We start from the raw sequence: 115,343 nt of genomic DNA, 5'->3' as shown, positions 1-115,343 counted from the left end.
GTCTGCTAACCTTAAGTCTGATGATTAGCGACTTTTACACTTTTCGATAAGCTGCTGTTTTTCGCTAGCAGATAGGTAAGATTGTGTTAATCCATTATGTTGAAGCTGAGTGAGATGCGCTTGAGTTAAGCCAATAGCTTGCGCTGCTGTCGTATATTCATGTGCTATTTCAATATCACTAACACCGGGATCGTCTGTATTTAAAGAGACGAGTAAACCATGCTCCAAAAACGGTTTAATTGGATGATTTTGGTAATTAGCAACTGTGCTCGTTTGAATATTACTCGTTGGGCACGACTCAATACCTATTTGATGTTTTGCTAGGTAGTCCATTAATTTAGGGTCTTCAATCGCTTTAACCCCATGACCGATACGGTCAGCACCTAGCTTTTCTATCGCATACCAAATAGCTTCACTACCTGCTGCTTCTCCGGCATGTACGGTGATGTTTAAACCGCTATCACGAGCTTGTTTAAACTGATCTAGATAAAGGTGACTCGGGAAACCCAACTCGTCTCCGGCAAGGTCAATGGCTACAAGCTTATTTTTTTGACTTAGTAGTGCATCTAACTCGACCTGACAAGCGTCAACACCAAAGGTTCTCGATAGGATACCGATGAGGTTAACTTTAACATCATACTTAGCTTGACCCTGTCTAACGCCATCAATAACGGCTTCGACGATACCTTGTGCTGGAAGCTTATGACTCATGGCCATATAGCCTGGACTGAAGCGTAATTCTGTGTAATCAAGGCCCGCATTGAATGCGTCTTCAACATTTTCAAAGGCAATTCGTTTTGCCGCCTCTAAATCCCCGATAACACCCACCATCCAATCAAGTTTGGCCAAAAAGGCAACCAGTGATGGTTCTTTTTCTACCACTTGAACATGAGGTTTGAGGGTTGCTAGATCGTAGGCGGGTAAATTAATATTAAATTGTTGGCCTAAATCAATAATGGTTTGCAGCCGAATATTACCATCGAGGTGACGGTGAACATCGGTGAGGGGAAGGTTTTTATTTATCATTGTTAGCGCCATCCAATTACTTTAATTATTCTTTAATCATAACAATTATTTTGCGACCTTGTTTAAGGTAGGCATTAAACCTTTGCGCTAGCTCACAGGGTAATTGTTGTGGCTTGATATGCTGAAAACCTAAATGTTGATAAAAGCTAGCTAAGTGGCTTAGCGCAAAAGTATAAATTATCGGTTGTTCTTGGCATAGCAGGGTTATTAACCTCTGTGCGATGCCTTGCTGGCGATAAGCTGAACAGACGTGAACACCCGTTAATAGCCAATGGTTATCTACTGGTGATAATTTGGCGCATGCCACAATCGTATGTTGGAATTTTGCCACCCAAATTAGCTCATTATTACGCGCTTTGGCACGAGCTTTCTCTGAGGCGTAAAATTTATTAGCTAGAGGCGTTTTTAATCGCGCTAGCGGTGAATAGTCGATGTTGTTTATTACGCTAAGCCTTCTGATAACGCTTTATTTCTTCCAGAGTTTTTTGCCCGATACAAAGCCCTATCAGCTCTAATTAGTGGCTTTTCAATGGTTTCTTGTTCGGGTCTCACCTCTGTAACGCCTATGCTAACGGTAATGTTGATTACATCGTTCCAGCTGCCAGTAAATTCAATCCCTTCAATTTTTGAGCGTAGCTTTTCTGCGGTTTGCATGGCTTGAGCTAGTGTTGTTTCAGGGAGTAATACAGCAAACTCTTCTCCCCCTAAGCGAGCGACTAAATCGCTAGCACGAACGGATTCTTTACACACATTAGCAAGCTTTGATAGTACGATATCACCCACATGGTGGCCATAACGGTCGTTAACCTTTTTGAAGAAATCAATATCAAAGATCATCACGCTTATTGGCTGATTATTACGTTTAGAACGCGCTAACTCTTTACTACAGGTCGTCATAAAAGCACGGCGATTAGCGAGTTGAGTTAATTCATCGGTTGATGCTTTTACTTCAAAATCATTTCTTAAATTACATAAGTCTGTAATATCACTAGAAAAACCAATGAAGGAGTTAACATAACCGTCTTCATTTTTAATGGGGACTTTAGTGGTCCAGTAATATTTTGTTTCACCATTATCTAGAGTGACTAACTCTTCGCCGGCGACGGCTTGGCCAGAGGTGATTATCTTATTGTCTAAAATATCAAAATTTTCAGCCATTTCTAAGGGAAGGATATCTTCAGAACGCTTTCCTACAACAGATTTAGCTGAGGTGCCAAAGAGCTGAGCTGTCTTTTCATTAATAAATAAAAAGCGACGTTGATTATCTTTCATATAAATATAAGCGTCGACATTATTGATAACAGTGTCTAGTAACTTTTGTTTTCGATCGAGTTCTATTTGTAAGCGCTTTTGTTGGGTAATATCAGTAGAAATACCATTAAGACCAATGATATTTCCTTGCTGATCAAAGAGGGGTTTTTTTACTATCCAATAATAGCGAACGTCACCAGTATTTTTGATGACATTACGCTCTTCTTTTTCGACGGTTAGGCCTTGAGTGAGCACTAGCCGATCATTTTCTTTTATCTCATTTGAGTGCTCAAGAGAGAAAAATTGACTGTCATCGTGACCAACAATATCTTCTAAAGGGCAACCAAAGAGCTCCCGAACCAGCTTATTAGCGTAGGTGTATCGCCCCTCGGTGTCTTTCATAAAAATATAGGCACCAATATTATCGAGCGTCATCTGATGAATTAATAGTTCATCGTTAAGAGATTGTAATTGTTGCGCTAAAATGGTGCCCATAACTACTTTATACCGCTTCTTTTATGACAAAATAATAAAACTATTTATTAATTTATAGTGTGTTTATTTATAATAATATCACTAGGTTATCTCATTGTAACGAATTCTTCACCCGATGTTGGGTGAATCGCAACTGTACGATCGAAGTCTGCTTTAGTTGCGCCCATTTTTATTGCAACAGCGAAGCCTTGAATGATCTCATCACAGTTAAACCCGATACAGTGTAAACCAACAACTAATTCGTTCTCACCTGCACAAATGAGTTTCATTCGAGTCGGCTGGCGATGTTGAGTTACAGCGCTATACATTGCCGTAAACTCGGAAGTATAAGTTTTTACATTGTCATTGCCATATTTAGCAATTGCATCATTTTCACTTAACCCAATAGTGCCAATTGGAGGGTGACTAAAAACGACGGTGGCAATGTCTGAATAATCTAAATGAGCATCGTCTTTTTGATTAAATAAACGTTCAGCCAAGTGACGACCTGCGGCAACAGCGACAGGGGTTAATTCGACCTTGCCAGTGACATCACCGAGAGCATAAATTCCATCAATATTAGTGTTTTCATATTTATCTGATGGGATATAACCGCGACTATCAGTAGTGACACCAGCGGCTTCTAAATTAAGCCCTTGTGTCACTGGCTTGCGGCCAATAGCCCAAACTAGACAATCGACTTCTAAGCTTTCCCCGCTTTCTAGATGCAGTGTGAGTGAGCCATCGCTGTTTTTAACAACAGACTTTGGGGTGCTTTGAGGGTGAAGGGTAGGACCTTCTTTTGCCATTATTTCAACGAGAGTATCGCTCAGCATGTCATCAAATGCACGTAGCGGTTTGCTCTTACGAACGAGTAAGTGTGTCTCGCTCCCTAATGCGTGCATCACCCCCGCTAATTCAACAGCGATGTAACCGGCACCGACAACGGCAACGCGCTTTGGTTGTTCGGTTAATTCAAAGAAACCGTTAGAGTCGATGCCATATTCGGCCCCGTCGATATCAGGGATGACTGGTGCACCGCCAACAGCAATGGTGATATGTTTTGCGCGATATTGTTGGCTATTCACTTCTACCGTATTGGCATCAATAAACTTAGCGTAACCATTTATAACAGTCACATTGTTATTACCTAGCACGCGGTCATATGATTGATGAATTCGAGAGATATAAGCTTGACGCTCCTTGATTAATTGCTGCCAATTAAAACCTTGGCGTTCAAATTCAAAGCCATAGTCAGGTGCATAAGTCAGTGCCTCGGCAATATGTCCGGCATACCACATGACTTTTTTAGGGACACAGCCGACATTGACACAGGTACCACCTAACGCGGTTGCTTCAATTATTGCGCATTTTTTTCCATGCATAGAAGCTCGGTTAGCACTGGCAATACCGCCGCTACCACCGCCAATGGCGATGTAATCAAATTCTGTAATCATCTGCTTGTCCTAGTTTAATAGTGTTTCTCTGTTGTTAACCGTTGCTGATGTGAGAGGGTTAGCTTAGAGTTAATTGGGTATTATTGATTGTTTAATTAAGCTTAAAGGCTGCCGATAAAACTCTCAAGGCAAATATGAGACCTTGTTAGCAGGAATAAAATTCTATTTTTTATAAAAAAGCGATCAATTTGGCGCTAATTTGGCTATTTGCTTGAAATATATTGCACTTAGCCCCATCTTTATGGGTAATTAAATTATTTAGGTATTTAACAATGACAACGACACCGCAATCAACTGAGCTGCAAAATAACCCTCTATTTGTGATGACCGGCTTGCCGCCTTTTAGTCAAATTAAGCCTCAGCATATTGAACCTGCGGTGACAGAAGCTATCAAGTTAAGCCGAGAAAAAATAGAACAAGTGCTGTCGACTTCTGAACCTTTTACTTGGCAAAACCTAGTTGAGCCATTGGAAGAGTCAGATGATAAATTAGGGCGTATTTGGTCTCCTGTTGGTCACTTAAACGGGGTACTCAATAGTGAAGAGTTACGTCAAGCATATGAAGCCTGCTTACCTTTGCTAAGTGAGTACAGTACTTGGGTCGGTCAACACAAACCACTCTATCAGGCATATCAACAGTTAGCTGATAGTGATGAGTTCAGAGGGTTAACTGCGGTTCAGCAGAAAGTGATTAAGGATACATTACGTGATTTTAAGTTATCTGGGATTGCTTTAGATAGTGATAAGCAGCAACGCTATGGTGAAATAAGCATGCGTTTATCGGAGTTGGGATCGAAGTTTAGTAATAATGTCCTTGATGCAACGCTAGGTTGGACGAAATTAGTGACGGATGCTGATTTATTGTCTGGGTTGCCGCAAAGTGCCATTGATGCAGCACAAGCCGCAGCACAAGAGAAAGAACAACAGGGTTATTTGTTTACTTTAGATATCCCGAGTTACTTGCCCGTGTTAACTTATGCCGATAATCGCTCATTGCGTGAAGAGATGTACCGTGCGTATACCACACGCGCATCGGATGAAGGGCCTAATGCTGGAAAGTGGGATAATAGTGATGTCATTAATGAAACTGTGGCTCTGCGACATGAGTTAGCTAACCTTTTAGATTTTGACTCGTTTGCTGATAAATCGCTAGCGACCAAAATGGCGGAAACACCTACCCAAGTTATTGAGTTTCTTGAAGACCTGGCACAAAAGTCGAAACCTCAAGCCGAAGAAGATTTAGCGCAGTTATTAGCTTTTTCCAAAAAAGAGTATGGCGCGACAGAGATTGAGGCTTGGGATCTTGCTTATTACGCTGAGAAGTTAAAGCAGCACACTTATGCTATTTCTGATGAAGAGTTACGTCCTTATTTTCCTGAGGAAACAGTAGTTAAGGGCTTGTTTGAAGTGGTATCGCGCTTATATGGTTTGGTTATTACAGAGCAACAGAATGTTGATGTTTGGCATGATGATGTGCGCTTCTATAATATCAGTGATCGCAATGGTGAGCATCGTGGCAGCTTCTATCTAGACCTATATGCCCGTGCCCATAAGCGTGGCGGCGCGTGGATGGATGACTGTTTAGCTCGTCGTATTAAAGATGACAACGAACTCCAAAACCCAGTTGCTTATTTGACGTGTAACTTTAATAAACCAGTAGGAGGAAAACCCGCATTATTTACCCATGATGAAGTGGTTACCTTATTCCATGAGTTTGGCCATGGTTTACATCACATGCTGACTAAAGTGGATATTTCAGCAGTATCTGGGATCAACGGTGTGCCTTGGGATGCCGTTGAATTACCGAGTCAATTTTTAGAAAACTGGTGCTGGCAAGAGCAGGCGCTTGCCTTTATTTCTGGCCACTATGAAACAGGGGAGCCGCTACCAAAAGAGATGTTGGATAAGTTATTAGCAGCACGTAATTATCACAGTGCGATGCAAATGCTGCGTCAGTTAGAGTTTTCTTTATTTGATTTTAGGTTGCATCTGGAATTTGATCCTGAGCAAGGGGCTCAAGTGTCTGAAGTATTAGATCAAGTACGCCAACAATACGCTGTGATTATTCCGCCAGCCTTTAATCGCTTTCAACATGGTTTTTCACATATTTTTGCTGGTGGTTATGCTGCTGGTTATTATAGTTATAAATGGGCTGAAGTTTTATCCGCTGATGCGTTTTCTAAGTTTGAACAAGACGGTATTTTCAACCGCGAGACAGGAATTAAGTTTTTAGAAAGTGTGTTAGAAAACGGTGGTTCTCAAGAGCCAATGGACTTGTTTAAACAGTTTATGGGACGCGAACCACAAGTGGATGCGTTATTACGTCATAGTGGGATTAATGCATAAAAATGGCGGCTAAAGTAGAGCACTTTTCTGCGGTGATTGATCGCGCCGCAGAACGAAAAGGTGGGGAAGAAGCTCTTGCAGGTTTAGTCATGCAACCGAGGAGCGATGATGAACTGTCATTGTTGACATCCGATAGAGTGTTAGCACAAATGACTAAGTCAGTGTTTCAGTCTGGTTTTGTATGGCGAGTGGTTGAAAAAAAATGGCCTGACTTTGAAGAGCATTTTTTTGGTTTTGAGCTCGATAAAATATTAATGATGCCGGATGATATGCTTGAGCGTAAAGCGACAGATCCTAAAATAATTCGCAACCTGAAAAAAGTCATGACTATTCGTGATAATGCGCAAATGATTAAAGATATCGAGTACGCAAACGGTCCAGTAGGGCAGTTTATTGCCGATTGGCCAGCGGATAACATCATTGGGTTGTGTGAGTTATTTAAGCGGCAGGGATCGAGGCTAGGTGGTTTTACTGGATATAACGTGTTGCGTGCATTAGGTAAAGATACTTTTCGCTTATCAAGCGATGTTGAGGGCTATATGCGTAGCCGTGAAGTGATCACCGGTGGCTTGCAAACGAAAGGTAGTTTGAAAGCCATTCAACAGCAGTTTAACCAATGGCAACAACAAACGGGTTTATCCTTAACCGAGCTTAGTATGATTTTAGCTTACAGTTGTGGCGATAATCGCGTTGGCTTTGCTAGTGACTAACCAATAATCTTCACTGGCTACTCAATAATGATATTGGGTAACCAGTGATTACTCATATCAATATCATCTAATTCAGCTTGCGTTATTGGAGGCTGCTCAAAACTCTCCGGTGGCGAAGCCAATAGGTTAAGATCTACAGCGGTGGCTATACCGGTAATTTTATCTCCTGTGAGCTGCAGGCGGTAATAGACCCCGTTATAAAAATTAGCGCCAAAGTCAGCTGGTTTTTTATACATAAACAATAGGTCGTGTTCGAGCCACTGTAGCGTGTTATCTGTGACTACGCGCTTATTGGGATAAGGGTAAGGGATATGGCACCATAATTGTTTACCTTCTAAACACTTCATTTCTTTCATCGATAAAAAGAAATCTTTAAATACGTCATGGTTGATATGCAATTTATAAGTGATTTTACCTGCTGAAGAGGTGAACTTGACGGTACCTATAATGGTTTTATTTTGTTTACTGTCGACAAGTTTTATTTGCTTGGTGCCATTTAAAGCGGCGATGGCATTGTGTGTAATAGACAGTAATAAGGACAGCAACAAGGCGCGAAATAGCATAACAAACTCCAAAGTGACAGGTTACTTCATTAGTGCGATTGCTTTCAGTTTGGGTTGCCAAGGCTATTTTGTCTATGCCACTTAGGAGGGATTTTTTTAATCTGACTTAGGAAATGTATGACTTCAAGCTTGAGAATGATTAAAATACTTTCTATTGTGATTAACCGAGTTATCCATGAATTTAAATGCTGTGGCTATTGTTGCCACTCACCCAGACCTACAAGCACAAGCAATGCTTCTCGCAGAGCGTTGGCAATTGCCATTACAATCGCAACACGATGATACGTTCCAGTTACAGCTGACCGAACAATATTTACAATTAGTTAAGCTTGATGAGCCGAAACTTGGTGCTATTTACGTTGATTTTATTGAAGGGGCTGTTGCTCATCGGCGTAAATTTGGTGGCGGTCGAGGTCAATTAATAGCTAAAGCGGTTGGTTTAAAATCAGGCGCTACACCAACCGTATTAGATGCGACGGCCGGCTTAGGGCGAGATGCATTTGTATTGGCTAGTTTAGGCTGCACTGTCACGATGTTTGAACGCTCGCCTATTGTTGCAGCGCTACTCGATGATGGTTTAAGTCGTGCCTATCAAGACCCTGAAATCGGGCCTTGGCTGCAACAACGTTTAACTTTACAGCATCATAATTCATTAAGTGGTTTAAGTGAATTGACTGACAGTCATGACGTTGTTTACCTCGATCCAATGTTTCCACATCGAAAAAAGTCGGCACAAGTCAAAAAAGAAATGCGTGTGTTCCAAAGCTTAGTCGGTAGCGACCTTGATGCAGATGGTTTATTGCCTTTAGCACTTAATGCGGCTACTAAACGTGTGGTGGTTAAACGACCAAGTTATGCCGATTTTTTAAATCAGAAAACACCCAGTATGCAGCTTACTTCAAAAGCCAATCGCTTTGACGTTTATGTTAAAGCGGCAATGAAGTGATATAGCATTGTTTATTGATTTAATACTCGCAGTTGTGCAATCAAATCTTGCGGAGTCATTGCATAATTATTTATTGTCAACTCTTGTGCGGCTTGGGTGTGCGCTAGAGAGCCATGTATTGCAGCGTCTAGCGGAGAGTAACCTTGGGCTAATAAGCTTGCGATGAGCCCACTGAGCACATCGCCGCTGCCACCTTTGCTTAAAATAGCACTGCCATTATCATTAATATATATCGATTGTCCCTGACCAATCAAACAATTGGCCCCTTTCAAAAGTAAGGTGACTTTTGGGTATTTATCGCAAAATAAGCGTAAGTAATAAAACCGATCTTGTTGTAGCTCTTTGACAGTAATTGATGCCAGTTTGGTGCTTTTTAGCAAAGCACAAAACTCTTTAGGATGAGGGGTTAGCACCAAGGGGTGCTCGAAAAACTCTGCTAACTTACCCCAATAGAATAAATCGGCATCAATGACTTTATTAACCGGTGCTGTTAACCATGACGATAATTGTGATGGCAGTTCGTCACGGCCCAACCCCATTCCTAACGCGATTGCGTTGGTGCTTTTGGGGATGTATTCACTGTGCATGATATGGAGAGGTTGGCCCACCTCGGGTTTCTCGAGTGCAGACACCGTTGTAACTAAACCACAACCGAAGCTAAAGGCCGCTAATGCAGCCAGTTGGCCCGCGCCCACTTTATTACCAGTAATAACGGCTAAATGTCCGTAACTCCCCTTATGGCTAGACTGTGTTGAGCGAAAGGGTAATTTTAGATCATGATGGTACAACTTTTTGATAGGACTACTATCTTGATAACTCGTGGTGGGTAAGCCGAGTGTTATGACCGTTAACTCTCCAATATAATCCTTCGCATCATCACTAAATAAACTCGTCTTAAGTCCTCCCATGGTTGCTGTTTTATCAGCATAAAAAGCAATTGGGCTCGGCTGCCCTTGGCTATTTAAACCGCTAGGTATATCACAAGCTATTTTAAGTGAGTCAAAGCGGTTTAGGTGATCTATCAGTTCAACAGCACTGTTATTTAACGGCTTATTTAAACCAGAGCCAAATAAACAATCGACGACAATATCTGGACTTGTTCTTGGTAACTCATTAATTAATTTAATATTTAACTGGTGTAACCGCTCTAACTGCCGTTGTGCCATCACTGACTTTGCACCGAAAGGGAGGTATAGTTGAACCGAAGCGTACTCAAATAGTAATCGAGCTAGCGCTAAGCCATCACCGCCGTTATTCCCTGGTCCGCAGACAATGAGGACTTGCTGAGTTTTTCGATTTGACTTGATAATATGGTTCAACAAACCGATGGCTGCGTGTTCCATTAAAATGTCTTCTGTTAGTGCGTATTGAGTGTAGCAACGCTGATCAAGCGTATCGACCTGATTGAAAACATTATCCATAATTACCCTTCATTTTTATTTATAGGCACTGACTAATAACTATATTGCTTATAGCTATTAAGATAGAGTAAGGTTGGCTCAGTGTAAAACGCAATTGGTATAAAGTACGACCTCAAGAGAAGTAGCATTATGCGTCCAGTGATTTATTTTGTGATTTTATTTTTTTTCGTATCGACTCAGAGTTATAGCAAAGAAAAATTACGGGTGTATGTTCCCTATTTATGCCCGCTTGTTTGTGATGAAGCTAGTGAAGGAAAGAAAGGCTATGTCATCGATATCATAAATGAGGTATTTATACCGTTTAATATTGATGTCGATTTTCAATTTATGAGTTGGCAACAAGCACTGGAGCAAAGTCATCAGGGCAATAATGATGCGGTAATTGGTATTTTTAAAATGCAGCCACAAGAGGAGAGTGAGTGGTCACAGCTAGGTATTAAGGTCAATATATATAAAAAACTTATCTATCCAAAACAACCGATTTTTTATTGGAATGAAGCCTGCTTTTATTCATTATCAAGTGCCCAGTGGCAGTATCGTTCGGATCATGATTTAAAAGGGAAAAGATTGGGAACCATTTCGGGCTATTCTTATACTTCTTTAGATACCTTCCTCGCGAGCCACCCTCAACAAGACTTAAGACTTTCCGGGTCAAACACTTATGCGCGTCAATTTAAGCGATTATTGAATCAAGAAATTGATATCCTAGTAGCGAATAGAGTTATGGCTGATGTTGTATTGAAAAAAATGATTGCTCAAAAGCTGGTGTTAGATAAACAAATAGCATTCAAAGGTTGTTATCCGAATAGTGACAGCCGAGCAGCGTTTTTATCATTCTCTGCAGCTAACCCTCGATCAAAAGAGTATGCCACACTCTTTGATTTAGCGTTAACACAGCTACGAAATACGGGCAAGCTAGCTAATATATTAGCGCCATATCAATTAAATGATTGGAAAAAATTAGACAAATAGGAAATCAAGACTACGGTATTAATGCTAGCCAATGGAAGCGGCTAGTTAAGTTAATAACTCAAGGATTGGAGGTCTACTTTGTCATCACATCATTCTAAAAGTTTATTTCGCCATGAAGCCGTTGCCGCTCAGTCACAACGGCTGGTTGGAACCATATCTTTAGTTCAGCCTTTTTCTTTTCGTTTTGGAATTCTCGCCATTGTAATACTCACTTGCTGTGTAATAGTTTTTTTGTTTAATGCAAGCTATGCAAGAAAAGAGACTGTTCGAGGTTATTTACAACCGGACAAAGGAATAATCACGAGCTACTCAAATCGCAACGGTACTGTTAAAGAAGTTTTTGTACAAGAAGGAGAATATGTTGAGCGTGGTGAGGCATTATTAAATGTGGTTTCAAGCCAAAGTCTATTAACCGGTGAAGAGCTCAGTGAAACCTTGATTTCAGAGATTCGTGCACAGTTATTGTTAGTCGACGATGATGCTGGGCAGCTTTTACGCCTTGAGCAGCTCGAAAAACAAAAAATAAACGCGCAACTCGACACGCTCACGACCACGGTATTGTTACTTCAAAAACAGCAATTGCTATTACAAAAAAAAGAGCATTTACTCGACTCCCAACAGCAACAATACGAACAATTATCCCAGCGAGGCTTTGCTTCAAAGCTACAGCGGCAGCAACAATTGGAAAAGTCACTGACTGTTCGCCAAGATGTGGAGCAACTCAATACACAATTGTTACAGCAACAAAGCCAGCAGCAACAACTAACCTTCCAGTTAGCCAATATTAGTGAAGAGTTTTTACTTAAACAGCGAGATTTAGATAGGAAAAAGTCAGAGCTAACTCGTCAACTAAAGCAATTAGAAAATAACTTTCAATATATCATCAAGGCAAGTCATTCTGGAGTCATTACTTCTGTTCAGGTGGTTGATGGTGAGATGCTTAATTCAGCACGGCCATTAGTGAGTTTACTACCTGATGGAGCTGAGCTAATCGCCCAGCTCTTATTGCCCACGCGAAGTGCAGGGTTTATCCAACGTGGTGATGTGGCTAGAATTCGGTTTGATGCTTTCCCTCATCAACGCTTTGGTATAGTTGATAGTAAGATAATACAAATAGATCAATCGATTATTTCAGATCGAGAGCGTGTGCTGCCAATCGATATTACTGAACCTGTTTATAAAATTCAGTCAAAATTAAGTCAGCAAGTGATTAAAGGCTACGGGAATGAATTCCCGCTTAAAAGCGGGATGCTATTAGAAGCAGATATCATTTTAGAGCGACGAAGCCTATTGCAGTGGTTACTCGATCCTATTTATAGCTTGAGTGGGAGGCTTTAATCATGACTAGTCAGCATATCCAAGGAGGCACCGAACAACAGAGTTATCGATTACTAGAGTTCTCTAATGTAAAACGTGTGCCATTGATTTTACAGGCCGAAGTCGCTGAATGTGGTTTAGCATCGATGGCGATGATAGCTTCATATTTTGGCCATCAACTTGATATGGCTGCAATGCGGCAGCGATTTTCAACAAATCTCAAGGGAATGAGTTTACAGCAAGTAATTGATCTTGGAGGCAGTCTAGGCTTAGCTAGTCGAGCATTACAATGCCCAATCGAGGAAATTAATAAGCTTAAACTCCCCTGCATTTTACACTGGGATATGAACCATTTTGTAGTGTTAACTAAGGCTTCAGCAAAAAAAGTGACTATAAATGATCCCGCTCAAGGCAAGCGTACATTGAACTTTACTGAGTTTAGTCAGCATTTTACTGGAGTTGCATTGGAATTAACGCCTACCGCAACCTTTAAGAAAAAAGCACGTCAGCCACAGATGCGTCTATCGCAATTGTGGAGCAAAATAACAGGGTTTAAATCGGCGCTCGTTAAACTCTTTGCCTTATCGTTAGTGTTACAGGTGTTTGCTCTCGCTGTGCCCTATTATATGCAGTGGGTTGTGGATGAGGTACTAATTAGCCGAGACCAATCGTTATTAACGGTTCTCGCATTAGGTTTTGGTATGTTATGCCTGATAACGGTATTTACAACTGTCATTCGTAGTTGGTTGGTATTGCGCCTCTCAAGTTTGCTTAATATTCAGATGGGCGTCAATGTATTACATCACCTATTGCGTCTACCGATGAGTTATTTTGAAAACCGTCATATAGGTGACATCGTTTCTAGGTTTGGCTCATTAGCACAGATTAGAGAACGCATTACCACAGGGTTTGTTGAGACGGTGGTTGATGGTGTAATGTCGATAACGGTGCTTGTGATGATGTTTATCTATAATATTAAATTAACACTGATTGTTTTAGCTGTCGTTACCATTTACACCGGTGTACGCCTCGCGTTATACCGCCCGTTGCATCAAGCAACAGAGGATTCAATACAAAATCAAGCCAAAGAACAGTCAAACTTTCTCGAAACCATTCGCGGTATTCAAACAATCAAGTTGTTTTCTAATGAATCTCAGCGACAAAGCATTTGGCAAAATCGATATGCGGAGGTTGTTAATGCTGATATCCGTTTAGGTAAATTACATATTAGTTTTGATGCTTTTAATAAATTGTTATTTGGCATCGAAAATGTACTGATTATTTACTTTGCAGCACTATTTGTGATGTCCGGCAGCTTATCTGTAGGGATGATTCTTGCGTTTATTGCTTATAAAGGCCAATTTATTCAAAGGGCTAGCAATTTAATTGAGCAAATTATTCAATTCAAAATTATGCGTTTACATTTAGAACGTATTGCTGATATTGCGTTACATCAGCAAGAACCGAGTAGAGAAGGAGTACTTCCGGCAACGAAGCTACAGGGGCATTTATCGTTAGTTGATGTGTGCTTTCGTTATGACAGCAATGATAAATATGTATTAAATAAAATTAATTTGGAAATAAGCGCGGGTGAATGTATTGCAATAACCGGAGATTCAGGTTGTGGGAAAACAACACTAGTTAAAGTTATTCTGGGCCTATTAAAACCGAGTTCAGGAACTATTTTACTTGATGGTCAAGATATTACTCAGATCGGTTTAAAAAACTATCGACAACAGGTGGGGGCTGTAATGCAATCGGATAACTTATTTGCTGGCTCGGTGTTAGATAACATTACCTTTTTTAACCCTGAACCTAACTATTTGAAAGTGGAGCGGTGTGCGAAGCTAGCGGCGATTGATCAAGATATCAGTCAAATGCCGATGGGCTACAATACGCTTGTCGGTGATATGGGATCAACTCTGTCTGGTGGTCAGTTACAGCGCGTGCTATTGGCAAGGGCTTTGTATAATGACCCATTAATATTAGTGATGGATGAAGCAACTAGTCATTTAGATAGCCATAATGAACAGATTATTTCTCAACGAATTAAGCACTTGGCAATGACTCGTGTGGTGATTGCTCATCGCCAAGAAACGATTGCTCAGGTAAATACTGTCTATCGATTGGATAATGGTATGATTGAGCTAACTACACCTCAGAGCTATCAAATAAACCTAACCTAACTTAACTGCTGGTTTTTGTATGCGGTCCAATTTACGCTTTAACCTCAAATAGACAATAAGGATATAAAATGATGAAACTGTTAATTAAACGCACAGGTCTACTGTTAGCCCTATGTTTACCATTGATTGCTCAGGCAAAAACATCGGTATGGCAAGTGACTAAAGGTGATAACACGATTTATATTGGGGGTACTGTACACATTTTACCAGCTGATGCCTTCCCACTACCGCCAGAGTTTAAGTATGCCTATGACCGCGCTGATAAAGTGGCTTTTGAAGTTGATATGAGTCTAATGAATCAGCCTGAAACACAACAAAAAATGCAGTCGGCGATGTTTATCGAAGAGAATAAAACATTAGCGAGTGTGATTAACCCTCAAGCATTAAGTGCTTTAGAAGCTTACGCTAAAGCCAATGGCCTACCATTTGCCAATCTACAACGATTAAAGCCTGCAATGATTTCTGTGATGATCTCGATGATGGAGATGAGAAAGTTAGGTGTCGCGGGTGAAGGGGTCGATGCTTTTTATGATAAGTTAGCCAAAAACGATGGCAAAGAGCGTTTATTTTTAGAATCAATAGATTTTCAAATTGAAACCTTATTATCTATGGGACAAGGGCAAGAAAGTGAACTGATTTTAATGACGTTAGAGCAAGTGAGTGATTATAAAACCATGCTTGACTCGATGCTTAAGGGTTGGCGAGAAGGTGATCACCAGTTAGTTGTGGATACAGTGATCAAGCCAGCGAAAGAGCAAAGCCCACAACTTTATCAGCAGTTGTTTGTTGAGCGAAACAATAACTGGATTGCACATATCGATAAAATGATGGCTGATAAACCTGTCGAGTTGGTATTAGTCGGAGCTGGACACTTGTATGGTAAAGAATCTGTTATTGAGTTGCTCAAGAATAAGGGCTATAAAATCAAACAATTGAACTTGTAAATGCATGCTTAGTCTATGTCATCAACAGCAAGAAGCTTTCACTAAAACTTCTTGCTGTTTAGTGTTAGCTTTGGCTCGCAACTAAAGCTTGTTCTATATCAGCAAGGATATCGTCGATGTGTTCAATACCAATAGATAATCTAACCATCTCTTGCTTAACACCTGTATTGGCCAACTCTTCAGGGCTTAATTGACGGTGAGTGGTGGATGCGGGGTGACAAGCAAGTGATTTTGCATCACCTATATTAACCAATCTCACAATGAGTTCTAAAGCGTCAATAAATTTCGCACCAGCTTGCTCGCCTCCTTTGATACCGAAGCTTAAGATACCACTGGTTTTTCCATTATAATATTTTTGCGCTAACGAATAATCAGCTGACGTTTCCAGTCCTGCATAGTTTACCCAGTCGACATTGTCGTGAGTAGATAAATACTGGGCAACCCGTTGCGCGTTTTCACAATGGCGTTCCATTCGTAATGAGAGGGTTTCTAAACCTTGCATTATTTGAAAGGCGTTAAATGGAGTGATGGCTGCTCCCATATTTCGTAATGGCACCACCCGAGCGCGCGCAATGAAAGCTGCTGCGCCAAAAGCTTCAACATAATTAACGCCATGATACGATGGGTCGGGCTCATTCAGTTGGGTAAAACGTTCGCTATTTTCACCCCAAGGGAAGTTACCTGAGTCAACAATGATACCGCCAATTGAGGTTCCGTGACCGCCAATATATTTGGTTAAGGAATGAATGATAATATCTGCCCCAAAACTAATAGGCTGTGATAATGCTGGAGTACCAACGGTGTGATCAACAACTAAAGGGACACCATGACGGTGAGCAATGGCTGCAAGTTGTTCTATATCGGCAATGTTCCCTGATGGGTTACCAATAGACTCACAGAATAAGGCTTTGGTGCTTTCATCGATTAACGCTTCAATTGCCGCGAAATCATCATGAGGAGCAAAACGTGTTTCAATGCCTTGCTTGGGTAAGGTATGAGCAAATAAGTTATAAGTACCACCGTACAATTTATCGATACTAACAATATTATCTCCGACACTCGCTAATGTTTGAATCGTTGCTGTAATCGCTGCCATTCCCGACGCCATTGCTAACGCAGCGATACCACCTTCAAGGGCTGCAACACGCTGTTCTAATACTGATTGAGTTGGGTTTCCAATACGGGTATAAATATTACCTTCAACTTTTAGATCAAATAAATCAGCGCCATGTTGAGTATTATCAAACGCATAACTAGACGTTTGATAGATAGGAACTGCGACTGCTTTAGTTGTTTGTTCTGGTGTATAACCGGCGTGAATAGCAAGGGTTTCTTTTTTCATATTCGTCTTCATCTGATGATTGATTGAATTTTATCCTAAACCTCAAGCCTAGGTTAAACAATATACAGAGAACATCAATGAGCTAAATTAAAACTAAAGTTGCATATTGAATGCTAATGATAGGGCCGCTATTCACATTGTAAGGTAGCAACGATTTGTTCGATTTGTTGCTCCAACTGTTGGTACATGGTTTGACTAATTGTGGCAGTATGCTCACTGGAATTTTTAATATTATCCATCAACAGGTCGAATTGTTTAATACTGCTGCGCTGTGCTGAAGCATTGTCGGCACCGCTTTGTGCTGCGCTCAGCGAAGAGTTAGTATGTGCACCAATTTGATTAGCCGTTTCAAGTAATTGACTCGATTTATTAAATTGCTCTTGAGAGGCTGCATTAATCTTTCTTATATCGCGTGAAAGGTGGTCGGAAGCGCTATTTAATTGACTAAAAATGAGTTGAATTTCACTGAGCGAACTTTGCGTTTTTAGCGATAACTGTCTAACCTCATCGGCAACAACGGCAAATCCTTTGCCTTGATTTCCTGCCCTAGCTGCTTCAATGGCAGCGTTAAGTGCGAGTAAATTCGTTTGATCGGCAATATTGCTAATAATCTCGACGATCGACGAAGCTTGGTGAACACTGTTGATTAATTGATTTATTGACAGCTGGCTATTATCAACAACCTCTGAGGACTGCTCAATCGTTGTCATGACTTGCTGTACGATATCATGACTCTGAACCATTGCTTCGGCAGTAAACTTAGCAGAGGATTGAATATTAATGGACGAACTGTCAACCTCATCAGCTAATGCTTTCACCTGAGCCATTAATGATTGGGCTCGCTCAACGCTTTCTACACCGCCATTAATATGCTGAATAACTTGCAAGAATTGTTGCAAAACCTCAGATAAACTGATTTGAACGGTAGTGAGCTGTTGTTGTTTCTTTTCTTCTGCTTGTAAAGATCGCTCAGTGAGTAAATTGAAATGTTTTGCAATGTCGCCTATTTCAGAGTCACTATTGGCCAAGTCGAGAGGTTGGCTATGATTACAGGCCACTAACTCCATAAACCCATTGTTTAGTTTTTTTAATTGTTTAACGATATATTTTCGCTGGAACCACCAAGATAAAAAGGCGAATGTGATCAGGATTATCGTTAGTATTATTGCTGCATATTGGGCCTGTTCTCGTTGATTCTGTGTGTTGTCCTGAAGCTCACGCTTTAATTGTTCAATCGCTTGCTCGATGGTTGTAATGGCTGTATTGAGTTGTTTTCTTGACTCGTTTTGTTGTTCTAAAATGGCCCTAGACTTTCTCATCTCTTGTGGGTAACGGGCAATTAAACTGGATAACTCGTCATAAAGCTCTTCCATTATATTTACCGGTTCGTCTTCTTCTAATAAGCTAATTTCATCGACTAAATTAATGGATACATTGTCCGTTGATAACTTAGAAATATTAGTGAGTTGATTAAGATACACAAGCTGTTGACTATTGAGCTCTTGAATATAGGCTAATGTCTGTTTATTCGTCTTTACGAAATAACGTTGGCGCTGTTGAGTTAATTTAAAAGTGATATCAACTAATGATAATAAGTTTTGTATCGATTGATTCTTTATCACTGATTGTTGTTCTATGGCTTGTATTTTTTTTATCAAACTAGTCAGGATTGCCACCTGTTCGGACTCTGAATGTTGTAATAATAATTGCCCTTGACCACTGAGTTTACCTGAGTCTCGATAATATGAATTTAGATCCTGTTTGAATTGCGCGATTAACTCTACAAAAAATGGGGAAACCGAGAGAGCTTTGACGTGGGGCTCTAAAGCGTCAAGCTCAACGGCAGCTAAAGATAGCTTAGTCGCGTCACCACTTTTTAAGTAATCAGCGAGGTGTAATTTTAATGATGTATTAAATTGTATGGCTACTTGCTGAAACTCGTTTTGCTTTGTTTGGTGTAGACCTATGGTATGAGAACCCCACCATAAGAGCAGACCCCAGCATGATGCTATAAAAAGAAGTGTTACTGAAGATAGTTTTGATACGTTGGCAATTTTCATTGTTGCCCAGTTTATTTAATGTTTATAGTGCCCATTAAATGTGATTTATGTGACCGATTGATGACAACTTAGTGACAATAAGATGATGGTTTAGAGGATACCTAGATGATTCAAGTTGGTATACTCTCGAGTCTAGATAACGATTGAACAATATTAGGGAGTAACCATGTTTACATTAGATGAACGCTTAGCAAACGATACTGTGATGTTGGGCGATTTTGAATTGTCACAGTTGTTATTAATGAATGATAAGCGCTACCCATGGTGTATTTTGGTACCAAAACGTAAAGACATTAATGAAATCTACCAGCTGTCTGAAGCAGAACAAAACCAGTTAAACCATGAGTCAGTACTATTAGGGCGCACCCTTATGGCTCTTTTTAAGGGGGACAGTTTAAATGTCGCCGCATTGGGCAATGTGGTTTCGCAGTTGCATGTTCACCATGTAGTAAGATTTCACGGCGACTCTTGTTGGCCTGGGCCTGTTTGGGGGGTTGGGCAAGCGATTTCCTATAGCGAATCAGAGTTAGATGAGCTGCAACAAAAAATCACGACCCCTTTACTCGGTAAGCTTGGTTTTCAATAAACTTATTTGCTGTTGAGAGATTTGCTGGCCAAGAGGGTTATAGCTAAATTCATGGCAAGAAATATTATCATCATTACGATAGAGCAATACAGAGGTGCTGCGCGTACCGTATTCATCACTCGTAATGAAAACTGATGATAGTAACCTCTCAAGCTCAATACTCACACCGGTGCTGGGTAACGCTTGATCTTCTGGGCGTTGACTGCAGGTCATTAAGTTAGCTAACTCGAGAGGGCTTGGGTGTTCTTGCTGAGATAGGTAGTGCTTTAGCATTTGTTTACCAGCAATGACTTTCGGCCAAGGGGTGTCAAGTTGAGCATTAGACAACCCGTGAATTCCTGGGGCTAAAGACTTAAATTCCAGCGTGTGACTATTAAAGACTTGTAGTTGTTCTAGGTTGCCAAACAAGAGGTTGTAACCATTATAATGATTGGCTGAAGAGCGCAATTGTAGCTTTTGTTCGGTGATCGGTAATGTACTTGTTAGAAAGTTGGTGACTAATTGGCCTCGGGAAATGACATCAGTCTTTATCGATTCTGGATCCCTAACATTGGTTAACGCTGCTATTTTGCCTTGCGCGGTAAAGCCAAACCAAGTTCCACCAGCAACTAAGTCCTTACCAGCAATAATCGATGAGTCAGGCCATTGGTGAAGTGCTTTGGTCGCTCGATGATGGAACTCATCACGGTTGGCAACAATAATCAGAGGATACTTTTTAGAGACTTGGTAGGCGACAAAAAGTATACACATGATGACCTCAAAGCTTAATGGTGATGCTTATGACTAAATAACTGCAAGTTGGGTAATAACTCAGAGACAAAGGCGCGAGCCCCTCGTCGCATTAATGACCACGAGACCAATACGAGAATAGTCCCTAAGCACAGCATTTCTAACAAACTAGGTTCACTATGATCTAAATGAATTAATTGTTCAAATGATATTCCAAAACTATGATCGACAAGCCATGCACACGTTAGCACTGCTAGAGGTAATAATAGTGTAAATAAGCCAGCCAGCTTAGTGCCATGTTCTTTGATAATAAAGCGTATTAACTCAATACTCACCGTCGGTCCGAGTAACATTAATACCAGCGCGCTGCCAGGGCTCCAGCCACTAACCAACATAGCTGCTGCCAGAGGTGTAATGCCTGTAGCACATAACCGGAAAGGCATTGCTATTGCCGCAATAATAAAAATGTCAAACCACTGAGCTGTATGCTCCCCAAACGTCAATAAGGTGGCGAGTACTAAACCGACTAAAATCCATGGTGCAGTATGATCAAGAAGGTGTTCATAGCCATGTCTTAATGCATGTTGTAAGCGGTTGGCAATATCTGCTTGTTTTGATTTTGGTTGAGGTGCCTTATATTGCACCCAATGAGAAAGTATCAATGCGAGAATAATGATGATCGTAACCGCTGCAGCCAAGCGAATGAACGTCATTTCAATGCCTAATAATGGAATAGACACTAATAGCGATTCAAACCCGAGGATTGGTGCAGAAATAAGAAAAGCTAACGCCATGGTCGAGTTGGCCCCTTGCTTTCTTAATAATTGATAAGCCTTAGTTGCATCGGGAATACAAAATGGCAAGGGTAAGCCTAGTAATGCACCGCGTAGGGTTTGTGACTTTGTTGGGCTATCAATTTGTAAGTGCAAAGGCTGGCTGTCGGAAAAGAGAAACTTGGTGACGCTAGACAAGGCATAAGCGAGCAATAAGAATGGTGCTAAGGTATATGCAAGCTCAACAAATAATTCAAACTGTTGATGAGCTAATTCACTTTCGTGTTCGTGTCCGGTCATCAATATGGCTAATAAACAAGCAAGCCCAATTAGCGATCCTACGCCGTCATAATGGGTTGTGGTGTGCTGGTGGCTACGGTGGTGCTCAGCATAAGGGCGATGGAAAACGACGTGCAGCACCGAGCCAGCAATAAAGCTTTCGATTAATGCAACCGTTAAAGGGCTAAAGCCAGGAAGCCATTGGCTCCCATAATAAGAACCTATTACAGTACCAATAGCCATCAAACTAAGAACGGATAATGCGACAAAGCTACCGAAATGTGGACGTAGTAACCACCACACGGTTAATCCAACGGGTAAGCGATGAGCGATGACAGCCACAATGAGGGTGAATTGATCAAAGTCCGGAGTTTCTGTTAAAACCGTACCATCAGTTAAGCTATGGAGCACAAGCCCTGACACACCAAGGATTAGGGTCGACTTATGAGTAAGTGCTGCAGCCTTATGAAATACACTTTCGGCAACACTTGGGCCTATTAAACCCAATAACACAAATAAAATACTCCATAGCCCAGCTGTCTCCATAGATTCAGGTAAAATATGAAAAATAACCAAGCCGCCGATGACAACAAAAATAAAGCCATCAAAGAGGTCGAGAATATTTGGTTTTTTAGCGGTATAGTTAAACAACATCGGGCCAATAAACAGGGCCACGAGGCTAATAAGCAGTATCATGTATGTTGTCGAGAGTATAATCGGGTTAACGCAATACTATAACATAGCACCTGTGGTGACTCTAGCGATAAAAAGTGGCTTACTAGCTTTTAAAAGCGAGCAACGTCTCATAAGTTGATAACTTTCTTTTGACTATTAGAACAGTTAGCAGCCTCAATAATCTTAACAACTTCAAGAGACATTTCGTGTGATACCGGTAGCGGACCTTGATGTCTCAGTGCTTCAAACATTAGGTTATAAAACTCTAAATAACACCCTTTTGGCGATGGGTATAATGTTTCTTCATTTTTGTCTTTAGTGTCTGTGTATAAAGAACCCCAATCTCCAATAGATTCAATCCCATACTTTTTATCATTAGGGCTTAAGCCATTTTTTAGCTGTTTATGTTGGGGGTCGGTACCTTGTTTGATATAGCTGCCGCTATCACCGTGTATCACGAAACGCGGCCCAGAGTGTTTCACCAACGAACTGCTGCGCAATTCTACTTTTAGCTTGTTATAGCTTAAGCGCAGATAAAAATTATCAGGCGCTTCAGCGCTAGGCCTCAGTGTGGATATTTCTGCAAAAATACTACGTGGCTTACCGAACAGAGTCAGCGCTTGCACGATTAAGTTAGGAGCTAACTCCCATAGCGCACCGCCATATTGAGGGTTATCGCGCCAATTGACTTGTACTGAGGGCCAAAAGCGATCGACACGTGCAGCATAGCTATGAATTGTGCCTAAACGATTCTCGTTTAATAGCTCTTTAATGGCTAAATAATCACAATCCCATAACCGATTATGGAACGTTGTCATTACGCAATTGCGCTGGTTAGCGATGCTGACCAGTTCTTCTATCTGAGCAGAGGAAAGCGCTAGCGGTTTCTCAACAATGATATGCTTGCTGGCTTCTAAAGCTTGCTTAGCAATACTGTAATGACAATTATTCGGGGTGGCAATGACAACAAGTTCGATGTCATTGTCATTTAAAATATCCACGACAGAACGCTGTTTGCAGCCCTGCGGTAAATTCAGTGATTGCGATGATTGATTGGTTGCAACAGCAACTAGCTCGAAGTGTTCATTGGCATTGATTAATGGCTGGTGAAGCATTTGCCCAGAGGTTCCATAACCGATGATAGCGGTTCGAACCGTCTGTAACTGTCTAGTTAATTGAGTCATTAATCAATTCCTATCCTAGGGCGTATTTGAATTGGGCTGGTAAAATTACCTCAGTTTTCCCTGTGACGTTTTGATCTTTATCAAGAGGAATAATGCTAAAGCCCTTAGTTGACCTATTCTATTGGTCTAATGTGTTGTTTAAACGTTGCTAATATTGTATTTTATTACGCAATTATTTTTTTATTATCATCACGATAGGAGTTGTATCGATGGCGTATGATTTTGGATCGGCTGGGTTAGGAATTAATAACCCATTTAAGAAAGAAGGGACGATTAGAGCTATCGGTGGCGCGGCCATTGCTGCTCTTGGTCTTTTCAGTATTTTTAAGACAACATCGATAATCGAGCAAGATATAGTTCAAGCGTGGGTTTATGCGCTTGTTGGTTTGTTCTTACTTGTTGCGGGCCTACGACGTGCCGGTAGCGGGATCTTTTATTTATTTAAGTTTTTTGTCGGCCGTTCAGTACCCTCATCTCTCGCATTTAATAAAACGCCAAGTGAAGCCGATAATGCGAAGCAAGAGTTAAAATCTAAATCACTGGCTTATGACTCTTCGACGCTAGAATCAATGCTAATGGGGCGTAAAAATACAACCTTTACGGAACCTATGGGTTGGATGGGGCGCTTTGTTCATTCTATTTTTCCAAAACTAATTTTCTTGCCTTACCCGATTCGTAATATCTTACAAGAAGTAGTTTCTGTCTTGGCGACAACGTTAATCGCGTTTATCGCTTTTGGTTTAACTTACTTCGTGTCATCGAGTGGCCTTGCTGGCCAAGCCGGACATATCATTATTCCCGCATTTTCCATTCTGTTATTAATCTATTTAGTATCAGCATGGCGCAGTGCGGCCAATGCCGTACGCATTGATCGCGTTAAAGTGTTGCACAGCGCCGGAGCTGCTAGTATTGCTAAGGTATTAACCTTTTCAATTGTCTTTCCTGTGGTTATTGGCTTTGGTTATCAATATTTGAGTCCACAATTTGGTCAAGATGATCAACTGACTCAAATTTTTTCTGAAGCACAATTATTCTCTGCTTGGCCAAGTTTAGTGATTCTTTTGGTACTAGGAGCGATAGCTAGCTGTTTGGTGTTATATATGGTGGCTGTGCGCACTAAAGCGGCTAAGCCTGTTACTGAAGTGAGTGAGTTTAGAGAGAACTTACAAGAGTCGGTTCACCCAAATGAAATCTTTATCAATATCGAAAATATTGTGCTTGCGAACCGCCGTTTTAAAGAGATACCGAATCGTACCTATCGTGCATTTGAACCTCAGCTTGAAGAGCAGAGTCAAGGTAAAGGGTCGTTTTCTGGTGAGTTATTAATTGAAACACAGCCTGAGTTTAAAGAAGTTGAACAGCCTGCACCATTTAAGTCTGCACGCTTAGCATCGACCATCGCTGGTCAAATATTGCTAGTTATCGGTGCATTCTTATTTTTCTCACTAGCGGATCAAATTGGTTTAGCAATTGAGTTTGTGAAGAACGTTATGGCTAACCCTCCTGTTTCATCAGGCCATAGTCAGTTTGTTGAACAAATGCAAAGCGTGATTGGGCAAGGCTCTATTCTTGGCGTTGGTATGATCAGTACGCTGTTCTTATGGCAAATTGTTTCAACCATTGGTCGCATGTTGGAAAACTTTTCTAATGTGTTTTGGTCAGAGCTGAAGTTTGAATCATTACTTATGTATATTAAAACGGAAGGAACGTTCTCGGAATCAAAAGTGTCGACAGGTATGTCGATTCATGATTCAACCCGTAGTGAGAATGTGGTGGTTAAATCATCAATCACTCCTTGGGTTGTGAGTTCACGTATTGAAACGAGCACTTTTGCAACCGCTGGTAGCCAAAACGTTGAAATGCCGCGTTATGTGATGTCGATGACAAAGAATGATGGCGAGCTGCAAGAGATTATCAATGAAATTAGAGATTTCTTAAAGGCGCGTGAAAATATCGCTGGATTCACTAACACGGCTGACTTACAACATGCAGAAAATATCTTAAAAGTGAATGAAGCATCTCGTTATAACCCGAACCAACTGGGTTTAACGGAAGAGGAAAAAGCGGCGGGTTTATTGCGTAATGAACAAGCTCAAGATCATGAGCCATAATCACTTTTTAAACTGATGTAAATTAGTTTTATCATATTTTTGTTGTTGACGAACCTGGCACCGTTTTAAGGTGCCAGTTTTTTGCTCATCAGACATTGAATGCCAACCTAAAATTTCGTCCAGCGTCCTAAAACAACCTAAGCAAGTGTCTTGTTCATCTAAGCAACAATTACTTACACATGGATTATTTACTTTGAAGTTGCTTATCATCTATTATCTCTTATTGGTTCAATAGCTCTATTTGATGTGCGTATCTATCTAATATTATTGATTTTTTAGTTGAGTGCTCACATGCAAATTACTTTTAATTAAGTATAGACCGAAAACGGGGAAATCATGGAAAGTCCTAATCGTATCGCCAGTTTAGATCTCCTTCGAGGGATCGCTATTCTTGGTATTTTATTTATGAATATTGTTGCCTTTGGCGCTCCCGAAATTGCGTATATTAGTCCTGCATGGCTCGGTGAAATATCCTTAGGCGACAAACTTGCTTACTCAGGGCAGTTCATTTTTGCCAATGCTCGATTTATCAGCCTATTTTGTATTTTGTTTGGCGCGGGTTTGGTACTTTACTGGCAAAAGCTTGAACAAAAAAATATAGCACCGTTGCCTATTCTTAAAACACGCCTTCACTGGTTGCTCCTGTTCGGCTCACTCCACTTAACTATATTATTCTTCGGTGATATTTTATTAACCTACGCAATTTGCGGCTTAATCGTGCTGAATAAGGTGTTATGGACACAAGAAAAGTTGATGAGGAACGCGATAATCTATTTAACCGTTGGCTTTGTTCTTTTCACTGGTGTTGCTGCGTTAATGTTGTTGCCCTCCCCAGATGAGGAAATTTTCCCGCTGGTGTTAACAGAAGCTAAAGCTGCTGTTGAAATCGCTAACGCCACAGGCTCTTTCATTGAGATGATATTTTATAATCTGGCATATGGCGTACCATTAGTACTCGGTTTAGTTTTGTTATTCTGGTTTGTCGGTGGCTTGATGCTGTTAGGGATGGCTTTGTTGAAAAATGGTTTTTTTGAGCGCGGCTTTAGTAATAAATTAGAAGTAGTATTAATTGTTAGCGGTTTGATATTGAGCGCTACTCAATTAAGCTTTATCTGGCAAACGGACTTCCTCTCAGCCTTCTTTCTATTACTGCCTGTGAATCAGCTTGCTGCAATCTTTATTACCCTAGGCGTTTCGTCACGATTAATTAAGATGGTGACAGCTAATAATCAGCTGCTCTTGCCGTTACAGTATGCAGGTAAAATGGCATTTAGCTTGTACATCTTCCAGTCTATAGTAATGACGCTACTATTTAGAGTCTTTATGCCGGAGCTGTTTGGCGCGCTTTCTCGCACTGAATTACTTGGAGTCGCTCTAGTAATGACTATAATACAGCTTGTTATTGCAACGTTTTGGCAAACTAAGATTGGACAAGGGCCTCTGGAAAAAATCTGGCGAAGACTCATTGCGAAAAAATTAAATGCACAGGCTGCCTAAATAACCGCAGACATACTCCCTTACCGACTCTGTAAGCTATTAATGAGAAAACAGCTGTCAGAGTCACTAAGGAGCTATAAAAGTAACCTTAATCGCATATCCTGCTTGGCTCATGGCCTAATTCAATATAAAATTATCGGCTTATTTTAATATTGGGATACTCGCTGTGTTAGCTCAACAATTGCAACGCCTTATTAATGACAGTCAGTTGTCTGTTTCTGAACCTCACCAGCAACAGCTTGTTCAACTTGTCGAGCTGCTTAATAAGTGGAATAAGGCCTATAACCTAACATCAGTACGAAATCCAAGTGAGATGCTAGTTAAGCATATAATGGACAGTATTGTTGTCTCTCCTCATCTTGATGGCCATTGTTTTATTGATGTTGGCACAGGACCTGGTTTACCGGGCTTACCATTAGCGATTCTAAATCCTGACAAACAGTTTTATTTACTCGATAGTTTAGGTAAACGCATTCGCTTTATTAAGCAAGTCGTACATGAGTTAGGTTTAAAAAATGTTACGCCAATTCAATCACGTGTTGAAGAGTTTACGCCAGCAAATGATGAATGGCCGCAGCAGGGCTTTGATGGTGTGCTGAGTCGTGCATTTGCATCACTAGACGACATGTTAGATTGGTGTCATCATTTACCTAATCAGCAGGGCAAATTTTACGCGTTGAAAGGGGTCATCCCACAAGCAGAGCTCGATCATTTACGAGAGGGCCTGTCGTTGGATGTTATTCATCAATTAGTCGTGCCTGAACTAGAAGGTGAACGTCATTTAGTCATTATTCAGCAAGACTAGTGATACTATAAAGGCTCTGTTAGTAAATACAGGCATTAACCAATTAAGGGAACGATCGTGGCAAAAGTTATTGCAGTAGCGAATCAAAAAGGCGGTGTGGGTAAAACGACCACCGCAGTGAATTTAGCAGCATCTTTAGCGGCAACGCGTCGTAAGGTGCTCTTGATCGATCTTGACCCTCAAGGCAATGCGACTATGGGCAGTGGTGTTGATAAATATGAAGTGGCCACCACTGTTTATGACTTATTAGTCGATGAAATGCCTGTTGAAGAAGTGATTGTAAAAGACACTAATGGTCATTATGACTTAATCGCAGCTAATGCTGATGTGACAGCAGCTGAAATCAAGTTAATTGAGTTTTTTGCCAGAGAGGTACGTTTAAAAAACGGCCTGAAGCCTGTGTTAGATCATTACGACTATGTTTTTATTGACTGTCCTCCGGCTCTTAATTTATTAACGATTAATGCCATGTCTGCCGCCGATAGCGTATTAGTACCAATGCAGTGTGAGTATTTTGCATTGGAAGGATTAACAGCACTGGTGGATACGATTAGTAAGCTTGCGGCAGTGGTTAATCCCGACCTTACTATCGAAGGTATCTTACGCACTATGTATGATCCGCGTAATCGATTAGCTAACGATGTTTCAGATCAGTTAAAACAGCACTTTGGCGACAAAGTGTATCGTACCGTTATTCCTCGCAATGTGCGTCTTGCCGAGGCGCCTAGCTTTGGTGCGCCTGCGATGTATTATGATAAATCGTCAACTGGCGCTAAGGCTTATTTAGCGCTTGCCGGTGAAATGATCCGCAGGGCTGAACAAGAACCGACAGAACCTTTAGCCAGTTAAGCTAAATTGACCCAGATTATGATGAGGTCATCGCCTGATGGGCTTATCGACATAAAAAAGAGTAAAAGAATCACATGTCATTAAAAAAACGCGGTTTAGGCAAAGGATTAGATGCCTTATTAAGTACGAGTAATACAGCTCGTACCAAGCAAATTAAGCAAGATGTAGAACAGGCACCTGTAAAAGAGCAAATCAGTGCAGAAAAAGGTGAGTTACAGCAGCTACCGATCGAGTTTCTCCAGCCGGGTGTATATCAACCACGTAAAGACATGTCTTCAGATGCACTTGATGAGTTAGCGAGTTCGATTAAGGCCCAAGGTATTATTCAGCCCATTTTAGTCCGTCAAGTCGGTGAAGATAAGTATGAAATCATCGCAGGTGAACGTCGTTGGCGTGCCGCTCAACTCGCTCAGTTAACCGAGGTGCCTTGTTTGGTTAAGGACGTTGATGATCGCGCTACGGTTGCGATTGCGTTAATTGAAAACATCCAGCGTGAAGATCTAAACGCCATGGAAGAAGCGGTTGCTTTAGATCGCTTAATCAATGAATTTGAATTAACCCATCAGCAGGTTGCTGAAGAAGTCGGTAAATCGCGCACCACGGTAAGTAACTTATTACGCTTAAATACTCTTAATGACGATGTAAAGCTGCTGTTAGAGCGTGGAGACATTGATATGGGGCATGCTCGAGCTTTATTAGGTTTATCAGGCGAACTACAAAGCGATAATGCACGAGTTGTTGCGGATAAGAACTTGAGTGTGCGTGAGACTGAGAGACTGGTTCAAAAAGCTTTAAAAGGCACTCCAGAGAAGAAAGAGAAGACCTTAGATCCAAACATTGCTAGTTTACAACAGCGCTTGAGTGAGCACCTTGGCGCTAAAGTTGCGATCAATGACAACGGTAAGGGTAAGGGCAAGATGGTTATCTCTTACACTACGCTCGACGAGTTAGATGGCTTATTGGGTCATATTGGGATTAGCCACGAGTAACTGACCATGAAATAGCCTCTGTAATATTTCTTCTTCATTTGAGAAATAATTACAGGGGGCGCACTTCAATTTCCTTCCTCTTTTTAAATCATTTAAGCATAAAAAAAACGATAAATGTGATTAAAGGTAATAAGAACAGTCTATTTTTTTGGCAGTTTTTTCCATCGATTTAATAAAAAAGAATCATTATTAGACTAATTGGTTAATTATCCAGCGATAGCGAAATGTACAAATATGTATTTTATTTTTATAGGCAACACTATATAGGGGATCTGTTCCCTCTTTAGTCTGATTTTATGTATTATTATGTCAAAATGCCGTTGTTTCAGTTGCAAAATTAAGTAGAAAACGTATACTTCTCATCGCTTTTTTCGGCGCGATTTTTTGAGTTATCTCTTGGATTTTAAGAGTCGTAGCTCACCACTAAAATAAGCAGGTTGCGGAGTAAGTAAATTGGTCAACAAACTGGCTCGTCATGGGCGTTCAACGGCTTACAAGTTGATTCTCATGCAAACATTGGCAGTCTTGGCGGCTTCATTTTTTTTCTTCCTGGCAAATGGAACGAAAGCAGGTTATTCAGCCCTTTGTGGTGGAATCATCTCCATAGTTCCAAATTTTGTATTTGCCTCCTTAGCTTTTCGCAATGCCGGAGCGAGCGCTGCTAAAGAAGTTTTAACTGATTTCTTTAAAGGCGAGGCACTCAAGCTTGTTTTAGTGATAGTGCTGTTTTGGGTGGTGTTTAAGACTTTGGACGTGATTTATTTGCCACTATTCGTTACATACGCTTTGGCAATAGTTCTCCATTGGTTATCACCATTAATTTTTAAATCCAAAAAAGTGGGATAGACGATGTCTGCATCTGATACTGGTGAAGCCCTCACATCTGGCGATTATATTCTCCATCACCTTCAAAATTTGACGGTTGGTGAAGGATTTTGGTCTCTCAATGTCGATTCATTGCTTTTTTCGATTGGTCTTGGTGCGCTTTTCTGTTGGATCTTCAGCTCTGTTGCTAAAAAAGCAACGACTGGTGTTCCTGGAAAGCTTCAATGCTTTATCGAAATGACAGTGGAATTCGTTGATGGTACCGTCAAAGATACCTTCCATGGTCGCAGTGCGTTAATTGCTCCTCTTTCATTGACAATATTCGTGTGGATTATCTTCATGAATACAATGGATTTAATTCCTGTTGATTGGTTGCCTTCGGCATCTTACGCAATGGGCATTGAGTATATGCGTGTTGTACCTACGACGGATCCTAACATCACGTTAGGTATGTCATTTAGTGTATTTTTCCTAATGATTTTTTACAGCATCAAGATTAAAGGTGTTGGTGGGTTCGTAAAAGAATTAACCATGCAACCATTTAATCACCCTGTAATGATCCCTGTAAACCTAGTAATGGAATTAGTTGCCTTAATCGCTAAGCCTATTTCTCTAGGTCTACGTTTATTCGGAAACATGTACGCTGGTGAAATGATCTTTTTCCTAATTGCGCTACTTGGCGTATGGCAGCTACCACTGCACTTTGTATGGGCTGTGTTCCATATCATGGTGGTAATTCTTCAAGCGTTTATTTTTATGATGTTAACCGTCGTATATTTAAGCATGTCTTGTGAAGATCATTAATATTATAATCCAAACCCATTAAAGCGCTCCTACATGATGAGCTCACTTTAATGAGTAAGGATACGAAACAAATTTTTAATTTTTTATTTTATAAAACTATCTGGAGAAACTAATGGAAACTATCTTAGGTTTTACTGCAATCGCTGTAGCACTACTAATCGGTCTTGGTGCACTTGGTACCGCTATCGGCTTTGGTATTTTAGGTGGCAAATTCTTGGAAGGCGCTGCGCGTCAACCAGAAATGGCTCCAATGCTTCAAGTTAAAATGTTCATCGTTGCTGGTCTTATCGATGCGATCGCGATGATCGGTGTTGGTATCGCGATGTACATGTTGTTCACTAACCCACTAGCTGCTTTCTTGGGTTAATAAGCGACCTCTTTTTAATTAACTAGAGGACGACGTTATGAATATGAACGCAACCCTTTTAGGTCAATCAATTGCATTTGCAGTGTTTGTTATATTTTGTATGAAATATATCTGGCCACCGCTAATGAGTGCGATTGAAGATCGTCAGAAGAAAATCGCTGACGGCTTGGCCTCTGCTGAACGTGCAGGTAAAGATTTAGAACTAGCTCAAGCTAAAGCAACTGATCAATTAAAAGATGCTAAAGCTGAAGCTGCTTCAATCGTTGATGCTGCTAATAAACGTAAAGCACAAATTGTTGACGAAGCAAAAACTGCTGCGATGACTGAGCGCGATAAGATTATCGCTTCTGGTCACGCTGAAGTTGAAGCTGAACGTAACCGTGCAAAAGAAGAACTTCGCCAGAAAGTTGCTGTATTAGCAATTGCTGGTGCAGAGAAGATTCTTGAGCGCTCAATCGATGAAGCTGCTGCGAACGATATAGTTGAAAAACTTGTCGGCGAGCTATAACAGAGGATTAGAGTAATGGCTGAATTCACTACCATCGCTCGACCTTATGCTAAAGCAGCTTTTGACTTTGCCGTTGAGAAGAACGACGTAGACCAGTGGTTAGAAATGATCACCTTTATTGGTCAAGTTGCATCAAATGATGCCGTTGTTTCAATGCTTAAAGCTACTACTGCCGCTCAAGAAGCAGCAGACTTGATGATCAAGTTAGGTGGCGAGCAACTTAACGAAAATGGCCAGAACTTTATTAAAGTATTGGCTCAAAACGAACGTTTATTAGTACTACCTGAAGTTGCAGTGTTATTTGCTGAGTATCACAATGATTACAACAAGCAAGTAGATGCAGAGGTTACCTCTGCCACTAAACTGAATAAGACACAACGAGCTGAATTAGCCGCGTCTTTGGAAAAACGTTTAGCGCGTAAAGTACAGCTAAACGTAAGTATTGATAAATCTCTGGTTGCTGGCGTGATTATTCGTGTAGGAGATCTGTTAATTGACGGATCAGTACGCGGAAAATTAGAACGTCTTGGCAACCAGCTGCAATCATAATTGGGGATTAGAGCATGCAACTAAATTCCACTGAGATCAGTGATCTGATCAAACAACGTATCGAACAATTCGAAGTTGTTAGTGAAGCTCGTAACGAAGGTACAATCGTTTCTGTAAGTGACGGTATCTTACGCATCAACGGCCTAGCGGACGTGATGCAAGGCGAGATGATTGAATTACCAGGCAGTCGCTACGCGATCGCGCTTAACCTTGAGCGTGATTCTGTTGGTGCTGTTGTTATGGGACCATACGCTGACCTAGCTGAAGGCGTAAAAGTAAAATCTACTGGTCGTATTCTTGAAGTACCAGTAGGTCGTGGTTTACTAGGTCGTGTTGTAAACACACTAGGTCAACCAATTGACGGTAAAGGCGCTATCGATAACGATGGTTTCTCTCCAGTAGAAGTAATTGCTCCTGGTGTAATCGAACGTCAATCAGTTGATGAGCCTGTACAAACAGGTATTAAAGCAATCGATACAATGATTCCAGTTGGCCGTGGTCAACGTGAATTAATCATCGGTGACCGTCAAACTGGTAAGACTGCTATCGCAATCGACGCTATCATTGCTCAGAAAAACTCTGGCATTAAGAGTGTTTACGTAGCAATCGGTCAGAAAAACTCTACTATTTCGAACGTTGTTCGTAAATTAGAAGAGCACGGCGCTTTAGAAAACACTATCGTTGTTGTTGCATCTGCTGCTGAAGCTGCTGCACTACAATACTTAGCACCATACTCTGGTTGTGCTATGGGTGAATACTTCCGTGACCGCGGTGAAGATGCACTAATCGTATATGATGATTTAACTAAGCAAGCTGTTGCTTACCGTCAAATCTCTCTACTTTTACGTCGTCCACCAGGCCGTGAAGCTTACCCAGGTGACGTATTCTACCTCCACAGTCGCTTATTAGAGCGTGCTTCTCGCGTAAACGTTGATTACGTTGAAAAGTTCACTAACGGTGAAGTAAAAGGTCAGACAGGTTCTTTAACTGCTCTACCAATCATCGAAACACAAGCGGGTGACGTTTCTGCATTCGTACCTACTAACGTAATCTCGATTACCGATGGTCAGATCTTCTTAGAAACTGACTTATTTAACTCAGGCTTACGTCCTGCTGTTAACCCAGGTATCTCGGTATCTCGTGTTGGTGGTGCTGCACAAACTAAAATCATCAAGAAGCTTTCTGGCGGTATCCGTACTGCACTAGCTCAGTACCGTGAACTTGCAGCTTTCGCTCAGTTCTCTTCTGATCTAGATGACGCGACTCGTGCACAATTAGAGCATGGTCAACGTGTTACAGAGCTAATGAAGCAGAAGCAATATGCTCCAATGAGCGTTGCAGAGCAAGGTGTAGTAATCTTCGCTGCTGAAAAAGGCTACTTGAAAGATGTTGAAATCAACAAAGTTGTAGATTTCGAAGCATCTCTGCTTTCTTACGCAAACAGCGAAGGTAGCGAGCTTTTAGCTAAGATCAACGAAAAAGGCGCATACGACGCTGACATCGAAGCTGGTCTTAAAGCACTGCTTGATAACTTCGTGGCAACTCAGACTTACTAAGTCGGTGATAGGTGTTGCTTGCAACACCTAACTAACTGGAGAAAGAAGAGATGGCTGGCGGAAAAGAGATAAAAAGCAAGATCGCGAGTGTTAAAAACACTCAGAAGATCACGAGCGCTATGGAAATGGTTGCTGCGAGTAAAATGCGTCGTCTACAAGACCGCATGCACTCATCGCGCCCATATGCCACTAATATGCGTCAAGTGATTAGTCATATCGCTGAAGGTAGCTTAGAGTATCGCCATCCTTATATGGAAGAGCGTGATGTTAAGCGTGTTGGTTACATTGTTATTTCAAGTGACCGTGGCCTATGTGGCGGCTTAAACATTAACTTGTTCAAGAAAGTGACTAAAGATGCTGGTGAATGGACTACTAAAGGCGCGGAAGTAAGTTTCGCACTGATTGGTAGCAAAGCAATCAGCTTCTTTAACAGCTTTGGTAACGGTGATGTTGTTGCACAAGCTTCTGGCTTGGGTGATACACCTTCACTATCTGAGTTAATCGGTAGTGTACAAGTAATGTTAAAAGCATATGACGAAGGTAAATTGGACCGTCTATACGTGGTAAACAATAAGTTTGTTAACACTATGGTTCAAGAACCTACGATCGATCAACTACTACCATTGCCAAAACAAAAAGGTAATACTGAGCAATCTCATCATTGGGATTACCTCTACGAACCAGACGCAAAAGAACTATTAGATGTTCTATTAACGCGCTACGTAGAGTCTCAAGTTTATCAAGGTGTTGTTGAAAATGTAGCCTGTGAAATGGCTGCACGTATGATGGCGATGAAAAACGCCACAGACAACGCATCAGATTTGATAGACGATTTACAACTTGTTTATAACAAAGCTCGTCAAGCAAGTATCACTCAAGAATTGGGTGAGATTGTTGCAGGCGCGGCGGCTGTTTAGGCATTAGGTATAACCAATAAGCTTTGAGGAAAAATCATGAGTTTAGGTAACGTAGTCCAGGTAATCGGCGCTGTTGTGGATGTAGAATTTCCACAAGACGCTGTACCAAAAGTATATGACGCACTAAAAGTAACTAATGAAGGTTACAACCTAGTGCTAGAAGTTCAGCAACAGCTGGGCGGTGGCGTAGTTCGTACTATCGCCATGGGTTCATCTGACGGTTTACGTCGTGGCCTAACAGTAGAAAACACACAGCGTCCAATTATGGTTCCAGTGGGTACTAAAACCCTTGGCCGTATCATGGACGTTCTAGGTAACCCAATCGATGAAGCGGGTCCTATTGGTGAAGAAGAGCGTTGGGAAATCCATCGTGAAGCGCCAAGCTACGAAGAGCAATCAAACTCTAACGATCTGTTAGAAACTGGTATCAAAGTTATCGATTTAGTATGTCCGTTCGCTAAAGGTGGTAAAGTTGGTCTGTTCGGTGGTGCTGGTGTTGGTAAAACAGTAAACATGATGGAATTGATCCGTAACATCGCGATCGAGCATAGTGGTTACTCAGTATTTGCTGGTGTTGGTGAGCGTACTCGTGAGGGTAACGATTTCTACCACGAAATGAACGAATCTAACGTACTTGATAAAGTATCGCTAGTTTACGGTCAAATGAACGAGCCACCAGGAAACCGTTTACGTGTAGCACTAACGGGCCTAACAATGGCTGAGAAGTTCCGTGACGAAGGCCGTGACGTATTACTTTTCGTAGATAACATCTACCGTTACACACTAGCTGGAACAGAAGTATCTGCACTTCTAGGTCGTATGCCATCAGCGGTAGGTTACCAGCCTACACTTGCTGAAGAAATGGGTGTACTTCAAGAGCGTATCACTTCAACTAAGAAAGGTTCTATCACATCTATCCAAGCGGTATACGTACCTGCGGATGATTTAACGGATCCATCTCCAGCAACTACCTTTGCTCACTTAGACGCAACTGTTGTACTTTCTCGTGACATCGCTGCTCGTGGTATTTACCCAGCAATCGATCCATTAGATTCAACGTCTCGTCAGCTTGATCCACTAGTTGTTGGTCAAGAGCATTACGATATCGCACAAGAAGTACAAAATACACTTCAACGCTACAAAGAGTTGAAAGATATTATTGCTATCTTAGGTATGGATGAGCTTTCTGAAGAAGATAAGCAAACCGTAACACGTGCACGTAAGATTGAGCGTTTCCTATCTCAACCATTCTTCGTAGCAGAAGTATTCACCGGTGCACCTGGTAAATACGTATCGCTAAAAGATACTATCGCTGGATTCAAAGGCATTTTAGCTGGCGAATACGACGAGCTACCAGAGCAAGCGTTCTACATGGTTGGCGGTATCGACGAAGCAATCGAGAAAGCAAACAAGCTTTAATCGGCTAGGAGACTACTATGGCTGCTATGACTGTACATCTTGATGTAGTAAGCGCGGAAGAAGAAATTTTCTCTGGTCGCGTTGAATCTCTACAAGTTTCTGGTGAAGCGGGTGATTTAGGTGTTATGCCAGGTCACGCTCCATTATTAACGAGCATCAAGCCAGGTATGGTACGCCTAGTGAAACAGAATGGAGAGGAAGAAATTATCTTCCTTTCTGGTGGTATCCTTGAGATCCAACCAGGTCTAGTTAACATCCTTGCTGATGTTGCTATCCGTGGTGGCGACCTTGATGAGACTGCTGCTGTAGAAGCTAAGCGTCTTGCTGAAGAAAACATTAACACAGCCTCTGGCGACATGGACTACGCAGAAGCGGCTAAGCAATTAGCTAACGCTGTAGCGCAATTACGTGTTCTAGAGATGGTTCGTAAAAAAGGCTAAGCCTCTAGCGAACAACATGTGTTATATTGAAAAAAAGCACCCTTTGGGTGCTTTTTTTATGTCTTGAAAGTGAACTTACTGACTACTTATATCTGCTTTAAATTTAGTTATTTAAATCCCACACCATCTTGGATGGATCATCAGTTTTTATAAATAAACCTTTATAAGTCATTAGATCATTATCATTTTTTGTATATTTTGAGAACGTATAATTACTGCCAAAATCACTAATTTTATTCAAGGTGTCTTCGTTGATATCTGATAACTCATAGTCAAACTTAATAAGACATAGTCTTCCATTGCAGGAATAAGTTTCTGACTGGAACTTGTTACCAAGTAGTGAAGTAAGCTGTTCACGTAGGGCATCTTCCCTTTGCCAGCTATCAGAGTCTTTTTCTAGTTCCTGTATTACTTCAATTGCTTTACCAAAATCTTTACCGGAAAAAACAGTTTCAATAGATTTGCTAGATAGCTGATTGTCTGAAAGTACGAATGCATTATTTAAATTGTTGGTATTTTTAAATGCATCTGAACTTAAGAAGTTATCAAAATTAGTGCTTTTCGTTGCTATTGTTGAATTACTAGTCTTACTACTAGGTTTAGAAGCATCACTGGTTTGTTCATTAAAGGCTAGGAGATTACTAGCATCTTCGTCTGTTAATGGCTTTTCTTGCTTTGTATTCTTAGCAACAGAGCTTTGCGAATGATTGGTGTTATCTTGCGAGTTAGTATATGCCAGAAAACCTACAATTGAGATACCTGCAATTGATAGGATGAGCTTATTCATGTTGTATATCCTTAATAAATCCCTTATTAAAAAGTACAGTTAAAGGTGCTGTACTCTCGTGTTTAGTGTTACCGCAATGTGCACTGTATCTGCCCACTTGAACATGTACATGTCGTCGCTTTTGCAGTCAGTGACATAGTTGCAAGTACATCTAGTCAATGGAAATCCGTTTTCTTATAATTTAATACTCCTAAAAATTATATATCTTTGATGTTACTCTGGTTAATTTAAAATCAGAGTTATTATTTATATATAATTAGAATGACATATTCAATGTAAACAACAAAAAAACAATGATTTACCATTTTTAGCGACGGATAAATTATCTCTAACGATCTGTTGAATGCTGGTATCGAATAATTAACTTAGTATGTTTATTCGTTAGCATGACCTGGCGCGACGCGTTGTTATCACACATTGCAGTGGGTATGTATGCTGTGGGCTATCGGCGGATAAAGTATTAACGCGTTGTAAAGAGCTATGATCAGCGCTTATAAGTTACAGCGAGTTAGCGCTCTATGTTGTTGTCCTTAGAACAGGGGTCTTGCGCTGAAGGCTCTTCAGAGCGCATCAGTAAAATAGTCAGATAGATTTTTGTGGGTAGGGACATAATGATCCCAACTGCAACGCACATTGCACTAATAATGATGCCTGTCACGCCATATTTTTCGGGATAGTTGGCATAACTGATAAAGTAATGCCCAAGCAAGATTAAGCCGAGTCCAATCACCATGACTACCTGTAATAAACGAATCCGCTGCTTATCTTTCATCACTTGTTCCCATCTACCACTTCTCACAATATAACTATAGCAACCTAATTGCCGGTGAGAGTGATTTAGGTCAATGTCAGTTTAGGCTAGAGACAAAAAAGCCGCCCGTGATAGCTCTCAGGGGCGGCTCGTGATTTAGGTAGTTAGGGTATTATTTAAATACGTTATCTACAGGAACAACTTCAACATTTTTCGCTGGAATTGCTAGTTTGTAGTCTTGAATGATTTTATCGTCACTTAATAAGTCTGCAGGCTTATCGCTGTTGTATTTCAGCGTTGAGCGTGTCTCATTAACTAAACGATGCTTCATGTCTTTAGCATCACCAGAGATAAACACATAATGAATATCTTCAGTTTGTAGGTTTTCTTTAATCACACGATTCACATCGGCTAGGGTTAGGTTCGCTAATTGCTTACGAACGTAACCAACGAACTCATCGGTGTTATAGAACTTGCTATCTAGTGCGTAACCTAACTGCTTGTCTTGGCTTGAAACTAACTGTGGTGCATAGTTAGTTAAGAAGTTGCGTGTTGCTGCAAAATCTTTCTCGGTCATGCCATTAGCAATTAGCTTATCTAGCTCAAATAACGCAGCACGTGTTGCAAAGTGCGCATCGTTGTTTGAACGTAGTGGGCGTAACCATACTTGGAAAATTTGGCTAGAGCGACCTAGATTAGCATCTGGCTTAGTTTGGAACATACCTCGTGGGAAATACTCGATATACGCGTAATCACCATAGTTCATGCCACGCTTTTGACGGATTTCTTGGTATAGGTAGCTGTTTGAGCTACGGTGTTCGCCGAAGTAAGAACGCACTAACCATAACGCAGCCCAATCTTTATCGCTACGTAATGTCTCGATAGGGAAACCGAACGAAACCGCTGTTGACTGTGCTGGTTTTTCAACAATAGTCACATGATGACCGTCAAGCTTAGGCGCTTTGTCGATGGCTAAACGGCTGTCACTGCCTTTAGGTAATGTCGATAAATCAGCTAATAAATCGGCTTTCACTGCGGCTGGGATTGCACCTGTGATGCCCAAGTTTAATTTAGCTTGAGTTAGCTGTGATTTATAGAACGCTTTTAAATCAGCTAAGGTAATGCTTTCTAAATCAGAAAGGTCGCCGTAGTTATAGCTTTCGTAGCTATGACCCTGATACAGCTCACTATAAAGGACTTCTTTACCTAGTTCTTCGTCATTAGATGCTTTTAAACCAGATTTAATGCTATCGATAAGTTCTTTCTTTAGACGTTTAAAGTCATCTTCACGCCAGCCTGGATTAAGTAGCTGTTCGCTCACTAACGCATACCATGCTGCGGCATTATCTTTGTGAACACGGCCACTAAAAGAGATCATCTCTTTATCTAGCTGAGCTCTAAAGCTGCCTGCTAATGGGTATAAGCCTTTCTTGATTTCTTGGTAAGACTTAGTTGCAGAGCCGCCTTGAGTGAGCATGCTAGCCATTAATGCAGCTGTACCTTTTTTACCAACAGGATCAGCGGCAGCACCGGTGTAGAATAAAACGTTCACATCAACTAATGGAGAGTCATTGCTGTTATCTAACACAGAGAAAGTGATTTCTGTTGGCTTTTTCGCCATGGTCGCCACTAATTTATCAACGCTTACTTCTGACTCAAAACCAGCGATCTTATCGAGTGCTGACATGGTGACTGTGGTACGGTTGTTATCGATAAAGTACTTATTAGCAACTTGTTTAATGTCACTTGGTGTGATGTTATCGAAGCTGTTGTATAAATGGTTGATAACTTCAGGATCACGAGTGAAGTGCATGTAAGAGGCTAATGTGCCAGCAATGGCTTCAGAAGAGTCTAAACCATTAGCAAAACTGTATTTTAGGTTCGACTTAAGCTTAGTTAGCTTATCTGCTTCGACCGCTTCAACACGGACTTTTGCGTAGGTGTTATTGATTGCATCACGAACTTTAGTTAAGTTTTTCTCATCATCAACTTTTACAAAGACATGACGTAAACCCGCATCTTTAGTTTCAGGGTTATAAACAAACATTTGACTGGCTAATTGTTTCTCTACCACTAGCTCTTGATAAAGCGCTGAGTTACTTGAGAAATAAAGCTCAGATATAAGATCTAATGCTGCACGATCTTTCTTTGTTGGCTGCCAGTCAGAACCTTTGAATGACACTAATAACCAGTGACCAGGCAAACCTGCATTAACTTCATGTTGGTAACGAGGTGCTTGCTGAGCTGGCTCTTGAGGAACTTCTGACTTGAATGACCCACGTTGCCACTCGCCCCAGTACTTCTTAACCATAGCCATGGTCTCGCTAGGGTCAACATCACCAACAATGACTAGTGATACATATTCTGGCTTATAGAAGCGCTCAAAGAAGGTTTTACCGTAAGCTGACTGCTCTGGCATTGCTTCAATATCTTCAAAAAAGCCCATTGTTGTGTGTTTGTACGTATGAGTATCAAACGCTTTATGGCGAACCGCTGCTAATAACTTACGGATTGGATTAGCGTTATTTTTTAAGTATTCGCCTTTGACCGTTAACGCTTCCGTTCTAAACTGTGCTTCAGTGTAGCTCAGGTTTTGGAAGTGATCCGCTTGGATTTTCAATACCGTTTCTAAATGCTCTTTAGAAAAGTCTAAGTGGTAGTTGGTGTAATCATTGGTGGTGTAGGCACCGTTATCCACACCGGCATTCTTAAAGATGTCCGCATAAACAGCTTGTGGGTATTTTTCAGACCCTTTAAACATCATGTGCTCAAAGAAGTGAGCAAAGCCCGTCTTTCCTGCTTCGACTTCGTTACGAGAACCCGTTGATACTGGAATTTGGATAGAGACTAAATCAGGGTAGTCAGTCTTTACTACCATTACTCGTAAGCCGTTATCTAGCTCTTCTAATACATAGTCTTGAGTAAATACTTTATTAGCAGCCGGTGCGCTAACAGCAGAAGCTTGGTTATTATTGTTATGAACGACGCCACTACAAGCACTCAGTGCGAGCGCAACAGCAACGGCGCTGGCAAGTTGTTTTAATTTCATTATTATTCTCCTAAAATTTACTCGGCTATTATGCGTAAGCACTAGACTTTTTGCTAGTTTCTCTCACTGGAATATAGGTTAAAAAATAAGATTTATGTAACATGATGTGGACAGATTATTTTTCATCATTACCTTTCTAAAGTAGAATAACGAGTAATTAAGCAGATTAAAGTGTTTATCGATGTTGTCTCGAGTCATTGTACGTACCAAACAAATTTATCTTGAACAAGGCTTGTTGGCCTTTTGGAAAGTGATTCCTGGTGTGATCGCATTGACTTGGCTAATGTGGGCGAATTTATCTCAAGAGTCGCTATCGGCTATGGCGCAAAGTACGCTCAGTAGCTTACTTGGCATCGTCGGTGCTATTTTTGCCAACCTTTCAGGCGCAGGTGGCGGAGTCGTTTTTATTCCTGTTTTCTCACAATTAGGCTTTAGTGAAGCGCAAAGTTTATCGACCAGTTTTAGTATTCAATGTTTTGGTATGACTGCTGGTGCTATTACTTGGAGCTTGCACTATCGTCAGCATCATTATGCTGACCAACAATGGAGTCCGCTTTTTAATATTGTCGTAATGACAGCGCTGTTTTCTGTGTTGGGAATTTGGAGTGTCTATGGTGGCTTAGTGGATGCGCCCGCCAGTTTAGCTCATTCATTCAGTTTGTTCTCTATCGTGCTGGGATTATCTTTACTAGCACAAATTTATCTTATTAAAGCCAAACCTGAACCTAGAACTCGCCTCTCTACCTTTGACTACGGAGCGCTGTTGCTGATTGGCTATTTCGGAGGCTTAATCACTGCTTGGCTCTCGGTTGGGGTAGGTGAAATTTTAGTGCTATATCTTATTTTTCGTGGCTTTAATATTGCGTTGTCTATTGCAGCGGCCGTGGTGGTAACTGCTATTACCGTATGGTCGGCAGCGCCGGAACACCTATGGCTTAACAGTGCGACGGTTTGGGATGTGGCGATGTATGCCGGCCCCGGTGCAATTATTGGGGGAATTTTAGCGAAAACCCTAGCTGGAATGATTTCAACGAAAGCACTAAAAACCGTATTAGGGCTATGGATATTGATGATGGGCGTTGTTGGTTAAGGTTTTGATACCACTTGATTGCGGCCACGTTCCTTCGCAAGGTAAAGGTGTTTGTCGGCTCTCTCGATGACCGTTTCGATTGATTGATCTGAAGAACAAGCTTCCGTTACACCTATACTGATGGTTATTTTTATTTGTTTATTGTGTGCAGGGATAAGTAAGTTTTGGGTGGTTGCACGTAGTTTTTCGGCAACTTTTTTGGCTTGTGGCAGCTCACATTCAGGAAGTAATACAATAAACTCTTCACCACCCCAACGGGCGATTACATCATTAAAGCGGATCTCATTTGTTAGGTGTTGAGCTAACTTTTTTAACACCATATCCCCACCAGAATGACCATAATTAGTATTAACATTCTTAAAATAGTCAATATCAAGCAATAACAAAGAGAGTCTTTGTTGCCCTTGCTTAAACTTGTCAAAATTAAGCTGACTACGTTTCATGAACGGCCGACGGACAAATAAGCTGGTGAGTGTATCTCGTTCTGCTTGGTGCTGTAATTCTTTGTGTTGATCTCTGGTGTATTTGAGTAGTCTTTGCATTCCCCAAAAGACCAAACATAAACCGCATACCTCAAGAATTTCCTCCATTATCGCCGAAAAGAGATAAGGTTGATAATAGAGCTCGTCGAGTGCATCGATCAATTGAGAGATAAACAGCATTAAGAAGCCGGCATAAATAATGCGGAAAATTTTTCTATTTCGACTGATTTGATAAAGATTAAATAGGATAAGTAATAAAGTGAAAGTCATAGTCCCTTCACTATAAAAACTTAGCCAATCAATAGGCTCATTGACTTTATCGAAGCTTAAGCAAATATACAGAGTAATCACCAAGCCTAGAGTTAAGCTTACAATACCCGGATAGAATCTTCTTTTCACAGCGTTAAGTTGGCTATTCATTTGTATTTGTTAATGTATCAGGTTGAGTCATTACCCGTCTACCTTCTTAAACCGATTAGCTTAATTATAGTCTGTGAACATTTATTTACATGAAGGTTGTTAATACTATGGACTACTTAGCCTTCTAAATAGATGAACTATGATTCATTTATTTGTTTGGGAGTTTAAATCACATTCTTAATTTAGCTTTTTTCTTCTCGCGCTAGCCTTTTTAGATTGGCTGCTATACTTAGTGTTAATCTCTGATGTTTTAACCTTTCCCATGAGTGCTAACTGCTTAGCATCGTTTTATAGAGTAAGGAAGCTAGGTACGAATACTGTTGCTGTTATGGTGTTAAAGGTGCAATCAACATCTGATGATCTATTAGTTCGCTTAACTTAATTCATTAAACGAGTGCAATGATGGGAACAGCAGATAAACCGACAATCTTATTGGTTGATGATCAAATTGATAATATCGATATTTTGTCGGGAATACTCCAAGACCATTATCAATTGAAAGTTGCCCTTAATGGACAAGATGCAATTAAAATTTGTCAAAATAATCCACAACCCAACCTCATATTACTCGACATTAACATGCCGGGCATGGACGGCTATGAAGTTTGTCGTTACTTGAAAAAACACTCTGACACAGCAGCTATTCCGATTATCTTTGTTACCGCTGAAACCCAAATAAAGATGGAGCAAACAGGTTTTGAATTAGGGGCTGTTGATTATATTGTAAAACCTATAAGCCCTCCGATTGTTATGGCTAGGGTTGCTACTCACATCAAGTTATACGATCAGTCACGACATTTAGAGTCGTTAGTCAAAGAGCGTACCGATGAGCTTATTCAATCGCGATTGGAGATTATCCGTTGCCTTGGTAAAGCTGCAGAGTATAAAGATAATGAGACAGGGATGCATGTTATTCGCATGAGTTGGTTTTCACGGTTATTGGCACAAGCACATGGGATGAATGAAGAGTGGTGTGAACTACTATTTTATGCGGCACCGATGCACGATATAGGAAAAATAGGCGTACCAGATCATATTTTGAATAAGCCTGGAAAATTAACTCCTCAAGAGTGGGAAGTCATGCAGCTTCATACCGTTTATGGCGCCACTATTCTTGGCGACCATGGCTATGCTTTGCTTGAACTTGCGAAAGAAGTGGCTATCTACCACCATGAAAAATGGGATGGCAGTGGTTACCCTAACGGCATAAGTGGAAAGGATATTCCTATTTCAGCGCGAATAGTTGCGATTGCGGATGTCTTTGATGCGTTAATGTCTGAGCGACCTTATAAGCACGCATGGTCCGAAGAAGAGACATTAAAGTATTTGAACACGGAGGCGGGTAAGCACTTTGACCCTGAGCTAATCCCTACATTCTTAACGTGCTTACCTGAGGTCAGAGAGGTACAGAAAAAGTATGCAGATGAATAGTCGCTTTAACGGCGATGTTGATTTGGATAATTTTAATCTGGGATGCAAATTAAACCAATAAGCGACGATATCTAACAAGGAGCAAGCATGGCAGATAAGAAAGCCCATGAGAACAGAACAATTCTAGTCGGCTTTGGCATTGTTGTGTTCTTATTGTTTACAACCGGAGTTATCGGTTATACCAGCTTAAGTAATCTTTATCGTTCAGTTGACCGTTATGTTGCTGCGGGTGAAATGGTTTATTTACTTGATAACGCAAGGCTGCATGAGTTGACTTTCACTCGGGATAATAGCAGTGAGTCGGAAAGTTTAGCCAAAGAGGTTATCGCTAAGACTATTAGTTTAGCGCGAGAGTTTAATGTCCAAAATACCGACAAACAAAACCAACAAAATTTAGAAAAGCTCGTCGTAGCACTAACAAGCTATCAATCGGGCTTTTTAAACTTCATTCAATTACGCAAGCAAAGCCAACAATCACGAGACAATATGGTACAAGCTGCGATTAATGCGTCAATTATTGCAGATGAGCTACAAAATACCCAGCAAAAATATATAGATGTTGATACACAGGCTGTTCGCCTCTATCGCCAAAACATGCTCGATATTTCGCAAAACTCTGCTAATTCCTATGAGGTGGTGATTCAAGCAGAGCTCGCGCGCGTGCATGAACGTAACTTTTTAATGAGCCGAGATGCCTCAGAATACTCTTTAGCAGTTAATGAAATACGTAAGCTTTATGACATTATTGAGGTGTTGAAGCTGAGAATTGAGGACAAGAACAGTCTACAGTTACTAACCGAGATGGAGCTAGCGTATAAAGAGTATATTGATGCGTTAAAAAGCATTAAACAAAAGAAAGGAGGAGACGCTTTTGATTTAGATTCTCCTGAACAAATCAATCTCGATAATACCGCCACTAACTTAATTAATACGGCGTTTGCACTGCGTAATAATGAAAACTTTGTGTTAACTCGCATGCAACGCCAAGTATCAGATACGCAAGATTTAATGGCAAAACGAGTAGAGCTAAATAATACCGTAGACTCCATCCTATCAGCCTTAACTCGTGCACGACAAGTGGATCGCGATTTTGCATTAGCCAAAACGGTTGAGGCAAAAAAGGCTTTCGCCATCACTGTGAAGTCTGAGCTTAACTCAATAATTGTGCGAGCTAAGCACATTGAGTCGATGTTGATAGAGGCCGATGAAAAAGAAGTCTTTGTCAACTTTATTCCCAGTATTAATACTTATCTTAATAACTTTATCGAAGTTGAAGCTGTAACCATTGAGGCGGAAACCGTGGCCCAAGCTATGATTGCGTCGGCGTTACAAGCTGACGAACTGCTAAGTACAACTCGAGACTTGCGTACAACGGATATGGACTCTGCTAGAAGTATGGCGGATACATTACTCTATATAGGCTTAATTTTTATCGTGACTATTATCATCCTTGGTTTAGTCGTACGGAAATCACAAGTAACGATGGAAATGCTCGCTAAAGATTTAAACGATGCTAAAAATAAAGCTGAATTAGCAAACTCAACTAAGTCTGACTTTTTAGCTAATATGTCGCATGAAATTAGAACGCCGATGAACGCGATATTAGGTATGAGCCACTTGGCATTAGAGACTGAACTTGATCCCAAGCAGAAGAATTACATTAAAAAAGTAAATCGTAGTGCAGAGTCATTACTCGGAATAATTAATGATATTTTAGACTTTTCTAAAGTTGAAGCTGGGAAGCTAGATATTGAAGCGGTCGATTTTCGCCTAGAAGATGTAATGAATAACCTGGCCAGTCTCGTTGGCTTAAAAGCGGAAGATAATAATATCGAACTTTATTATCGAGTCTCTCCCAAAGTACCTACAGCGCTGATAGGCGATCCACTGCGCTTAGGACAAATTCTGACAAATTTAGGGAATAACGCCGTCAAGTTTTCCAAGCAGAATTCAGAGATTATCATTTCTGTTGATGTGGCCAATGAGACGAATGATAGTGTGGAGTTACTCTTTTCGATAAAGGACAGTGGCATTGGAATGACAAGGGAACAGTTGCAAAAGCTGTTTCAGTCATTCTCTCAAGCAGACACCTCAACCACTCGAAAATATGGCGGCTCTGGCTTAGGTTTAGCCATTTCTAAAAAGCTCACTGAGTTAATGGGCGGGGAAATATGGGTCGATAGTGAGCCTGGTATTGGTAGTACTTTCCATTTCACAGTCAACCTGATTAAACAGCATGAGCAGACAGAGCGCTTACCTCAACTATCGAGCAACTATAAGGGGACGCGTATTCTAGTCGTTGATGATAATCAGACATCAATTGAAATATTGGATGAAATGCTGAGTCATTTTGGTTTCTTAGTTGATGCCGTTAAATCAGGTCAAGAAGCGATTAAGATACTGGAAAATAAAACGGCCCAGAAATATGAGTTTATTTTGATGGATTGGAAAATGCCTGGGCTGAATGGTGTTGAAACGGTTAAAGCAATTCAAAAAAACTCTGAGATAAAAAATTCACCAACCATCATTATGGTCTCTGCATATTCTCGAGATGAAGTGGGTATCGCAGCGGAAAACTTAGATATTAAAGGCTTCTTAAATAAACCCGTGACCCCTTCAAATTTACTCAATGCAATTCTGCCAGCGTTAAATCAAACTGCTTCGATTGATGGCACGAATGGCAAGAGCCATGGGGAAACAGAGCACGCTGTAAAACGATTACAGGGGGCTAACATTTTGCTTGTTGAAGATAATGAAATAAATCAAGAGCTTGCTATTGAACTTTTGACCAGTAATGGGCTTAAGGTAACCTTAGCTAATAATGGTCAAGAAGCCTTAAATATTATTGAAAAGCAGGATTTTGATGGTGTGTTAATGGATTGCCAAATGCCGATAATGGATGGTTATACAGCGACTCAAAAAATACGTAATATCAATCATCTGCAAGGGCTGCCTATTATTGCTATGACCGCTAATGCAATGACAGGGGATCGTGAAAAAGTATTATCGGTCGGTATGAACGATCATATTGCCAAACCAATTAACTTTAATCTGATGTTTCGGACCATGGCAAAATGGATACACCCATCAAACAGTAATGGTCAGAGTGGCTTAGATGATGGCGAATCTGAGCCCTTTGATATCTCTTCTATTAAAGGTATTAATGCGTCTGAGGGGCTGGCAATTTGTCAGCAGAATAAAAAGTTGTATGCCAAGTTATTACAGCGTTTTTATGAAAGTTATCGAAACTTTGAAAGTGATTTTGTTCAAGCGCAACAGTCGACCGATCAAAAAAGTGCTCACCGCTTAGCTCATTCCTTAAAGGCTTCCGCTGGTAGTATTGGTTCGCAAGTGGTTTATCAAATTGCTGAACAGCTAGAACATGCCTGTAATGGCGACGATGCTGAACTTATAACTTCTCTATTACAGCAGACAGCTGCAGAGTTAAATCCAGTGATTAAATCGCTGGCTGATGTGGTTAGCGAAAACGGTGAAGACGTAAAGAGTATCGACTTTGACAAAAGCATTGCTTTAACATTACTCGAAGAGTCGATAGCCAGTGTGGCGGAGCATGACCTTAATGCTAAAAATAAGATTGAAGAGCTTAATTCAATGCTGACCAATACGGCTTATAGGGAAAAGAGTAATCAAGTTGTAAAACTCATTAATAGTTATGACTTTGAAGGCACTAATCAGTGTTTGATTGCGTTGCAAGTTGCAATCAATAGTGAAAAATAGTGACTTTTAATTCAGCTACAACATACTGTTATTTCGAATAAATATAACCATGGTGTTTGACAACAAGCGCTGCTAACTGTACAACGTCCTGCAGTGGCTGTGCGCTAACGATATGTTGGCATCATGGAATTCGGTATCACGCATTTAATCCGAAGCTGTCCTCGCAACTGTATTTATCGTTTTCCTAAAAGGGAAAACGATATAAGCCAGATACATGACACAGATAACCCACCTTTAATCGAGCGAGAATACTCGATTTTGTGCATTAAATTATCTCAGTTAATAAGCTATTTTATAGTAGATAGCTTAGGTCTCTGTGGGTGTGCCAAAAAATTCTCGCTTGTTGTATTGTCATCAAAGAAGAGTTTTCTATGCGCATCATCTTATTCGTTGCTTTATTGCTAAGTTCCCTCAACTTAGTTGCTCAGTCAAATCAGTTGCTGGTACTTACTTCACAGCGTAATGCTGAAACTATTGCTGAAGCTGCACGGCTATTTCGTGTTGCTTATCCTGAAAAGTCTCACTTAACCATCGTCGCGCGCAGTGATGTTCAGCTATGGGAATTATCTAAAGCGCAGCGAGCTGAGTTAATCAATAATAGCCGTGCCATTTTAGGCTTTGGCCTATATGGTGCTAGTGTAGCCAACTTAAAGTCGTTATTGGGGCAATACCCGCGTGACAAACTATTAATCAATAGTGATCATCGAATTGTTGCTTTAAGTCAGTTTAATGGCCAGCAGTTATTTCCTGATAGGGCACAATTGCGCGAAATAGCTAAGTCGCAACCTGGCAAAAACTTTTCTCAAGAACTCCAAGAGCAATTAAAGCGTTACCCAAGGCAACACGTTTGGTTGCAGGCGCGTGGTTATTGGAAAGCGGGTGGCAGTGACAATACCGCACATTTATTTGCCTGGCTTTTCAATCAGCTTGGTGATGAAACGCTAGCTATTCAAGCGCCTACACCCAGCCCACAGCTGAGCTGGTATTTGGCTGATACCTTTTATAATCAACTAACCGACGTGGAACTAGCGAAGCTTAATCCTAAGCGACCGATCATCGCAATTATTGACCATGCGGGAGGCGGAAGACCAGCTGATATTAAATTGTTACGCGAATTGTGTCAGCAAGCACATACTAACTATGACCAACAGTGCTTAGGTGCTTTAGCTCACTGGGGGAAGGCAGGAGTTGACGCGGTCAATCACTTAAAGACTATACAGCACCGATTAAGTGCGGTGGTGATGTTACAAGATTTTGTCATTGGTGGTGGTGAAGGGCGTGAGGCCGTGACTAAGGTCTTAACTCAATTAAATGTTCCGGTGATTAAAGCGATTAAGTTGCGTGATCGCACAGCGATTGAGCGCCAACTTTCATCTGACGGACTCGCGCAAGATAAAGTGTATTACCAAGTTGCAATGCCTGAATTACAAGGCGCTAGTCAACCTTTAGTCATTAGCACGGCCGCGCAAGCGAGTGATGACCCATTGACCGGCATTCGAATACAAGGAGTGACTGCGGAGCATAGTGGCATCAGTTCGTTATTAACTCGAATTGACCGTTGGTATCAACTTAAGAAAAAGAAAAATGCCGAAAAGCGGTTAGGGATTATTTATTATAATCATCCGCCGGGGCGGCATAATATCGGTGCAGATAACCTAGATGTCCCTGCATCATTATGGCAAATCTTAAATGAGCTTAAAGCGGCAGGCTATCACACAGGCGATTTACCTGAATCTCAACAGGCGCTGCTTGATATGATGCAAGCTCGTGGGGTTAATTTACCTCGCGATGTTGGTGCTTTAACAGCGATGAGTAAAGATATCGCTTATTTATCGACTACGCAGTACAGTCAATGGTTTGAGACTTTACCGGCAACGGTTCAGCGAGAGATGGAGCAAGGTCCTTTTGGTTTACTGCATGAGCAATTAAGCGCAGCGATTGATGCTGGAGAGTATCAATTAGCAGATGATGCTCTTCATCATACCATGGAAGAAATGCATCACTTATTAGAGGGCGTTGATCATAAGGGACGCACTCGCGCCTTAGCGCTACTTGATAAACTAGAGCAATGTTATCTTAGTGCGATTAAGGCGCATGCGAATACCCAATGTATGAGTCAAGCCCCTGCGATTATTACCGCATTACAGCAAACAGGTATTGAAGGCCTTGGCGGTTGGGGAAAAGCGCCAGGGCAAGTAATGACCTATCAAGGTAAGCTGCTGCTGCCTGGGTTAACGTTCGGTAATATCTTTATTGGTCCACAGCCACCTCGCGGCTGGGAAATCAATGAAGAGTTATTACATGCTAATTTGGCCTTTCCACCTCCCCATCAATACTTAGCGTTTTATCATTTCTTACGAGATCAATTTAAAGTCGATGCCTTGGTTCACCTAGGACGGCATTCAACTTATGAGTTTTTACCGCGTCGTTCTGTCGGTCTTGCTAAAGATGACTACTCTCGCATTATTGCCGGAGACGTTCCGGGCGTTTATCCCTATATTGTTGATGGGGTCGGTGAAGGTATTCAAGCGAAACGGCGTGGCCTTGCCGTGATGGTTGATCACTTGACGCCACCATTAGCGAGCACCCCGTTATATGATGAACTATTGCAGCTGCGACAGATGATTGAAAGTTTTGAGGTTAGCCATGGCAGTGGTAATGAGGCTGTTGCGACACGATTAGTTAAGCAGATTAGAGAAAAAGTGGACTCGTTGGAGCTCAAAGAAGAGTTAGCTCAAGCCATGTCGGCAGAGTTGGCTATTATGGGTATAAGCTTTGATGAAGTTGATGATGATATGTTGGTTCATGAGGTTGGACACTACCTGACAGACTTACAAGAGCGTTTTATGCCACTGGGCTTGCATATTTTTGGTCAAGACTGGCAACAAAACGCGGTTGATATGATGATTAACTCAATGTTAACCCCCCAAGAGCAACAAGATGAGACGTTAACACAAAATCTATTACAAAAATTAACCGCGTCACCACAGGCTGAAATGAATGCGCTGATCAATGGTTTAAATGGTGGCTATGTCTCTCCAGGGCAAGGTAATGATCCAATTCGTAGCCCGGCTAGCCTGCCGACAGGGAGAAATTTTTACGCACTTGATAGTTCGCTTATCCCAAGTCGCACAGCATGGCAAATTGGTCAAGAAATGGCGCAATCAGCCCGTAACAATAACAGCCAACAAGCAGAAAAACGTGAAGCGTTAATCTTATGGGCATCTGACGTTGTGCGAGATGAAGGAGTGATGATTGCATTTGGCCTCGATATGCTGGGATTAGAGCCAATTTGGAACAGCCGTGGTTTAGTTAAAGGCTTAAAACGTCAATCGATGAATAATACACAAGGCGTAAAGGGCGATAAAATAACACGCGTACGTCGTGATGTCGTTTTTACTACGTCAGGACTCTTTAGGGATTTGTATGGTCAACAAATGTTGTTGCTTGATCGAGCAACACTTATGGCTATTGATGCCAGTGCCGATACGATTCGCCACGATTACCCTGCGTTAACCTTGGCGCTGGCTCATACATTAGCGCCTTTGGGCAAAGAGGCCGTTGGCGGTCAAGAGTCCTTAGCTGTCAACCAAGTAGCTGCTCATTGGGTGAACGATGCCCGTGAATTACTGGCTAGTGGTCAGAAAGCTGAAGAAGCGGGTGTTAGTGCAAGTTTACGCGTTTTTGGTGATGCGCCTGGCAGCTATGGCGCTGGGATAAATCGTTTAGTCGAGCGCTCGGGAGCTTGGGAAAAACGTGAAGAGCTTGCGAATGTATTCATGCGTCGTTTAGGCCATAGTTATGGCTTAAATTCATTTGGCCTACCGCAGCAAAATACCTTTAAGCGTATTCTTGGTGATGTGGAGAACACTTACCTAGGTCGTTCAAGCAACCTCTATGGCTTAATTGATAATAACGATGCCTTTGATTACCTTGGCGGGCTAAGTTTGACTGTAGAAACCCTGACAGGGCAAGCACCAAATAACTTTGTCATTGATCACGCTGATCCCAATCAAGTGAAAACTAGGCCATTGGGGTTAGCGTTACGCCAAGAATTACGAGGACGCTTTTTAAACCCTGAGTGGCTCAAAGGGCAAATGAAGCATGATTATGCGGGTGCCAGAACCATGGGTAGTGAGTTCTTAGAATATTTGTGGGGTTGGCAAGTGACGAACCCGACTCTGGTTGGCGACTGGGCATGGGAAGAGGTTAAGGCTGTTTATATCGACGATCGCTATGAATTGCAATTAGACGAGTTTTTAGCGCGGGGGCATAACGCTCATGTCAAAAGTAATATGTTAGCCATTATGCTGGTGGCTATCCATAAAGACTTTTGGCAAGCCGATGCAACAACAACAGCGCAACTCGCTAGCGAGTTCGCTGAGTTAGTGGCATTAAACGGTTTGCCGGGAAGTGGACATACTGACCCCGATAATTCGATGTTACCTTGGCTTGAACAACACTTGGCTACCGAGCAATGGCAAGGTATCGCTGCTGCTGTGGCTAAGGCAAAAGGTGATAACTCCTCATCTTCAGAGATCGTTGAAACTCACCGTATTGTTGAGGTTTCTGCACAGCTTGACGAAGGGGTAGCTATAAATCCTTCGTCATCGCAAGATAATGTCGAGCCATCCAGTGTCGAAGCTGATAACACGTGGTACTGGTGGCTTAGTACACTGGTTATTTTATTAGTCTGCGGTGGTTTTTATCGTGGGACACAGCAATCGAGGGCCTTAGTCCGCCAACAACAGAAAACAGGTAATTAATCATGGATTATGGAATGCTATTGGGCTGGTTACATCAATTTGTCGCTTTGTTACTTTACCCAGTGATCATCACCTTAGCTATCGCATTAATGGCGACACTGTGGGAGTTAGGTATGGCGAGCTGTGAGCGGCTCTCTACCCTTAGGCAATTTGAACGGGTACAACAGTTGGCATCAGCTAAACACCAGTTCCAACGCCACGCGACCAAGCGATTAGAACGTGTTGATTTACTCGCTCGCTCAGGGCCAATTTTAGGGCTGATGGGAACATTGATCCCGTTAGGGCCAGGCCTCACCGCGTTAGGTACTGGTAATATCGATATATTAGCCACGGCATTAACTGTTGCTTTTGATACGACGGTGGTGGGATTACTGATTGGCTTGGTGGCCTATACTATTGGGCGCTTACGTCGTCGCTGGTATGAGCAAACATGGCAAGCTTTGAGTGATGTGCCCGAGTGAGGAGTAGTAATATGAACGATAAGCCTTCGTGGCAATCTTCGCACTTTGACGAGCAAGATAATGACCCGTTAGCAGGGTTCGCTAATATTATGGATGTGATGCTAGTGTTTGCGCTTGGTTTAATGCTGGCTCTTGTCGCCCAGAGTCAGGAGCTCAGGGCTCACTTATCAATAGAGCCTGAACCAGGGCAAAAGACTGAAGTCACCACTGGCAGTGAGTTAGTGAATGCACCTGAGTCACTTAATCACGCTTTGAGTGGGCAAGCCAACGGTATGGAGTCATTAGGGCAAGTATATAAAGATCCAAAAACAGGGAAGTTAATTTTAATAAGTACTGATTAGGGGATAGCTACTAATTCAGTGCAGGTTTTTACTTTCAATGTAGCAATGAGTTGAGTCAATAATAATGAACCGACTGTTTAATGCAGTAGAGCGTGACGTGTTTAAAGATATTTTACGTTTACGTCGTGATGTTAGGGGTAACAAGTTTACCCAACAACCTGTGCCCGATGACGTCATCGAGCAATTGATAGATGCTGCTATGCTTGCTCCGTCTGTCGGCTATTCACAACCATGGCAGCTGGTTGTCATTAAAAGTCAGGCTGTTAAGCAAAAAGTATATCAAAGTTTTTGTCAAAAAAGTAAGCAAGAAAAAGAGCTATTCCCTTCTGATAAACAAGAGCAGTATCAGAAGTTTAAGTTAGAAGGGATCATAGAAGCACCGATTAATATTGCGGTGTTCTATCAGCGTCCCGATGCACCTATATTAGGACAAACAGCGATGAAAGAGACTGGTAAATATAGTGTGGTTTGTGCCATTCAGAATATGTGGCTGATGGCTAGAGCGTTAAATGTTGGTATGGGCTGGGTCAGTATCCTTGATCCTCAAGTGGTTAAAAATGCCGTGAACGCCCCTGAAAATAGCGAACTCATTGGCTATTTATGCATTGGCTATGTTGATGAATTCCTTGAGCAGCCCGAGCTGAAAACGGCTGGTTGGCAACAACAAAAGAGTCGTCAACAAACGGTGTTTAACGACAGCTTTTAAGTATTTTTTTCAATGTTTGGCCCAGCCGCGGTAACTGCTCTGGGCATGGAATACCAAAGCGCAGCGCTTGTTGGTTATCGGCTAAGCGTACATAGATGCCCCGTTGACACAATGCTTGATATATCAATGGCGCTACAGTGTTAGATGAAAAGGTGACGGTTTGAAACAGCGTTGTCCCCTTGATGCTTATCGTACTATCGTGTGCAAAGCACTCGAAGAGTAACTTGCTAAGCTGTTGACTGTCATTAATTAAATTTGATTGCTGTTGCTGTTGCCAAGAAATATTTTGCAAGGCGTGCTGTGCAATATATTGTGCTGGGCCGTTAACCTGCCACGGACCTAGAGTTTCATTTAATAGCTTGAGCCAGTGTTGATTAGCGACAACAAAACCTATTCTAATGCCTGCTAGGCCAAAAAACTTACCGAAGGAACGTAAAATGAGAGTGCTTTGGGCGGTTAAGGTGCTCGATAGGGATTGGGTTGGGGTGATGACGTCCATAAAGGCTTCATCGAGAACGAGTAAACCGCCAAGTTTATCAATTTTGAGTTGGTAGTCAGTTAACTCATCACGGTTAAAGAGCTTCCCCGTCGGGTTATTTGGGTTAATGACGACTAAAACACAGTGCGGTGTTAATTGAGCCAGCTCAGGTAATTGTTCATGGTAATGCGCCACGGTATAACCAGCGTTAACCCATGCTTGTTGGTGTTCTTTATAGCCGTGTAAGGGTAAATAAACGATAGAGTTATCAGAGCATTGCTGCCGCCACAAGCTAGGTAGCGCCTTGATCACTGCTTGGCTGCCATTGGTGACCAACAATTGTTGTGCTTGATAATAGTGCTGTGCAGCAATCGTTAGTTGCTCATTAGGCTGAGGTAGCTGTTGCCATAAGCTCGTTGGAATATCTGGAATGGGGTAGCTATAAGGGGCAATTCCAGTTGATAAGTCTAGCCAGTTTGATTCGGCGATATTAAATGCTGCTGCGACTTTTTGTAGTTGGCCGCCATGTATTAATGCCATCGACTTTCCTTATAAAATGAATAATACACACTGTGCTGCGAACAAAACCAGTAGCAATGTACCGCTGGCGCGCCTGACCACATTGACGCTGCGCGGAATATCTTGCACCGTTACAGCTTGACCCTGACCTAAAGTGGGGGACGTTATTGTCGCTCCGTGATATTGTGCGCTACCCCCGAGCGTACGAGAGATTACTGTCGCACCAGCCGCCATTACCCAGCCGCCATTGTGACTTTTATATTGATTACCTTGCTGGTAAGCATTTTTTAAACTCAACCCAAAAGGGCGCTGTAATGCGTAAAGCAGTGTGGTGCATTTACCAGAAATAAAGCCTAACACATCATCCAGGCGAGCGGCTGCATAACCAAAAGATAAAAAGCGTGTCGTTTTATAACCCCACATTGCATCGAGTGTATTTGCCAAGCGATGGGTAATCACTAATGGTATACCACCCACAAGGTAATAAACCAGTGAGGCGATCACGGCGTCGTGACCATTCTCAAGCATCGATTCGACAGTTGCTCTAGACATTTGCTCTGGGGTTAATTGGCTAGTGTCACGGCTTACTAAATAACTGGTGTAATGGCGAGCCGTGGCTAAATCGTCTTGTTGCAATGGTACATAAACTTGCTGGGCATGTTGGGCTAGACTGTTTAGTCCAATGGCCAAGTATAAGATAAAACCATCGAGTAGAATTTGCAGGTACCAAGGCAATTCATTTAGCCAGAGTAAGTAAACAGCCGGCAATGGGAGCACTAGCAAGCACCAGCTTAACCCGCCTATGAATACCGCCTTAATTGACCTTTGGTCATCTTTAAGGTGCTGACTATTAATGTTTAATTTTTTTTCTAACTGATTGGCTAGATTGCCGAAACCGACTAAATAATGAAAGCGCCTGGCCTCGCCGAGCCAATGATCTAGACCTAGCGCTAGCAATACGGTTAAGCATAAAGAAAACGCTGCTAATGTGTCTAATAGCCAAGTTAATTCGATATTGTCTATCATTGCGTGCTTCTAATCGTCATCGCAGCCTAACCTATTTGGCTTTTGCATAAGGTTAAATAGGGAGGCTTCGATTCAAAATTTAATTTTATCACCGCGCCATTCTTAAACAGCTCAAAGGCGTTATTGCTGCTTTGATGGCCCAGAACATGCAGCAAACAACGTAATGCTTCACCATGAACGATTATTAAAACGTTTTGTTGAGCAGTGCTATTCGTTATGTCTTGAGCAATGCTAATTAAAGCGTGATAAAGGCGTTCGCCACAGGCTAAAGCGCTCTCGCCGTTAATTATATTGAGTGTTGTGACTTGTTGTAGGGTTTCCCTATAGGTCGTGAGTGACTGTAATAATGAAACATATTTACCTTGCCACTCACCGAGATCTCTCTCGATTAACTCATTGACTACAATGTGATTTACAGGGATATGTTGTTGGCAGATCGATGCGGTTTTAACGGCTCGCCCTAACGGTGAAGACACAATTAAAGTAATATCTATTGTGGCCAGTGTAGTCGCTAACTGATGAGATTGCTGTTGTCCTAATGTTGTCAGGTCACTGTCTAAATGCCCTTGCAGTCGTTGGTCCAGATTCCACTGGGTTTCTCCGTGGCGAGCTAAATATAAAGTGGTTGGCATCGTTACATTCATTATTTGATTCGGTTGGCAGGATACATAAATCATTGGTCAGGTTCAATTGTGATTACTTATCGCTTATTCATTAGTATGATTGGCTTGAATAAAAAAAGACCTTCGCGTAGTATCTCGCTCCGATCTAGGTGTCTTCATTTTAATCATGCCCATGCAACCTAATGTAAGGGGACTGATTAAGCGCTTGAAGGTGAAACGTGAAACTGGTGAGAAGCCAGTACTGCCCCCGCAACGGTAACTGTGAGCAGCAACAATAACCACTGTATTGTCAATAATATGGGAAGGTGTTGCATTAGCGATGAACAGAAGTCCGGAGACCGGCCTAATCACACTCGACAACTGCGGTGGGCGGTCATTCAGAGCGACGATAATATCATGCGCAACTAGCAGGTTAGTGGCGTAGTTAAGCTATTGCTTAAGCTTCAAGCAGCGTATATTCTCGCCCTTTGATTTATAGCCCCAGATTTTTTAATGGAGCGCTATGAAATTATCGACCTCTCAATCACCCAATGCGATGTTAATAGCCGTATTAGCGATATTAACAGTGTTGATGTTGGTGACTCGAACGCATCATTTCGCTTCATTTGATCAGCTACCAAGTGCATCTACAGCAATATTCTTTTTAGCAGGAATGTACTTGCGCCGATTGAGTGCTTTTTGGTTTTTTTATCTATTGTCAATTACCTTAGATCTGTCATCGGCTTATGTCCGAGGAGATTTTAGCAGTTGCTTAAGCCCATCTTACCCATTGCTAGCGCTTAGTTATGCATTAATGTTTGGTGCTGGTTTTTATGCCAAACCAAATTGGCAGCACAGTGCTTTGTTGATAAACATTATTAAACTAACGCTAGTGTTGTATGCCGCAACTACTGTCGCATTTTTTATTTCAAATGGTAGTTATTACGCGTTTTCGGGGCGATTTGAGCCGCTGTCATGGCAAGCCTATAGCATGCGTTTCGATAAGTATTATCTGCGCTCAATTACCAACCCTGTGTTCTATGTTGTTGTCGCAACGGCTATCCACTTTGTGATTGCGCGGTTGTTAGTAAAGCCATCACCAACGCACGGAGCAATTAACCCCCATGACTAGCCCAACCGAAACAGTTACATCGGCACAGTGCCCCGCATTAATCGTATCAGCACCGTCTTCGGGCTCGGGAAAAACTACCGTCACCGCAGCGCTTGCGCGTTATCATCGCCAACAAGGGCGCAAGGTGACAGTATTTAAGGTTGGGCCTGATTTTATTGACCCGATGATTTTACAGCAGGCCAGCGGTGAGCGAGTTTATCAATTGGATTTGTGGCTGGTAGGTGAAGATGGCTGCCGTGAATTATTGCATCAGGCTGCGCAGCGCTCAGATCTTATTTTAATTGAAGGGGTGATGGGGCTGTTTGATGGTACGCCAAGCAGTGCAGACTTAGCTGAGTTTTTTAATATTCCCGTTTTAGCCGTAATTGATGCTAGTGCCATGGCACAAACCTTTGCTGCTGTTACTTATGGCTTAGCTCATTATCGACCTGGATTACCCTTTGCTGGTGCCATTGCTAATCGAGTTAACACGCCAAGACATCAAGAGATCCTACAAAGCTGTTTACCACCAGAAATTCCATTTTTTGGGCGTTTGCCAAAAGATAGTGAAATCACCTTACCCGAGCGTCATTTGGGATTAGTTCAAGCGCAAGAGCTAGCGACGATCGACAGACAGCTTGATGGCAGTGCAGCGCATATTGCTACGACAGGTTTAGCCGTTTTACCCGAATGCGTCACTTTTGCAGCGGTTAAACAAACTAAGGGTGTCATGGCAGAACAACCATTACTTGGCACTCGTATTATCATCATTAACGATCTGGCGTTTAACTTTATTTATGCTGCTAACATCGATTTTTTAACGGCGGCAGGTGCAGACTTAGTCTATTGCTCTGCTTTACATGACGGCCATCTACCTCAAGGTGATGTGCTGTATATCCCAGGTGGCTACCCTGAGCTTTATGCACAGCAATTAAGTGAGAACCAATCATTTATTGCGGATATTAAAGAGTTTGTAGAGCAACAGAAAGCGGTAGTCGCCGAATGTGGTGGGATGTTATACCTCCTTGAGCAGTTAACTGACTTGGAGGGCAAACAACATGCCATGGTGGGTGTTCTGCCTGGGCAAGCCGTTATGCAGAAAAAACTAGCTGCTATTGGTTCTCAGTACATGGTATTGCCATTGTTGGGAGAAGGTGAGGACGGTGTTATTCGTGGTCATAGCTTCCATTATTCCACCGCAGAGATAGCATTGCCGCCAATAGGTCAGTCGAAGCACCACCCAACAGAGCGTGATGGTGAGTATGCCTATCAGCAGGGCAATATTGTTGCGTCGTATATGCATTGGTACTTACCGAGTAACCCTAAGCTCGCCGTTGCGTTATTTTCTCAACAAAAGAATTAATCATCGGCAATATTCGCCGGCTAACAGCTACTGATAATGAAGGCCTTTTATCGTGAGTAATGAAGAAATTAAAGCACAGCGTCATAGAGAACGTCAGCAAAAGATTAAAGCTGAAGTGGACAAGCGGATAGCCAAAGCAACAATCAAAAAAGGCGTATTGACCGTGATCACTGGTAATGGCAAAGGAAAGTCAACTTCTGGATTTGGGACTTTGACCCGAGCTATGGGGCATGGCCTATCTGCTGGCGTGGTGCAGTTTATTAAAGGCACTAGAGAATGTGGTGAACTTAATTTATTAAAGCAGCATGGCCTTGAATATCATGTCATGGGCACTGGGTTTACATGGGAAACACAGAATAAACAAACAGATATGTTAGCTGCTTCAGCAGCTTGGCAACAAGCAAGACTGCAGTTAGCAAACCCTAAATTAGATATCGTGTTGTTAGATGAACTAACTTACATGGTTAAATATGGTTACGTGGAGTTAGACGATATCATTGGTGCAATTAATGATCGTCCGCCAATGCAGCATGTGATCATTACTGGGCGAGGTTGTCACCGTCGATTAATTGAATTGGCCGATACCGTATCCGAAGTACAGCCGACTAAGCACGCATTTAAAGCCGGCGTTCAAGCGCAAAAAGGCTTGGACTGGTAAGCAAATTAAACAAAGTGCTCTAAATGAGCGTTTTGATAGTAGAAATTGTAAATTTGAGTATGAAAAAGGTGTAATCACACCTTTAATGAGGAAGTAATGAAACACAATATTTTAACCACCACTTTTATCGCATTAGGCCTGATCCCAACAGGCGTGATGGCAGCAGCTGAAATCAATGAGACGATGTTAGTCACTGCCGATCGCACCCAACAGGAGCAATTTCTTGCACTATCTGCGACTAAGGTGATCGACAAAGCTGATATTGAAGCGATTCAACCACATAATGTAACGGATTTACTAGATCAAGTTGCCGGCATCAGTGTGGTCAACCAAGGTGGTGGTGGTCAGCAAAGTTCACTCTTTATGCGTGGTACTAATAATGGTCATACACTGGTATTAGTTGATGGTGTACGTGTGGGTTCAGCGACATTAGGTTCAACGAGTTTTGGGGCTATGTCTGCTGACCAAATCGAGCGTATTGAAATTGTTAAAGGCCCGCGTGCAGCTCTTTGGGGTTCTGATGCGATCGGTGGTGTGATTCAAATCTTCACTAAGAAATTGCAGCAAGGTGAAGGTTCTGTGAGCGTTGGCTTAGGTAGCAACGGTTTATGGAAAGCCGCTGGTTCAGTTGGTTTTGGTAATGAAGAACATAATTTAACGGTTAATTTATCGACTGAAGAAAGTGACGGTTTTAGCGCTAAAACTGACAGCGAAAACCCATATGAGACAGACGATGACGGTTATGATCGCCTATCGTTAGGTATGGTTGGTCAAAGCGTGTTAACTGAAGAAGTATCACTGCATTTAGCATCACGCTGGGAGCAAGGCGGATCAGAATACGACGCTTCAAGCACTCTATATGCTAATGAACAAGAGTATGAAAACTACTTGTTACGCCTTGCGGGTCAATATCAAAACGGTGACATTTTCTCTGAACTATCAGTTGCGGCGAGTCAAGATCAGGGTGAAACGTTTGGTAATGATATCCCTAAATCAGACAGTGATGAAATTAAAACTAAGCGTAATCAACTTTCTTGGATTGGCCAGTACAGCTTCACAGATCAAATATCAGCGGCTGCTGGTTTTGATTGGTATGATGAAGAAATATCAACCACTAAAGACAAAGTCAGCTGGCTACCAGGTTTCCAAACATGGGCAGAAGATGAGCGTACGGTAAAAGCATTCTACTTACAAACACGTCAGCAATATGCTTCAGTGCTATTAGAGTTAGCTGTTCGTCACGATGATGTTGAGCGCCTAGACTCTGAAACAACCTATAACGCGTCGGTTGGTTATCAATTAAATGAAGATTTATTAGTGAGCCTTAACCATTCAACTGGCTTTAAAGCGCCATCATTTAATGATTTATATTGGCCTGGTTCTGGTAACGCTGATTTAAAACCAGAAACGATCAAAAGTTACGAGCTATTAATTCGTAACCAATTTGATAGTGGTAATGTGCAATTAAGCTTCTTCGACTCAAAAGTCGATAACCTAATTGCATGGGCACCTAATAAAACTGGGGCATGGCAACCAAGCAATATTAATGAAGCGGATATCCGTGGTGTTGAATTAACCCTAGAGCGTAGCATCGGGGAAACAACACACGAGTTAGCACTTGCTTACGTTGACGCTACGGACAGCAAGAAGCAATTACCTCTTGCCCGACGCCCACAAGTGACAGCAAACTATACGGTTGGTTACCAATGGCAGGACTTCACCTTCAATGGTGTGGTTAGCTACCGTGATGAAAGCGCAGAACGCGTATCTAAAACGGCTGATATCTTAGAAGCATATTGGTTAGTTAACGCATCTGTTAATTACCAAGCAACAAGTAACCTAGCCATTGCAGCTAAAGTAAATAACTTGTTTGATGAAGAGTATGAGACGGCTAAAAATTACGTTGCCGATGGCACTAACTTCGTTGTTTCAGCGACTTATAGCTTTTAATCAATAGCGAATAAACCGTGAAAAAAAGCGAGCCTAGCTCGCTTTTTTTATTTTCACGTTCTTATAAAGTTAATGACTTTCCTTGATCATTAAATAGCTGCTCTAATGTTTGATAGTCTTCTAATTGCCTTGCTGTTTCATTGCGGCAACAGCTAATCCTGAGGTAACAAAGGTCAAACCTGCGCCAATGTTTAAGCCATTAACCATGTGAGGACGGCTTTTTAGCCATGCCGTTAGCTGTGACGAGAACACGCCCATTAAAGCAAAACCCACGGCGGTTAAAAAAGCAAACCACGTGCCATAAACCACCATCTGTGTCGTTACCGACCCTAGTTCAGGGCTTACAAACTGAGGAATAAACGCTAGTACAAACATACCCGGTTTTGGGTTTAAGGCTGCCGATAGAAAGCCAGTAGCAAAAATGCTTTTGAATGACTGCTGAGCAGTCGGTTCAAGGTTAATTAAGCTGCGAGACCTTAGCACTTTGATTCCTAGCCAAATGAGATAAGCTGCACCAACCAATTTTACCGTGATGAAAGCCAGTTCCGAAGTTTGAATTAGTAAGGTTAAACCAAACGTGGCAGTGAGAACATGAAAGAGTATGCCAGTACCAGAAGCCACACCCGAGACACAAGCTGCTATCTTGCCTTGGCTCATGCCACGACCAATGGCCAAAATATTATCTGGCCCCGGTGAGATGACCAGTAAGAGGCAAGCTAGGGTAAATGTAAGCCAAACTTCGAGCGGGAACATGATTTTCCTTAAGTGATACTGAGTAACAATATTGGTGCATCACTAATGTGTGCTGATTCGAGTATCCATGACATATTCTGTTGATGCAATAGTTCTATCGGCTAAAAAGAGTGTGTAAGTGACCGTTGTTCATTAAAACTATAAAGCACGCCTCGTTGTTTAAAAACTCATTTGATTGTTACCAAAAAAGTCGATAAATTGGCTGATTTAGTACATTGCAACCGCTGGTTGACAAATTAACAACCTGACTTGCTAGTCTGCAACTGCTTGATTTTCTAAGCTTGTGGCTCAATTACGGAGAAGGAATCAATTATTATGATATTAGCAGAAAAGATTATCAGGTTAAGAAAACAATCAGGCTGGTCACAAGAAGAATTGGCTGAAAAGATGAATATTTCGAGACAGTCTGTTTCAAAATGGGAAAGCGCCAATAGCATCCCTGACCTAAATAGAATAATCATGCTTGCGGAAATTTTTGACGTTTCAACTGACTTCTTATTGAAGGATGACATTGAAGTACCTAACCCTAACGTTGATGGTGACAGTAAAGAAACTGGCATTGCACAAGTTAGCTTGGAACAAGCGAATTTGTATGTTGAGCAAAAGATGGAAGCTTCAGCGTTAACCACTAAAGGGGTTATGTTGTGTGTATGTTCTGCAGTACCATTGTTTTTCTTTATGGCGATGGCTGAAACAAATCGTTTAAACATCACTGATGACATTGCTGCTGCGTTAGGAATTGTCGGTATTATCGTGTTGGTTTCTATTGCAGTGAACTTTTTTATTAAGACAAATCAATATGAGAGTGATACTGGATTAATTGATAATGAACCTTTTGAATTGGCTTATGGCGTTCATAGTGTGTTTAGCGAAAAGTTACAAAAGTTTAGAGCGACCTATAATAAAAGATTATCCCTAAGTATCTTTTTATTTATTTTTAGTTTTGTGCCATTGATGATGGCCGGTATATTTTCTGGTGGCTCTGATACTACATTAATGATGCTGATCGTATTAATTGCTATAGCCACGGCCGGGCTCGGTATTATTATACCCGTTTCTGCGCAATTTGATGCGTATAATAATGTACTCAAAGACACATCTTTAGATACTGAAAAAAGTAAGCGTACAAAGCGCGCTGAGAAATTAGCTGCCTTTTACTGGCCATTACTAACGGCAATTTACCTTGGCTGGAGTTTATGGACATTGGACTGGGGAGTTACTTGGATTGTGTGGCCTGTGGGATCGATCCTTTTTGTTGCCTCGCTTGGCTTAATGGAGTTGTTGGATAAAGGCGAATAAGGCAACATTGTTACGACAGGTCATGCCCCTTGGCTCGTGCTATTTTATCTGATTACGCCTAAGCTTTTCATCAATGGTTTAGGTGTAATCAATAGGGCGGTGTCTATTGATTAACTGGTGAGCCATGTTTAGTCTGGGTTTTAAAAATGCTTAAACGCTCGGGGTCGGAGATTGTGTACACTTAAATGACATATTAATCGCGAGTCCAGGCGTCATCCGCTGCACTTTTATCGAGCCATGTTGTGCCAATACTAGCTCATTGACTAAAGCAAGGCCAATCCCTGTGCCTTGGGTTGAGCGCGTTAATTCACTGCCGCCGCGATAGAATAAATCGAACAGTTTATTCTCTTGTTCAGGGCTAATACCACTACCATAGTCTCTTATTTTCAGTTGTATTTGCCCTGCTTGTTGTGGGTCGATTTGAAAAATAAAATCGATCTTCTGTCTGTCTTGGTCTTGGATTTTTTCACGGTCAAAAAACTTCACCGCATTATCAGTAATATTTATAACCACCTGAGAAAAGGCATCAATATCAACCAGTAACATGACGTTATCTGGGTGAGTAAAACTGTGTTCTATACAAAGGTTAAAGTCATTTTTCACTAAAATAGACGACACCTTTGAGCGAATAATATCAATTAAAACACTGAGTTTGGTGTGTTGTGGGTGAACACTATGCTGTGGCTGACTGAGTTTTGATAGCTGTAAAATATTGTCAATTAAACGCGATAGGCGTTCACTTTCACTGAAAATAAACTCGTAATAATCACTTTGGTGCTGGCTCGACAAAACCTGACCTGTTTTTAACATCTCGGCATACATGCGAATTGAGGTCAGCGGGGTTTTTAGCTCATGACTAACAGAGGATACAAAATTTAATCGTTGCTCTGCTAATGTTAACTGTTTTACCCCAATCCGATAAAAACCAATGCAACCGATGATCATCGCACTGAGCAAAATCAGCATTAAGCCGATGGTATAAATTGCAGTCGATGTTAATTGCAGCGACGTTGTGGAAAAAGCCAGTGTATAGCCCATGTAGGGCCAGTTTACTGCTTGATTACTAATTGTAATCTGACTCAATTTGTCATCGATATGTTGAGACTGAGTGACTTCAATTTTCCCTTGCTGATTGATATGAGTAAAAAAGTTGAGAGCCTGAGCATTCGGCTGTGCTGAGTGTAATCGTAACGTAATCGGGCTCTCAAATGGCGTTGTCTCTAACACTTGCTTAATGAGACTGTTAATGTAGCTCTCTCGGTGTAGCACATAGCCTTGTAATTTAGTTTGGTCGACGGATTTTACTGCGCGATAAAAAATGTAGTAATCAGGCGTGTCGTTAATCAAGTGAAATTTTTTGTGTTCGCCGGGCGTTGTTTGACCGATTAACTCCTGCATTTTTTCTGAGCTTGAGGTGACTTGATGCAGTCGCTGTACGATTTGCTGTCTTTTGATTAATTCTGGACTTAGCTGTTGTTGCCCAATCGTAACGTCGGCATCAGGTGTGATAGGTTCGGGCCATACAGGGCTATTAAATTGTCCTTGTTGATCAATTTGATAAAAGCCGATATGTCCAGGAAAGCGTTCAAAAGTTTCAAGTTTGGTTAATGGTGATAAGGCTTGAGTGACTTGCTGATTAACGGGGTTATACAAGGTTTGATAATAATCAAACTCATCGCTAGGTAGTGCATTGGCCAGCGCGACACGCTTAAATATGCGTTTGTTGAGCTTATCTGTAAATAGCTCTGCTTGGCGTTGGTATTGTGTGAGAAGATCATTTTCAAATTGCTTAAAACTGATATAGAAAACCGTCGTCACGGGCACAAAGAGTAAGATGAAAAAAAGCCCCGTAAAACAGCGTAACCGATTAACCCGCTGTGAATAGCTCAAGAGGCGCTTGTTTGAGAATAACCAATGCATTGCTATACCTGACTACCAAAAAGTTGATAGCCTTCTCCGCGCAGGGTCACTAAAAATTGGGGAGACTTAGGATCTTGTTCTATCTTTTTGCGGATTTTAGCAATGTGAATATCGACGGTCCGGGTATCAATATGTTCGGTTGATTTATAGCCCCATACTTCTTTGAGCAACTCATCACGAGATACCGCTTTTTTCTTTTTATTTAAGTAACTTAATATCGAAACTTCACGGCGTGTGTATTGCATTTTTTGTTGATAAGAGACACCGACTAATTGGTGAGTACATAGGGTGACATCATCACCTATTTGCAGCTGATGTTGGGCGTTGGAGATCCCAGAGCGGCGAACCAGTGCGTTGACTCTTAATACCAGCTCCGATGTTGAAAATGGCTTAGCGACATAATCATCTGCGCCTAAGGTTAAGCCATTGATAATATCCTCTTCTGCATTCTTAGCCGTTAACATCAAAATAGCTTGATTGGGTGAGTGCTGACGTAGACGGTGACAAATTTCAAAACCATTAAGTGAAGGCAGCATCACATCTAAGATAATGCAATTGTATTGACCATTGAGGCCGCGCTCTAACCCTTGTTGACCATCACTTTCACTATCAACGTCATAGCCATGAAAGACAAAGAGGTCAGTTAAGCCACGCAAAATGCTCGGCTCATCTTCCACGATAAGTAAGGTCGGTTTAATGTTCATACTGCGCCACTCAAAAGAAATACTCCGTGACTATATCATTGTTAATCCCTTAGCCAATGCAAAGTTTTGTAAACTTTTTATGGTTAAGTTTTTACTTTTGATGCCTGTTTGTATGGGGACTAACTCACTAATGTAGCAAGGGTTCTAATCAAAGGAGTCTAGATATGTTAGACCGTGCTATTCAAACTACTTTATCGCAACAAGCGTATTCTGGTGCAAGTAAGGCAATGACCCCAGCCCGTTATTTTGGCGTGGCAACGTTATTATTAGGGCTGTCAGGACCCGTTTTCGCCGACTCAAATTCGCTAACCCAAGGCGATGTTGATATATATAATGCCGAGTTTTTTATGGCATTTGAGCCTCACACACTGCGCGACATTTTAGACAATATTCCAGGGGCCAATAACCTATTAATTGCGATGAATAATGCCTCACAGAGTCGTGGTTTTGGCTCGGCGGGTGATCAAATATTAATAAACAGTAAGCGTGTGTCTGGAAAAGGTAATAATCTTGATAAAGAGTTAAGTAATATTAAGGCGCAAGATGTTGACTATATTGAACTTATTCGTGGTTCTCGTTCAGATTTAGATGTACAAAGTAACGGTTTAATTATTAATGTGGCGTTAAAAAAAGAGGTTGAGTCTTCTACCTTATGGTCGCTTGGCGCTCAAACATCCTCTGGCCTAGAATCAAAACAATACGGCTCCGTTGTTTACAGTGCTAGCAGCGGTGATGTTATTTATCGTTTAGGGTTAACCAGAGATATTGACCCGACGGTTATTACCAGTGTTGAACAGTTTAGGTCGCCACAAGGGGGACTAACTGATACCGAAGAGCGCCATCGCCGCAGTTGGTATCAAAAAAATCAACTCTCTGGCAAGCTGGAATATAACTACTCAGCACAGACCGCGCTACAACTGAATGCGCTATACGCACAGGTGTCTTTTGATAGTGAAGTGGCGAGTGACATTGATGATTGGATAACTGGCGATCAATCCACCAAGTTACTTAGCTATGATTGGGGCAAGGATGATTGGGAAATTAGTGGTGATATTACCCACGAACTCAATCAAGACAATCAGTTAAAGTTGTTGTTTATTACTAATCACACCGATGCAGATGATAAAATTTGGCAAACCGCGTCACGACCAAGTAATGAGTTTCAACTACCTCGACTCTATACTGCCTCGGAAGATGTATTACGAGGTAATTGGAAGTATCAATGGGACTCGCGTCACTCGTTTGATTCAGGGGTTGAGGTGGCGATTAATCAGCGTGATGAGGTGCTAAAGTATATCAAGCAATCTGCAACGCCGTATCAGTCGACAGAGCTCAATAATATCAAAGAGACGCGTTATGAAGCCTTTACTCATTATAATTTTGCTATTTCGCCACAGCTAAACTTTCAGTCATCGCTGGTTTATGAGCGCTCAACCATGGAGGTTGCGACCGATGTGACGTTAACAACAGCAACAACCAGCCATGTTGAAAGCCAGTCATCACGACGTTTTTCTTATTTAAAACCCCGTATCAACTTACGTTACGATGTTAATGATATCTATCAATTGCGCGTTAACTATGAACGGACCGTCAGTCAATTAGCTTTGAATGACTTTGTGCCGTGGTTTAACCGCTTTGAGTCGCGATTAGAAGAAACCAACCCCGACCTTAAACCGGAGGTGCGCGATGAGTTATCCGTGAGTGTTGAAAAGCAGTGGCTGGCGACGAGTGGCAGCATTACTTTAACCCCGTATTACCATAAGATTAGTGACCTACGCACTGAAGTGCCATTGGCTGTGCGCTCAGGCGATGGCAACATCGATAGCGGTAAAGAATACGGTCTTAAGTTAGATACCAGCTTTGGCTTGGATGTTATTGGATTGGAAAATACCGTGATTAGTGCGAGTTATACATGGCGAGACAGCGAAATGCACAATCCATTTTTGCAACATAACACCACACTCGAACGTGTTAACAAGAATAAGTGGAACGCCAAGATCAATCAAAATGAATTATTACCGGGGCTGTCGTTTAGTTTAGCGCTAACCAATAAAACTCCCCATCAATTCTATTACTATGATTACGCTGGCCGAGTGAATAGTGAAATGACCGCTAATGCTTATTTTGACTACCGCATTAATCAGCACTTTAAGTTACGTTTAGCCGGTGATAGTTTGCTTAACAACAAATACACCGTGTATAAGAGACGCCACAGCGGACACTTTGCGCAAACTGATGTGCTAAGACACGAGAAGCGCACCAATGAATTCGCCCCAAATTACTCGCTAACATTAACGGGGCAATTTTAGTGTCACGCTGATGAATCAAGGTAACCCGCTACGTTAGTCCGCAGAGCAATGCTCGGCTTAACGCTGGGTTACCTTGGTATTCACTAGACTATCTAGCAATCCTCTATTTTATCTAACCACTACCGCTTGCTGACCATAAGCAAGCACTTTGCCCCCGTTCTCTTTGGCATATTCACGGGCTTGCCGTTGAGTTGAAAACCATAAATTAAGTTGTGATATGTCATCGCTGGTGTAGCTGGCAAGATCGGTATCTTGAGTGGGCGTAGTTAGCAGGGCGGGTTTATATTGTTCCCAGCTAGGGTAGCCGGCCTCAATCGCTAACATTCTTAAGAAATGTTTACGTTGCAAGGTGTGGCGTATTTTAAAGAGGCTAGTGATAGACTGGTCATAGCAAACATTGGTTGCATGAAGGCGTCTTAACACGGGTAATGCTTGGGATATTGAGCCTGTTTTTGCTGCGCGATGTAACTTTTTTGCTTCGCGTAATAGGGCGTCAATGTGCGGATTAGTTTTGCCTTGGCTCAGTGGTATTGAACCTTGAGGCTGTTTTTGATTGTACATACAAACTCCATCGTACTATTGGCCTGTCTCGTTAAGGGCCGGATCGAAGAGTCAGTAAGTGTTGTCTTACATCACAGGTGTGTTCACTTTCACGAGATTGGGCGTCCTGCAAACCCGCAACAAGCATAGCAACCTAATGGATGGCTTGTAAATGGGTTTTATGGTTTTGGTGGGTGCTTGATTTAAAGGCGATAATAATCCTATCACTGGGGGAATGAAGGTTAATATTATGCATTTTAAAATATGACTCTTTTTAGACTAAAAGCGACTTTGGGGCAAAGAAAAAAATTTGTCATTTCCAAAAAGGTGAAAGTGAGTGATATGTTAATTATTTCTTAAAACTTATTGCTAATTTTCAATCAACACATTATTGTTGCAATTGGCGCTAGCCACACTTGCACGCGAGTGAAAAAGAGCAAATACCTAAAAAGTATGAACAACACCAAAACATTTTTATAGATTTAGACATGGCTTGAGAGATCATGTTGTAATCGCGTGTAACAATGATTGATAACAGGATACTGTCTCAAGCATATGGAAATGTTTATGAAAAATTTAAAAGCGTTAGTTCACACTACTCATTCTGAATTAAAGAAAACCATCCCTACAGTCAAGAAGAGCCATCTGTATGAGGCTATCGCTTCGTTTTGTGGCTTTAACAGCTATGCTGCTTTTCAGTCAGCAGATGAATTCCAACTAACCGATGAAGAGCTAGCCACTGGCAGGTGCTTTGAGCGGATGCTCGATATGAGCTTTGGCGCTGCCAATGCATTGTTGATAAGCCAGCACACGGCAAAACTGTGGGGGGAATTAAATAATATTAGTGTTGATGACATTTGGCACTATTACGTGAACTCTTCGTATGAAGAAAGGCTTGCCTCATCAAGAACTCTAGAGATCATTAAAGCGCTTGCCCAAAAGCAGGATGTTGAAGCGAAGTTAATCGGCTTGGTATTAACCGCTGAAGTGCTGGCTGAATACGAAGATGACCTTGATAATAGAAGTGGTGAATATTGGCATAGCAAGAGATTAGCAAACCATAAGCTAAGCGACATACAATTAGGGATTGCTAATAATTACCTACATATCCAATGTTACCGAGAGCTTGTAGAGCACCTACTGAATGATTGTAATAATGAGTCATCATTATTACCTAGCCCCTCATCTATTAAAGGTACCGCGAATAAATTTCATCAAGGACAAAGAGGGCAATGGACATCATTCTTTTCTCAAAGCCCATATACAGTAATTGAAGCATTTGAATTTATTCAGCACTATCGAGATATAGGGGATAAGGTTGTTTCTCCTGAATTGTATATGGACTGGTATAAAGCTGAAGCTATTTTAAACCCAAATAAAGAAATGATCGCTGATATTATCGGATATCTCTGCTCAGATGAAGAAAAGTGGCTTTGGTATTACTTCGGGCTATCGAGTGACATAGATGTAACGAAAGATGCTCACATTGCAATTAATAGTGACACTGGTGGAGAGTGGGATGGATACGGCCCTGCTATGGTTGGTGGATATACAGGTATTTCATTACCAAAAATTTCAGAGTCTTCAAAAAGAGAATTGCAAAAAGCAGTAAGTAATATTTTTTAGTAAAATGCTGAGTTGCTAACTCCGATTGTTAGGCCCTCTTGATAAATATTTGAATATTTATCAAGAGGGCCTATGGTGAACTCGTTAGTATGATTCGTTAAGTGTGTACAGAAACAACTTTACCACTACATTCACTATGAACGGTGCGAAGTACCTCACTGGTAACTAACTGATAGTCAATATGCTTCTTGAAGAGCCTGTTTTTCTATAGTCAGAAAACGTAAAGCGTCATTAGGCTGCTTAACAGGAAACGCTTTTTGGTAAACCTCTCCCGTTTCAGGTTCGACCATGTCAGCAACAAAATCTATGGTTTGTATAATGGGAACGTTAGTACCTATATATACTGGGTGCCTTACTTCGAGCTGCTTAGCTAAAGGTACAGAGATTTCTAGTGGGATTGCAAATTGCTCATATATCTCTAGCACCAATGGGTTACGTACTAGATGTAAATACATCCACAGCTCATTTTGTGAAAGTAGGTGCACAATTCGGTGGCGCGTTGAAAAGTGTGGAACTTTGGTTTTAACACCACTGCTAGGTATGTCATCCGTGCGCCAAAATGGCTCATATACCAAACCCTCTATTTCGATACTATCGCGATGCACCTTATACCAATTTGCTTGCGACCGGAGTGTCGGCTTTTTTATCCGCTTCCCCATGTTCGACTCTCAGCTTTGACTTAGGTTATTTTTTGAAGTGTGTATTTGTAATTTGTGACTAAACATTGGAAATAACCTTTTTGATAAGACTATCTAAAAAGGTAGCTAAAACACCAATTAAAATCAAATAAAATCCAGTTAAAACAATGTGATATATAATATATAGATATTTATTAAAATGGCAAAAACACTAAAATTTGTCACAAAAAGAATGTCAAAATATAAAGCTAGCAACGTAACTAACTAATTTGCCGATATTTCTTAATTTTTTCTCAATCACATAATATTTCACTAATTAACAAAGCAAACGTTGAGCATTCCTCAATTTTCTCATAATATCGCTTTAATCAGTTTTATGAGTTAATGCAAAACCTAGCCATGAAAGATGAAATATTGACGATTCAAGAGCTTGCAGAGTATCTAAAGCTGAATGAAAAAACGGCTTACCGATTAGCAAGTGAAGGCAAATTACCAGGATTTAAAGTAGGCGGAAGTTGGCGATTTAAGCGTGTTGATTTGGACAAATGGATAGAAGATAAAAAGAACTTAAACCAGGTAAACAGTAATAAGGAAAGTTAGTGATACCCAATTACCAAGAATTTATGCGCCCCTTTTTAGAAGTCGCACTAGCTGCTAACGGAAAAGAAATAAAACTTCGTAACATCATCAATGAGCTTGCTGATAAGTTTAATCTTACTGAAGACGAGCGTGAAGAAACATTACCGAGCGGCAAGCAAAGTATTCTTGATAACAGAGTTGGTTGGGCGCGTACCTATCTTTCTAAAGCTGGTTTACTGGAAGTAACTAGACGTGCTCACTTTAAAATTACCGACCGTGGTATTAATGCACTTAAAGATAAACAAGCTGTTATTGATAACAAATACTTAAAACAGTTTGATGAATTTATTGCCTTTAAAGACCAAAAAAATGTAACCACTAGCCATGATATCGAAGTCAATGATGATATTGATGACATCACGCCTGATGAAGCACTCCGCTTGGCATATAAAACCATTAACAACTCGTTAGCTCAAGATATTCTAGAACGCACTCGTAAAGTCACGCCTGCTTTTTTTGAAGACTTACTTATAGAGCTCCTGATCGCCATGGGATATGGTGGTACCGGTGAAGGCGCTGCTCATGCACTAGGAAAAACTGGTGATAACGGCATTGATGGTGTTATAGATCAAGACCCTTTAGGCGTGGATCAGATATACATACAAGCTAAGCGTTATGCAGAAGGCAATAATGTTAGTGCTGGTGATATCCGTGATTTCTTTGGCGCTTTAAACCTTAAGAAAGCACAAAAAGGTATCTTCATTACAACATCTGAATTCACTGCATCAGCAAAAAAAACGGCACAAGATTTAGGTACACGTATCGTACTTATCAATGGAACAGAATTAGCAAAACTCATGCTGCGCTACAATATCGGCAGCCGAGACGAACAGGTATTGCACCTAAAGAAAATCGATGAAGAATTTTTTGAAGGCTGATACATGAAGATAACTCAGCCAGAATTAGAAAATCACCTTTTCAAAGCTACGGATCTTATTCGTGGTAGAAATGATTCCTACGATGTTAAAGAATATATCTTTGGTATGCTGTTTCTAAAACGATGTAACGATACATTCGAAGAACGCCGTGCAGAAGTAATAAATGAACAGCTGTTAAAAGGAAAAGAGAAAGGAGAAGCGGTTAAAATAGCAGAAGACAAGATGTGGTACAAAAGCTCATTTTATGTGCCACCAACGTCTCGTTGGAGCTACCTCATCAGTCAAGCTCATCAAAATATTGGAAACCATTTAAATGAAGCGCTGGGTGGGTTGGAACAAGGTAATAGTTCACTACAAGATGTTTTAGAATATATAGACTTCAACCGTAGAACAGGAAAAAAGCCATTAACAGATGCTCTTCTACGTGAGTTTATCAATCACTTCGACCAGTTAAATTTTTCTGATAAAAATCTAGAAAATTCAGATGTATTAGGCGAAGCTTTTGAGTCGTTATTAGGCTATTTTGCTGAAAGTGCTGGAAAAAAAGCTGGAGAATTTTATACACCAAGAGCAATAGTTAAATTACTGGTAAAGCTGGCTAACCCTGAAAATAATACCTCTATCTACGATCCCTTCTGTGGCTCTGCTAGCATGCTTGTTGAAGCAAAAAAGCACATAGCCAGCAAGACAGGTGGCAATGTTAATTTAGATCTTTACGGACAAGAAGTTGCTGGAGTAACCTGGTCTATTGCTAAAATGAACCTGCTCTTTTCAGGTGTTCCACTAAGCCACCTCACTAATGACGACACCTTAGAAAGCCCAGCTCATATAAATAGCGATGGAAAGTTGGCACAATTTGATACAGCATTATCGATCCCTCCTTTTTCTTGTAATTTTGGCACCCGAGAGCAGAGTTTAAAAGACGATTTTAAATATCCTGAAAGGTTTAAATATGGTTCAGTGCCATTAGGCTCTAAAAAAGCTGATTTAATGTTTTTACAGCATATGCTTGCTACTTGTAAAGCGAACGGGAAAGTAGTTTCCGTTGTTCCTTTTGGAGCTCTTTTCAGGAGTTCAGATGAAAAACAAATTCGCTCTGGTATGGTTGAAGATGACCTATTAGAAGCTGTCATAGCTCTACCATCAGGGCTGTTTTATGGTACAGGTATACCAGCGGCTATTTTAGTCCTTAATAAAAACAAACCAGAAGAGAGAAAACAACAGACTTTATTTGTTGATGCTTCACATGACTATACTGAAGTTCGCTACGCGAACCGGTTACGTCCAGAAGATATCCAAAAAATGACTAGTGCATACTTTTCTTACGCAACCGAAGGAAGTTATTCAAAACTAGTTCACACAGAAGAGATTCGTGATAATGATTATGATCTTAGTGTAAGGTGCTATGTTGATAATTCACCTGTTTTGAGAAGAATAAATGAACTCAATGCACATTATCAAGCCTTTAAAGAATACGCTTTTTCCTCTAACCGTAAAAACTGCGCAGTAAAATCCATTAACTCTCCTTCTGATAGTCCTCGTTCAAATACCGTAGTTATTAGTAAAATGGCAAGAGGTACAAAACAGTGTATTGAACACGATGAGATAGGTACTAGAAACAAGTCGAATTTCTTCGAAATTCAGTTTGATGAAAATATAGTTTCAAGCGCATATGTAAAATTATTTTTTGAATCTGAACTTGGCAAATTAACACTATCCCATTTACCTCGTGGTACGACGATGCCTATGTTAAATAGGCAGGATCTTGAGAGTTTAACAATATTCATCCCATCAAAAAACGAACAAAATAGAATTATCGACTTGGCCAGGAAGTTAGATGTGGCGAGAGAGCAACTTACCACATATAAAAGTGACTTACTTACAAAGCCAGCACTTTACCAAGAGGTTGAATCTAGAACGGATGATTTCGTTTATGAACTCTCTACGTTAGATGAAGTGAGCAGAGTAAAACAACTCATTAAAATAAACGAAACACAGCGAATTGAATTCAAACAAACATTTTTCGTTAATGCAGATCATGTAGGTCGTGAGTTCAAAAAGACCGATAAAGAATACAAGAAAAGTTGTAAAGCAGAGCAATATAAAATTGCTAAAAACATCGCTACATTTCTAAACACTGATGGTGGCACGCTATTGATTGGTGTGACAGATGATAGCCAGGTCTGTGGTATTGAAAAAGAAATGCAACACATCAAAGAAATTAAAGCGGAAGCCTATATAAAACGATTATCTCAAGATGTAGCTAATTTGATCGGTGAACGAAATAACAATTGGGTCGAATACTGTTCGGTTGAAGTTGATGACAAAACAATTGTTGTAATTGATTGCAAACCAGCCACAAAGCCAGTGTTGCTGCCTAATAAAAACAAAGATGGAACAATTCATAACGAGCCAACTGAACTTATTATAAGACGCGGTACTGCATCGGTAACTCTGAACGGTTATGAACTGTTAGAATACATTGATTCACATTTTAAGAAGTAAAACTATGCCATTAACCCTATCCCAACTAGAAAGACATCTATTTAACGCCGCCGACATTCTGCGTGGCAAGATGGATGCATCAGAATTTAAAGAATACATTTTTGGCATGCTGTTTTTAAAGCGTTGTTCAGATATCTTTGAAGAGCGCCGTGAAGAAGTTATCAAAGCGCAGCTTGAAAAAGGTAAAAGCCAAGCAGAAGCTGAAAAAATTGCTGAAACTAAAATGTGGTACAAAAAGACTTTCTATGTACCTCCTACATCACGTTGGGATCATCTAGTCAAAGAAGCCCATAAAAATGTCGGTAACTTCTTAAATGAAGCGCTTGGCGGTTTAGAGCAAGGTAATAGCTCGCTGCAAGACGTATTAGAGTACATCGACTTTAACCGTAAAATTGGTAAAAGTGCGATGCCAGATCGCAAGCTACGTGAACTAATTACCCATTTCAATAAACACAGGTTACGTAACCAAGATTTTGAATTCCCTGATCTGCTCGGCGCTGCCTATGAGTATTTAATCGGTGATTTTGCCGACTCAGCGGGTAAAAAAGGCGGTGAATTTTACACACCTCGTTCGGTAGTGCGTTTAATGGTTCGGTTAATGAAACCAGAGCAAAACCATAAAGTGTACGATCCTTGTTGTGGCTCTGGCGGTATGCTCATAGCCTCAAAAGAGTATATTGATGAACAAGGTGGTGATGGTTATAGACTCGATTGTTATGGTCAAGAAGCGGCTGGTACTGTGTGGTCAATTGCCAAAATGAATATGCTGTTGCACGGTTTAACGACGAACAGCTTGGAAAATGACGATACATTAGAGCACCCTCGCCATAAAACAGAAGGTAAACTGATTCAGTTTGATCGCATTCTTGCTAACCCACCATTTTCTATTAGCTTTGGTACTAAAGAAACTGATGACGATGGCCAATTTATTTATCAGCCTGATCACCCTGAACGTTTTAAATATGGTCAAGTACCACTGGGTGCAAAAAAAGCTGATTTAATGTTTGTTCAGCATATGCTTGCGGTATGTGCTGAAGGTGGCCGAGTGGCGACTGTATTACCCCTTGGTGCATTATTCCGGGGTAGTGAAGAAAAAGATATTCGAGCTGGCATTATTAATGATGATTTACTGGAAGCCGTTATAGGATTACCTCCAAAACTATTCTATGGAACAGACATTCCAGCTTGTATTATGATTTTTAGGCAACAAGTCTCTGAAGGTGCCCATCAAATAAGTGGTAAACCTGCACATATGCAAGGCAAAGTCTTGTTTATCAATGCTGACCAAGAATACTTTGAAGGTCGAGCAAAAAATTTCCTAATGCCTTCAAATATGGAGCGCATTGCTTCAATATTTGAAGCCTATGAATCTAATGAACTAAAAAAAGATATTCCTGGGCTTGCTGCTATTGTTAGCAATGAAAAACTATGCGAAGAAAACCATAACCTTAGTATTCGCCGTTATGCTGATAACTCACCATCGCCAGAGCCACACGATGTAAAAGCGCATTTATTAGGTGGTATTCCAGACAATGAAATAAACTGTAAAAAAGCATTGTTTGATGCCCAAGGCTTAAAACCTGAAGATATTTTTATCCCTAAGGCAGGTCAAAGTGGCTATCAAGAATTCACATCGGTGATAGATTCCAAGCAAGCGATCAAATCTATTGTGAATGAAAATGCTCATGTTATTGCTCAAGAGCAAGCCATGCGTGATGCCTTTGATACTTGGTGGAATAATCATAAACTCAGTATCACCGCCCTTGCTAAAAATAAAGAATATGCCGCTCTGCGCAAAGAGCTGATCAACAGCTTTACTGAAAGTTTAAAACCTATTGGTATGTTAAGTGATGCACAAGTTAGCGGTATGATCGCGGAATTTTGGTATCAACAGCGCTATGACTTTTTAACTTTAATTGCACGAGACTCTAAAGGCGTAGTAGATGCATGGCGCACCAGTATCATTACTGCGATGGAAGATGGTAAAAGTAAATCAGACCCACTAGAGCACAAACTAGTACGCTTCTTATTAGATGGGTTTTTATCTGAACTGCAAAGCTTACAGCAGCAAAAAACAGAGTTAGATGGTTCGATTAAAGCGTTAACTGCCAAGTTACCTAAAGATGAGGACGAAGAAGACGGCGATGAAGCTGATACTAAAGAAATACTATCAGCTGAAGAAATTGCTCGTATCGAAAAGCAAATTAAAGCCCAGAAATCTCAGCGTACCAAAATCACCAAAAGCTTAAAGTCAAAAACTGATGCCTTTGAAAGTGAGTTAAACACCAAAGTCGATGAGCTAGGCTCAGACGATGCTGCCAAGTTGATACTAAACATACTTTATCAAGATATGTTGAGTATCGTTGAACGTTATCTTGCTACTGAACGTCAGCAATTAATTGCGACTATTGAAAACTGGTGGGATAAATATCAAATCACATTGACTCAGATTGAGAGTTCACGAAACACCGCAGCAAACACTCTTAATGGTTATTTATCGAGGTTAGGTTATGTCTAATTATCAAACATTACTAAACAGCTTACCCTCTGATTGGGAAACAAAAAAAATTTCTGAATTAGGAACTGTTGTAAGTGGTGGTACCCCATCAAGAGCTGTTTCATCATTTTGGCAAGGTAATACTCCTTGGGTAACACCAGGTGAAGTATCTAAACTGAAAAGCAAAAATATATCATCAACCTCTGAATATATTACAGATTCGGGGTTAAATAATAGCGGCGCAAACTTATTACCCGAGGGCTCATTATTGGTTACATCAAGAGCGACACTTGGTGCAAGAGTTATAAACCAAGTGCCTATGACAACCAATCAAGGCTTTAAATCCATTGTATTTGAAGATCCTAAAGATGCGGATTACTACTTTCATTTTATAAGTTTATTAAAGGCAGAGTTAGAAAGACGTGCATCTGGCACGACATTCCTAGAGATTTCAGGTGCTGAATTTTCTGATATAGATTTGCCTGTACCACCGAAAAACGAACGAAATAAAATAAATGAAATTTTAGATACTTTAGATAACCAAATTAATGAAACTGAAGGTATTATTGCCAAATTACAACATCTAAAACAAGGCCTGTTACATGATTTATTGACACGTGGTGTTGATGGAGACGGTAAACTTCGCCCAAGTTATGAAGATGCCCCTGAATTATATAAATCATCTAAGCTAGGTTGGATTCCATGTGATTGGAATTATATGAGTATCGGTGATGCGATAACTAAAAAATATATACTTGAAGTACAAGATGGGAATCATGGCGAAATGCACCCTAAAACAAGTGATTTCGTAAAAGATGGGGTGCCATTTGTCATGGCAAATGACATCCAAAATAATAAAGTTAACTTCGAAAAATGTTATCGAATTACAGAAAAACAATATGAATCACTTAGGATAGGCTTTTCCAAAGCCAATGATGTGCTGCTTAGCCATAAAGGTACTGTTGGCCAGGTTGCTATTGTACCAGATAGCTGTGACAAACTTATGCTAACGCCACAAGTTACCTACTACAGATGTGATACTGAACAATTAGTCCCTCAATATTTAAGTTGCTGGTTCTTAAGCTCATATTTTAAAAAAACATTAAGCGCTCTCTCCGCCCAATCTACTAGAGCATATATTGGTATCTTGGCTCAAAGAGAACTGCCTTTTTTGTACATTCCAAAAAAGGAACAACCTTTGATTGTTGAGCGGTATTCTTCAATATGCAACAGATATGACTATGAATTAGCTCATCTAAAAAAATTAAAGCTTGAAAAGTCAGGTGTAATGTATGACTTACTCACCGGAAAAGTCCGCACCACTATGTTATTGCAACCAGAGCAGGTCAATTAAAAATAAGAATTTAAAAGGAAGTACTATGGGTCCGGAATATCTACAATCAGAATTACCATTAATCAAACAGCTTCAAGCACAAGGTTGGCAGTATATTGAAGGCAGCTTAGATGATGCTAATGTCGCTGGCCGCGATAATTTTGCTGAAGTATTGCAAACCAAACTATTACGCGAACAACTGGTAAAGGTAAACTTGCGAAGCTTGGCTAACGGTGAGCAAATCGAATGGCTTGATGAGCAACGCGTTAACCAGGCTATATCGGCTATTAGTCGTGTTGCAGCTTCTAAGTTGATGGAGGCTAACCAAAAAGCTTCTGAGCTACTAACAAATGGTATTATTGTAGATGGTTTGCCCTATTGGGATGGTGGCCGTGCCCGTAGTATTCATTTTATTGACTGGGATAAGCCAGAAAATAATACCTTTACGGTAATTAACCAATTTAAGGTGCAATGCCCACCGGGGCATGACACCAGTAAAAAACATATTATTCCTGATTTAGTGTTATTGGTTAATGGCATTCCGTTAGTCGTGATTGAATGTAAAAATCCTGATAGTGCTGAACCTATGGCTGCGGCGATTAATCAACTGCGCCGTTATTCGAACCAACGATTTGCTGGTGGTGAAGTAGAAGATAATGAGGGCGCTCCTCAGCTATTTAATACCAACCAGTTAATGATTGCCGCCAGTTTTGAGCAATGTTTAGTGGGCACTATTGGTGCAAGAGCTGAGTTTTATAAACCTTGGAAAACTATTGCTACACAGAGCGAGCCCAAGCGTTGTGAAAAAGCACTCGCTAAAGAGCTAGGTGTTTCAGGCCTGTCAGCGCAACAGCGATTAGTGGCTGGGATGTTAATGCCTGAATCTCTGTTAGATATTATTCGCCACTTTATTTTGTTTGTACATCAAGGTGGGCAAACCATCAAAATGGTCTGTCGTTATCAGCAATATCGTGGTGTAGTGCGTTCTGTTCAGCGTTTGTTATCGGGTAAAACTCGTAAACAAGATGGTGAATACGATAGGCGTGGCGGTATCGTGTGGCATACCCAAGGCTCGGGTAAGTCATTAACTATGATGTTTTTGATTAGAAAACTACGTACAGATATTGCCTTACGCCGCTTTAAAGTGGTAATAGTTACCGACAGAAAAGACCTACAAAAACAACTTTCAAGCACAGCCTCTTTAACCGATGAAATGGTCTCGGTTGCTAACAATAATAGATCGCTTAAAAACCTATTAAAGCAAGATGGTCCCGGCATCGTATTTGCGATGATCCAAAAATATCGTGAGTCACAAGCAAAAGCAGCTGATCCTTTTGAATTGCTAAATGCCAGTGAAGATATTTTGGTTATGGTGGATGAAGCACACCGTACGCAATCGGGTGATTTGCACGCTAACTTGCTTTCAGGTATTCCTAACTGTGCTCGTATAGGGTTTACGGGCACGCCAATCATTATGGGTGAGAAAAAACGCACCCATGAAGTGTTTGGTGAGTTTATTGATAAGTACACCATTAAAGAAGCCGAGGCGGATGGCGCTACAGTACCTATTTTGTACGAAGGTCGCACGGTAAATGGTGCAGTAAAAGATGGCTCTAGCTTAGATGAATTATTTGAAGACTTTTTTAGCGATAAAAGTGAAGAAGAACTTGAAGCCATTAAAAAGAAGTATGCGACTAAAGGCAATGTATTAGAAGCCACACTGCTCATTGAAGAAAAAGCAGCAGATATGCTACGCCACTATGTTACCAATATTTTACCTAATGGCTATAAAGCGCAAGTGGTGGCATATAGTCGCTTAGCTGCTGTGCGTTACTACAAAGCCCTTATGGATGCGCGTGATAAGTTGCTGTTTGATGCCGAACGCTTACCTGAAGAGTTAAAGGGGTGTGATAACGAAACCCTTTGTCGTAAGTCTCCTAAAGTACAGGCGTTGATCCAAGCATGGCGTTATAAAAGTGTATTAGCCAGAATGGAATTTGCCACCATTATTTCGTCTGATAATAACGATGGGCCAGAATGGGCAGAACATACAGATAGAGCCAAACAAGACAAAGCCATTGAACGTTTCAAAAAGCCTTTACTGAATAAAGAACTAGGTGCTGAAGCTGAGCAAACGGGAGCAGGCACAGATCCGCTTTCGTTCTTAATTGTTAAATCAATGTTGTTAACAGGCTTTGATGCTCCTATTGAAGGTGTGATGTATTTAGACCGCTCAATCCGTGAAGCTGAATTATTACAAACAATTGCTAGGGTTAACCGAACGGGTTACGGCAAGCAGTTTGGTATTGTGGTGGACTATTACGGTGTTGCTAATCACCTAAAAGCTGCATTAGCTGCTTATAGTGATGAAGATGTAGAAGGTGCTTTACGCAGTTTAAAAGACGAAGTTCCCGCCCTAAGAGAGCGACATATTCGTGCCGTAGATATGTTCCGCAGTAAAGGAATTGAATCACTTGATGATATAGAGTCTTGTGTACAATTACTTAGCACGGAACGATTACGACAAGAGTTTTCAGTAAAATTAAAAACCTTTTTACAAAGCTTAGAGCAAGTATTACCACGCCCAGAAGGTTTACCTTTTGCTGGTGATGCCAAAGCACTAGCGATGATACAAAACCGTGCAAGAATGCGTTATCGCGATAGCATGGTGATAGGTAAAGATGTTGGTGCTAAGGTTCGTACTTTAATTGACGAACATATTATTTCATTGGGCATAGACCCTAAAGTAGCGCCAGTTAATTTAACCGATGCACATTTTGAGAAAAGCGTAGATGAAGTGCGTGAGCAAGTTGCGACTTATTGTGCTGATACTGAAGAGCAAAAAAAGGCGATTGCTTCTGAAATGGAGCATGCTATTAAAAGCCATGTTAGTCAGCATATTGATGAAGATCCTGTTTATTATGAAAAACTAAGCGAACGTCTAAAACAAATATTAGATAACATGGTTGGCCAATGGGATGAATTGATCAAAGCGTTACAAACAATTATTGATGAAGTTCGTTCTGGCTCTACTAATCATGAAGAAGGCTTGCCGGATATTCCGGAGCATTACTTGCCGTTTTATCGCATGTTAAAAGTGGCAGTAAGTGGTGAAGACAAACCCGATTTAGCCTTAGAAGCCCAACTAATAGAACTTACTGAAAAATTGGTTGCTCATATTCAAGATAAGATCACCACCACCAGTTTTTGGGAACCGCATCGATTAGGTTTACAGGAAGAGCTAGAGCAATATTTATTTGAGAGCCTGTATGAATCTGAGCTACTTGACTTTGATCATATTGAACCTTTGGTTGATAAGCTTAGAGAGCTTGCCAAAGCCAATAGCTATAAATTAGAGGCCGTATGACCTTAACTATTGAAGACTTAGTTATACCTGTCAAACACAGTGCTGGTCGTAAAACGATGCAGTTAACTGTGGATAGAGATAGCAGCTTATTACTTACCGCACCACCACTTGTGCAAACAGATGTACTTGAGAATTTTGTGCGCTCTAAACTTAGCTGGGTTTATCAAAAGCTTGCTGAAAAATCGCTAATGCATAAAACCGTGCGTCAAAAACAGTTTGTGCAAGGAGAAGGCTTTTTATATTTAGGCAGAAGTTATCGCTTAAACTTAGTTGATGAACAAGAACAGCCACTTAAGTTTTATCATGGCCGTTTTCATTTATCAAAAAGCAATATTGAGGATGCCCGAAAGCTATTTATCGAATGGTATGTAGCAAAAGGATTGAAATGGTTAGAGGCAAAAGCTAACGAATTTAGAAACCGTTTAAGTGTTGAGTTCTCAGCAGTAAAAGTACGTGACCTAGGTTATCGTTGGGGGTCTTGTGGTAAAAATCAGACGCTGTATTTCCACTGGAAAACTATTTTACTACCAGCAAAAATTGCTGAATATGTTGTTGTGCATGAGCTTTCCCACTTGATTGAACCAAGCCACAGTAGCGAGTTTTGGTTGTGCGTTGAACGTGTTATGCCTGATTATAAAGAAAGGAAGAAGTGGTTAGCTGAGCATGGTATGGATGTAGAGGGGCTTTAGCAGTCTTGTTTAATCTACACGTTTCAAATAAAAAATTAAATATCTCCTATCAAATAAGAAATGAGCTAAAAGAAATTGCGAGAGTACTTGATAAACCAGAGCTAAGGCACCCTCATAGTGCCGCGAATGGCCAGAGCTATAGAGCTGACTTAAGGCAGCGGCTTAATAAGTATATGACAGCTGTAGATGAGCTTAATATCGATGACTCTAAAATTTCAGACGAAGTTGGCAAGCTTAAAACTCATTTAAAACCGATATGTGATCATTTACTAGCAGCAGTTAATGCTTACCTTAGTGGGCATTATGGTGATGCTTATGCACAAATAGATACATTATTTGAAAATGGAAATCGCCACCTTCTGCAAAAGCTAATTTCAGGACAAAACCTATCGAGAAAACAATATTTATATAGAGTTAGGCCTTCTAATAACTATTTACATGAGCTCGGGGATCTTTTCCATATTCCTTTCAATTTAAGGCACTTAGTAAGTGGACAACGTTACTCCATTCCTGGTGTTCCGAGTTTATATCTTGGTGCTTCTTTATACGTTTGTTGGCAAGAAATGAGTTACCCCGATCTTAATTCTCTTTATATTAGTAATTTTGCTTTAAGAGACGATACATCTGAAGGGAGTAGAATCAAATTATTAAATCTTGCCTTTAGTTTAAATAACCTAACAAGCGGTTTAGAAAGTGATGATGATAATATTAATGAAGTTATCGCGGCTAGAATTATTCTGTACCCATTAGTTATTGCTTCAAGTTATACGCGAGCAAACGAAGACTCTAGCTTTAACGAAGAGTATATAATACCGAGTCTATTACTACAGTGGGTTAATAGGAATAAAGAAATTGCTGGTATTTCGTACTTCTCAACAAAACGAAACTTAGAATCATACGATAAAAAACTTGTAAACTATGTATTCCCAACAACAGTAGAAGATAACAGCCCTGCTAGCCAAGGGTTTTGTAGTGCATTAGTACAGATGTTCCAGTTTACACCTCCTATAGCTTGGCAATTTTTAGATGCTCAGGACTTGGTTCAACGAGGTGATCCTTCTAGAAATAGCGCCTATAATTACAATCGCTACTATACAGATATAAACGCTACAACCAACTTTTCGACAGATGCTTTTTTTTGTAACTACTCTAGAACAAATTTTGGTAGGTAAGAAGAGAAGCTTGCAAACATGCCTTTCACTACATTAGACCAGCCACTTAATTGAATTTGAGTGAAACAAAACGAAGACAAAATTTAAGGCTTAATTATCAATTAATTAAACCTTAAGCAACTCCTAAACTAAAAAAATTGTCTTCGATGCAATTTAAACTGTCTTCGTTTTAATTTCATCAATACAGTTAAACAAACTGCCCCGCACACCAACCCGAGCTCCATGCCCATTGGAAATTATAGCCACCGAGCCAGCCGCTGACATCGACTACTTCGCCGATGAAATACAGGCCGTCGACGTTTTTGGCCATCATGGTTTTTGATGAGATCTCGTCAGTGTCAATTCCGCCTAAAGTAACCTCGGCAGTGCGGTAGCCTTCGGTGCCGTTAGGTTTGATTTGCCATTGATGGAAGTATTGCGCAATCGTGCTCACTTCTTTGTCATTTAACTGGTTAAGCGGTTTGTCGCTCACTTTGTTGAGCTCAATTAAACGTTCGATCAGGCGTTTCGGAAAGTGTTGGCTTAAACAGGTTTTTAGTGCCTGTTTCGGATTGCTTTCACGGCTGCTGATAATGATTTGTTCTAAATCGTTACTTGGTAACAGGTCGATGGTAATCGCTTGTCCTGCTTGCCAGTAAGATGAGATTTGTAAGATCGCTGGACCCGAAAGGCCACGGTGGGTAAACAGCATGTCTTCACTGAAGTTAGTGCCGTTTTCACTGGTCACAGAGACGGGTAAGCTGATCCCCGATAGCGACTCGTAATCTTCTTTATCGGTGTTTTGCCATGTGAATGGTACGAGTCCGGCACAGGTATCTGTCATTTTTAGGCCAAATTGCTGCGCGACCTTATAACCAAATGGGGTCGCACCCAGCTTTGGCATCGACAGACCGCCCGTCGCAATGACTAATGATTCACAGCTGTATTTACCTTCGCTGGTGGTGACACTAAAACCCTGCTCGGTTTTGGTAATTGCCATGATTTCATGGCGCAGACCGATAGTGACATTGGCATCGCGACACTCGGCTTCTAGCATGCTAACAATGTCTTTCGCGCTATCATCACAAAATAACTGACCAAGGGTCTTTTCGTGATAGGCGATGTTATATTTATCAATTAGGCTGAGAAAATCCCATTGTGTATAACGGCTTAGCGCCGATTTACAAAAATGTTTATTGTTTGAGATGTAAGCGCTAGGTTCGATATTGTAGTTGGTAAAATTACAACGGCCGCCGCCACTAATTAAAATCTTGCGCCCGACTTTTTTGGCGTTATCAAGGAGTAATACTTGGCGACCGCGATAACCTGCGGTTGCGGCGCAATGTAAACCTGCAGCACCTGCACCAATAATAATAACGTCAACGTGGCTCATACAATATTCTCTTTTGATTTTTTACATATTCAATACATAAAAAAAGGATGCTTAATTGAAGCATCCTTTTTATTTCTCGCGCAATTATAACGAGGACTGAAGGTGAGCGCTACACTACTGTTGCGCCAGGTTCCATGATGCTGCCACCACCTTCTACAGCCAATGCGGCAAAGTCTTTATCAAACATATACATAGCAGGACCGTCTTCACCGATAAGCGTTAGCTTATCTAATACACCTTTAAATAATTTTTCTTCTTCGTGCTGTTCTGCCACATACCACTGTAAGAAGTTAAAGGTTGAGTAATCATGCGTTGTGAATGCAACGTGCGCTAGCTCATTGATTTGTTTGGTGATTAGGCATTCGTGCTCTAAAATTTGTTCAAATACATCACGTAATGACTCGAAGTTGTGCGGTGGCGCATCAATCGCACCAAGAATTGGTAGGCCACCAGTTTCAGACACGTAAGTGAATAGGCGCTTCATGTGCTCCATTTCTTCATTCGCGTGCTTACGTAAAAATAGTGCGGCACCATCAAAGCTACGATCTTCACACCAAGCGCTCATCTGTAGATAAAGGTTTGATGAGTAAAATTCAAGATTGATTTGTTCGTTGAGCTTTTCGATCATTGCTGTTGATAACATGAGGACCCTTTGTTTATTCGTCAGTTGTTTCTAAAAATATCTGGTTATGATCGCGCATATTGTGCGAGCGGTCAAATACATCTTGATTTGTCTGGTGTTTTTAATTTTTAGCACTTGAGGTGTGATCTTGGGTGATTAACCATTGGCCGTTCTTTTTTTCAAACAACAAAGTGTATAGGCCCTTGGGTTGATCGTTTTCGCGGGTTAAATGCCAACGACCAAACACAATCGCCACATCGTCACTGACTTGGTTGATGTCGATAATATCAAATTTCAACTGACCCATAGTGGCTTTATCTGGGTAACCCTTAATGTAATTGTCTAGGGTTGATTGCCAGCCAAAACGATAGCTATTGCCTGATGCAAAACGCAATTTGTCACTTTGCCAATAGCCTTGCATAAACGCTGTCAGGTTGCCGCTGTTCCATGCTTGTTGTTGGTTGGCCATCACTTGGCGAATGCTTTGTGCGGTGCTTTCTTTCGTCTCAGTGCTTGGGTTGGTTGGCGCGGTATTGGCGCAGCCGAGTAGGGCGAACGCGCTAACAAGGCTAATCAATGAAATTTTTATACTAGAGAGTGTCATCTTAATTCCTAATGAGGGGGTTATGTTAATGTTTGGCTGATACGATCAACCGAGCGGCTACTCGGGTGTTGATGAATCGATAAATCAAACACATGAATCGACGCGAGTAAATGATCAAATATATCAGCTTGCAGCTCTTCAAATGCTACCCAAGCGGTGCCTTCTGCGTGGGTAAAGCAATATAGCTCTAACGGAATACCTCGCTCGGTGGGTTGTAATTGACGCACTAGTACCGTGGCTTGACTGTTAATTGCCGGGTGGCTTAATAAGTAGTTTTTAATGTAGGTACGAAAGCAGCCTAAATTAGTCATCTTGCGCAGATTAATTTCAGCCACATCGTTATGATTATCAACGCCTTGATTAGCCTTGACCAGCTCTTGTTTTTTCTGAATGACACAGGGGGCTAGGCGAGTAATTTGACTCATCTTTTCAATTTCTTGTTCGCTAAAAAAGCGCACACTATCGGTATCGATATTGAGGCTACGTTTGATCCGGCGACCGCTACCATACATCTGTTGAAAGTTTTTAAACGGTTTATTGATTAAGTCATAGGCTGGTACGAAGCTCAGTGAATTGTCCCAGTTTTTCACGGTGCAAGTGGTGATTGAAATACTGACTACCTCACCGTCGGCTTGAGAGCCGAGAATTATCCAGTCACCGACTTTAACCAGCTTTTGGCTAGCCACTTGAATACCAGCGGCAAAGCCTAAAATCGAGTCTCTAAAGATCAATAAGATCACCGCTGAGGCAGCCGTTAGGCCGCTAAGCAAATAAGTTGGCGATTTATCTAATAAGGTTGATATTGCGATAATTGAGGCAACGGCGATAACAGCAAGTTTCAATAATTGCATCACCTGTTTAATCGGCATATCACGAGTGATTTTTCGGTGCTCAAGCAAGTCGTGCAATGCGTTTAAGAGACTAAAGAGTAGCTTAGCACTATAGATCACCAACACAATATTGGCGAGTTTTAGCCATACTGTTTCTAAGGTGGGGTGTGCAATAAACTCAGTGCTCTTAAGGGCTAATACCACGGGAATAAAGCGTAATAAATTAATAAACAGCTGGTGTTTGAGTAAGTAGGTCGCCATCGCATGATGCATTCTAACGATGGCTTTGCGAATGAGCGGAATCACACAAGAGACGGTGACTATGTGCAATACGCTTATCGCGAGGACGAGTAAGGCGAGTCTGAGTAATGGAAAGCCAAGAGAGTCAGCCGCTAACCCAAGCTGGTGTTGACCGACTTCGAGAAGCCATTGGTTAAATGATGCAATGTCGATCATGGTGAACAGTCCTTACCTTGTCTTTGAGTTATATTTACAAAACGAGGTAAATTATTGCTGGTAAATGAAATATTAGCAAATATCAGATATTTGCTAATATTGTTGGGTAACGCTAAAGAAGAATTAAACCATCTTTTGACTGAGAAAAACTGGTTTAGCAAAGAAGGCTTAGCGTATTTCGGTGCTATTCTCTGACGAGTCTAACGCTTGCTCAACCAACTGCGTTAACAAGGTGATCTTGTCACTATCAAGCTGGTGTTGCTGTTGATGCGTTAACAGTTCATGACAAATATTTAATGCTGCAATCAGCGCAATATTTAATAAACTGGTGGTTGGCTTTTTTTGTTGAATCGTTCGCATTTGCTCATTAAGCAACGCAGCTGACTCAAGCAAAGCCGATGCCTGCCCATCAGGACAGGCAATAGTTAAAGGCTTATCGAGCAGAGTAATTTTTAACTCTTGGCTCATTATGCCTCTTCTTGCTCAAGGCGACCAACGATGGCATTGATTTTCTCAAGGGTTGCTGCGTGCTTTTCTTCTTGCTCTAACGCTTCAAGTTGTAATGTTTCATTGTCGTCTTCAAGTTGCTTAACTTGTTGTGCTAATTCTTCGTTTTGGCTTGCTGCTTGTGCAAGATCTTGGCTCAATGAGCTGTTTTTAACGATAAGTTGTTCGATAAGTTGTTCTAATTTTGGCAGTGCAGAATTTAGCATGATGTTTTCCGTGACGCTTTAAAAGTGGCGAATGATATATACACGACCTAATTTAATAAAAATGCGTCCTAAAAGCCAGTAAACAAGGGGATTATTAGCGAATAAGGGTTAATTTAATACCAAATAATGATCCTCTGAAGTTTTATTCGGGCTAATTCGCCTGAAATAGCAGTGCTAAACCCGCTTTAAGCTTCTCTTCATCCATTCCTGCATAGCCTAAGCGAATGAAGCGATCTTGGTTTTGATGAGGGGGTAAGCAAAATAGGCCTTCGTGCTGGAGGTAAATACCTTGATTCTTTGCTTTAACGGCGAGTTGTGCGGCACTTTGATTGATTTCAACCCACATTGCCATGCCGCCATCGGGTTCGTTAAATGCCACGACTTGGCCAGACGCTTTATAATCGTTTAGCAATTGTGTCATGAAGTCTCGACGCTGGTGGTATGTTTTGGTGACTTTACGCAGGTGACGCTCAAACGCACCTGATTTCATCCAACGTGCGATTGCATCCTGCATTGGCGTGCTTACTTTATGATTCATAATTGTTTTATAGCCTATCACTGCGTCAGATAGCTGCTTGTCTAACGCCATAAAACCAATTCTTGCACCGGGAAACATCACTTTAGAAAAGGTTGATAAATAGATGACTAAGCCGCTAGGATCATCGCTGGCCATGGGTGCTAAAGGTTGGCAACGGTAATGAAACTCATGATCGTAATCGTCTTCGATGATCGCGATATTATGGCGCTGTGCGATACGATAAATTTGATGGCGACGCGCCATCGTTAAGGTCACTGTGGTTGGGTATTGATGCAGCGGAGTCAAATACAGCAGTTTAATTGGTTTGAGGTGCTGTTGCTCAATGATCGCTTGCTCAAATGCCGCTGGAATGAGGCCTTGTTCATCTTGCGCTATGGCGACTAGGTTAGCGCCAGCACTGCGAAAACTTTGCCATGCAGGCGCATAGCCCATTGCTTCAGTGGCGACACTGCTGTGCTCATTTAATAATAATTGCGACAAAATGTAGAGCGCTTCTTGTGAACCATTGGTGATCAAAATTTGACGGCCAGTCAAGGATCGAGTACGGCGCAGATAAAGACTAACTTGTTCTATTAAATCAGGAAAACCAGCATTATTGCCATAATGTAAGTTAGCTATATTGGGGCGTGTTAATGACTCACTGACGTAGCTTTTAAAGTCATTGAACGGAAACAGCGCAACATCAGGTGTGCCTCCTGCAAAATTATATGGGTAACTATCAGAAGACTCCAGATTGGGCGCTGCGATCGCTCGTGTGAATTGCCAATTAAAACCACTAGATTGCTTTTTATCTGCTAATTGTTGCGTGGTGTCTGAACTATCAATGGGCAGTAATTTACTGACGAAGTAGCCTTTTCGTGGCTCGCTATATAGCCAGCCCTGAGCAATCAACTCTTGATATGCCGCCATGACCGTGTGGCGATTTAACGATAGTTGCAATGCCAGTTCGCGTGCCGATGGCAGTCTTTCTTGTGCGGTGAGTAACCCACGTTTAATCGACTCGCGAATGGCGCTGGTCAGTTGCAAGTATTTAGCTTGGCCTGATGCTTTGGTCATTAACGCCTGTAAGTTAAGTTGTCTCACTGGTCTAGCTTTCTTGTTTAATCTGGTTGTTTTTAATATACCAAAGTTGCTGGAAGATAATGCAATATATTTCAACGGGAGAAGCCAGATGTTACAACCGCAATCTATTGAGTTAGCGACAGATAAAGTCATTTTAAAACCACTTACTCAAGCACACTTAGATCAATTTTATCGTGCAGGTCGTTGCCCCTCATTGTGGCAGTGGGTGAAACCTAACCCCTGCCAGAGCATCAATGACGCCGCGGCATGGCTTGATATCGCTTTGACTAAGGTTGCCTCAGGTGAACAGGTTGCCTTTGTGATTATTGACCGCTTCAGTGGACAATTGGTGGGAAGTACTCGTTTATGTAGTATTGATTTGGAAAATAAGGGCATTGAAATAGGGTTTACTTTCATTGTTCCTGAGTTTCAGCGCAGCCACATTAACACTCATGCGAAGTATTTATTACTCAATTATGCTTTTGAAACCCTTGGTGCAATTAGGGTGCAGTTTAAAACCCATCAACACAATCAGAAATCACGTAATGCTATTCGCCGACTGGGCGCTCAGTTTGAAGGAGTGTTACGTCAACAGCGGTTATTTGAGAACGGTGAAACAAGGGATACAGCGCTTTATAGCATTATTGATAAGGAGTGGGCTGAGGTAAAGAAAGGTTTAGAGAGTTGCATGTTAGCAAAGACTACCGGACAAGCTCGTAGCACAAAAGTCGGCCTTGAACTAACCCCTAAACAAGCTTCACTAATTGAAAATTACCCGTTAGCGCACTTAATGGTTGCATCCAGTGATAATTTACTGGCTCAAGTGATCCACATACCGTTGATTTATGATCGGAATAGCCATCGCTTGATTGGGCATTTAGCACGTGATAATAAGCTCGTTTGGTTATTGGAAAACTGCCCTACAGTCACCTTTATTTTTCACGGCGCTGACACCTATATTTCACCAACGAAACATCCAGAACAGCGAGTGCCGACATGGGATTATCGCATGCTACAAGGAGAGGGGTTGTTTAGATTTTTAAGCGCTGGTAAGGAATCGTTACAGTCATTGATCCAGCAAGTCGATTTTTTGGAGCAGCAAAGCTGGCACATTGAGCAGTTGCCAAAGCAGGCGATTGACCAAAAGTTGGATTTTATTCGGTGCTTTGAGATCTCTCTGGCTAAGGTTGAGCTGGTGGAAAAACTTAGCATTAACACAACGCTTGAGCATCGACATTCGATAGCCAAGCGGCTGATAGCCGAGGGTAAGAAAGAGCTTGCTTCGTGGTATCAAACCTAAAAATTAATCGTACTTTATTGGGTGTATATTTTATACTTATCGCTATCTTACTTTAATACGTTAAAAGAATACCGTCATGACCGATACCTATATTATTAACGGGCTATATTGCAAAGATCACTACTTTGAAGTGCCATTAGATCATGCTTGCTCCGAAGGGCAGCAGCTTACCGTCTATGTGCGCGAGATAGCGAGTAAACAAGCCCAGCAGCAACAGTTACCTTACCTCGTCTACTTTCAAGGTGGACCGGGTTTTGGTGCCGGGCGTCCAATGGGACTTGATGGTTGGATTAAAGCGGCTTCTGCCCATTATCGGGTGTTGTTATTAGATCAACGTGGAACTGCTAATAGTTCACCAGTGACGGCGCAAACATTGGCGCATTTGACTAGTGAGGCTCAAGCAGCGTATTTAAGTCACTTTCGTGCGGATAATATCGTGCGTGATGCCGAACTGATACGTCGACAGCTCATTGGTGATGAAAAGTGGTCTATTATTGGGCAGAGCTTTGGTGGTTTTTGTGTGCTGCGCTATTTATCAAGCGCACCCGAAGGGCTAGCTCAGGCGTTTATTACTGGTGGTATTCCATCGTTAGCTCGCTGTGCTGATGATGTTTATCAAGCGACGTTTGCTCGGGTTGAAGAGAAAAATAATCAATTTTTTAGCCGTTTCCCCAAAGCGCAAAGTATGGCTAAGGCGGTGGCAGACCATCTATTCGTTCACGATGAGTTGTTACCTGATGGTAGCTCGTTGACCGTAGAGAAATTTCAATTATTAGGTATTCATCTTGGAATGACCGGAGGTCATGAAGGGTTGTATTATCTATTAGAGCAAGCGTTTGCTGATGTTAATGGCAAGCGCGAGTTGAGTTATATCTTTAAACATCAATTCATGTCATTGCTTGACTATGACACCAATCCAATTTTTGCATTCTTACATGAGTCAATCTATTGCCAACAATTTGCTTCTAACTGGTCAGCACACCGTGTGCGAAAACAAGCCTATCCCCAGTTCGATTATTTAAACCCTGAGCAGCGTTTTTTATTTACTGGCGAAATGATCTTTCCATGGATGTTTGAGCAGTTTGCTAACCTAAAGCCACTTCAGCAAGCGGCGCAATACTTAGCAGAGAAAGATGATTGGCCGATGCTTTACGATCTCGATGTACTTAAAACTAATCAGGTGCCCGTGGCTGCGGCCATTTACTTTAATGATATGTATGTCGATATTAATTACAGTTTAGAAACGGTGGCGCAAGTACAAGGGCTAGAAACGTGGGTATCGAGCGATTATGAGCATAATGGTATTCGGGTTGATGGCGAGCTGATTTTTAATAAACTGCATGGTTTGCTTAATCCATAATATTCACTTGGTGAAATCTTTAATTACGCAGTCAGTCGTCTTGAAAGTGTTTTATTCAGAGTCTCGCTTGAATTGTTAAACACGAGGCTCCGGCTAAAACATGCCGGAACCACGATTTTTAGGTGTCCATTAGTCATCGCTCAGATAGTGTTGAAATGTAAAGGGCTACGGTAGAATACTCAAGGGTTCTACCTATATTTCACGTTCTTTCGCCACCAGAAAACCCTAGCCTATAGTTTGACTCAAAAGCGATATTTTTCAGTTGGTAGCTGTGTTACATTAAGCGTAATTTCTTATTCTAGCTAGTGTTAAATCGACTCATGCAAACACGTTCGTTGATCCGAATTTTAGGCCTCTTAATCACTATCTTTAGTACCACATTGTTGGTGCCAGCACTAATTGCTGCGATTTATAATGATGGTGGTGGTGTTGCCTTTGTTAAGTCGTTTATTGTCTGTGTGCTTATTGGTCTAGTGTGCTGGTACCCTAATCGTGATTTTAGACGAGAGCTGAAAGTACGCGATGGCTTTGTCGTTGTGGTGATGTTTTGGTTGGCCCTAGGAAGTGTAGGTGCAGTGCCGTTTCTCTTATCAGAACGGCCTGATATGAGCATTACAGATAGTGTGTTTGAATCATTTTCTGCATTAACAACCACAGGGGCCACCGTGATCACCGGCCTTGACGATTTGCCAAAAGCGATACTGTTTTATCGCCACTTGCTGCAATGGCTCGGCGGTATGGGTATCATCGTATTAGCCGTTGCGGTACTACCGATGTTAGGTGTCGGTGGCATGCAGCTGTATCGTGCTGAAACACCGGGCCCGGTTAAAGACTCTAAGATGACCCCAAGGATTGCCGAAACAGCGAAAGCATTATGGTATATCTATCTGGTATTAACTACGTTATGTGCCCTTGCATACTGGGGGGCCGGAATGAGTGGTTTTGATGCGATATGTCACAGTTTCTCGACCATTGCTATTGGTGGTTTCTCAACACATGATGCCAGTATGGGCTATTTTAACTCACCATTAATCAATGCCATTTGTGTCGTGTTCTTATTAATTTCTGCGGTTAACTTCAGTTTGCATTATGCGGCGATTATTAGGCCAAATAGGATGTTAAAATCTTACTTTGGTGATCCTGAAATGCGTTTGTTTTTGATGTTTCAATTCGTATTGGTTCTGATTGTCTTTGCAGTCTTATATAAAGAGAACATTTACCTGTCCGTTGATGAAGCTTTTAATCACGCATTATTCCAAGCTGTTTCTGTTTCAACGACTGCGGGCTTTGGTACAGAAAGCTTTAGTAGTTGGCCATTATTTTTACCTTTGTTACTGATTTTTGCTTCTTTCATGGGCGGTTGTGCTGGCTCGACGGGCGGCGGGATGAAGGTGATTCGTATCGTATTGCTATTCTTGCAAGGGGCACGTGAACTTAAACGTTTGGTGCACCCGCGAGCTATTTTTGCAATTAGATTAGGCAATAAAGCTTTGCCCGACCGTGTTGTTGATGCGGTGTGGGGGTTCTTTGCTGCTTATGCGCTTGTTTTTGTTATTTGTATGCTGGCACTATTATTCACTGGCCTTGATGATATTACCGCATTCAGTGCCACAGCTGCGTCATTAAATAATTTAGGACCAGGGCTAGGGGAAGTGGCCGCTCATTATGGCAATATTAATGACCCTGCTAAATGGATTTTAGTAGTCGCGATGCTCTTTGGTCGTTTAGAGATCTTTACCTTGTTAGTGTTATTTACGCCTGCATTTTGGAAAAATTAATCAATATGTCTTTTACCTTATTAATATATTCGACCAGCGATGGTCAAACCCTTAAGATTTGTCAGGCGATTGCCGATAAAATGCAACAGGAGCAACAAGCGGTTAAGCTATTGTCACTAGATGACGCGGACAATGTTGATTGGCAAGAGGTCGATAAACTGATTATTGGCGCGTCCATTCGTTATGGTCATTTTAATAAGCAGGTTATGGCATTTGTAAAACAGCATCAGGAGCAAATTGAGCAACGTCCGAATGGTTTTTTCTGTGTCAACTTAACGGCGCGTAAGCCTAATAAGAATACTCCTGAAACTAATGCTTACATGAAAAAATTCATCAAGCTTTCACCATGGCAGCCTCAACTACAAGCGGTCTTTGCGGGAGCGCTGCTCTATAGTAAATATCGTTGGAGTGATAAGTTGATTATTCGTTTAATCATGAAGATTACGGGGGGCGTGACCGACACTTCACAAGATATTGAGTATACTGATTGGAATAAAGTTGAACAGTATGCAGAAGAGATCATTGCCCTTAGCTAGCGTGAGTAGTTAACCTTCATGAAGCCAGTAGCTCCTGACAATAAGCACCATTTAATTCAATATATTGCATCTCCTGCAAGTCATTATAAATGGTGGTTTATTGCTGGTGGTTTAGCGGTGTTTTGCATCAGTTTCTTAATGGGACAGGTGCTATGGACAGAGCTGAAAACACAGCTGATGTTGATTAGCTTAATTGGTTTAGTGTTATTGACGGTAGGGGTTGCTAAACACTGGGAGCCTCGTCATAGTTTAGCCGTTAGCCAAAAAAAGCTGCGCTATTTTCACCGCTATGGGCAATGGTCTATTGAGTGGCACAATATTCAGCGTATTTTTATTCCAATTTTTCGCCATGATTTAGAGCAGCAAGAGCTTCCCTATATAGCAATAAAGCTTAAAGATATGGAACGTATCGCCAGCAGTATTTCACCACGCCTTGCCAGCCGTTTAGTTCACGAACAACGCAGTCTTATGGTACTCGCTGTTCAACAGCAAGAAATCACACCTGAACAAGCCGTCCTTAACCTTACTCCTTATAAAATGACTCAAGGGTATGAGATAACTGGCCCTATCGCCGCTTGGCTCCATCAAATGAAAGCATTGGAGCAAGCTTATGGAGCTCACCTTTTCCTTCCTCAAAGCGCGTTTAGCCAGCAATGTGAAGATGTCATGCTTGCCCTAAAAAGCCACTTATAAAATAATTTATTAAGCCAATATATAGTGGGGCATGTAAAAGTAGTTTCAATTAATGTCTAAATTTTTTACAAGCAATTCGTTTTTTTATCCAATTATTTTTTGTCTATATTAATTGTTTGATTATTAATGCTATTTATCTCTTGGAACAACTTATGCTGTGACGCTGTTGTTTCGGTTGAAGCTCGAAATTTGGTGACTGCCGAAACTAATTGTATAAAAATAAATTTTATTTATTTTTAATTGTTAAATAGATAAGAAGGATATTTATTATGAATATAAAGCAGAAGGCGTTAGTAATAACCTTTGCTAGCCTTTTACCACTGAGCGCTGTTGCTGGTGATATTCTAATGACAGGGCATGATGTATTATTGCACAACAACCAAACGGGGGCGGGTTCGAGTTTTTCCAATGTTGCAATTGATTACTTAAGGGGGGTCGGCACAACGACGCCAACCGCTTCAGGAAGTTATGACATTGGCCTTGTTCGAGATCCTGGTGGCTTAGCTAATACGACAGTATTGGATGATTATGGTGCTTTTAGTACGTTTGATATTTCAACGGTAACACCTGGTGCTGCTGGCGAGGCGACTTTTAGTACATTCCTTGCAGGTATTGATTTATTGGTAATCGCGAGTCAGGCTAATTGTGGTGGCTGTGCTTTGAGCTTGACAGGATCAAATACGCTTAATTCATTTGATACTGAAATAGCTTCATTCTTTAATGCAGGAGGAGATATTTGGGCTAATTCAGGTGCAAATGTATCAACATACTATGATTTCTTACCACCAGCGGTAGCGGCCTCGGGCCCTTCAATTTCGGGTAGCACAGGTTTTACTGCAACGGGCTTAGCAATAGGGTTTGATAATTCAATGCTAAATGGGCACCAAACCCACAATAAGTTTACAACCTTTGATAGTAGCTTTACTATTTTTGAAACTCGAAGCTCTGAAGTAATCACCATTGGCTTACGTGGTGGCACAATTGATGGTGGCGGTATTATTATCGAGCCACCGGAAGGTTCTACGGTTGGTATTCCTGAGCCTGGTTCATTGGCTCTTGTTGGATTAAGTTTATTAGGATTTGGAGCAGCGCGCTATTCAAAGCCGAAATAACCGGTTAGCTAAAGATTTATTGCATGAATAAGGAGGGGGCATATAGCCCCCTTTTTAATGGTATCGGCTGTAGACATTGAAGAGCTGCTACAAGAAGAAAGCGCTTGGTGAGAATAGACGCTCGATATCACCAATATGCTTCTTATTGATTAAGAACAAGATGACGTGATCTGCCGACTGTATTTGTGTTTTATCATGGGCAATTAAAACATCATTACCACGAACGATTGCACCAATGGTTGCACCTGGCGGTAGTTTTATGTCCATCACGCGTCGACCAACCACTTTTGAGGTCATAGAGTCACCATTGGCTATCGCCTCAATCGCTTCTGCTGCACCACGGCGTAACGAATAAACATTACTGATATCACCACGACGCACGTGGGATAACAACGCTGAAATGGTGATTTGCTGTGGTGAAATGGTGATATCAATATTGGTATCTTCCATTAAGTCAGCGTAAACCCCGCGCTGAATGAGCACCATGACCTTTTTGGCCCCCATACGCTTAGCCAGCATTGATGACATGATATTCGCTTCATCATCATTGGTCACAGCGATAAATAAATCGGTTTGCTCGATGTGCTCTTCACTTAAGAGCTCATGATCGGCACCATCACCGACAAATACTGTAGCATCGGTGAGTTCTTGAGAAAGTCGCTCTGCACATTTAGGGTTGCGCTCAATCAGTTTAACTCTATGATTACCTTCAAGTTGTTTGGCAAGGCCTGCACCAATGTTACCACCGCCAACAATCATGATTTTTTTATAATGATTCTCAAGCTTCTGCAATTCACTCATAACCGCACGAATATGGCCTGTTGCTGCAATAAAGAACACTTCATCATCAGCTTCGATGATGGTGGTACCTTGGGGGCGAACTGGACGACCTTGACGGAAAATAGCGGCGACTCGAGCATCAACGTTAGGCATGTGTTCACGCAGGGCTGACAGGGCGTGGCCAACTAGTGGTCCACCGTAATAGGCTCGAACTGCGACTAAACTTACTTTTTTATCAGCAAACTGTAATACCTGTAAAGCACCAGGGTAGTCGACTAAACGGCGAATATAACCCGTTACAAGGTTTTCAGGGGCGATCAATTCATCGATAACAAAGCCGCCTTTCATGGGCTTGTTAGAGTGATTGTCTTTACATTGCTGCTTGCTGGAATAAAAAAGCGATCGCGCGTAATCAATGTAATCTTCATTTCGAATTCGCGCGATTTTTGTGGGCAAATTAAATAAGGTATAAGCAACCTGACATGCGGTCATGTTGATTTCGTCTGAGTTAGTCACGGCAATTAATAAGTCCGCATCGTCAGCACCCGCTTCAAGTAATACTTGAGGGTGCGCAGCGTGGCCATATACCGCTCTTAAGTCTAATTTATCTTTGAGTTCGGCTAACGCATCACGATTACTATCCACGAGGGTAATATCGCTATCTTCACCGACAAGGTTTTCCGCAAGGCTACCACCTACCTGACCTGCACCTAAGATAATTATTTTCACAGACTTTTCCTTAATCTTTCCAACTATGCTTTTATGCTTTGGTTAACTTCGCGTAATAGAAACCATCGACATCATCTTGTCCGGGTAACAACTGCAAGCCCGGTTGTTGTGGTGTGTCATCTTGGTGTAATGGCTGTAAGCTTGCATCGGTGTGTTGCTGCAAAAATTGTTTAATTTGTTCACTATTTTCATCGGGCAGCACTGAGCAAGTTGCATAGACGAGTGTACCGCCAGATTTTAATAATGACCAACAAGCTTCAAGAATTTGCTTTTGTAGCTCAACAAGTTGCGCGATATCACTATCACGACGTAACCACTTGATGTCAGGATTTCGACGGATAACCCCTGTAGCAGAACAAGGTGCATCTAATAAAATGCGATCAAATTGTGCCCCTTGCCACCATTCTTGAGGTTGGGTGCCATCGCCACAAATAAGTTGTGCGTTTAACCCGATACGATCTAAGTTTTGTTGAACCCGCTCTAAGCGTTGTTGATCGCAGTCAAGCGCAACAACCTCAACTCCTTGAGCGCTTTCTAGGATATGACAGGTTTTTCCACCAGGTGCAGCACAGGCATCTAGTACTAACTCGCCCGGCTGAGCGCCTAGGATTTCAGCTGCACGTTGGGCTGCACCATCTTGTACTGAACAAGCCCCTTGATCAAACTGTGGTAATTTCCCGACTGGGCTTGGTTTTACTAGCTTAATACTATTATCACCTAACACGCCAGCGTGTGCTTCAATTTCTAATTCAGCTAATTGAGCTAGATAGTCGTCGCGTGTTTGCATACTCGCATTATTACGCAACCACATCGGAGAGCGTTGGTTGTTAGCTTCAAGAATTTGTTGCCACTGTTTCGGGTAAGCTTGGCTTACTCGTTTGATGAACCAGCTTGGATGGCAATATGCTATCGGGGCCTTCGTAGGCATTTCTTGACTTAGTGATTCGTGTTGACGCTGAAGATTGCGTAAAACGCCATTGATTAGACCTTTCAATTTAGGGCGCTTTAAATCTTTGGTTGCTTCAACGGTTTCACCGAGGGCTGCATGGGCTGGAATGCGTGTGTGCAGCAGTTGATAAGCTCCAACTAGCAATAAATAATGGATAACACGCTGCTTACCTGTCATTGGTTTATCCATCAAACGATTGATGTAGAACTCAAGTTGAGGCAGTTCACGCATGATGCCATAACAAAGCTCTTGTAAGAGCGCTTTATCTTTAGGGTTGGTCAATCGGCCTTGGGCAGCAGGAAGCGCTGTTGCTAACGATTCCCCTTTATCTAAAACTGCGCCGATTATTTGTGCGGTGACTGCACGTAAATTCATTGATTAAACCTTTAAATTACAAAACTGTGTCAGGAGCAAATAATGCTTTACGACTGTTTAAGACATCACTAATTGCCATTGCTTTTTTGCCTGGGAATTGTAATTTCTCTAAATTGATTACGCCATCACTTGTAGCGACTCCAATACCGTGTTTATCGGCTTTAACGATGGTGCCTGGTGCTTGAGATGTCGTTGTATCACTTAAACTCGCTTGCCATACTTTTACCGCCTGATCGCCAAGTTGAAAGTAAGATACAGGCCACGGGTTAAAGGCACGAACACAACGTTCAATATGAGTAGCGCTGTCATGCCAGTCGATTCTTGCTTCATCTTTTGATAGCTTTTCGGCATAGTTTGCAGCGGCATCGTCTTGTGGCTCGGCAATTAGCTTGTCTTGCGCTAATAAATCAATTGCTTCAACTAATGCATGCGGGCCTAATTCGGCGAGACGTTCGTATAAACTGCTACTGGTTTCGTCACTGGCAATATCAAGGGTGGCTTTGTGGAGCATCGGGCCTGTATCTAGACCGACATCCATTTGCATAATCGTTACACCGCTTTGTTTATCTCCAGCCCAAATTGCGCGCTGAATTGGTGCTGCACCGCGCCAGCGTGGCAGTAATGAACCGTGTACATTGATGCAGCCCAATCGAGGAGCTTCTAAAACTTCAATGGGTAGGATTAAGCCATAAGCGACTACAACCATCAAATCTGCATTAAAAGCTGAAAGCTCTGTTTGAGCATCGGCATTGCGCAATGTTTTTGGTTGCACCACCGGTAAATCATGTTGCTGAGCTAAGACTTTAACAGCGCTAGGTTGTAACTTTTTACCGCGACCTGAAGGTGTGTCTTCTTTGGTGTAAACTGCAACAACTTGGTGTTGTGAGTTTAAGAGCGACTCTAGGTGCTTAGCAGCAAAATCGGGTGTTCCAGCAAATATAATACGTAGAGGTTGCAATGAATTACCCTTCTTTAGCTAATAGCTTGGCTTCTTTTTCTAGCTTCTTTTGGATGCGCTGGCGTTTTAATGGCGAAAGGTAATCAACAAATAGTTTGCCGTCTAAATGGTCAATTTCATGCTGAACACAAATCGCCAGTAAACCACTTGCCTCAAGTTCGAAAGACTCACCGTCACGATCTAGTGCTTTTACCGTGATGAACTCTGCGCGTTCAACACTGGCATAAGTGCCTGGTACAGATAAACAACCTTCTTCATTTTGCATTGAACCTTCACGACGAATAATCTCGGGGTTGATCAAGATAATAGGCGTATCCGCATCTTCGGAACAATCCATTACAACAATGCGTTGATGAATATTTACTTGTGTTGCCGCTAAGCCAACGCCTTTTTCGTCGTACATGGTCTCTTGCATGTCATCGATGATCTTTTGCACTTGAGGGGTTACTTCACTAACTTCTTTTGCGACAGTGCGTAATCTTGGGTCAGGAAAGCGTAAAACGTTAAGGATAGCCATAAATTTTCTCGTATCTTTTACCTAAGCTGCTTAGGCATATTTTTAATCTGTGATATGCTTTTATTTTAAACATATAGCAACCGCTTTTACAGGTTTATCTGGTTTAAGTGGGAGTTATCGCAACTTCATTGTTGAATTATCCAGCTTGGGTTGCTTAAATATATTTATAAAACGCTGTTATCCCAATTAATTACACAAGGATGTTGCTATGTTGCGACTGGTTTTTATTTCATTGGCTTTCTTGTTCATTGCAAATAGTCATGCTGATGTATTACAGGTCAAGAAAAACTCACCAACTGAATATATCGTGGTGAAAGGCGATACCTTATGGGACATTTCGGCAAAATTTCTTAATACGCCCTGGCGCTGGCCTGAACTTTGGGGCTATAACTCGCAAATCGCCGATCCTCATTGGATTTATCCTGGCGATAAAATTAGTCTAATTTATGTCGATGGCAAGCCTCGTTTAATTGTTAACCAAGCCAAGCCTGCCTTGACGATGACACGCCATGGTCGAAAGAGTAATAAACGTCGTCCTATTCCAACGGTGGCATTAAAAGATATTGAACATTACTTAACCCATCAGCGCGTAGTTGCAGCGAGTAAAGTTGATGAACTGCCGATTTTAGTTGGTAGTGAGCGAGATGCTATTTATTATCAAGAGAGTGATATTATTTTTGCTAATCAAACTTTAAAACAAGGCGTTAAGTATGGGATTTACCGCAAGGGGCGTCACTTTATATCACCGCAAACACAGCAACATCTAGGACAAGAGTTAGAACTTGTTGCTACTGCTCGCGTTACAATGTCCGCTGCTATTAGCCGTTTAAGTTTGTTGTCGGTGGAAAGTGAAGTCAGTAACGGTCAAGTGATGATGCCGCTAGTGGAAGATGATTTACCACTGTACTTCATGCCAAAAGCTGCATCTAAGCATATCCGTTCATCGATTGTCGGTTCAGCGGAGCACTTTCGAGAAGCGGGGCAAAATGATGTGGTCATTATCGATGGTGGTACTCAGCAAGGTATTAACGCAGGCAGTGTTTTTTCAGTATTCCAGCCAGGAAAGATTCAATTTGTTGGTGAAGATGGAGAAGTAAGGGACCCTGCAAACTATCGTCGTTACGATAAAGTGAAAGCATACTTTGTTGACGATGAAGTACAACGTTTACCGAATGTTTACCGTGGGCAGGTGATGGTTTTCAGAAGCTTTGAAAATATCAGCTATGCTTTAGTGACCAAAATTGACCGACCTATTCGTACAGGTGATGATTTAATTAACCCGTAACTAAAATACAATTTAGATACACGGTGTTCTCCTTTGCGACTAGTTTCGGCGCATGGAGCTAAGGAGACACTCATGGATAGAACTACTCAATTATTAATCTTAGATAGCCTGCCGCAACTTGGCGTTTATCGACTTGAGCAAAAACTACGCGGATGCTCACCGTTTGACTTATTTACATTGTCGAAAGCTGAGTTAGCTAAACTTGGTTTTAACAATAAACAAATCGATCACCTTACAAAACCTCCTCTCAATAAATTGTCCGCTGTATACCAATGGTTAGCTCAGGATAATTTGAATAAGATCATTAGTTATTACGATGATGATTACCCTGTACTGTTGAAAGAGATTGGATCACCGCCATTACTATTATTCTGCCGTGGTGATTGTCGTTTACTATCGGATAAGCAAATATCAATCGTAGGTAGCCGTGCAGCGACAATTTCTGGTCGAGAAAGTGCGAAGCGTTTTGCTTATGAATTAGTTGGGGCTGGGTTTACCGTGACTAGTGGTTTGGCTGCCGGTATCGATAGCTATGCGCATCAGGGAGCTTTGGCGGCTAATGGAAAAACCATTGCTGTGCTCGGGAGCGGTCTTAATAATATTTACCCTAAGACAAATCAGGGACTAGCGAAGCAGATTGAACAGCAAGGGTTATTAGTTTCAGAGTTTTGGCCTGATGTGCCTCCGCTTGCTCCACAGTTTCCCCGACGCAATAGAATAGTGAGTGGTTTATCGTTGGGGGTTGTTGTCGTTGAGGCCGCAAACCGAAGTGGTTCGTTAATAACTGCGCGTCTCGCGGTAGAGCAAAATAGAGAGGTTTTCGCTGTTCCTGGCTCAATAAATAATCCAAAAGTGTCAGGTTGTCATAAATTAATTAACCAAGGTGCTAAACTTATAGCTACAACGGCCGATATTTTAGATGAGTTACCTGTAAATAGTTTGTCGCAGGTAGCGCAGCAACATAAGAATGTTGACCGTTTAGCCTCTCAAGCTCAATTTCCTTTTGATATTGTATTAGACAATATTGGGTTTGAGGTTACATCAGTCGATCAAATTGTTTTACGTACCGAAATCACTATAGATAAAGTATTAGAGCGATTATTACATTTAGAGCTGTCTGGTTTTATTACTTCTGTATCTGGTGGTTATATCCGAATAAAAGGAGATACGTGATGTTCAAATGTCTTATGTATTTATTTGAGAACTATATTCATAGCGAGATGAATGTGATGATGGATAATAAAGTGCTCACTGAAGAATTAACCGAAGCGGGCTTTCAAAAAGAAACCGTCTATAAAGCCTTGGCTTGGATTGAGCGCTTAGCATCAATGCAAGATAATCAAGATTATGTGCCGCTCGGAGAGCATGGCCTTAGCTCAATCCGTATTTTCACCGAGCAAGAAATGATGCGCCTTGATCTTGAGTGCCGTGGCTTTTTACACTTTTTGGAATGTATCAATGTGTTAGGCCCTGATACCCGTGAAATGGTCATTGATAGAGCGATGGAAATTGAGAACAAAGAGTTCTCGGTTGATGATTTAAAGTGGGTAATCTTAATGGTGTTGTTTAATTTACCCGGGCAAGAGCGAGCTTTTACACAATTAGAAGGGATCATGTTTGACGAGGGCGGTGGCGTCGTTCATTAAGCTTTATAAAAAGCACTTATATAAGAGTCACTAACATTAAACTGTAATGTTAGTGATTTTTTTTGCCTAATTTTAATATAACTAATTTCTCTTTAATTGTTGTTACATATTCTGTTTGGGTATAAGCTTGCAGGAAATAGCAGCAATATGACCGAGAAAAGTAATGAATGATGTAATGCAAAAAATAGCTGAGAAGAGCACCTTAAAAGCAGGCGAAGTTGCTTTGGTTGGGGCTGGGCCAGGTGATCCTGAGTTATTAACGATTCGTGCATTACGTATTATCACACAAGCGGAAGTGGCTGTTTATGACCGCTTAGTTAGTGAAGAAATCATGAATCTATTGCCAGCTTATTGTGAAAAAATTTATGTGGGGAAAAAGCAAGCGAAGCATCACTTGCCTCAAGAGGGGATCAATGAGGTTCTAGCGCAGCAAGCATTGGCAGGAAAAAAAGTGCTCAGGTTGAAAGGAGGTGATCCTTTTGTCTTTGGTCGTGGTGGTGAGGAAGCTGAATACTTATTAGAGCGAGGCGTTAGCTGTCATGTTGTTCCTGGAATGACTGCGGCTTCAGCTTGCACGACCTATGCAGGCATTCCATTAACTCATCGTGGTGTTGCTCAAGGCTGTAGTTTTATCACTGGCCATTTACAGAGTGAAGGTGAGCTTGATTTGCCTTGGACATCATTAAGTAATGATAGTCAAACCGTCGTTTTCTATATGGGAATTAACTCGTTACCTATCATCAGCCAGAAGCTAATTGAGCACGGGCGTTTAGCATCGACTCCCGCAGCTGTTATAGAAAAAGGTACCTGCCCACAGCAACGTACTATTCGAGGTAATTTGGAGTCATTACCGGACCTAGTTAAAGCGCATAATATTAAACCGCCAGCGCTTATTGTTATTGGTCAGGTTGTTGATCAATTTGACCCTGCACATGTTAATGAAAATGGATATTTGCAGCCTATTGTGAATCGTGATGCTTAAAAAGGGTTAATGATGAATTATTTTCCAATTTTTGTTGATGCAAAGACACTTGATGTTTTAATTGTGGGTGGGGGCGAAGTGGCCACCCGTAAAATGGAATTATTATTAAAGACCCCTGCAAGTATTACGGTTGTGTCTCCTGATCTGTCTAATGGTATTGCAGCGCAAGTCGAGTTAGGCAGGGTAACTCATTTAGCACAATATTATGATGAGGCCTTATTACCAGGTAGGCAGTTAGTGTTCGTTGCAACCTCAGATTCGAAAGTTAATCAACAGATTAGCAAACAAGCAAAGCAACTTGGTATCTTTGCTAATGTTGTCGATTCTCCAGAGCTTTGCCATTTCATTACACCGTCAATTATTGATCGCAGCCCGATGGTGTTTGCAATTAGTAGTGAAGGGGACGCACCCGTGCTGGTGCGTTATTGGCGTGAACGTTTAGAGACGTTGATCCCGAATACATTAGGGAGTTTAGCTCGATTTTCTGGGCGTAAGCGCAAGATTATAAAGGGCTTACTTGATAGTGTGTCAAAGCGTCGAGCTTTTTGGGAGCGTTTTTTCTTATCGAGTAAAATTACTGATGAACAAGAGCAAGAAGCAACTTTCAACCAATTAATTCAACAGGTTGATAATGACGCTGTCACACTAGGTGAGCTGTATGTGGTAGAGGCACCGACGAATTCAGATCGCCTTTCGTTAGCCGCATTACGTTATATGCAGCAAGCAGACTTTGCTTTTTTTAATCAAGATGTTGGTGCCGATGTTATTGAGTTAATCCGTCGTGATGCCGAGACTGAACTTGTTGATGATGTATTTTCTTATGAACGATTAAGCGCATTACTTGAGCAAGGTGAGCGAGTGTGTATTCTGAGTGCTGAACCTGTTCAACCAGAAGATCAAAGATGGAAAAGGCTACAAGCGGATTATGTGGTAAACTTTTTTGCCAGTGCTCCTAGTTTAGAAAAAGGCTAAAAATGAAAATATGGGTTGATGCCGATGCCTGCCCGGTTGTGGTTAAAGAGATACTTTATCGTGCGGCTCATCGCACTCAGACAGAAATGACATTAGTTGCTAATCAGGGACTATCTGTACCGCCATCACCGTATATTAATACTTTGCGAGTAAGCTCTGGCTTTGATGTTGCAGATGATGAAATTGTCTTAAGATTAGCCGCAGGGGATTTAGTCATCACGGGTGATATCCCTCTGGCCGCTGAAGTGATTGAAAAAGGTGGCCAAGCATTGAGTCCACGAGGTGAGCTCCACACGACAGAAAACATAAAGGCACGGTTGAATATTCGAGACTTCATGGATACGATGCGCTCAAGTGGCGTACAAACTGGTGGCCCTGCGCCATTAAGCCAAACCGATCGTCAAAATTTTGCAAATCGTCTTGATACCATCCTAACCAAGGCGAAAAGATAATGCGAACGCTTTAACGGCGTCCCTGATTCTACTTTTTCTCTATCTTCGTCTAAGCTTATGTAACAAAGGAACATAGGCTAACGCATGGATAATCAACAATATCGTTCTGACATTGACGGCATGAGAGCTATTGCCGTTATTGCTGTTGTTATTTTTCATATCAACCCTCAGTTATTGCCAGGAGGCTTTTTAGGGGTTGATATGTTCTTTGTCTTATCGGGTTATCTTATAACCCAGCTACTGCTCAAAGATATCAGTCGTACTGGGCGTGTTGATTACGTTAGGTTTTACCGACGACGGGCGCAACGATTGTTACCAGCCCTGTTATTAATGCTTACTGTGACCTCTGTAGTGAGTTTTATTATTCTAGCGCCAAATGACTTTTTTAATTATGCACAGTCGTTATTCGCCGCCTTGTTTTCAGCATCTAACATTTATGCCTACCTGTTTGTCGATACTAGCTATTTTGCCAGTGATAGTGCTGAACTGCCATTACTGCATCTATGGTCATTAGGTGTCGAAGAGCAGTTCTATTTTATTTGGCCACTGGCATTAAGTGGCTTAGTGTGTCATCGCTATGTTAGCCAATATCGGTTAGCGATAGTAGTGGCCGTTGCTTTACTCTCACTGTTGTTAGCGCAATGGTTGTTATCGTCGTTTCTAGCGTTGACCTATTACATGTTACCGACGCGAGCTTGGCAGCTGATGGCGGGAGGAGCTTTGGCATTGGCCATTGACCAAGGCTATTGTACTCGCTTAGGTAAATCCACCCTGTTGAGCATGGCGATGATTGGGTTGCTGCTGATCTTTTCAAGCTTATTTTTGATTGATGAAGGGGATGCTATTCCCGGTTTTGGTGCACTTCCAGCGGTGCTTGGAGTTGTCTTGTTACTTGCTTCTGGAACCACATCTCAAACGGTGGTCCATCGCTATTTAGCGTCAACCATCATGGCGGGGATTGGCCTGATTTCATACTCTGCTTATTTGTGGCATTGGCCACTGTTGGCATTAATGAAATATGCTTTTATTGAAATAACGATAACGATAGGCATTGCGGCTTTCTTGTTAACCTTTGCGTTAGCACAACTTAGCTATTACTTGGTAGAGCAGCCACTGCGGGTACTAACGTTACCAACTCGTCAGGTCTTTGTACGTTATTTTTTCGTACCCACAGTAGCCTTATCGATTGTAGCTGTGGGCTTTACCTTTATTATTCGCTATCAACTTAATTATTTTTATTCATGGGATGCCTACAAGGCTGCAATAGATATTAAGCCGGCGTGGCGTTATCAGTATAATTGTCAATATACGACGTTTAACGCAAGTTCATTAACGGAAAGTCGTTGTGTTTACCCAGAAAAAGAGCAACCTAAAGTGCTATTGCTAGGCGACTCTAATGCCGCTCATTATTTAGGAATGCTCCGCGTTTTTGCACAAGAGTATAACTTCTCGATCCGTAATATTACGGTGAGCTCGTGCCCGATTTTATTTTTAGATCAGCCTATCGATTGGCCTAAATTCAAAGTGCGGGAAAACTGTCAGCATTATCGTGATCAAGTAAAACCTTTTATTCAAGAGTTTGATACGGTCATTATTGGCGGGGCGTGGACAAGCTATGAAAAACATGGGGGGCAGGGATTTAGAGATGATTTGGCAAAGAGTATCGAGCATTTATCATCACAGGTTAACAGGGTGATAGTACTTGCACGAATCCCTTACTTTGCTGCGTTTAATAGTGAGTGTGAGATTAGGCGGGTTCGATTACCTCATCTGGAGTGTAGCCCGCTGCGCTTTAGTATTCCAACTCAAAACTATGCAATAAATCGTTTTATTGAGCAGCAAACGGTGAATCATGAAAATGCCTATTATTTTGACCCTCGTAATGAACTATGTGATGAAAAGCACTGTACGCCGTACTTGGGAGGCTTCCCTGTCTATTATGATGAAGGTCATTATAGTTTATTGGGTTCAAAGCTAATTGGAGAGGCGATGATTAGAAATAATAACCCAATGTTAAGTGTATTTAAGGGCTTAGGTGGACTGGAGCCCAGTCTAGTCAAGCCAGTGCGAACACTGGCTCAAATAAAGTGATGTTCTGCTTACATCTTTTTCACGTATTGAGTGATGATCACGATACGTGTTCCATTAACACGACCTTCGATGTGCTCTGGGTTTGGGGATAAAGAGATACCGCGTACTGCGGTTCCACGTTTTGCGGTAAAGTTTGCGCCTTTGACCACTAGGTCTTTTATAAGAACGACATTATCACCAGCTGATAATACGGCCCCATTACTATCAAGATGTGGCTCTTCATTATTTAACTCGGCACTGCCTTTATTAGCCCATGCAAGCGTCTCATCATCTAGATAAAGCATATCAAGTAAATCTTGTGCCCAAGTCTCACCAGCGTTAATTAGGCGTGTTAGCATACGATAAGCCATCACCTGAACAACGGGAACCTGACTCCACATGCTGTCATTTAAACAGCGCCAGTGGTTTACATCTAAGCGCTCAGCTTGAGTGATTTCATCATGGCACTTATCACACAACAATACGCATTTATCTGAATGGGCTTCTGTAGGTGGAACTTCGTAAACGGTTAAGTTGCTATTACTACTACACAGCTCGCATTGTGAATTGCTACGTAGCTGTAGTGTCGCTTCGATACTCATGATGGTTAGCCTAATTAATGGAAATACGCCATTGGGCGTTGATAAAGAGTCCTAGTATACTCCTACATCGCTTGTAGGAGTATTAGTTGCTTGTTTAAGGAATCAATTTATTTCGTATTGAGTTGCTCGATAAACTTATTCGATTCAGCAATAGAGCTGTTGACTTCATTGACTAAGACTTTAATTTCTTTCTGGAGAGTTTTAAACTCTAAGCCAATGGCGTTGATCGCACTGGCATTTAGATTATGTTTTAAATACAGCACATTATCTTTTAGTGAGTTTAGTACTGGTGCCATTTTTGACTCTGAGCGGCGCATTGATTTCACTAGCTTAGCGTAGGAACGCTTGGTGCTGCGTAACTGTTGTTGGCTGCTGCGCTTGAAACTATCGCTAGTGTATTGAGTTATTTCTTCTTCCCACTCGTCAAAAAGTGCGGCGGCAACATGTTCTATTTTACCAATGCGTTTTGACACATTATCTGCGGCATCTTGGCTAGCAATATATTGATCATTTAACGTGTTGTAGACGTCTTCGATATCACCGCCATCAAAATTTATCAGTGTGCTTAGCTCATCTAATGCGGAGGTGAATTGTTGCTGCGCATCATCTTGTGCGTCACGGGCGTCTTCAACTCGATCAACTAAAATATCACGTTTATGAAAACCAACTTTTTCCATTGCGCTGTACATCGCAGTCTGACAACCGACTAAGCTAAATAGTGCAACTGATATGATCAGGGACTTTAACATTCACTTTATCCTTATTATTGATAGTGGTAGCTGCTATGCTTATAGCTACTTCATTGAAATTATTTTCTTCATTCTATATAGCGGTTTAGCATAAAACGATATGTGGCTAAATACTATTACAATACAAAATATTGTAACAAATTTATGTGGATTGGTATGATAAGAAAATATTAGGACTTTTATAAAAGGTTAACCAATTGGATAATTCTTTCTCATTAAACAAGGTTGTTTCACGTTTCTCTAGCATCCCGCATTTGTTGGTGCATATCTTTCAGCGCGCTAAACAAAATAAGTTGAGGATTGTCGCAGGCTACCTCGCTTACATTTCATTATTGTCAATCGTCCCTTTACTATCGGTAGTGTTCTCTGTTCTGTCCGCTTTCCCAGTGTTTAGCTCAATGCGAACACAAATTGAAGGTTATGTGTATGAGAATTTTATTCCTGCGGCGGGGGATGTGGTCCAGCAAAATATTGCTGAGTTCGTTGATAACGCTTCAAAGATGAGTGCGATCAGTATTGTTGCTTTGGTTGTAGTTGCGCTGCTATTGATTTCAAATATCGATAAGATGTTGAATCAAATATGGCGCAGCCCACGGAAAAGGCCGCTAGTGATATCATTTTCGATCTATTGGATGGTGTTAACACTCGGCCCATTATTCTTAGGTGCTAGTATTGCTATTTCTTCTTATGTATTAAGCCTTGGAGGGCTTGAAGAAGGCGTGTTTAGTGGTGTGATGTCATTCTTCTTACGGTGGCTGCCTTTATTCTTCTCGGTGTTGGCATTTTTGATGGTTTATCTGATGGTACCTAATGTCAGGGTTAGGTTCTTAGATGCCTTGGTTGGTGCGATTGTGGCTGCACTTTTATTTGAGTTAACCAAGAAAGGCTTCGCGTTATATGTCAGTAATTTTCCATCGTATCAAGCAATTTATGGTGCGTTAGCTGCCATTCCAATTTTGTTTGTTTGGGTTTACTTATCTTGGATTGTGGTGTTAATTGGCGCTGAGCTAACGGCTGGCTTACCTGAGTTTTATGCTGGAGAAGAAGCTGAAGAGCCAGATTTGGTTCCTGTTCTTGATGAGCACGACTCCGCTCAACCTTCACACTTAACTGAGGTGGAAGTAGATGCACAACCTATATCCAGCGATAAAGCCTTATAGCGAAACCTTTGTTAATGTTTCGTTATTACATACGCTGTCGGTCTCCCAAAGCGGTAATCCAGAAGGGATCCCTGTTATTGTGTTACATGGGGGGCCGGGAGGAGGTCGTTCGCAACGATTATCTCAATTTTTTGATCCAGCACGCTATCGTATTATTTTATTTGATCAGCGCGGTTGTGGTAAATCGTTGCCATACGGTGAATTAGCAGAGAATAATACGGAGCAATTGGTTGAAGATATTGAAAAAGTAAGGAAGCGCTTTGGTATTGACAAATGGTTAGTTTTTGGTGGCTCTTGGGGGGCACAATTGGCCCTTCGTTATGGCTTTTCTTACCCTCAACACATTCATGCGTTTGTACTTAGAAGCCCTTTTCTCGGACGGCGACAAGATTTGGAGTGGCGTTTCTTTCCACAAGGGGGCGCTGCACAAGTTTATCCTGATCACTATCGAGATTTTAGCCATCCGCTGGCTGTTGAGGATAGGAGCGATCCTATTGAAGGCTATCGGAGGCTGTTCTCTGAAGCTAACGAATTTGAACAGTTAAGTGCGGCAAGGCAGTGGTCAATTTGGAAAGGGGGGCTTTCTCACCTGTTGCCCCTACATGATGCCAAGCACCGTTTTGGGCAAACCCAACAAGCATTGGCTTTAGCCAAGATAGAAAGCCACTTCTATAGTCATCATTGCTTTATGCCTGAAAACTTTATCGTGGATAATATTGATAAATTAGCGGCGATTGCGGCTGTTTTAGTTCATGGACGTTATGACATGGTATGTAAACTCGAAGGGTCACAATTACTTGCCGAAAAGTGGGATAACTGTCAGCTACAAATTGTACCGGGTGCTGGGCACTCTAGTGGAGAGCCGGGCGTGATCGACGCACTAATTCAAGCAACAGATAAAATGGCCGACTGGCTATACTAATAATAAAGAGGTAGGAATGATTGCGCTAATTCAGCGGGTTAAGCAGGCCAAGGTTGAAGTTAATAACCAGGTCGTTGGTGAGATAGGTCAGGGCTTATTGGTTCTGTTAGGAGTAGAACGAGAAGACACGCCAGCATTAGCGGATAAACTTGTTAAAAAGGTCACTAGCTATCGTGTATTCAATGATGACGAAGATAAGATGAACCTAAGCTTGAACGATATTTCAGGGCAGTTATTGGTAGTATCCCAATTTACTTTGGCTGCAGACACTAAAAAAGGTTTAAGGCCGGGCTTTTCATCGGCTGCAACTCCTGCACTTGCTGAGTCGTTATATGAGCACTTTGTTGAGCGTTGTAAGGTGATAGATATTGATGTTCATACGGGGCAGTTTGGTGCAGATATGCAGGTGTCATTAACTAATGATGGCCCTGTAACGTTTTCTTTGAAAGTATAGAGGCTGACAATGCAGTTAACATGGCAAACCGTACCTAGCGATAATATGTTGTTATGCCAGTTTATGGTGAACTACGAGCTTCGCCAAGGGCAGTATATCGTTGCTTTTAATGAGCAAGAACAGATTGTTGCAGCAGGTATTTTATTTCAACAACATGACCATGAAGCACAGGTTGATGTGGTTGTGACAGAAGCATCCCGTGGCCAAGGTGTTGGTCGTGCGCTGGTAAAACGCTTAATGAAGCAAGCTAGTGATGATGAGTTTGAACGTTTAACCGCACATAGCGCGAATGGGTTTTGGCAGGCGCTTGGCTTTAGTCAGGTTGGTGTGGATGCATTTGCCTGTATTCTCCCTCAGGCAGTGAAAAGGCTGGTATCAACTTGGCATGAGGGTATTCCGCTCACTGAATTCATGGGGTTGGATATTTCGCAAGCGACCAAAAAGCATGTGACCACTTCTGCAAACATGAAAAATTGTATTAATGTTCACCAAAGCATGTTTGCTGGTGCGATTTATTCTCAAGCCGTTTTAACTGGCTGGGGGTTAATCCACTTGCGTTTACAGTGCTCAGGGCTTAGTGGCAGTATCGTTTTAGCGACAGGGGAGATTAAGTATCGTCAACCTATCGTTTCTGACCCGAAAGGGGAAGTTGACCATTTGATCGAAATGAGCAGTTTGTTGCCACTGAGTAAAGGAGAAAAAGTGAGCATTGAGTTGAGTGTTAATATGCACAGTGGCGATAGCGATCAAGCAGGCGCAGTTTTTAATGGTCGTTATGTTATTTTGCCAAAAACCAAATAGCTAACTCTGAAGTTCAGGCATGCCTTTAGCCGAAATCGCCCTAGTTAATACAAGGTGAGATCCTGAATAAAACCCTTTCAGGACGACGAGGTGGGGCACTCCACATCATCGTCGTTCCGGCATGCTTGTAGCCGGAATCTCTCTTGTTATCACAAGGCGGGATCCTGAATAAAACACTTTCAGGACGACGAGGTGGGGACTCCACATCATCGTCGTTCCGGCATGCTTGTAGCCGGAACCGCGCACTCAACAGCCACACAAAGTTCCTGAATTAAACCCTTTCAGGATGACAGGTTGTGGCACCTTAACCTAGTCGTTCCGGCATGCTTTTAGCCGGAATCTCGCACTTAACAGCCACACAAAGTTCCTGAATTAAACCCTTTCAGGATGACAGGTTGTGGCACCTTAACATCGTCGTTCCGGCATGCTTTTAGCCGGAATCTCGCACTTAACAGCCACACAAAGTTCCTGAATTAAACCCTTTCAGGAT

98 protein-coding genes and 2 riboswitches are annotated in these 115,343 nt (G+C 41.5%); of the genes, 61 read left to right on the top strand and 37 right to left on the bottom strand.

The window, feature by feature from the left end; genetic code table 11:
• Positions 1–24 precede the first annotated feature (24 nt).
• From add to gorA, 4 genes are all read right to left on the bottom strand, one after another.
• A complete protein-coding gene (gene add / locus Q8W26_RS04875; RefSeq protein ID WP_305472501.1) occupies positions 25–1,026 on the bottom strand; it encodes an adenosine deaminase in 1,002 nt (333 codons plus the stop codon).
• A gap of 25 nt (positions 1,027–1,051) precedes the next feature.
• On the bottom strand, positions 1,052–1,459 hold the full coding sequence (locus Q8W26_RS04870; protein ID WP_305472548.1) for a GNAT family N-acetyltransferase: 408 nt from the start codon (positions 1,457–1,459) through the stop codon (positions 1,052–1,054).
• A gap of 8 nt (positions 1,460–1,467) precedes the next feature.
• On the bottom strand, positions 1,468–2,772 hold the full coding sequence (locus Q8W26_RS04865) for a GGDEF domain-containing protein (protein ID WP_305472498.1): 1,305 nt from the start codon (positions 2,770–2,772) through the stop codon (positions 1,468–1,470).
• Between the two features lie 86 nt (positions 2,773–2,858).
• Positions 2,859–4,208, bottom strand: a complete 1,350-nt coding sequence (gene gorA, locus Q8W26_RS04860; protein WP_101213532.1) for a glutathione-disulfide reductase — start codon at positions 4,206–4,208, stop codon at positions 2,859–2,861.
• 272 nt (positions 4,209–4,480) lie between these two features.
• On the opposite strand from gorA, the gene prlC reads away from it, so the two are divergent.
• Positions 4,481–6,553, top strand: a complete 2,073-nt coding sequence (prlC, locus tag Q8W26_RS04855; RefSeq protein WP_101213533.1) for an oligopeptidase A — start codon at positions 4,481–4,483, stop codon at positions 6,551–6,553.
• Positions 6,554–6,555: 2 nt separating this feature from the next.
• Positions 6,556–7,263, top strand: coding sequence for a DNA-3-methyladenine glycosylase I (locus tag Q8W26_RS04850; protein WP_101213534.1), 708 nt, complete (start codon positions 6,556–6,558; stop codon positions 7,261–7,263).
• Between the two features lie 17 nt (positions 7,264–7,280).
• Here Q8W26_RS04850 and Q8W26_RS04845 read toward each other — a convergent pair whose 3' ends face one another.
• Positions 7,281–7,826 carry a hypothetical protein gene (locus Q8W26_RS04845; protein WP_101213535.1) on the bottom strand — a complete coding sequence of 182 codons (546 nt, stop codon included), beginning with the start codon at positions 7,824–7,826 and terminating at the stop codon, positions 7,281–7,283.
• A gap of 232 nt (positions 7,827–8,058) precedes the next feature.
• Here Q8W26_RS04845 and Q8W26_RS04840 point away from each other — a divergent pair, with 232 nt between their 5' ends.
• On the top strand, positions 8,059–8,772 hold the full coding sequence (locus tag Q8W26_RS04840; RefSeq protein WP_370694263.1) for a class I SAM-dependent methyltransferase: 714 nt from the start codon (positions 8,059–8,061) through the stop codon (positions 8,770–8,772).
• Positions 8,773–8,783: 11 nt separating this feature from the next.
• On the opposite strand, the gene Q8W26_RS04835 is transcribed toward Q8W26_RS04840, so the two are convergent.
• Positions 8,784–10,193 (bottom strand): NAD(P)H-hydrate dehydratase, encoded by a 1,410-nt coding sequence (locus tag Q8W26_RS04835; protein ID WP_101213537.1) that lies wholly within the window; start codon positions 10,191–10,193, stop codon positions 8,784–8,786.
• Between the two features lie 129 nt (positions 10,194–10,322).
• On the opposite strand from Q8W26_RS04835, the gene Q8W26_RS04830 reads away from it, so the two are divergent.
• The 4 genes from Q8W26_RS04830 to Q8W26_RS04815 all read left to right on the top strand — a co-directional run bounded on the left by Q8W26_RS04830 (position 10,323) and on the right by Q8W26_RS04815 (position 15,612).
• Positions 10,323–11,165, top strand: coding sequence for an ABC transporter substrate-binding protein (locus tag Q8W26_RS04830; RefSeq protein WP_101213538.1), 843 nt, complete (start codon positions 10,323–10,325; stop codon positions 11,163–11,165).
• A gap of 78 nt (positions 11,166–11,243) precedes the next feature.
• Positions 11,244–12,503 (top strand): HlyD family secretion protein, encoded by a 1,260-nt coding sequence (locus tag Q8W26_RS04825; protein WP_101213539.1) that lies wholly within the window; start codon positions 11,244–11,246, stop codon positions 12,501–12,503.
• A 2-nt stretch (positions 12,504–12,505) separates the two neighbouring features.
• On the top strand, positions 12,506–14,668 hold the full coding sequence (locus Q8W26_RS04820; RefSeq protein ID WP_101213540.1) for a peptidase domain-containing ABC transporter: 2,163 nt from the start codon (positions 12,506–12,508) through the stop codon (positions 14,666–14,668).
• A 68-nt stretch (positions 14,669–14,736) separates the two neighbouring features.
• Positions 14,737–15,612 (top strand): TraB/GumN family protein, encoded by an 876-nt coding sequence (locus tag Q8W26_RS04815; protein ID WP_101213541.1) that lies wholly within the window; start codon positions 14,737–14,739, stop codon positions 15,610–15,612.
• A 64-nt stretch (positions 15,613–15,676) separates the two neighbouring features.
• On the opposite strand, the gene Q8W26_RS04810 is transcribed toward Q8W26_RS04815, so the two are convergent.
• Both Q8W26_RS04810 and Q8W26_RS04805 read right to left on the bottom strand, forming a co-directional pair.
• A complete protein-coding gene (locus Q8W26_RS04810) occupies positions 15,677–16,954 on the bottom strand; it encodes an O-acetylhomoserine aminocarboxypropyltransferase/cysteine synthase family protein (RefSeq protein WP_101213542.1) in 1,278 nt (425 codons plus the stop codon).
• A 128-nt stretch (positions 16,955–17,082) separates the two neighbouring features.
• A complete protein-coding gene (locus tag Q8W26_RS04805) occupies positions 17,083–19,014 on the bottom strand; it encodes a methyl-accepting chemotaxis protein (protein WP_101213543.1) in 1,932 nt (643 codons plus the stop codon).
• A gap of 166 nt (positions 19,015–19,180) precedes the next feature.
• On the opposite strand from Q8W26_RS04805, the gene Q8W26_RS04800 reads away from it, so the two are divergent.
• Positions 19,181–19,600, top strand: a complete 420-nt coding sequence (locus Q8W26_RS04800) for an HIT domain-containing protein (RefSeq protein ID WP_101213544.1) — start codon at positions 19,181–19,183, stop codon at positions 19,598–19,600.
• Here Q8W26_RS04800 and Q8W26_RS04795 read toward each other — a convergent pair.
• The 3 genes from Q8W26_RS04795 to Q8W26_RS04785 all read right to left on the bottom strand — a co-directional run bounded on the left by Q8W26_RS04795 (position 19,574) and on the right by Q8W26_RS04785 (position 23,240).
• Positions 19,574–20,350 (bottom strand): NRDE family protein, encoded by a 777-nt coding sequence (locus Q8W26_RS04795; protein ID WP_101213545.1) that lies wholly within the window; start codon positions 20,348–20,350, stop codon positions 19,574–19,576. The two genes, Q8W26_RS04800 and Q8W26_RS04795, sit on opposite strands and share 27 nt — an antisense overlap.
• Positions 20,351–20,364: 14 nt before the next feature.
• Positions 20,365–22,077 (bottom strand): permease, encoded by a 1,713-nt coding sequence (locus Q8W26_RS04790; protein WP_101213546.1) that lies wholly within the window; start codon positions 22,075–22,077, stop codon positions 20,365–20,367.
• Between the two features lie 107 nt (positions 22,078–22,184).
• Positions 22,185–23,240 carry a Gfo/Idh/MocA family oxidoreductase gene (locus Q8W26_RS04785; RefSeq protein ID WP_101213547.1) on the bottom strand — a complete coding sequence of 352 codons (1,056 nt, stop codon included), beginning with the start codon at positions 23,238–23,240 and terminating at the stop codon, positions 22,185–22,187.
• 209 nt (positions 23,241–23,449) lie between these two features.
• Here Q8W26_RS04785 and Q8W26_RS04780 point away from each other — a divergent pair, with 209 nt between their 5' ends.
• Entirely contained in the window at positions 23,450–25,351 is a 1,902-nt protein-coding gene (locus Q8W26_RS04780; protein ID WP_101213548.1) for a hypothetical protein, read from the top strand.
• On the opposite strand, the gene Q8W26_RS04775 is transcribed toward Q8W26_RS04780, so the two are convergent.
• Positions 25,352–25,561 carry a DUF1289 domain-containing protein gene (locus Q8W26_RS04775; protein ID WP_101213549.1) on the bottom strand — a complete coding sequence of 70 codons (210 nt, stop codon included), beginning with the start codon at positions 25,559–25,561 and terminating at the stop codon, positions 25,352–25,354.
• A gap of 126 nt (positions 25,562–25,687) precedes the next feature.
• On the opposite strand from Q8W26_RS04775, the gene Q8W26_RS04770 reads away from it, so the two are divergent.
• From Q8W26_RS04770 to Q8W26_RS04710, 13 genes are all read left to right on the top strand, one after another.
• The gene (locus Q8W26_RS04770; RefSeq protein ID WP_101213550.1) at positions 25,688–26,848 is read left to right on the top strand and encodes a DUF418 domain-containing protein; all 1,161 of its coding nucleotides are present in this window, start codon (positions 25,688–25,690) and stop codon (positions 26,846–26,848) included.
• A 166-nt stretch (positions 26,849–27,014) separates the two neighbouring features.
• Positions 27,015–27,653: a 16S rRNA (guanine(527)-N(7))-methyltransferase RsmG gene (gene rsmG / locus Q8W26_RS04765; RefSeq protein ID WP_305472486.1), complete on the top strand. Its 639-nt coding sequence runs from the start codon at positions 27,015–27,017 to the stop codon at positions 27,651–27,653.
• Between the two features lie 57 nt (positions 27,654–27,710).
• Positions 27,711–28,502 carry a ParA family protein gene (locus tag Q8W26_RS04760; RefSeq protein WP_101213552.1) on the top strand — a complete coding sequence of 264 codons (792 nt, stop codon included), beginning with the start codon at positions 27,711–27,713 and terminating at the stop codon, positions 28,500–28,502.
• 74 nt (positions 28,503–28,576) lie between these two features.
• Positions 28,577–29,491 carry a ParB/RepB/Spo0J family partition protein gene (locus tag Q8W26_RS04755; protein ID WP_101213553.1) on the top strand — a complete coding sequence of 305 codons (915 nt, stop codon included), beginning with the start codon at positions 28,577–28,579 and terminating at the stop codon, positions 29,489–29,491.
• A gap of 507 nt (positions 29,492–29,998) precedes the next feature.
• Positions 29,999–30,337 (top strand): ATP synthase subunit I, encoded by a 339-nt coding sequence (locus Q8W26_RS04750; RefSeq protein ID WP_370694262.1) that lies wholly within the window; start codon positions 29,999–30,001, stop codon positions 30,335–30,337.
• A gap of 3 nt (positions 30,338–30,340) precedes the next feature.
• Complete coding sequence (atpB, locus tag Q8W26_RS04745) at positions 30,341–31,120, top strand: F0F1 ATP synthase subunit A (RefSeq protein ID WP_101213555.1); 780 nt, start codon at positions 30,341–30,343, stop codon at positions 31,118–31,120.
• Positions 31,121–31,232: 112 nt separating this feature from the next.
• Entirely contained in the window at positions 31,233–31,487 is a 255-nt protein-coding gene (atpE, locus tag Q8W26_RS04740; RefSeq protein ID WP_101213556.1) for a F0F1 ATP synthase subunit C, read from the top strand.
• Between the two features lie 37 nt (positions 31,488–31,524).
• The gene (gene atpF, locus Q8W26_RS04735; RefSeq protein ID WP_101213557.1) at positions 31,525–31,995 is read left to right on the top strand and encodes a F0F1 ATP synthase subunit B; all 471 of its coding nucleotides are present in this window, start codon (positions 31,525–31,527) and stop codon (positions 31,993–31,995) included.
• A gap of 15 nt (positions 31,996–32,010) precedes the next feature.
• Positions 32,011–32,544 (top strand): F0F1 ATP synthase subunit delta, encoded by a 534-nt coding sequence (gene atpH, locus Q8W26_RS04730; protein ID WP_101213558.1) that lies wholly within the window; start codon positions 32,011–32,013, stop codon positions 32,542–32,544.
• 14 nt (positions 32,545–32,558) lie between these two features.
• Entirely contained in the window at positions 32,559–34,100 is a 1,542-nt protein-coding gene (atpA, locus tag Q8W26_RS04725) for a F0F1 ATP synthase subunit alpha (RefSeq protein WP_101213559.1), read from the top strand.
• Between the two features lie 50 nt (positions 34,101–34,150).
• Positions 34,151–35,017, top strand: coding sequence for a F0F1 ATP synthase subunit gamma (gene atpG / locus Q8W26_RS04720; RefSeq protein WP_305472479.1), 867 nt, complete (start codon positions 34,151–34,153; stop codon positions 35,015–35,017).
• Between the two features lie 36 nt (positions 35,018–35,053).
• A complete protein-coding gene (atpD, locus tag Q8W26_RS04715; protein ID WP_101213561.1) occupies positions 35,054–36,436 on the top strand; it encodes a F0F1 ATP synthase subunit beta in 1,383 nt (460 codons plus the stop codon).
• 17 nt (positions 36,437–36,453) lie between these two features.
• Positions 36,454–36,876, top strand: a complete 423-nt coding sequence (locus Q8W26_RS04710; RefSeq protein WP_101213562.1) for a F0F1 ATP synthase subunit epsilon — start codon at positions 36,454–36,456, stop codon at positions 36,874–36,876.
• Positions 36,877–36,979: 103 nt separating this feature from the next.
• On the opposite strand, the gene Q8W26_RS04705 is transcribed toward Q8W26_RS04710, so the two are convergent.
• The 3 genes from Q8W26_RS04705 to Q8W26_RS04695 form a co-directional block, all read right to left on the bottom strand.
• Positions 36,980–37,663: a hypothetical protein gene (locus Q8W26_RS04705; protein ID WP_101213563.1), complete on the bottom strand. Its 684-nt coding sequence runs from the start codon at positions 37,661–37,663 to the stop codon at positions 36,980–36,982.
• 508 nt (positions 37,664–38,171) lie between these two features.
• Entirely contained in the window at positions 38,172–38,435 is a 264-nt protein-coding gene (locus tag Q8W26_RS04700; RefSeq protein WP_101213564.1) for a hypothetical protein, read from the bottom strand.
• Between the two features lie 151 nt (positions 38,436–38,586).
• A complete protein-coding gene (locus Q8W26_RS04695; protein WP_101213565.1) occupies positions 38,587–41,463 on the bottom strand; it encodes a pitrilysin family protein in 2,877 nt (958 codons plus the stop codon).
• Between the two features lie 181 nt (positions 41,464–41,644).
• Between Q8W26_RS04695 and Q8W26_RS04690 the strand changes: the two genes are divergently transcribed.
• On the top strand, positions 41,645–42,553 hold the full coding sequence (locus tag Q8W26_RS04690; RefSeq protein ID WP_101213566.1) for a sulfite exporter TauE/SafE family protein: 909 nt from the start codon (positions 41,645–41,647) through the stop codon (positions 42,551–42,553).
• Here Q8W26_RS04690 and Q8W26_RS04685 read toward each other — a convergent pair.
• A complete protein-coding gene (locus Q8W26_RS04685) occupies positions 42,550–43,455 on the bottom strand; it encodes a GGDEF domain-containing protein (protein ID WP_101213567.1) in 906 nt (301 codons plus the stop codon). The two genes, Q8W26_RS04690 and Q8W26_RS04685, sit on opposite strands and share 4 nt — an antisense overlap.
• 399 nt (positions 43,456–43,854) lie before the next feature.
• On the opposite strand from Q8W26_RS04685, the gene Q8W26_RS04680 reads away from it, so the two are divergent.
• The 6 genes from Q8W26_RS04680 (at position 43,855) to bluB (ending at position 54,898) form a co-directional block, all read left to right on the top strand.
• Entirely contained in the window at positions 43,855–44,886 is a 1,032-nt protein-coding gene (locus Q8W26_RS04680; protein WP_101213568.1) for a two-component system response regulator, read from the top strand.
• 87 nt (positions 44,887–44,973) lie between these two features.
• Entirely contained in the window at positions 44,974–48,624 is a 3,651-nt protein-coding gene (locus Q8W26_RS04675) for a response regulator (protein ID WP_101213569.1), read from the top strand.
• Between the two features lie 96 nt (positions 48,625–48,720).
• A riboswitch (cobalamin riboswitch) is annotated at positions 48,721–48,861 on the top strand.
• Positions 48,862–48,995: 134 nt separating this feature from the next.
• Positions 48,996–53,390 (top strand): cobaltochelatase subunit CobN, encoded by a 4,395-nt coding sequence (locus Q8W26_RS04670; protein ID WP_101213570.1) that lies wholly within the window; start codon positions 48,996–48,998, stop codon positions 53,388–53,390.
• Between the two features lie 2 nt (positions 53,391–53,392).
• A complete protein-coding gene (locus Q8W26_RS04665; RefSeq protein ID WP_101213571.1) occupies positions 53,393–53,851 on the top strand; it encodes a MotA/TolQ/ExbB proton channel family protein in 459 nt (152 codons plus the stop codon).
• Positions 53,852–53,862: 11 nt separating this feature from the next.
• Entirely contained in the window at positions 53,863–54,192 is a 330-nt protein-coding gene (locus Q8W26_RS04660) for a DUF2149 domain-containing protein (protein WP_305472471.1), read from the top strand.
• A 64-nt stretch (positions 54,193–54,256) separates the two neighbouring features.
• The gene (gene bluB, locus Q8W26_RS04655; RefSeq protein WP_305472469.1) at positions 54,257–54,898 is read left to right on the top strand and encodes a 5,6-dimethylbenzimidazole synthase; all 642 of its coding nucleotides are present in this window, start codon (positions 54,257–54,259) and stop codon (positions 54,896–54,898) included.
• Here the strand turns inward: bluB and cobD are convergent.
• Genes cobD through Q8W26_RS04640 form a run of 3 tightly spaced genes read right to left on the bottom strand, consistent with a single transcriptional unit; the run spans position 54,882 to position 57,553 of the window.
• Positions 54,882–55,916: a threonine-phosphate decarboxylase CobD gene (cobD, locus tag Q8W26_RS04650; protein ID WP_305472467.1), complete on the bottom strand. Its 1,035-nt coding sequence runs from the start codon at positions 55,914–55,916 to the stop codon at positions 54,882–54,884. The two genes, bluB and cobD, sit on opposite strands and share 17 nt — an antisense overlap.
• A gap of 9 nt (positions 55,917–55,925) precedes the next feature.
• Positions 55,926–56,921, bottom strand: coding sequence for a CobD/CbiB family cobalamin biosynthesis protein (locus Q8W26_RS04645; protein ID WP_305472465.1), 996 nt, complete (start codon positions 56,919–56,921; stop codon positions 55,926–55,928).
• Positions 56,922–56,947: 26 nt separating this feature from the next.
• Positions 56,948–57,553 (bottom strand): histidine phosphatase family protein, encoded by a 606-nt coding sequence (locus tag Q8W26_RS04640; protein ID WP_305472463.1) that lies wholly within the window; start codon positions 57,551–57,553, stop codon positions 56,948–56,950.
• 173 nt (positions 57,554–57,726) lie between these two features.
• A riboswitch (cobalamin riboswitch) is annotated at positions 57,727–57,906 on the top strand.
• Positions 57,907–58,046: 140 nt separating this feature from the next.
• Here Q8W26_RS04640 and Q8W26_RS04635 point away from each other — a divergent pair.
• The 4 genes from Q8W26_RS04635 to Q8W26_RS04620 all read left to right on the top strand — a co-directional run bounded on the left by Q8W26_RS04635 (position 58,047) and on the right by Q8W26_RS04620 (position 62,605).
• Complete coding sequence (locus Q8W26_RS04635) at positions 58,047–58,655, top strand: hypothetical protein (RefSeq protein ID WP_305472461.1); 609 nt, start codon at positions 58,047–58,049, stop codon at positions 58,653–58,655.
• Positions 58,648–59,997, top strand: a complete 1,350-nt coding sequence (locus tag Q8W26_RS04630) for a cobyrinate a,c-diamide synthase (protein WP_305472460.1) — start codon at positions 58,648–58,650, stop codon at positions 59,995–59,997. Before Q8W26_RS04635 ends, Q8W26_RS04630 begins: the two co-directional genes overlap by 8 nt.
• A 52-nt stretch (positions 59,998–60,049) precedes the next feature.
• Complete coding sequence (cobO, locus tag Q8W26_RS04625) at positions 60,050–60,655, top strand: cob(I)yrinic acid a,c-diamide adenosyltransferase (RefSeq protein WP_101213579.1); 606 nt, start codon at positions 60,050–60,052, stop codon at positions 60,653–60,655.
• A 96-nt stretch (positions 60,656–60,751) separates the two neighbouring features.
• A complete protein-coding gene (locus Q8W26_RS04620) occupies positions 60,752–62,605 on the top strand; it encodes a TonB-dependent receptor domain-containing protein (protein ID WP_101213580.1) in 1,854 nt (617 codons plus the stop codon).
• A gap of 120 nt (positions 62,606–62,725) precedes the next feature.
• Here the strand turns inward: Q8W26_RS04620 and Q8W26_RS04615 are convergent, their stop codons facing one another.
• A complete protein-coding gene (locus Q8W26_RS04615; RefSeq protein WP_305472458.1) occupies positions 62,726–63,358 on the bottom strand; it encodes a LysE family translocator in 633 nt (210 codons plus the stop codon).
• 315 nt (positions 63,359–63,673) lie between these two features.
• Here Q8W26_RS04615 and Q8W26_RS04610 point away from each other — a divergent pair, with 315 nt between their 5' ends.
• A complete protein-coding gene (locus tag Q8W26_RS04610; protein WP_101213583.1) occupies positions 63,674–64,657 on the top strand; it encodes a helix-turn-helix domain-containing protein in 984 nt (327 codons plus the stop codon).
• A 150-nt stretch (positions 64,658–64,807) separates the two neighbouring features.
• Here the strand turns inward: Q8W26_RS04610 and Q8W26_RS04605 are convergent, their stop codons facing one another.
• Positions 64,808–66,577: a sensor histidine kinase KdpD gene (locus tag Q8W26_RS04605; protein ID WP_305472456.1), complete on the bottom strand. Its 1,770-nt coding sequence runs from the start codon at positions 66,575–66,577 to the stop codon at positions 64,808–64,810.
• Positions 66,578–66,579: 2 nt separating this feature from the next.
• Positions 66,580–67,281 (bottom strand): response regulator transcription factor, encoded by a 702-nt coding sequence (locus Q8W26_RS04600; RefSeq protein WP_305472454.1) that lies wholly within the window; start codon positions 67,279–67,281, stop codon positions 66,580–66,582.
• A 164-nt stretch (positions 67,282–67,445) separates the two neighbouring features.
• On the opposite strand from Q8W26_RS04600, the gene Q8W26_RS04595 reads away from it, so the two are divergent.
• A complete protein-coding gene (locus tag Q8W26_RS04595) occupies positions 67,446–69,590 on the top strand; it encodes a TonB-dependent siderophore receptor (protein ID WP_305472452.1) in 2,145 nt (714 codons plus the stop codon).
• A 108-nt stretch (positions 69,591–69,698) separates the two neighbouring features.
• Here Q8W26_RS04595 and Q8W26_RS04590 read toward each other — a convergent pair whose 3' ends face one another.
• A complete protein-coding gene (locus Q8W26_RS04590) occupies positions 69,699–70,151 on the bottom strand; it encodes a hypothetical protein (protein ID WP_305472450.1) in 453 nt (150 codons plus the stop codon).
• Positions 70,152–70,697: 546 nt separating this feature from the next.
• Here Q8W26_RS04590 and Q8W26_RS04585 point away from each other — a divergent pair.
• Entirely contained in the window at positions 70,698–71,756 is a 1,059-nt protein-coding gene (locus Q8W26_RS04585; protein WP_305472448.1) for a hypothetical protein, read from the top strand.
• Positions 71,757–71,932: 176 nt separating this feature from the next.
• On the opposite strand, the gene Q8W26_RS04580 is transcribed toward Q8W26_RS04585, so the two are convergent.
• A complete protein-coding gene (locus Q8W26_RS04580) occupies positions 71,933–72,415 on the bottom strand; it encodes a TnsA endonuclease N-terminal domain-containing protein (protein WP_305472446.1) in 483 nt (160 codons plus the stop codon).
• 378 nt (positions 72,416–72,793) lie between these two features.
• On the opposite strand from Q8W26_RS04580, the gene Q8W26_RS04575 reads away from it, so the two are divergent.
• The 8 genes from Q8W26_RS04575 to Q8W26_RS04540 are packed head-to-tail and all read left to right on the top strand — an operon-like array spanning position 72,794 to position 85,474.
• Positions 72,794–72,994, top strand: a complete 201-nt coding sequence (locus Q8W26_RS04575; RefSeq protein ID WP_305472546.1) for a helix-turn-helix domain-containing protein — start codon at positions 72,794–72,796, stop codon at positions 72,992–72,994.
• Positions 72,994–73,911 carry a restriction endonuclease gene (locus Q8W26_RS04570; protein ID WP_305472444.1) on the top strand — a complete coding sequence of 306 codons (918 nt, stop codon included), beginning with the start codon at positions 72,994–72,996 and terminating at the stop codon, positions 73,909–73,911. The genes Q8W26_RS04575 and Q8W26_RS04570 overlap by 1 nt, the downstream gene beginning before the upstream one ends.
• A gap of 3 nt (positions 73,912–73,914) precedes the next feature.
• The gene (locus tag Q8W26_RS04565; RefSeq protein ID WP_305472442.1) at positions 73,915–76,416 is read left to right on the top strand and encodes an N-6 DNA methylase; all 2,502 of its coding nucleotides are present in this window, start codon (positions 73,915–73,917) and stop codon (positions 76,414–76,416) included.
• 4 nt (positions 76,417–76,420) lie between these two features.
• The gene (locus tag Q8W26_RS04560; RefSeq protein WP_305472440.1) at positions 76,421–78,934 is read left to right on the top strand and encodes an N-6 DNA methylase; all 2,514 of its coding nucleotides are present in this window, start codon (positions 76,421–76,423) and stop codon (positions 78,932–78,934) included.
• A complete protein-coding gene (locus tag Q8W26_RS04555; RefSeq protein WP_305472438.1) occupies positions 78,927–80,267 on the top strand; it encodes a restriction endonuclease subunit S in 1,341 nt (446 codons plus the stop codon). The genes Q8W26_RS04560 and Q8W26_RS04555 overlap by 8 nt, the downstream gene beginning before the upstream one ends.
• A gap of 25 nt (positions 80,268–80,292) precedes the next feature.
• Positions 80,293–83,613 carry a type I restriction endonuclease subunit R gene (locus Q8W26_RS04550; RefSeq protein ID WP_305472436.1) on the top strand — a complete coding sequence of 1,107 codons (3,321 nt, stop codon included), beginning with the start codon at positions 80,293–80,295 and terminating at the stop codon, positions 83,611–83,613.
• Positions 83,610–84,302, top strand: coding sequence for a M48 family metallopeptidase (locus Q8W26_RS04545; protein ID WP_305472435.1), 693 nt, complete (start codon positions 83,610–83,612; stop codon positions 84,300–84,302). Before Q8W26_RS04550 ends, Q8W26_RS04545 begins: the two co-directional genes overlap by 4 nt.
• Positions 84,303–84,307: 5 nt before the next feature.
• Positions 84,308–85,474, top strand: a complete 1,167-nt coding sequence (locus Q8W26_RS04540; protein ID WP_305472433.1) for a hypothetical protein — start codon at positions 84,308–84,310, stop codon at positions 85,472–85,474.
• Positions 85,475–85,661: 187 nt separating this feature from the next.
• Here Q8W26_RS04540 and Q8W26_RS04535 read toward each other — a convergent pair whose 3' ends face one another.
• The 7 genes from Q8W26_RS04535 to Q8W26_RS04505 form a co-directional block, all read right to left on the bottom strand.
• Positions 85,662–86,846, bottom strand: coding sequence for an NAD(P)/FAD-dependent oxidoreductase (locus tag Q8W26_RS04535; protein WP_305472432.1), 1,185 nt, complete (start codon positions 86,844–86,846; stop codon positions 85,662–85,664).
• 109 nt (positions 86,847–86,955) lie between these two features.
• Positions 86,956–87,489 carry a non-heme ferritin gene (gene ftnA / locus Q8W26_RS04530; protein WP_305472430.1) on the bottom strand — a complete coding sequence of 178 codons (534 nt, stop codon included), beginning with the start codon at positions 87,487–87,489 and terminating at the stop codon, positions 86,956–86,958.
• A gap of 100 nt (positions 87,490–87,589) precedes the next feature.
• Complete coding sequence (locus Q8W26_RS04525) at positions 87,590–88,072, bottom strand: nuclear transport factor 2 family protein (protein ID WP_305472429.1); 483 nt, start codon at positions 88,070–88,072, stop codon at positions 87,590–87,592.
• 20 nt (positions 88,073–88,092) lie between these two features.
• Positions 88,093–89,358: a mechanosensitive ion channel family protein gene (locus tag Q8W26_RS04520; RefSeq protein ID WP_305472427.1), complete on the bottom strand. Its 1,266-nt coding sequence runs from the start codon at positions 89,356–89,358 to the stop codon at positions 88,093–88,095.
• Positions 89,359–89,526: 168 nt separating this feature from the next.
• Complete coding sequence (locus Q8W26_RS04515; RefSeq protein ID WP_101213592.1) at positions 89,527–89,826, bottom strand: cell division protein ZapA; 300 nt, start codon at positions 89,824–89,826, stop codon at positions 89,527–89,529.
• Positions 89,826–90,071, bottom strand: a complete 246-nt coding sequence (locus Q8W26_RS04510) for a DUF904 domain-containing protein (protein WP_101213593.1) — start codon at positions 90,069–90,071, stop codon at positions 89,826–89,828. Before Q8W26_RS04510 ends, Q8W26_RS04515 begins: the two co-directional genes overlap by 1 nt.
• Positions 90,072–90,222: 151 nt before the next feature.
• Positions 90,223–91,692, bottom strand: a complete 1,470-nt coding sequence (locus tag Q8W26_RS04505; protein WP_305472426.1) for a PLP-dependent aminotransferase family protein — start codon at positions 91,690–91,692, stop codon at positions 90,223–90,225.
• Between the two features lie 88 nt (positions 91,693–91,780).
• Here Q8W26_RS04505 and Q8W26_RS04500 point away from each other — a divergent pair, with 88 nt between their 5' ends.
• The 6 genes from Q8W26_RS04500 to Q8W26_RS04475 all read left to right on the top strand — a co-directional run bounded on the left by Q8W26_RS04500 (position 91,781) and on the right by Q8W26_RS04475 (position 98,450).
• Positions 91,781–92,971 (top strand): GNAT family N-acetyltransferase, encoded by a 1,191-nt coding sequence (locus tag Q8W26_RS04500; protein WP_305472425.1) that lies wholly within the window; start codon positions 91,781–91,783, stop codon positions 92,969–92,971.
• Positions 92,972–93,047: 76 nt separating this feature from the next.
• Complete coding sequence (locus Q8W26_RS04495; RefSeq protein ID WP_101213596.1) at positions 93,048–94,331, top strand: alpha/beta fold hydrolase; 1,284 nt, start codon at positions 93,048–93,050, stop codon at positions 94,329–94,331.
• A gap of 320 nt (positions 94,332–94,651) precedes the next feature.
• Positions 94,652–96,109 carry a TrkH family potassium uptake protein gene (locus Q8W26_RS04490; protein ID WP_101213597.1) on the top strand — a complete coding sequence of 486 codons (1,458 nt, stop codon included), beginning with the start codon at positions 94,652–94,654 and terminating at the stop codon, positions 96,107–96,109.
• A 5-nt stretch (positions 96,110–96,114) separates the two neighbouring features.
• Positions 96,115–96,645 carry a menaquinone-dependent protoporphyrinogen IX dehydrogenase gene (gene hemG / locus Q8W26_RS04485; protein ID WP_305472422.1) on the top strand — a complete coding sequence of 177 codons (531 nt, stop codon included), beginning with the start codon at positions 96,115–96,117 and terminating at the stop codon, positions 96,643–96,645.
• A gap of 18 nt (positions 96,646–96,663) precedes the next feature.
• On the top strand, positions 96,664–97,338 hold the full coding sequence (locus Q8W26_RS04480; RefSeq protein ID WP_305472420.1) for a DUF2982 domain-containing protein: 675 nt from the start codon (positions 96,664–96,666) through the stop codon (positions 97,336–97,338).
• 269 nt (positions 97,339–97,607) lie between these two features.
• A complete protein-coding gene (locus Q8W26_RS04475; RefSeq protein ID WP_305472419.1) occupies positions 97,608–98,450 on the top strand; it encodes a PEP-CTERM sorting domain-containing protein in 843 nt (280 codons plus the stop codon).
• Between the two features lie 87 nt (positions 98,451–98,537).
• Here the strand turns inward: Q8W26_RS04475 and trkA are convergent, their stop codons facing one another.
• Genes trkA through def form a run of 4 tightly spaced genes read right to left on the bottom strand, consistent with a single transcriptional unit; the run spans position 98,538 to position 102,758 of the window.
• Positions 98,538–99,959 carry a Trk system potassium transporter TrkA gene (trkA, locus tag Q8W26_RS04470; protein ID WP_101213601.1) on the bottom strand — a complete coding sequence of 474 codons (1,422 nt, stop codon included), beginning with the start codon at positions 99,957–99,959 and terminating at the stop codon, positions 98,538–98,540.
• 31 nt (positions 99,960–99,990) lie between these two features.
• A complete protein-coding gene (rsmB, locus tag Q8W26_RS04465) occupies positions 99,991–101,283 on the bottom strand; it encodes a 16S rRNA (cytosine(967)-C(5))-methyltransferase RsmB (RefSeq protein WP_101213602.1) in 1,293 nt (430 codons plus the stop codon).
• A gap of 16 nt (positions 101,284–101,299) precedes the next feature.
• On the bottom strand, positions 101,300–102,241 hold the full coding sequence (gene fmt, locus Q8W26_RS04460; protein WP_305472416.1) for a methionyl-tRNA formyltransferase: 942 nt from the start codon (positions 102,239–102,241) through the stop codon (positions 101,300–101,302).
• A 4-nt stretch (positions 102,242–102,245) separates the two neighbouring features.
• Positions 102,246–102,758, bottom strand: a complete 513-nt coding sequence (def, locus tag Q8W26_RS04455) for a peptide deformylase (RefSeq protein ID WP_101213604.1) — start codon at positions 102,756–102,758, stop codon at positions 102,246–102,248.
• A gap of 208 nt (positions 102,759–102,966) precedes the next feature.
• On the opposite strand from def, the gene Q8W26_RS04450 reads away from it, so the two are divergent.
• The 7 genes from Q8W26_RS04450 (at position 102,967) to Q8W26_RS04420 (ending at position 110,186) form a co-directional block, all read left to right on the top strand.
• Positions 102,967–104,043, top strand: a complete 1,077-nt coding sequence (locus Q8W26_RS04450) for a LysM peptidoglycan-binding domain-containing protein (RefSeq protein ID WP_305472414.1) — start codon at positions 102,967–102,969, stop codon at positions 104,041–104,043.
• A gap of 72 nt (positions 104,044–104,115) precedes the next feature.
• Positions 104,116–105,216, top strand: a complete 1,101-nt coding sequence (gene dprA / locus Q8W26_RS04445) for a DNA-processing protein DprA (protein ID WP_101213606.1) — start codon at positions 104,116–104,118, stop codon at positions 105,214–105,216.
• On the top strand, positions 105,216–105,689 hold the full coding sequence (locus Q8W26_RS04440) for a DUF494 family protein (RefSeq protein WP_101213607.1): 474 nt from the start codon (positions 105,216–105,218) through the stop codon (positions 105,687–105,689). The genes dprA and Q8W26_RS04440 overlap by 1 nt, the downstream gene beginning before the upstream one ends.
• 175 nt (positions 105,690–105,864) lie before the next feature.
• Positions 105,865–106,671 (top strand): uroporphyrinogen-III C-methyltransferase, encoded by an 807-nt coding sequence (gene cobA, locus Q8W26_RS04435; protein WP_305472410.1) that lies wholly within the window; start codon positions 105,865–105,867, stop codon positions 106,669–106,671.
• Positions 106,672–106,680: 9 nt separating this feature from the next.
• On the top strand, positions 106,681–107,643 hold the full coding sequence (locus tag Q8W26_RS04430) for a siroheme synthase (protein ID WP_101213609.1): 963 nt from the start codon (positions 106,681–106,683) through the stop codon (positions 107,641–107,643).
• A gap of 2 nt (positions 107,644–107,645) precedes the next feature.
• Complete coding sequence (locus Q8W26_RS04425) at positions 107,646–108,095, top strand: YaiI/YqxD family protein (protein WP_101213610.1); 450 nt, start codon at positions 107,646–107,648, stop codon at positions 108,093–108,095.
• A gap of 84 nt (positions 108,096–108,179) precedes the next feature.
• Positions 108,180–110,186: an acyltransferase family protein gene (locus Q8W26_RS04420; RefSeq protein WP_101213611.1), complete on the top strand. Its 2,007-nt coding sequence runs from the start codon at positions 108,180–108,182 to the stop codon at positions 110,184–110,186.
• 8 nt (positions 110,187–110,194) lie between these two features.
• Here the strand turns inward: Q8W26_RS04420 and Q8W26_RS04415 are convergent, their stop codons facing one another.
• On the bottom strand, positions 110,195–110,767 hold the full coding sequence (locus Q8W26_RS04415) for an alkylphosphonate utilization protein (protein ID WP_101213612.1): 573 nt from the start codon (positions 110,765–110,767) through the stop codon (positions 110,195–110,197).
• A gap of 107 nt (positions 110,768–110,874) precedes the next feature.
• Positions 110,875–111,516 (bottom strand): DUF2959 domain-containing protein, encoded by a 642-nt coding sequence (locus tag Q8W26_RS04410; RefSeq protein WP_101213613.1) that lies wholly within the window; start codon positions 111,514–111,516, stop codon positions 110,875–110,877.
• 197 nt (positions 111,517–111,713) lie between these two features.
• On the opposite strand from Q8W26_RS04410, the gene Q8W26_RS04405 reads away from it, so the two are divergent.
• The 4 genes from Q8W26_RS04405 to Q8W26_RS04390 are packed head-to-tail and all read left to right on the top strand — an operon-like array spanning position 111,714 to position 114,853.
• Positions 111,714–112,676, top strand: a complete 963-nt coding sequence (locus tag Q8W26_RS04405) for a virulence factor BrkB family protein (protein ID WP_101213614.1) — start codon at positions 111,714–111,716, stop codon at positions 112,674–112,676.
• Entirely contained in the window at positions 112,642–113,598 is a 957-nt protein-coding gene (pip, locus tag Q8W26_RS04400; RefSeq protein WP_101213615.1) for a prolyl aminopeptidase, read from the top strand. Before Q8W26_RS04405 ends, pip begins: the two co-directional genes overlap by 35 nt.
• A 16-nt stretch (positions 113,599–113,614) precedes the next feature.
• Positions 113,615–114,052 carry a D-aminoacyl-tRNA deacylase gene (gene dtd, locus Q8W26_RS04395; protein WP_101213616.1) on the top strand — a complete coding sequence of 146 codons (438 nt, stop codon included), beginning with the start codon at positions 113,615–113,617 and terminating at the stop codon, positions 114,050–114,052.
• Between the two features lie 9 nt (positions 114,053–114,061).
• The gene (locus tag Q8W26_RS04390; RefSeq protein ID WP_101213617.1) at positions 114,062–114,853 is read left to right on the top strand and encodes a YiiD C-terminal domain-containing protein; all 792 of its coding nucleotides are present in this window, start codon (positions 114,062–114,064) and stop codon (positions 114,851–114,853) included.
• Positions 114,854–115,343: the final 490 nt, after the last annotated feature.

The sequence above is a fragment of the Psychrobium sp. 1_MG-2023 genome, assembly GCF_030689115.1.
Lineage (GTDB): Bacteria > Pseudomonadota > Gammaproteobacteria > Enterobacterales > Psychrobiaceae > Psychrobium.
Note: the sequence above shows the minus strand (reverse complement) of the source record. Positions and strands in the feature narration are given on the sequence as shown.

Bases quoted from the DNA above. Each gene is read 5' to 3' on its own strand.
- add (WP_305472501.1), bottom strand. From the start codon at position 1,026: ATGATAAATAAAAACCTTCCCCTCACCGATGTTCACCGTCACCTCGAT.
- Q8W26_RS04865 (WP_305472498.1), bottom strand. From the start codon at position 2,772: ATGGGCACCATTTTAGCGCAACAATTACAATCTCTTAACGATGAACTA.
- gorA (WP_101213532.1), bottom strand. From the start codon at position 4,208: ATGATTACAGAATTTGATTACATCGCCATTGGCGGTGGTAGCGGCGGT.
- prlC (WP_101213533.1), top strand. From the start codon at position 4,481: ATGACAACGACACCGCAATCAACTGAGCTGCAAAATAACCCTCTATTT.
- Q8W26_RS04850 (WP_101213534.1), top strand. From the start codon at position 6,556: ATGGCGGCTAAAGTAGAGCACTTTTCTGCGGTGATTGATCGCGCCGCA.
- Q8W26_RS04845 (WP_101213535.1), bottom strand. From the start codon at position 7,826: ATGCTATTTCGCGCCTTGTTGCTGTCCTTATTACTGTCTATTACACAC.
- Q8W26_RS04840 (WP_370694263.1), top strand. From the start codon at position 8,059: ATGCTTCTCGCAGAGCGTTGGCAATTGCCATTACAATCGCAACACGAT.
- Q8W26_RS04835 (WP_101213537.1), bottom strand. From the start codon at position 10,193: ATGGATAATGTTTTCAATCAGGTCGATACGCTTGATCAGCGTTGCTAC.
- Q8W26_RS04830 (WP_101213538.1), top strand. From the start codon at position 10,323: ATGCGTCCAGTGATTTATTTTGTGATTTTATTTTTTTTCGTATCGACT.
- Q8W26_RS04820 (WP_101213540.1), top strand. From the start codon at position 12,506: ATGACTAGTCAGCATATCCAAGGAGGCACCGAACAACAGAGTTATCGA.
- Q8W26_RS04815 (WP_101213541.1), top strand. From the start codon at position 14,737: ATGATGAAACTGTTAATTAAACGCACAGGTCTACTGTTAGCCCTATGT.
- Q8W26_RS04810 (WP_101213542.1), bottom strand. From the start codon at position 16,954: ATGAAAAAAGAAACCCTTGCTATTCACGCCGGTTATACACCAGAACAA.
- Q8W26_RS04805 (WP_101213543.1), bottom strand. From the start codon at position 19,014: ATGAAAATTGCCAACGTATCAAAACTATCTTCAGTAACACTTCTTTTT.
- Q8W26_RS04800 (WP_101213544.1), top strand. From the start codon at position 19,181: ATGTTTACATTAGATGAACGCTTAGCAAACGATACTGTGATGTTGGGC.
- Q8W26_RS04795 (WP_101213545.1), bottom strand. From the start codon at position 20,350: ATGTGTATACTTTTTGTCGCCTACCAAGTCTCTAAAAAGTATCCTCTG.
- Q8W26_RS04790 (WP_101213546.1), bottom strand. From the start codon at position 22,077: ATGATACTGCTTATTAGCCTCGTGGCCCTGTTTATTGGCCCGATGTTG.
- Q8W26_RS04785 (WP_101213547.1), bottom strand. From the start codon at position 23,240: ATGACTCAATTAACTAGACAGTTACAGACGGTTCGAACCGCTATCATC.
- Q8W26_RS04780 (WP_101213548.1), top strand. From the start codon at position 23,450: ATGGCGTATGATTTTGGATCGGCTGGGTTAGGAATTAATAACCCATTT.
- Q8W26_RS04775 (WP_101213549.1), bottom strand. From the start codon at position 25,561: ATGATAAGCAACTTCAAAGTAAATAATCCATGTGTAAGTAATTGTTGC.
- Q8W26_RS04770 (WP_101213550.1), top strand. From the start codon at position 25,688: ATGGAAAGTCCTAATCGTATCGCCAGTTTAGATCTCCTTCGAGGGATC.
- Q8W26_RS04755 (WP_101213553.1), top strand. From the start codon at position 28,577: ATGTCATTAAAAAAACGCGGTTTAGGCAAAGGATTAGATGCCTTATTA.
- Q8W26_RS04750 (WP_370694262.1), top strand. From the start codon at position 29,999: ATGCAAACATTGGCAGTCTTGGCGGCTTCATTTTTTTTCTTCCTGGCA.
- atpB (WP_101213555.1), top strand. From the start codon at position 30,341: ATGTCTGCATCTGATACTGGTGAAGCCCTCACATCTGGCGATTATATT.
- atpE (WP_101213556.1), top strand. From the start codon at position 31,233: ATGGAAACTATCTTAGGTTTTACTGCAATCGCTGTAGCACTACTAATC.
- atpF (WP_101213557.1), top strand. From the start codon at position 31,525: ATGAATATGAACGCAACCCTTTTAGGTCAATCAATTGCATTTGCAGTG.
- atpH (WP_101213558.1), top strand. From the start codon at position 32,011: ATGGCTGAATTCACTACCATCGCTCGACCTTATGCTAAAGCAGCTTTT.
- atpA (WP_101213559.1), top strand. From the start codon at position 32,559: ATGCAACTAAATTCCACTGAGATCAGTGATCTGATCAAACAACGTATC.
- atpG (WP_305472479.1), top strand. From the start codon at position 34,151: ATGGCTGGCGGAAAAGAGATAAAAAGCAAGATCGCGAGTGTTAAAAAC.
- atpD (WP_101213561.1), top strand. From the start codon at position 35,054: ATGAGTTTAGGTAACGTAGTCCAGGTAATCGGCGCTGTTGTGGATGTA.
- Q8W26_RS04710 (WP_101213562.1), top strand. From the start codon at position 36,454: ATGGCTGCTATGACTGTACATCTTGATGTAGTAAGCGCGGAAGAAGAA.
- Q8W26_RS04705 (WP_101213563.1), bottom strand. From the start codon at position 37,663: ATGAATAAGCTCATCCTATCAATTGCAGGTATCTCAATTGTAGGTTTT.
- Q8W26_RS04700 (WP_101213564.1), bottom strand. From the start codon at position 38,435: ATGAAAGATAAGCAGCGGATTCGTTTATTACAGGTAGTCATGGTGATT.
- Q8W26_RS04695 (WP_101213565.1), bottom strand. From the start codon at position 41,463: ATGAAATTAAAACAACTTGCCAGCGCCGTTGCTGTTGCGCTCGCACTG.
- Q8W26_RS04690 (WP_101213566.1), top strand. From the start codon at position 41,645: ATGTTGTCTCGAGTCATTGTACGTACCAAACAAATTTATCTTGAACAA.
- Q8W26_RS04685 (WP_101213567.1), bottom strand. From the start codon at position 43,455: ATGAATAGCCAACTTAACGCTGTGAAAAGAAGATTCTATCCGGGTATT.
- Q8W26_RS04680 (WP_101213568.1), top strand. From the start codon at position 43,855: ATGATGGGAACAGCAGATAAACCGACAATCTTATTGGTTGATGATCAA.
- Q8W26_RS04675 (WP_101213569.1), top strand. From the start codon at position 44,974: ATGGCAGATAAGAAAGCCCATGAGAACAGAACAATTCTAGTCGGCTTT.
- Q8W26_RS04670 (WP_101213570.1), top strand. From the start codon at position 48,996: ATGCGCATCATCTTATTCGTTGCTTTATTGCTAAGTTCCCTCAACTTA.
- Q8W26_RS04665 (WP_101213571.1), top strand. From the start codon at position 53,393: ATGGATTATGGAATGCTATTGGGCTGGTTACATCAATTTGTCGCTTTG.
- Q8W26_RS04660 (WP_305472471.1), top strand. From the start codon at position 53,863: ATGAACGATAAGCCTTCGTGGCAATCTTCGCACTTTGACGAGCAAGAT.
- bluB (WP_305472469.1), top strand. From the start codon at position 54,257: ATGAACCGACTGTTTAATGCAGTAGAGCGTGACGTGTTTAAAGATATT.
- cobD (WP_305472467.1), bottom strand. From the start codon at position 55,916: ATGGCATTAATACATGGCGGCCAACTACAAAAAGTCGCAGCAGCATTT.
- Q8W26_RS04645 (WP_305472465.1), bottom strand. From the start codon at position 56,921: ATGATAGACAATATCGAATTAACTTGGCTATTAGACACATTAGCAGCG.
- Q8W26_RS04640 (WP_305472463.1), bottom strand. From the start codon at position 57,553: ATGCCAACCACTTTATATTTAGCTCGCCACGGAGAAACCCAGTGGAAT.
- Q8W26_RS04635 (WP_305472461.1), top strand. From the start codon at position 58,047: ATGAAATTATCGACCTCTCAATCACCCAATGCGATGTTAATAGCCGTA.
- Q8W26_RS04630 (WP_305472460.1), top strand. From the start codon at position 58,648: ATGACTAGCCCAACCGAAACAGTTACATCGGCACAGTGCCCCGCATTA.
- Q8W26_RS04620 (WP_101213580.1), top strand. From the start codon at position 60,752: ATGAAACACAATATTTTAACCACCACTTTTATCGCATTAGGCCTGATC.
- Q8W26_RS04615 (WP_305472458.1), bottom strand. From the start codon at position 63,358: ATGTTCCCGCTCGAAGTTTGGCTTACATTTACCCTAGCTTGCCTCTTA.
- Q8W26_RS04610 (WP_101213583.1), top strand. From the start codon at position 63,674: ATGATATTAGCAGAAAAGATTATCAGGTTAAGAAAACAATCAGGCTGG.
- Q8W26_RS04605 (WP_305472456.1), bottom strand. From the start codon at position 66,577: ATGCATTGGTTATTCTCAAACAAGCGCCTCTTGAGCTATTCACAGCGG.
- Q8W26_RS04600 (WP_305472454.1), bottom strand. From the start codon at position 67,281: ATGAACATTAAACCGACCTTACTTATCGTGGAAGATGAGCCGAGCATT.
- Q8W26_RS04595 (WP_305472452.1), top strand. From the start codon at position 67,446: ATGTTAGACCGTGCTATTCAAACTACTTTATCGCAACAAGCGTATTCT.
- Q8W26_RS04590 (WP_305472450.1), bottom strand. From the start codon at position 70,151: ATGTACAATCAAAAACAGCCTCAAGGTTCAATACCACTGAGCCAAGGC.
- Q8W26_RS04585 (WP_305472448.1), top strand. From the start codon at position 70,698: ATGAAAAATTTAAAAGCGTTAGTTCACACTACTCATTCTGAATTAAAG.
- Q8W26_RS04580 (WP_305472446.1), bottom strand. From the start codon at position 72,415: ATGGGGAAGCGGATAAAAAAGCCGACACTCCGGTCGCAAGCAAATTGG.
- Q8W26_RS04575 (WP_305472546.1), top strand. From the start codon at position 72,794: ATGAAAGATGAAATATTGACGATTCAAGAGCTTGCAGAGTATCTAAAG.
- Q8W26_RS04565 (WP_305472442.1), top strand. From the start codon at position 73,915: ATGAAGATAACTCAGCCAGAATTAGAAAATCACCTTTTCAAAGCTACG.
- Q8W26_RS04560 (WP_305472440.1), top strand. From the start codon at position 76,421: ATGCCATTAACCCTATCCCAACTAGAAAGACATCTATTTAACGCCGCC.
- Q8W26_RS04555 (WP_305472438.1), top strand. From the start codon at position 78,927: ATGTCTAATTATCAAACATTACTAAACAGCTTACCCTCTGATTGGGAA.
- Q8W26_RS04550 (WP_305472436.1), top strand. From the start codon at position 80,293: ATGGGTCCGGAATATCTACAATCAGAATTACCATTAATCAAACAGCTT.
- Q8W26_RS04545 (WP_305472435.1), top strand. From the start codon at position 83,610: ATGACCTTAACTATTGAAGACTTAGTTATACCTGTCAAACACAGTGCT.
- Q8W26_RS04535 (WP_305472432.1), bottom strand. From the start codon at position 86,846: ATGAGCCACGTTGACGTTATTATTATTGGTGCAGGTGCTGCAGGTTTA.
- ftnA (WP_305472430.1), bottom strand. From the start codon at position 87,489: ATGTTATCAACAGCAATGATCGAAAAGCTCAACGAACAAATCAATCTT.
- Q8W26_RS04525 (WP_305472429.1), bottom strand. From the start codon at position 88,072: ATGACACTCTCTAGTATAAAAATTTCATTGATTAGCCTTGTTAGCGCG.
- Q8W26_RS04520 (WP_305472427.1), bottom strand. From the start codon at position 89,358: ATGATCGACATTGCATCATTTAACCAATGGCTTCTCGAAGTCGGTCAA.
- Q8W26_RS04515 (WP_101213592.1), bottom strand. From the start codon at position 89,826: ATGAGCCAAGAGTTAAAAATTACTCTGCTCGATAAGCCTTTAACTATT.
- Q8W26_RS04510 (WP_101213593.1), bottom strand. From the start codon at position 90,071: ATGCTAAATTCTGCACTGCCAAAATTAGAACAACTTATCGAACAACTT.
- Q8W26_RS04500 (WP_305472425.1), top strand. From the start codon at position 91,781: ATGTTACAACCGCAATCTATTGAGTTAGCGACAGATAAAGTCATTTTA.
- Q8W26_RS04495 (WP_101213596.1), top strand. From the start codon at position 93,048: ATGACCGATACCTATATTATTAACGGGCTATATTGCAAAGATCACTAC.
- Q8W26_RS04490 (WP_101213597.1), top strand. From the start codon at position 94,652: ATGCAAACACGTTCGTTGATCCGAATTTTAGGCCTCTTAATCACTATC.
- hemG (WP_305472422.1), top strand. From the start codon at position 96,115: ATGTCTTTTACCTTATTAATATATTCGACCAGCGATGGTCAAACCCTT.
- Q8W26_RS04480 (WP_305472420.1), top strand. From the start codon at position 96,664: ATGAAGCCAGTAGCTCCTGACAATAAGCACCATTTAATTCAATATATT.
- Q8W26_RS04475 (WP_305472419.1), top strand. From the start codon at position 97,608: ATGAATATAAAGCAGAAGGCGTTAGTAATAACCTTTGCTAGCCTTTTA.
- rsmB (WP_101213602.1), bottom strand. From the start codon at position 101,283: ATGAATTTACGTGCAGTCACCGCACAAATAATCGGCGCAGTTTTAGAT.
- def (WP_101213604.1), bottom strand. From the start codon at position 102,758: ATGGCTATCCTTAACGTTTTACGCTTTCCTGACCCAAGATTACGCACT.
- Q8W26_RS04450 (WP_305472414.1), top strand. From the start codon at position 102,967: ATGTTGCGACTGGTTTTTATTTCATTGGCTTTCTTGTTCATTGCAAAT.
- dprA (WP_101213606.1), top strand. From the start codon at position 104,116: ATGGATAGAACTACTCAATTATTAATCTTAGATAGCCTGCCGCAACTT.
- Q8W26_RS04440 (WP_101213607.1), top strand. From the start codon at position 105,216: ATGTTCAAATGTCTTATGTATTTATTTGAGAACTATATTCATAGCGAG.
- cobA (WP_305472410.1), top strand. From the start codon at position 105,865: ATGCAAAAAATAGCTGAGAAGAGCACCTTAAAAGCAGGCGAAGTTGCT.
- Q8W26_RS04430 (WP_101213609.1), top strand. From the start codon at position 106,681: ATGATGAATTATTTTCCAATTTTTGTTGATGCAAAGACACTTGATGTT.
- Q8W26_RS04425 (WP_101213610.1), top strand. From the start codon at position 107,646: ATGAAAATATGGGTTGATGCCGATGCCTGCCCGGTTGTGGTTAAAGAG.
- Q8W26_RS04420 (WP_101213611.1), top strand. From the start codon at position 108,180: ATGGATAATCAACAATATCGTTCTGACATTGACGGCATGAGAGCTATT.
- Q8W26_RS04415 (WP_101213612.1), bottom strand. From the start codon at position 110,767: ATGAGTATCGAAGCGACACTACAGCTACGTAGCAATTCACAATGCGAG.
- Q8W26_RS04410 (WP_101213613.1), bottom strand. From the start codon at position 111,516: ATGTTAAAGTCCCTGATCATATCAGTTGCACTATTTAGCTTAGTCGGT.
- pip (WP_101213615.1), top strand. From the start codon at position 112,642: ATGCACAACCTATATCCAGCGATAAAGCCTTATAGCGAAACCTTTGTT.
- dtd (WP_101213616.1), top strand. From the start codon at position 113,615: ATGATTGCGCTAATTCAGCGGGTTAAGCAGGCCAAGGTTGAAGTTAAT.
- Q8W26_RS04390 (WP_101213617.1), top strand. From the start codon at position 114,062: ATGCAGTTAACATGGCAAACCGTACCTAGCGATAATATGTTGTTATGC.